We start from the raw sequence: 115343 nt of genomic DNA, 5'->3' as shown, positions 1-115343 counted from the left end.
GCCTGATCGGCGGCTCCTTCGCCAAGGGGCTGCGGGAAAAGGGGGCGTTCGATGAAGTGGTGGGTGTCGATCTGGACGCCGAGTCGCGCCGCCTGGCCGTGGAGCTGGGCGTGGTCGACCGTTGCGAGACCGATCTCGCCGCCGCCTGTCAGGGGGCGGCGGTGATCCAGTTGGCCGTGCCTATCCTGGCCATGGAGCGATTGCTGGCTGAGCTGGCGAAGCTCGATCTTGGCGATGTGGTGCTCACCGATGTCGGCAGCGCCAAGGGCAATGTGGTGCGCGCCGCGCGCCTGGCTTTCGATGGCATGCCGGCGCGCTTCGTCCCCGGCCATCCGATCGCGGGCTCCGAGCAGAGCGGGGTGGAGGCGGCCAATGGCGCGCTCTTCAGCCGCCACAAGGTGATCCTGACGCCTCAGGAGTCCACTGACGCCGAGGCGCTGGCCTTGGTCGACAGGCTCTGGCGCGAGTTGGGGGCCGATGTCGAGCACATGCAGGTCGAGCACCACGACGAGGTGCTTGCGGCGACCAGCCACCTGCCGCACCTGCTGGCTTTCGGGCTGGTCGACTCGCTCGCCAAGCGCAGCGAGAACCTGGAGATATTCCGCTACGCCGCTGGTGGCTTCCGTGATTTCACGCGGATCGCCGGTAGCGATCCGGTCATGTGGCACGACATCTTCCTCGCCAACCGCGAGGCCGTGCTGCGGGTGCTGGACGCATTTCGTGGCGACCTCGACGCCTTGCGCGACGCGGTCGACGCAGGGGATGGGCATCAACTGCTGGGCGTGTTCACCCGCGCCCGCGTCGCCCGCGAACATTTCAGTAAAATCCTGGCCCGCAGGGCCTATGTGGACGCCATGCACAATAACGACCTGATTTACCTGGCCCAGCCGGGTGGCCGCCTCTCCGGGCGTATCCGCGTTCCGGGCGACAAGTCCATTTCCCATCGCTCGATCATGCTCGGCTCCCTGGCCGAGGGCACGACCGAGGTGGAAGGTTTCCTCGAGGGTGAGGATGCCCTGGCGACCCTGCAGGCTTTCCGCGACATGGGGGTGGTCATCGAAGGCCCCCATCATGGTCGCGTGACCATTCACGGCGTCGGCCTGCATGGCCTGAAGCCGCCGCCCGGGCCGTTGTACCTGGGCAACTCCGGTACCTCCATGCGCCTGCTCAGCGGGCTGCTCGCTGCCCAGCCGTTCGACACCACCCTGACTGGTGACGCTTCGCTGTCCAAGCGCCCGATGAACCGTGTGGCCAAACCGTTGCGCGAGATGGGGGCGGTGATCGAGACCGCTCCGGAAGGTCGCCCGCCGATGACCATCCGTGGTGGCCAGCGCCTCACCGGCATGAGCTACGAGATGCCGATGGCCAGCGCCCAGGTCAAATCCTGCCTGTTGCTCGCCGGCCTCTATGCCGCGGGCGAAACCTCGGTGACCGAGCCGGCTCCGACCCGCGACCACACCGAGCGCATGCTGCAGGGCTTCGGCTATCCGGTTGCCGTCGATGGCAGCACGGCGACCGTCGAGAGCGGCCACAAGCTGTCCGCCACTCATATCGAAGTGCCGGCTGACATCTCTTCCGCAGCCTTCTTCCTGGTGGCTGCGAGCATCGCCGAGGGCTCCGAGCTGCTGCTGGAGCATGTGGGTATCAACCCGACCCGTACCGGCGTGATCGATATCCTCAAGCTGATGGGCGCCGATATCACCCTGGAGAACCAGCGTGAAGTCGGTGGCGAGCCGGTGGCGGATATCCGCGTGCGCGCGGCGAAGCTCAAGGGCATCGATATCCCCGAGGACCTGGTTCCGCTGGCCATCGACGAGTTTCCGGTGCTGTTCGTCGCGGCCGCCTGCGCCGAAGGGCGCACCGTCCTGCGTGGCGCGGAAGAACTGCGGGTCAAGGAATCGGACCGCATCCAGGTGATGGCCGATGGCCTGGTAGCGCTGGGCGTGAAGGCCGAGCCGACCCCGGACGGCATCATCATCGACGGCGGGACCTTCGGCGGCGGTGAGGTCTGGAGCCACGGCGACCACCGCATCGCCATGTCCTTCAGCGTCGCTTCGCTGCGTGCCGGCGGTGCGATCCGTATCCACGATTGCGCCAACGTCGCGACCTCCTTCCCGAACTTCCTCGGGCTGGCGGCGCAGGTCGGCATCCAAGTCGCCGAAGAGGGCAAGTGATGAGTACTGCAGCGCCGGTCATCGCCATCGACGGCCCGGGTGGCTCGGGCAAGGGCACGGTCGCGGGTCTGCTGGCCAAGCGTCTTGGCTGGAACCTGCTGGATTCTGGCGCGCTGTATCGGCTGCTGGCCTTCGCGGCGCGCAACCATGGCGTCGACCTGACCAACGAGGAGTCGCTGAAAGTCCTGGCGGCCCACCTCGATGTGCAGTTCCTCTCCAATGCGGGTGGTGTCCAGCGAATCATCCTTGAGGGTGAGGATGTTTCCGATGTCATCCGCACCGAGACGGTAGGAGCGGGCGCCTCGCAGGTTGCAGCCCTGCCGGCGGTGCGTGATGCGCTGCTGCAGCGTCAGCGGGCCTTCCAGGAGGCGCCCGGACTGGTCGCTGATGGTCGGGACATGGGGACGGTGGTCTTTCCGGATGCGCCGCTGAAGATCTTCCTCACCGCTACCGCGGAGGAGCGTGCACGTCGGCGCTATCTGCAACTGAAGGGCAAGGGCATGGAGGTCGAGATGGCCTCCCTGCTGACCGAGATCATCGAGCGTGACGAGCGCGACACCCAGCGTTCCGTAGCGCCGTTGAAGCCCGCGCCGGATGCCCTGATCCTCGACTCCACCCACCTGAGCATCGACGAAGTGCTGGAGCGCATTCTCGAAGCCTTTGCCGCGCTGGGGCTGGATGACTGATCGGGCCGTATTCCTGCCACGTCGCGCTCCTTGGGTGCGGCGTTCCCGTCTTCCCGAGTCGGCTCCGTCGGGCGGATCTCCCGGGAGTGCCGGGTCGGGGCAATTGACGGCTGTTAGCCCCATTGCTAACATTCCAGCCCTTATGTCGGCATGATTTCTCTAATGGGGACGTCATGCCGGTTCTGATTCCGAAAGGAAGTGCCTCATTGCCAGTCATCCGACTGAGCGTGGTGCCACAAGGGTGGAACGGGATACCAGTTGACGTCCTCTCCACCTTTAATCACTGACTTGACCGCATTTGCTGGTAGTGCGGAATAGGGCCTTTAGTGGCCTTTGACTACAGGTATGATCATGAGCGAAAGCTTCGCAGAACTTTTTGAAGAAAGCCTGAAATCCCTCGACATGCAGCCGGGTGCCATCATCACCGGCATCGTGGTCGACATCGACGGTGACTGGGTCACCGTGCATGCTGGCCTCAAGTCCGAGGGCGTCATCCCGGTCGAGCAGTTCTACAACGAACAGGGCGAGCTGACCATCAGCGTGGGTGACGAAGTTCACGTTGCGCTGGACGCGGTAGAAGATGGCTTCGGTGAAACCAAGCTGTCCCGCGAGAAAGCCAAGCGCGCCGAGTGCTGGATTGTTCTGGAAGCTGCTTTCGCTGCTGAAGAAGTGGTCAAGGGCGTTATCAACGGCAAGGTCAAAGGCGGTTTCACCGTCGACGTCAGCGGCATCCGCGCGTTCCTGCCGGGCTCCCTGGTGGATGTGCGCCCCGTGCGCGACACCACTCACCTGGAAGGCAAAGAGCTCGAGTTCAAGGTCATCAAGCTCGACCAGAAGCGCAACAACGTTGTCGTTTCCCGCCGCAGCGTCCTGGAAGCCGAGAACAGCGCCGAGCGCGAAGCTCTGCTGGAATCCCTGCAGGAAGGCCAGCAAGTCAAAGGTATCGTCAAGAACCTCACCGACTACGGCGCGTTCGTTGACCTGGGCGGCGTAGACGGCCTGCTGCACATCACCGACATGGCTTGGAAGCGCATCAAGCACCCGTCCGAGATCGTCAACGTTGGCGACGAGATCGACGTCAAGGTCCTGAAGTTCGACCGCGAGCGCAACCGCGTCTCCCTGGGTCTGAAGCAACTGGGCGAAGACCCGTGGGTTGCCATCAAGGCTCGCTACCCGGAAGGCACCCGCGTAACCGCGCGCGTTACCAACCTGACCGACTACGGCTGCTTCGCAGAGCTGGAAGAAGGCGTGGAAGGCCTGGTGCACGTTTCCGAGATGGATTGGACCAACAAGAACATCCACCCGTCCAAAGTCGTTCAGGTTGGCGACGAAGTGGAAGTTCAGGTTCTCGACATCGACGAAGAGCGTCGTCGTATCTCCCTGGGTATCAAGCAGTGCAAATCCAACCCGTGGGAAGACTTCTCCGGTCGCTTCAATAAAGGCGACAAGATCTCCGGCACCATCAAGTCGATCACCGATTTCGGTATCTTCATTGGTCTGGAAGGCGGCATCGACGGCCTGGTTCACCTGTCCGATATCTCCTGGAACGAAGTTGGCGAAGAAGCCGTACGTCGTTTCAAGAAGGGCGACGAACTGGATACCGTCATCCTGTCCGTAGATCCGGAGCGCGAGCGCATCTCCCTGGGTATCAAGCAGCTGGAAGACGATCCGTTCTCCAACTACGCCTCCCTGAACGAGAAAGGCACCATCGTGCGCGGTATCGTCAAGGAAGTTGATGCCAAGGGCGCTGTGATCACCCTGGGCGACGATATCGAAGGCATCCTGAAAGCGTCCGAAATCAGCCGTGACCGCGTTGAAGACGCACGCAACGTACTGAAGGAAGGCGAAGAAGTCGAAGCCAAGATCATCAGCATCGACCGTAAGAGCCGCGTCATCAGCCTGTCCATCAAGTCGAAGGACGTGGACGACGAGAAAGACGCAATGAAGGAACTGCGCAAGCAGGAATCCGAGAGCACCGGCCCGACCACCATTGGTGATCTGATCCGCGCTCAGATGGAAAACCAGGGCTAAGTCCTGATTCCTTCATCGAAAAGGGCGGCCTAGGCCGCCCTTTTTGTTGCCTGAGTTTTACCCTTGGTTATTAGGGCTGTTCAAAGCTCCGTTGTCATGCTAAAACCGCGTAGAGCTGATCTAGCCGCTTGATATAGAAGGGAAAAACCATGACCAAGTCGGAGTTGATCGAACGAATCGTTACCCATCAGGGGCAGCTTTCCTCGAAGGATGTGGAGCTTGCCATCAAGACCATGCTCGAGCAGATGTCCCAGGCATTGGCCACGGGTGATCGTATCGAGATACGCGGCTTCGGTAGTTTCTCCCTGCATTTCCGTGCGCCGCGCACGGGGCGTAACCCAAAGACCGGCGAGTCTGTTCGTCTGGATGGGAAGTTTGTGCCGCATTTCAAGCCTGGCAAGGAGCTCAGGGATAGGGTTAACGATTAGTTTGCCGTGCACCCAATAGCCTCACGCCCGATTAAGCGGTTACTTAATCTATATTTCATGTCTAATTTATATAGGCGTTGGTGTACTTTTGTTACGCATACTGCAGAATATCATCTGGCAATTTGGCGATAAGATAATACGCATAGGTGGTGGTTTATTTGTTGGTGTTTGGCTTGCGCGTTATTTGGGGCCGGAACAGTTTGGTCTACTTAATTATGCTTTGGCTTTAGTCGCTCTCTTTGCGCCACTAGCTGGTCTTGGTCTCAGTAGTATTGTTGTTCGCGATGTAGTCAATAAGCCTGCGCTTGTACAAAGCTACATTAATACATCTATCGTAATGCAGTTTTTTGCTGCACTTATCGCTTTTTTTACTTCGATTCTAGCTGTTGTCACTCTTCGAGGTGGAGAGGAAGAGAGCTGGCAGCTTGTAATGGTCATTTGCTCTACACTGTTTTTTAAATCTACGGATCCAGTGAGGTATTGGTTCGAGGCAATCCTGCAGTCAAGATATTACGTTTTGGTTGATAATCTTGCATTTGGGATAGTTTTGCTGCTAAGGGTATTGCTGATCTATTTCGAGTTTCCTCTTCTTGCTTTCGCGTGGCTGATATTACTGGAGTCTGCTTTTTCTGCACTTGGATTGGCTTGGGTATATCAGCGCCGAGGTATGACACTTAAGTTATCTCAATCATCTTGCTCGGTAGCAAAACAGCTGATTCTTGATAGTTGGCCTTTGGTTTTCTCTGGGTTGGCGGTAATGATCTATATGCGGATAGATCAAGTAATGATAGGGCATTATCTTGGAGATTACTCTGTTGGTGTTTATAGTGCAGCTCTTCGGATAAGTGAAGCATGGTACTTCATTCCGATGGTAATCGCCTCATCGCTATATCCTTCGATGATTAGAGCTAAAAAAATTGGAGAGTTTGACTACTATTTAAAGTTGGGAAGGTTCTATGAGTTAATGCTTTCTGTTTCTCTTCTAGTCGCTGTCCCTGTTAGCTTCTATGCCGACTCTATCATAAAAATAATTTATGGAGAGGGGTATGCAGGTGCTGGCCAAGTTTTAGCCCTTCACATATGGTGCGGCGTCTTTGCCTCCTTGGGGGTGGCAAGTAGTCAGTGGTACATAATCGAAGGGCTGCAATTGCTGTCCTTTGCTCGTACAGCTGTCGGTGCGCTCATCAATATAGCGTTAAATTTTATTCTTATTCCCACTTATGGTGTTGTTGGTGCTGCCATTGGAACGCTGATTGCGCAAATCATATCCGCATATGTGTTTGATCTCATGTTTGCTTCGACACGGAAGCAGTTTGGAATCAAGACTCGATCGTTTTTCTTTTTTGAGTTGGTGAGGGTTGCATGCAAAAAATAAAATACAGTTTATTTAATTTTTACCGTCTACTCTTTAGTAGGCCATCCTTCTACTCTCTTAACCGATTTCTTTATCGATGCAGTTTGAGCGGTATGGGAGTAATGAATTTTGAATCTGACGCTATTAGCGGGGAGTCGGATTTTCTAAATAAAGTATTGAAGGGACAGAGGGGCGTCGTAGTTGATGTGGGTGCTAACGTGGGAAGGTACTCGGCACAAGTGCTTGATATCAGCGATGGTATCGAAGTTTACGCATTCGAACCGCATCCGATAAATTTTAAAGAACTATGCGAAGCTGTGAAGTCGGAACGCTTCCACCCATACAATTGTGCAGTTGGTGAGTCGGATGGTGAACTGCAGCTATTTGATTATGATTCAGCAAAAGGCAGTTCTCACGCATCGCTTTACAAAGACGTGATTGAAGGTATACATGGGCATTCGGCTGTAAGTTTATCTGTTCAAGTCTACAGCCTGGGGGAGTTTTTAAGCTCAGCAGGAATTGATCGCGTCCAGTTGCTGAAAATAGATACCGAGGGAAATGAACTCAGCGTATTAAAAGGCGTGGAAAGCTATATAGCGTCTAAAAAAATTGACGTTATTCACTTTGAGTTTAATGAAATGAATGTTTCCAGTCGGGTTTTTTTTAGGGATTTCTGGAAAATGTTACAAGGTTACGATGTATACCGTTTGCTTCCTCGGGGTATGGTAAAAATAGACAGCTATAACCCGCTGTATTGCGAAATATTTGCTTATCAAAATATTGTTGCATTCGCTCAGCGGTAATTATCAATTCTATTAAGGCTTACACCAATGAATATAACGGTTTTTGGCTCTGGCTATGTAGGGCTTGTGACTGGAGCTTGCCTTGCGGATGTTGGGCATCGAGTTATGTGTGTTGACGTCGATAGTGAGAAAGTTACGGCGCTGAGAAACGGTATAGTTCCTATCTTTGAGCCTGGACTGGAGGAGCTAATTCGCCGAAATCAAAATGAGTCCAGACTGCAGTTTACAGACGTCGCACAGCTAGGAATTGATTTTGGCGATATTCTATTTATAGCGGTAGGCACACCTCCAGATGAGGATGGTTCCGCAGATCTGAAGCACGTATTAAGTGTTGCAGGAGACATTGGAAGATGCATGGCTGGTCGAAAGGTGGTTGTGAATAAGTCCACCGTACCGGTAGGCACCGCTGATGCAGTCTCAAGTGCCATTAATCGTCAGTTGGTTGAGCGCCAAGTGAGGTTTGATTTTGACGTTTGTTCAAACCCAGAATTTCTAAAAGAAGGTGCTGCTATTGAGGATTTCACAAGGGGAGCTCGAATTATTATCGGGACAAACTCCGATTATGTGAAGTCTAAAATGAAAGAGTGCTATGCACCATATAATAGAAATCATGACAAAATTATTTATATGGATGTGAAGGCGGCAGAACTCACAAAATATGCAGCAAATGCGATGCTGGCAACAAAAATTAGCTTCATGAACGAAATGGCGAATATAGCTGAGCGATTAGGTGTGGACATTGAGCAGGTTCGCCATGGAATCGGCTCCGATCCCAGAATCGGCTATCACTTTATTTACCCTGGGTGTGGGTATGGAGGTGCATGCTTTCCTAAGGATGTGAGTGCTTTGGCTCGTACTTCCTCTGCGGTAGGCTATCAGGCCTCTTTGCTACAAGCTGTCCAAGATGTCAATAAACGTCAGAAGACAGTTCTATTTGATAAGCTGATGTCCGCTTTTAATGGTCAGTTGGCGGGCAAAACAATTGCTATTTGGGGGCTGTCATTCAAGCCCAATACTGACGATATCCGCGAGGCACCAAGCCGAGTTCTTATGGAGTCTCTGTGGACTGTTGGCGCTAAGGTCAGAGCCTTTGATCCTGAAGCAATGAGCGAGATTAGGCGCGCGTATGGCTCGCGAGAGGATCTATTGCTCGTTGACAGCCAAGATGAGGCAATCGTGGGTGCTGATGCCTTGGTAATTTGTACTGAGTGGCGGCAGTTCCGTGCTGTAGATTTCAAAGCGATAAAGGTCAATTTGAACCACCCAGTCTTAGTCGACGGTCGAAATATATTTGATCCTACTGAGCCCCGTTCTGCAGGTCTGAAATACTACGCCGTTGGGAGGGGGGATTCGCTGCATCATGACTGAATCACCCTTGCAGCTCGATAATGCTCCAATTGCCCTATTCGTTTACAATCGGGTAGGTCATATGCGTCGTACCGTCAGCGCTTTACAGCAAAATTTTCTTGCTGGCGTAAGTGACCTGTACATCTATTCAGACGCTCCCAAAAGTGAAGTTGATTTCTTGGCTGTTTCTGAAGTCCGTAAGTATGCAGCCGATATAACTGGATTCAAAAGTGTGACTCTGATTCTTCGACAGAATAATTTCGGTTTGGCTCGCTCAATCATTGATGGTGTTACACAGTTAACTGCACGTTTCGGACATGTAATTGTGCTGGAAGATGACATGGTAACCAGTCCATTTTTCTTGAGTTATATGAACGATGGTCTTCGGCTATACGCATCCGACCCTAAGGTCGCGAGCATCCATGGTTATGTTTATCCACTAACTGATGCGGATAGCCTCCCGCCCTATTTCTTTCTTAAGGGAGCTGATTGCTGGGGTTGGGCCACGTGGAGTCGCGCATGGCGCGCCTTTGATGCTGATGGACAGTCGCTTTTGTCGCGATTAGAGTCTCGTCAATTGACCCGCGAGTTTGACTTTTCGGGTGGTTATGAGTTTACACAGATGCTTAGAGATCAGGTCTCTGGAAAGAACAATTCATGGGCGGTGCGCTGGTATGCATCGGCCTTTTTGGAAGGGATGCTTACACTCTACCCCTCTCGATCTTTTGTTCATAATATTGGTAATGACTCTAGCGGTACTCACAGTTCTGCTAGTAACCTCTTTGATGCACAGCTGTCTTTCTCTTATGATGGTATACATGTAGATAGCGTCACAGAAAACGATGAAGCCAGAAAGTCTTTTGTTAACTATCTGCGATCGATAAAGCCAACTTATCTGGAGCGGATAGTTAGATTGTTCCGCCGGCTGGTATCAGTATGAAGCGTTTAATAAAGCAGTTGGTACCCCCCCTTCTTATAGAGTGGGTTCGTTCAATTAAAAATTCACAATATGGCTTTAAAGGCGACTATCCTTCATGGGAGGCTGCTGAATCGCGATGCAAAGGATATGCTGATGACACTATTTTTGAGCTTGTTAAAAGTGCTGCGTTAGCAGTTAAGTCTGGCGAGTGTTATGGTGAGCGTGATTCAATCACATTTCAGGAGCCCCAATATATATGGGCCAGCTTAGCTTGCCTTATGCATGTAGCTGCGAGAGAGGGGCAACTACGTGTACTTGATTTTGGCGGTAGTCTAGGAAGCGTCTATTATATGAATAGACGATTTTTTAATGGGCTTACCGTCGAGTGGTCTATTGTAGAGCAGCCACATTTTGTTGATTTTGGTAAGGCTGTGCTCTCCGATGAGGTATTGAGTTTTTTCCATGATGTAGACGAGTGCTTGTCCGTCAAATCGCCAAATGTATTGCTTCTTTCTAGTGTAATTCAGTACCTGCCAACACCCTTCTCTATATTAGAGGAGCTTTTATCTAAAAGTGTGCCTTTTGTACTTTTAGATAGAACGCCTCTTACGAAAGCCGAAAGAAGTATCCTGACGGTTCAGCGTGTGAATCCTGTAATTTATTCTGCAGATTATCCTGCCTGGATAATTGATGAGTATCAACTTCTTGAGATTTTTAGTTCTTATGGTTATGAGATGATAGAGATTTTTCACTCCGAGTTGGATTTTTCCGGCGATGGCTTTACTTTCAAAGGGCTTTTCTTTCAAAAGGTCATCCAATGAAAAGGCTCAAAGAAATTATAGTTAGGGAAACCTTTTTCCCAGGAGTCTTAGGGGTATTTGTAAATCCGTTCTACTTCTCTCGAAGAGGGCTTCATCTTGCGATGAAAGAACTGTCCCCTCGCTTAACTGGACGTGTTCTTGATGTCGGTTGTGGAACTAAGCCATACAAGAGTCTTTTCAGTCAAGCAGATGAATATGTGGGGCTGGAAATAGACTCAAAGGAGAGTCGTGAGAGGAGCAGTGCTGAATATTTTTACGATGGTAAGATCTTTCCTTTTGAAAGTGCTGCCTTTGATGGGATGGTTTTGAATCAAGTATTTGAGCATGTTTTCAATCCTTCAGATTTTATGAGGGAAGTTTCTAGGGTGCTGAAAAAGAATGGAGTATTGCTTCTTACTGTTCCTTTTGTTTGGGATGAGCATGAACAGCCATATGACTACGCTAGATACAGTTCTTTTGGTATCAAATATCTGCTCTCTCAGCATGGTTTCGAAGTTGTTGAGCAACGAAAAACTGCGCCAGATGTCGGCGTGATTTTTCAATTGATCAACGCATATCTTTTTAAGATTACGGTTACGCGTAGTTCTTATGTAAATATCGTGTCGTGCGTGCTGTTAATGTCGCCGTTCAATATACTCGGGTCTATCTTGGCAAAAATCCTACCAAGCAATCAAGATCTATATCTAGATAATGTCCTGATAGCAAGGAGGGTCTGAGTTGCTTAATTTTTGTACTTTATTTGACTCACATTATCTATCTCGCGGTTTGGCGATGTATGAGTCATTGCTTATGCGATGCCCGTCGTTTCATCTGTATATATACGCTTTCGATGAGATAGCTTACGACTACCTTGTGTCTCAAAATCTGAAGAGCGTAACTGTTGTTCACTCTTCAGATTTTGAAAGTGAGGAGTTGTTGAGGGTTAAATTAGAAAGAAACAAGGCTGAGTACTGCTGGACATGTACTCCGCAGGTAATTGCCTATTCAATTGAGCATTTCGATTTGGATAGCTGTACATACCTTGATGCCGATATATATTTTTTTTCTGATCCGGGAGTTTTGATCAGGGAAATGGAAAGTGAAGAGCAGTCATCTGTTCTGATTACGGAGCATCGTTATACCCCTCATTATGATCAGTCTAGAACAAGTGGAATTTATTGTGTTCAGTTCATGACTTTTCGTCGTGATCAAAATGGGCTGCGTGCGCTTCATTGGTGGCGTGATGCGTGCTTAGAGTGGTGCTATGCTCGCTATGAGGATGGGCGATTTGGTGATCAGAAGTACCTAGATGACTGGCCAGTTCGCTTTAGCGGGGTGCACGTTCTGAAACATCTAGGGGGGGGGGTGGCCCCTTGGAATATTCAGCAGTACAGCTTCTCTCAAAAAAACGGTGGTGAACTTGAAGGGGTTGAACTCAAAAGCGGTGATCGTTTTTTAATGGTTTTTTATCATTATCAGAATTTCAAATTATTCGATGGGCGATTCGTAGAGCTAGGTTATTACAAGTTGACCGATCGTGTGAAGAAGTTGGTTTATAAACCCTATTTGATTCATTTTCTAAAGATAGAAAAGCGTTTAAAGGCCGACTCTCGTTTTGCTCATCATGCCACGGGAGGCAGCAAGCTAGATAGAGGCATATTTTGGATATTTAAATTGCTGAAGCGGAAAATGCTTGGTTATATGAATTTTCATTCAATAGACAGGGTGGTAGGGAAGTAATGGCCTGTTTAGTTGATGTGCCGACATTCACTGATCCGCGAGGATCGCTCAGCGTAGTTGAAGGCCTCCTACCTTTCGCCATAGCTCGAGCATATTATATTTACGATGTAGTCGGTTCTCGTGGTGGGCACCGTCACAAATGTACAAGGCAGGCCTTGATCTGTTTATCTGGAAATTGTGTCGTATACGTTGATAACGGAGTTACTCAGACGTCCTACAATCTAGTATCTCCAAAGCAGTGTCTGCTGATTGAGCCGGAGGATTGGCATACAATGCAGGAATTTTCACCGTCAGCGACATTGCTCGTTTTTGCATCAGAGCCTTATGATGTTAATGACTATATTGATGAGCCTTACTCATGATTCCCTATGAAAATTTAGCTCTGCTGAATGAGCCATTTTTCCTTGAATATGAAAAGGCTTTTAAGGCCGTCCTTGAGGGGGGGTGGTATGTGTTGGGAGAGTCTGTAAGAGAGTTTGAGGCGTCATTCTCCCGATTTGTTGGCGTTGATTACTGTGCGGGAGTGGCGAACGGTCTAGATGCATTAATCCTATCTTTGAAAGCCTTAGAGTTGCCGCTCGGCTCAGAGGTCATTGTTCCATCAAATACATATATTGCTACTATTTTGGCAATTTTCCAGGCTGGTCTAGTGCCTGTTCTAGTAGAACCAGATCCTCGGACCTATAATATCGATCCTGCTCAAATTAGCCGCAAGATATCAGTAAAGACAAAAGTCATAATGGTTGTTCATCTCTACGGCAAGTGCTGCGAGATGGACCCTATCACTCAACTCTGCAGCGAGCATGGCCTCTTTCTCATAGAGGACTGCGCCCAAGCGCATGGAGCTACATACAAAGGGCGTATGGCCGGTAGTTTTGGAGACTTCGGCTGCTTCAGTTTTTATCCAACTAAGAATCTTGGCGCTTTAGGCGATGGCGGTGCTGTAGTTTGTCGAGATGTTCAGTTGGATGAACGCGTCAGAATGTTAAGGAATTATGGGTCCTCAAAAAAATATTATAACGACGTCGTAGGATTTAACTCTCGTCTTGACGAGGTGCAAGCAGCATTTCTAGCCATAAAGCTGAAGCACCTAAGTAAAATAACTACTCACAAGAGGGAGTTGGCAGCATTGTATTATAATGGTCTGTCTGATGTTTTTGTAAAGCCAGTTGTGGATGCTGATTTTTTTGATGTCTATCATATATACAATATATGCCATCCGCAGAGAGATCGCCTGAAGCAGTTTCTTTTGGAAAATGGTATTGGTAGTGAAATCCACTACCCGCTCCCGCCCCATCGACAGCGTGCAATGCAGGGGCTTCTTTCTGGGGAGTACCCTGTTGCAGATGTAATTCACCAGACAACGCTGAGCTTGCCTATATCTTATTTTCATACTCATGAGGATATTAGGTATGTATGCAATGTGGCAAATGAATTCGTCTCTCTGCACTTTTGATTTGTTATAGGAAATTAATATGACTCTGAAGAAAGCCCTCATAACTGGCATAACGGGGCAGGATGGCTCTTATTTAGCTGAGCTCTTGATTGAGAAAGGTTATGAGGTGCATGGTATTAAGCGTCGTGCTTCTTCTTTTAATACGCAGCGAATAGATCATCTGTATCAAGACCCCCATGTAGATAATAAGCGCCTTATTTTGCACTATGGTGATCTTACTGATTCCTCTAATTTAATTAGAATCATAAAAGAGGTCCAGCCGGATGAGATTTACAATCTCGGTGCCCAATCCCATGTGGCAGTCAGTTTCGATTCGCCAGAATATACTGCTGACGTAGATGCAATAGGAACACTTCGTATTCTCGAAGCGATTCGTCTACTGGGGCTGGAAAAAAAAATCCGCTTTTACCAAGCATCTACTTCTGAACTTTATGGTTTGGTTCAGGAGGTTCCTCAGCGAGAAACCACTCCGTTCTATCCACGCTCTCCATATGCAGTTGCGAAATTATACGCTTACTGGATCACGGTGAATTATCGAGAAGCATATGGCATGTATGCTTGCAATGGAATATTGTTTAATCATGAGTCTCCTCGCCGTGGTGAAACTTTTGTTACTCGTAAAATCACGCGCGCACTCGCAAATATTAGCCAAGGTCTTGAGTCATGCCTCTATCTAGGCAACATGGATGCATTACGTGATTGGGGGCATGCGAAAGATTATGTCCGTATGCAGTGGTTGATGCTGCAACAAGAAAAACCTGAAGATTTTGTCATCGCAACAGGCATGCAATATTCAGTCCGAGAATTTGTTCAGTGGTCTGCAGCAGAGTTGGGGATTAGTATCGCTTTTTCTGGCTCCGGCGTTGAAGAGTTTGGGTATGTAGAGCGGATAGAGGGTAATAAGGCTCTCGCATTGACAGTGGGTGATGTGATTGTGCGTGTGGATCCACGCTACTTTAGGCCTGCTGAGGTCGAGACTCTCCTTGGTGACCCTACAAAAGCAAAGGAAAAGCTAGGCTGGGAACCTGAAATTACTGTTAAAGAGATGTGCTCCGAAATGGTTCTTGAGGATCTCAAGGATGCACAGAGACATGCTTTGCTCATGCGGCATGGCTATGCGCTCCCTGTTTCTATGGAGAACTGACGTGCTTAATTCATACGCTGATCGAATTTTTATCGCAGGCCATAATGGGATGGTTGGTTCTGCAATCGTGCGGCATCTTCAAATGCTGGGATATAAAAATCTTATTACTTGTTCAAAGGCTGAGCTGGACCTACGCTGCCAGACGTCTGTATCTGAGTTTTTTAGATCCGAGAAAATTGATCAGGTCTATATAGCGGCCGCCAAGGTCGGTGGTATATATGCCAATGATACATATCCTGCTGATTTCATATATGATAATTTAATTATTCAATCAAATATTATTCATCAAGCTCATCTAAATGGTGTTCAGCGATTACTATTCCTAGGGTCTTCATGCATTTATCCAAAAATGGCAGAGCAACCTATGCGCGAAGATTCGTTGTTATCTGGGGGGCTTGAGCCAACTAATGAGCCTTATGCGATCGCCAAGATTGCTGGAATAAAATTATGCGAAAGCTATGCTCGTCAGTACGGTAGAGACTACCGTAGTGTGATGCCTACTAACCTTTATGGTCCCAATGATAATTTTCACCCAGATAACTCGCATGTTATTCCTGCTCTTATGAGGCGTATTCATGAGGCCAAGCTGGCTAATGCCAGTAATGTTCTTATTTGGGGGAGTGGCACGCCAATGCGGGAATTTCTTCATGTGGATGATATGGCGTCGGCGTGTGTGTATGTAATGAGCAGCCCTGATTATTGGCGTCATGTTTCGCCTCGATTGAGCCATATAAATATAGGCACAGGGCAAGATTGTTCTATCCGGGCGTTGGCGGAGTCCATATCAGACGTCGTAGGGTTTAGTGGGGGCTTATGTTTTGATTCGTCCAAGCCTGATGGCGCCCCAAGGAAATTACTCGATGTTTCGCGTCTTAATGCAATGGGATGGCGTTCGTCGATTTCTCTCCGTGACGGACTGCTCGACACTTATCAATGGTTTCTTCAAAATACCTCCACCTTGCGAGCATAAGTGTTCGACAATTTATAATAGACAGTGAGATGATTTTGATACAGCACCTGAATGGGTGCTGTATCTTTTTGTGGTGATGCTGATGATAATTTGGGGCGAGCGTGTAGAGCTTTCTGTTCCTACTGGCGGATCAATGATGCTAGCGGTGAAGTTCAAGCTCCCTGCGGCCTTGTAGGGCTCCTCTTGCTCAAAGTGATAGTCTACTATGTGATTACTAGCCGTGCTGAGTGGGCTGATAGTCAATATTGCTATCAACGGCTAAAAGCATGATGTTTCTATAGTTGCCTTGTATTTGCAGAATTGTTTAAGGATTGTCAAAATGTTGCTTCCCGTCATCCTCGCTGGTGGAGCTGGAACCCGTCTATGGCCTCTGTCTCGTCAACTAAATCCCAAGCAGTTCCTAAAGCTGACTGGCGAGCGGACAATGATTCAAGACACGGTGGGACGCTTAGAAGGGCTCACATGCGTTGCTCCGATCCTAGTCTGTAGTGAAGAACATAGGTTTCTTGCTGCTGAGCAGATGCGGCAGTTGGGCTTCGAGTCTCCTAGGGTATTGCTTGAGCCGTGCTCCCGTAATACGGCTCCGGCTATTGCACTCGCAGCACTGCAAGCCTTGGCTGACGGCAGCGATCCTCTCCTGCTTGTTTTACCTGCTGATCACCTTATTCAGGATGTTGAGCAGTTTCATTCTGGTGTTGAGGCAGCGATTGAGTTGGCAGAGTCCGGAATGCTTGTGACTTTCGGCGTCGTCGCTGACAAGGCTGAAACTGGTTATGGATATATCCAGCGTGGCGATCAAGTTGGGCTTGGATATAAAGTCACTCGATTCGTTGAGAAACCCTCTCTCGAAAATGCTTCAAAATACCTGCAGTCTGGAGATTATTTCTGGAATAGCGGGATGTTTTTATTTCGTGCTAGTGCTTATCTAAATGAACTTAGACTATACAAGCCAGAAATTTTGGAGGCCTGTGAGGTTGCTTTCAAAAGTGGTCGCGAGGATATGGATTTCATACGCATAGACCGCGATGCTTTTTCGCTTTGCCCTAGTGATTCGATTGATTACGCCGTTATGGAAAAAACACAGTGCGCAGTTATGGTTCCATTTGCTGCACAGTGGAGTGACATTGGTTCATGGTCGGCTTTATGGGATGTATCTGAAAAGGACGCCAGCGGGAATGTCCTTTCTGGTGATGCTCTAGCCTTTAATTCGGATGGCTGCCTTGTGAAGGCTGATAGCAGATTGGTTGCGGTCGTGGGAGGCAGCGATCTTGTTGTTGTTGAGACGAAGGACGCCGTGCTCGTTGCTGCACGCGATAAGGTTCAAGATATAAAGGCTGTTGTAGAGGAGCTTAATGCTCAGGCCCGCCCTGAGACTATAAATCATCGGACTGTTTACCGGCCGTGGGGTATGTATGACAGTATTGATGTAGGCGCTCGCTATCAAGTTAAGAGGATAACTGTGAATCCAGGGGCAAGGCTATCATTGCAAATGCATCATCACAGAGCTGAGCACTGGATTGTTGTAAGCGGTACTGCTCGTGTTATTCGAGGCAGCGAAGACTATCTTGTCACCGAGAATCAGTCTACGTTCATTCCCGTGGGGCAAGTGCATAGCCTGGAGAATCCGGGAAGAATCCCATTAGAGTTGATTGAGGTTCAGTCCGGCGGATATCTTGGTGAGGATGACATTATAAGGCTCAAGGATCGTTATGGACGTGCCTGACTGCTCTTTAGCTAGTTGTAATATACGAGTCTCGATTGTAACCGTTTGCTTTAATAGTGTTGAGTTTATTGAAGAGACTATTTGTTCTGTGTTGGAGCAAGATTACGCGAATTTTGAGTACATAGTCATTGATGGTGGGTCTGATGACGGTACATTTAAAATAATTGAGCGTTATTCTGATCAGTTAGGCTTTTGGGTAAGCGAGCCTGACAGTGGTGTATATGACGCAATGAATAAAGCCATTGACCGTGCTGCGGGAGAATACTTGCTTTTCATGAATGCGGGCGATCGCTTTAATGGTGGGTCGGTTCTCCGCGATATGTTAGCGGCTTCCACGGCTGATGTCATATACGGTGATTTCTCTTATTTTTCCGGGCCTTTGGCTGGGCGGGTAAAAGCAGATTTCCCGAAGGGAGTGTTTAATCACCAGGCCGTGCTTTATCGCAGAAAGCTGCATGAACGCTATGGGTACTATTTGTCTATTAAAGGGCTGACAGCCGCAGATTACTTATTCTTTATGAGTATGCAGGCTAATCGCACAGTAAGTTTTGAGAAGGTGCCGATCACAGTGTCTTGTGTTGATCCAAACGGTTTGTCTTCTGGTGTCCAGACTTTTCTGCAGGTTAACTTGGTCGATGGCCTACTGCAAAGACGCAGGCGTTATATGGTGGCGCTAAGGATAGCCGCTCATCCTTTTTATCATTCCATCAGGAAGCTAGTGAGGCGTTTGTTTTGATCTCAGTATGCTTGGCTTGTTTTAACGGAGAGCTTTATATTCTAGATCAGGTTAGGAGTATATTGAACTCCTCGCTAGTTGATGAGTTGATAATTTCTGATGATGGTTCTACTGACTCAACTCTTTCGCTGCTGGCTGGCATAGCAGACCCTCGTATTAGAGTTCTTGTAGGGCCGCGTGAGGGGCTCATTAGAAATTTTGAATTTCTTCTCACGCAGGCAAGGGGCGATTTTATATTTCTATCTGATCAGGATGATGTTTGGTATGAGGGTAAGGTGAACATAATGCTTCAGTCCCTTCAGTCCTGCAGTCTCGTGGTTTCAGATTGTCATGTCGTCGATGCTGATAGAAATATTATTTTTAACTCTTTCTTTTCTAAGCGCAATTCACGGCCGGGTTTTTTCAATAACTTGCTTAGGAATTCTTTCTTAGGCTGTTGCATGGCATTTGACCGTAATGTCCTCAATCTAGCGCTTCCTTTTCCACATGGAGTTCCTATGCATGACTGGTGGATTGGTCTTGTCGCCACTTCTGTTGGAAAGGTTGAGTTTATTCATCTGCCATTGATGGCTTACAGGCGTCATGGAAAAAATGCTTCTGCTACAACTGAACGATCAACTTATTCTTTGTTACAGCAATCTCGTTGGCGTCTCTGCCTTTTGTTTTCATTGGCTATTCGTCTGTCAAGGAAGGTTTTTGGCTGATGAGTTGATTCATTATTTTTTCTTTGTGCTGTTGAAATTGTGAGTTTGAATTTTGAAGTTATCTATAATTACAGTTTGTTTTAATAGTCAAGCTACAATCAGGCAGGCAGTTGAGTCGGTTCTATCGCAGGTCGGTGTGGATGTTGAGTATATTGTCGTCGATGGTGGCTCCACGGATGAGACGCTTTCAATTTTAAGTGATTATCGTGATTCAATTGCTAAACTTATAAGTGAGCCTGATAAGGGAATCTATGATGCGATGAACAAGGGTATCCAGTTGGCAACTGGAGACATAGTTGGTCTGCTTAATTCTGATGATTTTTATCGTTCAGAGCAATCCCTGTCATGCGTGCTTTCGAGCTTCAGTGAGAGTCCTGAGGTAGATATGGTTTTTGGCGATGTTGTATTTGTTGCTGAGAATGATTGCTCTCGCGTGACGCGTTTCTATTCTTCTCGCCGATTTCACCCGTGGAAAATGCGCTTCGGTTGGATGCCGCCTCATCCAGCAACTTTCGTGAAACGTGAAGTTTACCAGTCTTTTGGATTTTATAGCCTTGCCTATAAAATTTCATCTGATTTTGAGATGTTTGTTAGATGGCTTTTGATAAATAAAGTATCCTATCGCCGTGTTGATCAGGTACTTGTCTGTATGCGCGAGGGGGGAATAAGTACATCAGGGGTTTATAATAGTATTCGACTGAATAGGGAAATTGTAGCAGCCTGTCGAGCAAATGGTATTTATACAAATATGCTTATGGTTATGTCTAAAGTGCCTATGAAGCTCTTGGAGTTGATAAGAAGGCCAACCCATGGTTGAGTTGTTTATAACTGGAGCCTCTGGATTTTTGGGGAGATCATTGGTTCCATATTTTGCGAGCCGCAGTGGTTACAGTGTTCGAGCAATTTATAGATCTACTCAGTCGACCGCGAAAGTAGTAAATTGCCAAAATATATTAGTATCCGACATCGTAACTGATCACTTTGCAGAGATGCTGGTTGGCGTCGACTGTGTAATTCATTCTGCAGCTCTTGCGCATGTGATGAATGAGTCTCTTGACAATGCAATTTCTGCTTTTCGTCGAGTCAATGTTCAAGGGACTCTAAATGTAGCGAATGCTGCTGTTGAGGCAGGAGTTCGTCGATTTATATATATAAGCTCAATCAAGGTGTTAGGCGAGGAGACTTTTGATGCGCCTTTTAATGCCGACTCGGTACCTGCACCTTGTGATCCTTATGGGGTTTCTAAGTTTGAAGCTGAAGAGGGGCTTTTAGATATTGCTCTTAAAACGGGAATGGAGGTGGTGATTATTCGTCCGCCCCTTATGTATGGACCCGGGGTAAAAGCAAATTTCTTAGCGCTGATGAAATGCTTAAGATGGCACTTGCCCTTGCCTCTTAAAGGAATAAATAATAAACGAAGTTTGGTTTCTGTAGATAATTTGCTGGATTTTATTTCGGTTTGTGTTGAGCACCCCGCTGCTGCTGGTCAAGCATTTCTCGTTAGTGACGGGGAAGATCTGTCTACTCCGCAGTTACTAAGCCGCTTGGGGAGGGCTATGGGAAAGCCTGCAATGCTCTTTACGGTTCCAGAGTCTATTATAGTAGCCGGAGCCAATTTGCTAGGTAGGCCTGCAATAGCTCGTCGGTTGTGTGGCTCCCTGCAGGTAGACATTGATAAGTCGCGTAGACTCTTGGGATGGACGCCTCCTTACAATGTGGATAACTCTCTTTCTAAGGTTGTTCGAGATTTTCTTTGAGAGATAGCTAGTATGACAACTACCTTTTATATACTTCCGATTGTGGCCCTATTGGCTTTTCTTCTGACGGGGCTGTTAAGGCAGTACGCTTTATCGAAGCGTTTGGTTGATATCCCAAATGCAAGAAGTTCTCATCAAGTGCCTACTCCAAGAGGGGGAGGGGTGTCTTTTGTAATTTGTTTTTTATTTGGTCTTATTTTTCTCTCCTATGTCGATTATGTTGACGCCGGGTTACTGCTTTCTCTCTTTGGCGCAGGTTTGTTCACTGCTTTGATAGGTCTTCTTGATGATCACGGTCATGTCCCCGCTCGATGGCGTTTGTTAGGGCATTTTATTGCTGCCGCGTGGGGGCTTTACTGGTTAGGTGGGGTGCCTCCAATAAGTTTAATGGGGTTCCAGTTTGAGCCGAGTTTGATTGGTCAGGTTTTAGCTCTGATTTATTTGGTATGGATGCTTAATCTATATAATTTTATGGATGGTATCAATGGTATTGCAAGTGTCCAGGCTATCTGTGCATGTGTAGGGGGAGGGGTGCTTCTCTACCTAAAGAGTGAGCCTTTACTAGCAATTTATCCGCTTCTCTTATCTGCTGCGGTTTTAGGCTTCATGCTTTGGAATTTTCCTCGTGCTTTCATTTTTATGGGGGATGCTGGTAGCGGGTTTTTAGGCATTTTGTTGGCGCTTTTATCATTGTATTTCGGGTGGCTCAACTCAGATCTTTTTCTGGGTTGGCTTATCTTGCTTGGTGTTTTTATTTCTGATGCGACACTGACTCTAGTGCGTAGGTTGCTGCGAGGGGATAAAATATACGAGGCTCATCGTAGTCACGCCTATCAGTATGCAAGTCGACGCTTCGGTAGCCATGTTCCTGTTACGTTTGGAGTTGCACTAATTAATGTGTTTTGGCTATTACCTATGGCCAGTTTTGTTGTGCTTGAAGTTCTTGATGGTTTTTGGGGGGTGATTGTTGCATATCTTCCTTTAGTTTGTTTTTGGCTAAAATTTAGTGCTGGAAAATAAGGTGACGGTATGAGTTTTCTACTGCAGGGAGTATTGCAGTGAAGGGGGCAAGCGACGATCTTCGGAGTCGCCTGCTGCTGCTTTCGAGGCAACGTAAAAGAGCGCTACAGGTAGTAGTTGATGCTTTGTTGATCTGGTTGGCTCTTTGGCTGTCTTTTTTAATTCGTCTAGGCAGTGGCGGTATTATAAATCCCTTTGGTGAGTATCTCTGGCTTTTCATGGCCGCTCCAATCACAGCTATCCCGCTTTTTATAAATTTCGGTCTATATCGCGCCGTACTTCGCTATTTCGGTGCAAGCGCGCTGATAACTATATTCAACGCGGTCAGTCTCTCGGCTTTATTGCTAGCTGTTATCATCTACTTGATCAGACCCGATGAGCTGATGCCGCGCTCTGTCGTTTTCATCTACTGGTGGCTCTCTCTATGCTTTATTGGTGGATTGCGTTTGCTCATGCGCCAGTATTTTATCGGAACGCTCTTTGGTGATACCCGCATAGGTTTTTTTCAACCAGAAGACTCTTTGCCAACTGTAGCGATCTACGGTGCGGGGTCGGCCGGTAATCAATTGGCTGCAGCGCTGCGCATGGGAAGAGCCATGCGCCCTGTTGCTTTCATTGACGACGACGAAGGGCTTGTAAATCGTGTAATCGCGGGCTTGAAGGTTTATAGGTCGGGTGATATCCCCTTGATGATTGAGCGCACAAATACAAAGCAAATATTACTTGCGATTCCGTCCCTTACTCGGCAGCGTCGCCGTGAGATCCTTGCTTCGTTAGAAATGTACCCGGTTCATGTTCGTACCGTCCCGGGGTTTATGGACCTTGCTAGCGGCCGCGTCAGTGTCAGTGATCTGCAGGAGGTAGATATCGCCGACCTGCTCGGGCGTGACTCGGTACCGCCTCGGGTTGATTTGTTCGAGCGTTGCATTCGTGGCCAGGCAGTGATGGTCACGGGAGCTGGTGGTTCTATTGGCTCTGAGCTTTGCCGGCAGATTCTTAGCTGCAATCCCGAGACGCTGATCCTTTTCGAGCACAGTGAATTCAATCTCTACAGTATCCATACGGAGCTGGAGCGGCGTGTTCGCTCCCACGGGTTGCCTGTGCGCTTGCTGCCGATCCTCGGTTCCATCCGTAACAGCGATCGCCTGCTGGATGTCATGCGTACCTGGAGGGTTGGCACTGTCTATCATGCAGCTGCTTATAAACACGTCCCCATTGTTGAGCACAATGTCGCGGAAGGTGTGCTCAACAATGTGCTGGGTAGTCTGAATACTGCGGAGGCCGCTATCCAGGCCGGCGTTGAGCACTTCGTATTGATCTCCACAGACAAGGCCGTGCGTCCCACCAATGTCATGGGAAGCACCAAGCGCCTTGCCGAGATGGTGCTTCAGGCGCTGAGTCGCGAGGCGGCGCCTGTCTTGCTGGGTGACAGCACGGGCGTTAACCAAGTCAACAAGACGCGCTTCACCATGGTCCGCTTTGGGAACGTGCTGGGCTCGTCTGGCTCTGTTATTCCGTTGTTCCGCGAGCAGATCAAGCAGGGTGGGCCGGTCACAGTTACTCACCCCAACATCACGCGCTATTTCATGACCATTCCCGAGGCTGCTCAGCTCGTCATCCAGGCAGGATCGATGGGGCTGGGCGGTGATGTATTCGTGCTGGATATGGGGCAGCCGGTGAAGATCGCCGAGCTTGCGGAGAAGATGATCCACCTCTCCGGCCTTAGTATTCGTAACGACGGCAATCCCAATGGAGATGTCGCCATCGAGTTCACTGGGTTACGCCCAGGCGAGAAACTCTATGAGGAGCTTCTGATCGGTGAGAACGTTAGCCCTACCGATCACCCGATGATCATGCGAGCGAACGAAGAGCATCTGCCCTGGGAGGACTTCAAGTCTGTGCTCGAGCGCTTGTTCAGCGCCGTCGAACGGGATGACTACAAAGAGGTTCGTCAGATCCTACGGACTACCGTTAACGGCTACATCCCAGAAGGGGAAATTGTTGACTGGATCTATCAGCAGCGTGCAATTGAGTCACCTTTGTCTAGGGGCTAGCTTGAACCGGCGGTGCAAATAAGCTCCGCTTTAAGCTAGTTACATGGAGAGAACAATGACTCTGATACGGATCCTACCCCTGCTTCTTATGCTGTTTGGTTTCACCGGTGTTGCTGTCGCGGTGGAGGCTCCACCAAAAAGCGATGCTTCCGCTGCTGTGGCTCACAAGGCTGCAGCAGGCAAGATCAATATCAACAAGGCAGATGCCGTTGCGTTGCAGGAGGGCATGATTGGGGTTGGCGAGATGAAGGCCAAGGCAATCGCCGCCTACCGTGAAGCCAACGGTGCTTTTACTTCGATCGATGACCTGCTTCAAGTGAAAGGGATCGGTGCGAAGACCCTGGAAGCCAACCGTGATCTACTCAGTATCGACTGACTCGAGTAACCAGAAGAGACCGGCTTAGGCCGGTCTTTTTGTTTCTGCTGTGGCGGATGGAGTGGTAGCCGAGGCTCGACGGCAAAGCCGAACGCGCTTCAGCGCGGTCCCGAAGGTCCCGAACAACCGGGGACGAAGCCCCTGCTGAGAGTCCGGGTGCTTAAACAAAAAAGCCCCCGGCATGTGCCGAGGGCTTTTGAATTTGGCTCCGCGACCTGGACTCGAACCAGGGACCCAATGATTAACAGTCATTTGCTCTACCGACTGAGCTATCGCGGAACAACGACGCGTATCCTACTGATTAAGAAGGAGAAGTCAAGCACCTGGCTTGAGCTTCTCCCGCTTTTTTCACAGTACCTGGGTGATGGCGCGGGTCACGCTTTCCAGGTTGCCGTTGTTCAGTGCTGCGACGCAGATGCGCCCGGTGCTGACGGCGTAGATGCCGAACTCGTTCTTCAGGCGCTCGACCTGCTCGGCGGTGAGGCCGGAGTAGGAGAACATGCCGCGCTGGCGGGCGACGAAGCTGAAGTCGCGCTTGGCGCCGAAGGCGGCCAGTTGCTCGACCATCGCCAGGCGCATGCTGCGGATGCGCTGGCGCATCTCGCCCAGTTCCTCTTCCCACAGGGCACGTAGTTCGGGGCTGTTGAGCACCGATGCCACTACCGTGGCGCCGTGGGTCGGCGGGTTGGAGTAGTTGGTACGGATCACGCGCTTGGCTTGCGACAGCACTCGGCTGGCTTCGTCGCTTGAGCCGGTGACGATGGACAGGGCGCCAACGCGCTCGCCGTAAAGCGAGAACGACTTGGAGAAGGAGCTGGAGACGAAGAAGTTCAGGCCGGATTGTGCGAACAGGCGCACCGCTTCCGCGTCTTCTTCTATGCCGTCACCGAAGCCCTGGTAGGCGATATCGAGGAAGGGAACGTGCTCACGCTCGCGCAACACTTCCAGTGCGGCTTTCCAGTCATCAAGGTTCAGATCGACGCCCGTCGGGTTGTGGCAACAGGCGTGCATCACGACGATCGAACGAGGAGGAAGGGCCTTGAGGTCTTCGAGCATGCCGGCACGATTCACGCCATGGGTGGCGGCGTCGTAGTAGCGATAGTTCTGCACCGGGAAACCGGCGGACTCGAACAGCGCCCGGTGGTTTTCCCAGCTCGGGTCGCTGATGGCGACAACGGCGTCAGGCAGCAAGCGCTTGAGGAAGTCGGCGCCGGTCTTCAGGGCCCCGGTGCCCCCGACCGCCTGGGTGGTGATGACGCGGCCGTCCGCGATCAGCGCCGAGTCGGCACCGAACAGCAGCTTCTGCACGGCCTGGTCATAGGCGGCGATGCCTTCGATCGGCAGGTAGCCACGCGGTGCGTGGGCTTCGATGCGGGCCTTCTCGGCCTCGGCAACGGCGCGCAGCAGCGGGATACGGCCCTGTTCGTTGTAGTAGACGCCCACGCCAAGGTTGACCTTGGTCGGGCGGGGATCGGCGTTGAATGCTTCGTTAAGGCCCAGGATCGGGTCGCGCGGAGCCATTTCGACGGCAGAAAACAGACTCATGATGCGGCTGCTCGAGAGGAGGGGAAGTTGGAGGCCTGGCAACCCCGCGAGCATCGTGCATTGGGGTTGCGCAATCGGGCCGGTATTATAGCGGCCAAGGTCGCGTGCGGCGACATCGTACGCTAGCTTTTCGCCTGGTTTGACGCTGCCCGCGGGCGGGTGTCACATCCTTTTGCCGAGGTCAGACATGTCAGAGTTTCAACTTGTCACCCGCTTCCAGCCGGCCGGCGACCAACCTGAGGCCATCCGTCAGTTGGTCGAGGGCCTGGAAGCCGGTCTGTCGCACCAGACGCTGCTGGGGGTGACCGGTTCGGGCAAGACCTTCAGCATCGCCAATGTCATCTCCCAGGTGCAGCGTCCGACGCTCGTGCTGGCGCCGAACAAGACGCTCGCCGCCCAGCTCTATGGCGAGTTCAAGGCATTCTTCCCGAACAACTCCGTCGAGTATTTCGTCTCCTATTACGACTATTACCAGCCCGAGGCCTACGTACCGTCCTCGGACACCTATATCGAGAAGGACGCATCGATAAACGACCACATCGAGCAGATGCGCCTGTCTGCGACCAAGGCCCTGCTGGAGCGTTCCGACGCCATCATCGTCGCCACGGTTTCGTCGATCTACGGCCTGGGCGACCCCCAGTCGTACCTGCGCATGGTTCTGCACCTGGACCGGGGCGACAAGATCGACCAGCGTGCGCTGCTGCGCCGCTTGGCCGACCTCCAGTACACCCGCAACGACATGGACTTCGCCCGCGCCACCTTCCGTGTCAGGGGCGATGTGATCGACATCTTCCCGGCGGAATCCGATCTGGAGGCGATCCGCGTCGAATTGTTCGACGACGAGGTGGAGAGTCTTTCCGCCTTCGATCCCCTGACCGGCGAGGTGATCCGCAAGCTGCCGCGCTTCACCTTCTACCCCAAGAGCCACTACGTGACGCCGCGTGAGGTGATCCTCGGTGCGGTGGAGAAGATCAAGGAGGAGCTCAAGGAGCGCCTCGACTACCTGCGCAGCAACAACAAGCTCGTGGAAGCCCAGCGCCTGGAGCAGCGCACCCGTTTCGACCTGGAGATGATCCTCGAACTGGGCTATTGCAACGGCATCGAGAACTACTCCCGCTATCTTTCCGGTCGTGAGCCCGGCCAGGCGCCGCCCACCCTCTACGACTACCTGCCGGCGAACTCGCTGTTGGTGATCGACGAATCGCACGTCAGCGTTCCGCAGGTCGGGGCGATGTTCAAGGGCGACCGTTCGCGCAAGGAAAACCTGGTGGAGTACGGCTTCCGCCTGCCGTCGGCGCTGGACAACCGGCCCATGCGCTTCGACGAATGGGAGGCGGTCAGCCCGCAGACCATCTTCGTTTCCGCGACGCCTGGGCCCTACGAGGCCGAGCATGCCGGGCGCGTCGTCGAGCAGGTGGTGCGTCCGACCGGCCTGGTGGACCCGGAGATCGAGGTGCGTCCGGCCACGACGCAAGTCGACGACCTGCTGTCGGAGATCCGCAAGCGTGTCGCCGTCGAACAGCGCGTGCTGGTCACCACCCTGACCAAGCGCATGGCCGAGGACCTCACCGACTACCTGTCCGACCATGACGTTCGGGTGCGCTACCTGCACTCGGACATCGACACGGTGGAGCGGGTGGAGATCATCCGTGACCTGCGCATCGGCGCTTTCGACGTGCTGGTGGGCATCAACCTGCTGCGCGAGGGCCTGGATATGCCCGAGGTTTCGCTGGTGGCCATCCTCGACGCCGACAAAGAGGGCTTCCTGCGTTCCGAGCGCTCGCTGATCCAGACCATCGGTCGGGCCGCGCGCAACCTGCATGGCAAGGCCATCCTCTACGCCGACAACGTCACCGGCTCGATGCAGCGCGCCATCGACGAGACCGAGCGTCGCCGCAACAAGCAGATCGCCTTCAACGAAGCCAACGGCATCGTCCCCAAGGGCGTGCAGAAGGACGTCCAGGACATTCTCGAAGGTGCCACCGTGCCGGGCTCGCGCAGCAACAAGCGCAAGGCGATGGCCAAGGCGGCGGAGGAAAACGCCCGCTACGAGGCGGAGCTGCGCTCGCCGAGCGAGATCACCAAGCGCATCCGCCAGATGGAAGAGAAGATGTACCAGTTGGCCCGCGACCTGGAGTTCGAGGCCGCCGCGCAGCTGCGTGACGAGATCCAGAAGCTCCGTGACAGGCTGCTGCAGGTGTGAATGGAAAGGGCGCCATCAGGCGCCCTTTTTACATCACGACGTCGTTTTTCAGCGGCGTCCGAAGATGATCATCATCACCCCGCCCAGGGTTGCCAGGCAGGCCAGCAGCGCCGTGACGCTCAGGCGCTCGTCGAGGATCAGGTAGCCCAACAGGAGCGCGACCACCGGGTTGACGAAGGCGAAGGTCGATACCAGGCTCGGGCGCACTTCGCGCAGCAGCCAGAAGTAGGCGGGGTAGACGCCGAGACTCACCGGCAGCACCAGGTAGGCCAGCCACAGCCAGCCGCCCGGGGACAGGTGCCCCAGCTCGAAGCCCTGCCAGTCTCCGCGCCACAGGCCGAAGCCGGCCAGCAGCGCGGTGCCCACCAGCATCTGCATGGCCAGCCCCATCCAGCTGGAGCGGAACGGCCCGCGCTTGCGCAGCAGCCAGGCGCCGACGGCCCAGAGCAATGTGGCCGTCACCACCAGCGCGCCGGCGAACCACTGCTCGAAACCCGGGTTCTCGCCCAGGCCGTTGCCCATCAACAGCAGGATGCCGCCGCTGGCCACCGCCAACCCGCAGAGCACCCAGAGTGGCGGGCGCTCGTCCAGCAGCCATTCCAGTGCCACGCTCCACAGTGGCAGCGTGGTGTAGAGCATCGCCAGCATGCCGGTCGGCAGGTACTGGTTGGCATAGATCAGTGCGCCCTGGCCGACGGCGATCAGCATCACCCCGCCGATGAAAGCGCTGCCCAGGTCGCTGCGCTGCACCTTGGCCTGGCCACGCAACAGCACCCAGGCGAGGGCCAGCAGGCCGGCGAAGAGGAAGCGCAGCGTGGCGATGACGAACGGTGGCTGCTCGCGCAGGAGGAAGTGATTGGCCAGGTAGGTGGTGCCCCAGCCGATGTAGATGAGGGCGAAGGCGCCGACGAGGAGGAGGGCGCGGGTTCTCGGGTTGATGCTGGACATGCGAGGCCTGAGGCGGAACGCGCCGCTCCAGGCGGTGCGCGGGGTTAGTGAGCGGCGCCGCCGGTGGCGCCAGCGGGCAGGGAACGGGTCAGCAGCACGGCGATCATGCTGATGCCGAGTGCGATGCCGATGAAATGGAAGGCGTCATTGTACGCCATGATCGCTGCCTGCTGATGGGCGATCTCGCTGAGCTTGGCCAGTGCCGCCTGGTCGCTGCCGAGCTTCTCGCCAAGCAGGGCCAGGCGCTCGGCCACCTGCGGGTTGCTCGGTACCAGGGACTCGCGCAGGTAGTCGAAATACACCTTGGCGCGGCTATCCAGCAGGGTGGCGAGCAGGGCGATGCCGATGGCGCCACCGAGGTTGCGCAGGATGTTGAACAGGCTGGACGCCGAACCCGCGTCCTGCGGCAGGATGTAGGCCGTGGCGATCAGCGAGATGGTCACCATCACCAGGGGCTGGCCCAGGGCGCGGATGATCTGGATCTGGTTGAACTGCGGGCCAGCGAAATCCGGGTTGAGCACCCCGGAGGCGAAGCTGGCGGCGCCGAACAGGCCGAAGCCCAGGGCGCAGAGCAGCTTCGGCGAGATGATCTTCATCAGCTTGGGCACCAGCGGGATGAGGAACAGCTGCGGCACGCCCATCCACATGATCACCTCGCCGATCTGCAGCGCGTTGTAGCCCTGGATCTGCGCCAGGTACAGCGGCAGCACGTAGATCGAGCCGTAGAGCCCCATGCCCAGGCCGACGCTGGAGATGCTCGACAGGCCGAAGTTGCGGTTCTTGAGGATGCCCAGGTTGATCAGCGGGTTGGGCCGCGAGGTCTGCAGGATGACGAAGAGGACCAGGCTCACCAGGGCGATGCTGCCCAAACCGACGATCAGCTGCGATTCCAGCCAGTCCTTGCGATGGCCTTCTTCGAGGAACACCTGCAGGCAGCCCAGGCCCAGGCCGAGGGTGAGGATGCCGGCGTAGTCCGTGCTCTTCAGCAGTTCCCAGTGAGGCGCCTTCTTCTCCAGGCCGTACATCAGCCCGGCGATCATCAGCAGGCCTGGCGGCACGTTGATGTAGAAGATGTATTCCCAGCCGAAGTTCTCCGTCAGCCAGCCGCCCAGGGTCGGGCCGATCGAGGGCGCGAAGGTGGCGGTGATGGCGAACAGCGCCATGCCCTTGGCCCGGTGGTGCTCGGGCAGCTTGATCAGGGTCAGGGTGAAGGCCAGGGGGATCAGCGCGCCGCCGGTGAAGCCCTGCATGGCGCGGAACACGATCATGCTTTCAAGGCTCCAGGCCATGGAGCAGAGCAGGGAGGAGGCGAGGAAACCCAGGGAGACCCAGACCGCCAGGCGGCGTGCCGAGAGCACCTGCACCAGCCAGGCGGTGAGCGGGATCATGATGATCTCCGCCACCAGGTAGGACGTGGAGATCCACGAGCCTTCCTCCAGGGTGGCCGAAAGCGCGCCCTGGATGTCCTTCAGCGAGGAGTTGGTGATCTGGATGTCCAGCACTGCCATGAAGGCGCCGAGCATGGCGCTCATCACGGCGATCCAGTCGCGCCGGCTGGGCTCGCCGGTCGGGCGGATCAGGGCGTCACCGGCCACCGTCAGTCATCCAGCTTGATGGAGACTTTCACCAGCACCGACATGCCGGGGCGGATGCGGCCCTTGAGCGGGTTGTCGCGCTCGAAGGTCAGCTTCACCGGGATGCGCTGCACCACCTTGGTGAAGTTGCCGGTGGCGTTGTCCGGTGGCAGCAGGCTGAACTGGGCGCCGGAGGCGGCGAACAGACTCTCGACCTTCGCCTCGATGGGCGTATTGGGGAAGCTGTCGAACACCAGCTCGGCCTTTTGCCCTGGCTGCATATGCTCGATCTGGGTTTCCTTGAAGTTGGCCTGGACCCAGATGTCCTGGTCCGGGACCAGCGACATCAAGTGGGCGCCGACCTGCACGTACTGGCCGTTGCGCGCGGCGCGCTGGCCGACCATGCCGTCGATGGGGGCGCGGATTTCGGTACGGGTCAGGTTCAGCTCAGCCTGGGCGATATCGGCGCGGGCATTGGCGATCTGTGCCTCCAGGCGCTTCACGTCGGCACGCAGCGCATCGGTCTGCACGCGCTGGGCCTTGAGGTCGGCTTCGGCGCGGGCCACCTGGGAGCGGGCCACGCGGGAGTCGGCGGACAGTGTGGTGACGCGCTCTTCGGAGACATAGCCCGGTTTGCGCAGGGTCTGCGCGCGGGACAGGTCGATCTGGGTGCGGCCCAGGGTCGCCTGGCTGGCGGCAACGTCGGCCTCACTGGCGGCGATCATGCTGTCCTGCTGGGTGAGCTTGCTGCGCGACTGGGCCAGCTCCGCCTCGCGAGTGGCCAGGGTGGCCTGCGCGCGTTGCAGCGCCAGTTTGAAGTCCTCGGCCTCCAGGCGCACCAGCAGGTCGCCTTTCTTCACATGCTGGTTGTCGCCCACCAGCACTTCTTCTATACGCGCGCCGAGCTGGCTGGAGACCCGGGTGATCTCGCCCTGGACATAGGCGTTGTCAGTGGTTTCCAGGAAGCGCCCCACCAGCAGCCAGTGCAGGAAGAAACCGCCCACGACGAGGACCAGCAGGGCGATGAAAATGAACAGGCGACGTTGCAGTTTGGCAGGCATTCCAGAGGCTCGAAGTGCGGGCGGAAAGGCGGAAATCTAGCACTGTTCCAGTCAGGCAAATAGCCAGTACACTTCATAAACTTTGTTGCTTATGGGGAACAATAATGGGTCTGGATGACGCCCTGATCTTCACCCGTGTGGTGGAGTTGCACAGCTTCACCCAGGCCGCCCATAGCCTGGGCATGCAGAAATCCACCGTCAGTCGGCGCATCGCCTTGCTGGAAGAGCGCCTGGGCGTACGCCTGCTCAACCGCACGACGCGCAAGCTGCGGCTGACCGAGGTCGGCCAGGCCTATTACGAGCGTTGCCGGCAGATCATGGTCGACTTCGCCGAGGCCGAGCAGGCGGTCATGCAGTTGCAGTAGGAACCCTCCGGCCTGTTGCGCATCACCGCGCCCATCGAGTTCGGCCAGTTGTTCCTCGGCAGGGTGCTGGGCGACTTCATGAGCCAGTACCCGCAGATCACCGCCGAGGTGGAGATCACCTCGCGGGACGTGGACCCGCTGGAGGAGGGCGTCGACATCGCCATCATGGTCGGGCAGCCACAGGATTCCACCCTGATCGCCCGCAAGCTGTTCGAGAATGGCCGTCGTCTCTGCGCCAGCCCCGCCTACCTGGCGGCCCATGGCACGCCGCGCAATGTCCAGGCCCTGGCCGAGCACCGCGCCGTGCTCCTGCCCCATGACCCCCAGCGATACTGGCCGCTGCTCGATGAAAGCGTGCCCTGCCAGCGCGTGCTGCATTGCAACAACATCACCTTCGCCCGCGAGGCCGTGCTGGGCGGGGCGGGCATCGCCTCGCTGCCGCTGATGATCACCGAGGACGCGGTACGCCGTGGCGAGCTGGTCGAGCTGCTGCCCGGTGTGCAGCTGCCCAGCGGCGTGATCTACGCCGTCTATCCTTCCCGGCGCTTCCAGGCGATGAAGGTGAAGGCCTTCCTCGATTTCCTCATGGCCAGCCTGCCGATCGATCGCAGCCAGTGGCTGGAGCCCGCAGCTGCGCCCCTGCTAACATCGCGCCTTTGACCGTTCCTCCGTACCAGGACCCGCCATGACCACTGTCCGTACCCGCATCGCGCCGTCGCCCACTGGCGATCCGCACGTCGGCACCGCCTATATAGCCCTGTTCAACCTCTGCTTCGCCCGTCAGCACGGTGGCCAGTTCATCCTGCGCATCGAGGACACCGACCAGCTCCGCTCCACCCGCGAGTCGGAGCAGCAGATCTTCGACGCCCTGCGCTGGCTGGGCATCGAGTGGGACGAGGGCCCCGACGTCGGCGGTCCCCACGGTCCGTATCGGCAGAGCGAGCGCGGCGAGATCTACAAGAAGTACTCCCAGGAACTGGTGGACAAGGGCCACGCCTTCCCCTGCTTCTGCACCGCCGAGCGCCTGGACAAGCTGCGCGCCGAGCAGACCGAGCGCAAGGAAACCCCGCGCTACGACGGCCACTGCATCGACCTGAGCCGCGAAGAGGCGGACAAGCGCATCGCCGCCGGCGAGCCCCATGTCGTGCGCATGAAGATGCCCACCGAGGGCGTCTGCGTGGTGCCGGACATGCTCCGCGGCAATGTCGAGATCCCGTGGGATCGCATGGACATGCAGGTGCTGATGAAGACCGATGGCCTGCCGACCTACTTCCTCGCCAACGTGGTCGATGACCACCTCATGGGCATCACCCATGTGTTGCGCGGCGAAGAGTGGCTGCCCTCGGCGCCCAAGCTGATCAAGCTGTACGAGTACTTCGGCTGGGAGCAGCCGGTGCTCTGCTACATGCCGCTGCTGCGCAACCCGGACAAGAGCAAGCTCTCCAAGCGCAAGAACCCGACCTCCATCACCTTCTACGAGCGCATGGGCTACCTGCCCGAGGCGATGCTCAACTACCTCGGCCGCATGGGCTGGTCGATGCCGGACGAGCGCGAGAAGTTCTCCCTGGCGGAGATGATCGAGCACTTCGACCTGTCGCGCGTGTCCCTGGGGGGGCCGATCTTCGACCTGGAGAAGCTCTCCTGGCTCAACGGCCAGTGGATCCGCGAGCTGCCGGTGGAGCGTTTCGCCGCCGAGGTGCAGAAGTGGGCGCTCAATCCCGACTACCTGATGAAGATCGCCCCCCACGTGCAGGGCCGGGTCGAGACCTTCAGCCAGATCGCCCCGCTGGCTGGCTTCTTCTTCGCCGGCGCGCTGCCGCTGGACGCCAAGCTGTTCGAGCACAAGAAGCTGTCGCCCGACCAGGTTCGCCAGGTCATGCAACTGGTGCTGTGGAAGCTGGAATCACTGCGCCAGTGGGAGAAGGAGCGCATCACCGCCTGCATCCAGGCCGTCGCCGAACACCTGGAACTCAAGCTGCGTGACGTGATGCCCCTGATGTTCCCGGCCATCACCGGCCAGGCCAGCTCCGTCTCCGTGCTGGATGCCATGGAGGTACTCGGCGCCGACCTCACCCGCTTCCGCCTGCGCCAGGCGCTGGAGCTCCTGGGCGGTGCGTCGAAGAAGGAAACCAAGGAGTGGGAAAAGATCCGCGACGCCATTCCTGGCTGAGTGATCCCGCTTCCAGCAGGCCCGCCTCGTGCGGGCCTTTTCATCTCTTGGGAAGGGCAGCGGGTTGGCTCGGCGGCAGCGGAGCATGGGCGCTTCTCGCGGAATCCGGTAAGTGATTGTTCTTGCGATGAAAATTTTTCGATCCTGTGGAAAAATTTTGTTGACAGCCTTCAGGGGCGCCCTTAGTATGCGCCCCGTTCTCACGACGAACTCGAAAGCGACGTGAGATGTTCCAGCGTTGTTCGTGGGGCTATAGCTCAGCTGGGAGAGCGCTTGCATGGCATGCAAGAGGTCGACGGTTCGATCCCGTCTAGCTCCACCAAATTGCCGGGATTCGCAGCCATGGTTGCGGTTCCACGAAGGTTAAGTCCCCTTCGTCTAGTGGCCTAGGACACCGCCCTTTCACGGCGGTAACAGGGGTTCGAGTCCCCTAGGGGACGCCACTTTCCAGCAGCGACAGCCACAAGGCCGGTCGCGCACCGAGAAGGTTTCGGGGCTATAGCTCAGCTGGGAGAGCGCTTGCATGGCATGCAAGAGGTCGACGGTTCGATCCCGTCTAGCTCCACCAAATCAGATGCCCAGCGCATCGAATTAAGGCCAGCCGCAAGGCTGGCCTTGCTTTTCGAAGGTTCAAAGTCCCCTTCGTCTAGTGGCCTAGGACACCGCCCTTTCACGGCGGTAACAGGGGTTCGAGTCCCCTAGGGGACGCCACTTTTCCCGCTCTGCGGGGTTTTCAAGGGTCATTCCGTCATGGGGTGGCCCTTTTGTTTTTCCTCTTCCGCAACATCCGCCCACCCTCATTCACTTGCCTCCCGGCCCACGACGGGCGGCACGCGTATCGGCTTGCCAAATTGGATGACGGATATAATATTATATCCGTCATTCCACGGGAGGCCGTCATGAGCGACAAACGCACCCAGACACGCAAGCGCATCCTCGCCGAAGCGGGCAGGGCGCTGTTCGCCCGGGGGCCGCTGGAGCCTAGCGTCAGCGACGTGATGGCGGCGGCCGGGCTCACGGTGGGTGGTTTCTATACCCATTTCGACAGCAAGGAAGCCTTGATGGCGGAGGCGTTCGGTGAGCTGCTGCGGGAGCGGCGCCAGCAGATGCGCCAGCTCGATTCCGCACTGGCGCCACAGGACCGGCGCACCCTGGCGGCGGCCTTCTACCTCTCGCGCAGGCATCGCGACAGCACTGATCGTGGCTGCCCGCTTCCCGGTTCCCTCGGCGAAGTGGCGCGCAATGCCGAGCCCTATCAACTGATGCTGGCCGAGCACCTCGAACTGCTCGCTGCCGACCTGGCCGGTACGCCGGAGGATGGCGACAAGGCCCTGGCCGACATCGCCCTGATGGTGGGTGGCCTGGCCCTTGCCCGCGCCCTGGGAGCCGGCGAGTTGTCGGACCGGATACTGCGTGCCGCCCGTACGGCGGTGATCTAGGAGAAACGAGATGAACAGCCTGGACCTGCTTCGAGGATTCAACGCCACTGTCGGCCGGGTCGCGCCCCGGCACGTCGCCGACCGGGCCCGGCGGCGCTTCATGACGCCGCGCGACACCACGCCTCGCGATTGGGAGCTGCCCTGGCTCGAGCGCGCCGAGCGCATCACCCTGCGCTTCGGCCTTTCCGCCCTGCGCTGGGGCAGCGGCCCGACCGTGTTGCTGATGCACGGCTGGGAAGGACGCCCGACCCAGTTCGCCAGCCTGATCGACGCGCTGGTGCAGGCCGGCTACGGCGTGATCGCCCTCGATGCACCTGCTCACGGCCGTTCTCCGGGGCGCGAGGCGAACATCGTGCTCTTCGCCCGCGCGCTGCTCGAAGCCGCCGAGGACCTGCCGCCGCTGCACGGCGTGATCGGCCACTCCATGGGCGGTGCCAGCGCCATGCTGGCCATCCAGTTGGGGTTGCGGCCCCGGGCCCTGGTCACGGTGGCCGCCCCCAGCCGCATTCTCGGCATGCTGCGCGGCTTCGCCCGCTTCATCGGCTTGCCGCCCCGGGCGGGCGAGCAGTTCATCAAGCGGGTCGAGGATCACGCCGGCATCCCCGCTGCGGACCTCGACGTGCAGCACTACCGGCTCGGCATGCCCGGCCTGGTGGCTCATGCGGAGGATGATCCCCTGGTGCCCGCCGCCGAAGCCGGGCGTATCCACGAAGCCTGGTTCGGCAGCCAGCTGCTGCGCCTGGAGGGCGGTGGCCATCAGCGGGTGCTGGCGGACCCGCGCCTGGTGAAGGCGGTGTTGCAGCTGTTCGACGAAGTAGGCCTGCGCGCCAGCGCCTGAGCCTTTCCCATTGCACGGCGGGCTTGGCGACAGCCGCCGGGTGCAGGAAGATTCGCCTATGGAATGCGTCGGTGGCCCACCGCTGGTCGGTGACCTGCCGCCGATGCTGCGCTTCCAAGGTCCATGTCTGTTGCGCGCCACCGACGGCGGCCCGGGCATGGTCGCCGGGGCGAATCAAGTCCGGACCCGAGCGCGGGGCCGGAGGCACGAATCAAGGGGAAAGATGCAAATGAGCCTGACTATGGATGTGGTGCTGCAGCGGGCGCGCCCCGTCCTTCCGGTGCTGGTCATCGAGGACACCGGGCTGGCCCTGGACCTGGCCGGCGCCCTCGCTGCCGGTGGGATCGAGGTGCTGGAGGTGACGCTGCGCACGCCACGGGCCCTGGATGCGGTGGCGGCGATCCGCAAGGAATTCCCGGACCTGCTGGTGGGGGCGGGCACGCTGATCCATACCGAGCAGTTCCTCGAAGCCCGCGATGCCGGTGCCCACTTCGCCGTCAGCCCCGGCTGCACCGAGCGCCTGGCGGCCGCTGCCGAGGATTCCGGCCTGCCCTACCTGCCCGGGGTGATGACGCCTTCGGAAGTGCTGCTGGCGCTGGAGTATGGCTACCGCTCGCTGAAGCTGTTCCCGGCCAATGGCAACGCCAGCGTGAAGATGCTCAAGAGCTTCAAGGGCCCCTTCACCGGCATCCGCTTCTGTCCCACCGGCGGTGTGACGCCGGACAACCTGCAAGGCTTTCTGCAACTGCCCAACGTCGCCTGCGTCGGCGGCACCTGGATCGCGCCGTCGAGCCTGATCCGCGCCCGCGCCTGGGACCAGATCACCCAACTCGCCGCCGAAGCCCGTGAACTGGCCAGCAGCTCGGAGCACGCCTGATGAACTGGGACCTGCCCACCCCCTTCGTCATCGACATCAAGGTTGTCGCCGATGACATCGACGGCCTCGGCCACGCCAATAACGCCGTCTACGTCAGCTGGCTGGAGCGCTGCGCCTGGCGCCACTCCCAGAGCCTGGGCCTGGACCTGGTCGAATACCGCCGGCTGGACCGTGCCATGGCCGTGGTGCGCCACGAGATCGACTACCTTGCCGCCGCCTACGAGGACCAGGAGCTGCAGATGGCCACCTGGATCGTCGAATCCGACCAGCGCCTGAAGATGGACCGGCGCTTCCAGCTGATCCGTCCCGAAGATGGCGCCACGCTACTGCGGGCGAAGACCACCTTCGTCTGCATCGAGCTTTCCAGCGGTCGGCCCAAACGCATGCCGCCCGAGTTCATCGAAGGCTACGGCCGTGCCTTGATGCCGCCGTTCGCCCTGGAGCTCTGAGCGGGCCCGTTCAGTCCACCGCGGGCGACAGGAACAGCTCGGTCGGGTTCTGCACGATGCGCAGGTGCCGTCGCTCGCCGGGCTGGATCAGAACCGACTGCGGGCGCCCGGTGAGGTTGCCGGCGCAGTAGCCGGAAGGGCTCTGCGCCACGTTCAGGGTCATCTCGCCGGCCGGCACGCTCAGGCTGACGGCCTGCCCGGCGGAAATCTGCGCCACCAGCTCGTCCTGCAGGTAGAGGCCGACCTCGCAGGCATTGGCCGCATTCTCGTCGCGACTGACCACCAGTTCCGCCAGCGAGTCGGGGGCCGGCTGCAACTGGCCTTCCAGTGCGCCGGCCGCGTTCACGAGGGGTGCCAGGCCACCGAGAGCCAGGCAGAGCAGGGTGGGTCGGATCTTTTTCATCGGCCATTCCTTTTCCTGAGGCTTACCGGTTCGACTGCACCGGGGCGCGGCTTGCTCCCGCTGTTTTCGTCGGGAGGATTCTGCGCCGGGCTGCTCCGCGCTTACACTACGCGCCCATTTTTCCAAGGCTTCCCCTATGCAAATCGCCCTGGCGCCCATGGAGGGCCTGGTCGACGAGATTCTCCGTGACGTGCTGACCCGCGTGGGTGGCATCGATTGGTGCGTCAGCGAGTTCATCCGCGTCTGCGACCGCCTGTTGCCCGCCAGTACCTACCAGAAGCTCGCCCCCGAGCTGGAGAGTGGGTCGCGCACCCGTGCCGGTACGCCGATGCGTGTGCAACTGCTGGGTTCCGACCCGGTGTGCCTGGGGGAGAACGCGGCCTACGCCTGCGAGCTGGGCGCGCCGGTGATCGACCTCAACTTCGGCTGCCCGGCCAAGACGGTGAACAAGTCCCGTGGCGGTGCCGTGCTGCTCAAGGAGCCCGAGTTGCTGCATGCCATCGTCAGTGGCGTGCGTCGCGCGGTGCCGGCGGCCATCCCGGTGACGGCGAAGATGCGCCTGGGCTTCGACAGCCCCGATGGCGCGCTCGATTGCGCCCTGGCCCTGGCCGAAGGCGGCGCCTCGCAACTGGTGGTGCACGCCCGCACCAAGGTGGAGGGCTACAAGCCGCCGGCCCACTGGGAATGGGTGGCGCGGGTACAGGACGTGGTCAAGGTGCCGGTGTTCGCCAATGGCGAGGTCTGGACCCTGGATGACTGGCGGCGCTGTCGTGAAGTCAGTGGCGTCGAGGACATCATGCTCGGCCGTGGGCTGGTTTCGCGCCCCGGTCTGGCCCGGCAGATCGCCGCCGTGCGTGATGGCGCGACGCCGGAGGAGATGAGCTGGGAGGAGTTCCAGCCGCTGCTGCGTGATTTCTGGCGCCAGGCGCGGCGCAAGCTCGCCCCGCGCTACGCACCGGGGCGCCTCAAGCAGTGGCTGGGCATGCTCACCCGCACCTACCCGGAAGCCGTGGTGCTGTTCACCGAGATCCGCCGGGAAAGCGACTGCTCGCGCATCGATGCCCTGCTGGGCATGCCGAGCCTGGAGCGGGAGTTCGCGGCGGCCTGATGCGCTTTGCCGGTTCCGTCGCCGTCCCGCTCTGAAGCCCGGGCTACGCCCGAGGCACGAAGCACAACGCCAGGCAGTCTCGTCGGGCCTCGCTGCGCTCGGCGCCAACCTGCGACTCGGACTGCTCAGCGGCCGCCACTGACGTCCAGCAGCGCGCCGGTGGTGTAGGAGGCCTCGTCGCTGGCCAGCCAGAGAATGGCATTGGCGATTTCCTCCGCTTCGCCGCCCCGCCCCATGGGCACGCTGGCGGCGACCCGCTCGACCCGTCCCGGCTCCCCGCCGCTGGCATGGATGTCGGTGCGGATCACCCCCGGCCTCACCGCGTTCACGCGGACCCCTTCGCTCGCCAGTTCCTTCGCCAGCCCCACGGTCATCGCGTCGATGGCGCCCTTGGCCGCCGCATAGTCGACGTACTCGTTGGGTGCACCCAGGCGGGCGGCGATGGAGGAGAGGTTGATGATCGATCCGCCTCGTCCGCCGTGGCGGGTGGACAGCCGAAGGATCGCCTCGCGGGCGCAGTGGAAGCTGCCGAATACATTGGCGCCGAAGACCCGCAGCAGCCGGGCGCCGTCGATCTCCTCCAGGCGTGCCTGGCGCTCGAGCATCCCGGCGTTGTTCACCAGTACGTCGAGGCGGCCGAATTCGCGGTCGAGGGTGGCGAACAGCTCTGCCACCTGCCGCTCGTCGGCGACATCCGCCGCCACGGCGATGGCCCGGCCGCCCTGGTGTTCGATCTCCGCCACCAGTCGCTCGGCGGCGTCCCTGCGCTGCCGGTAGTTGATGCACAGCGCGTAGCCACGCGCTGCCGCCAGGCGCGCCGTGGCGGCGCCTATGCCCCGGCTGGCGCCGGTGATCAGCATGACCTTGTGCATGAATCCTCCGTGGAAGGGGGGGCCTTGAAATCATTTCCGGCATCCCTATCTAGGGGAATGCGGGATGCCGAAGTCGGGTCCCGCGACTTTAGACCTTGCTGATTATTCAGGAGAGATTGTCATGACCAGCGCATTTTCCCTCGCTCCGCTGTTCCGCCATTCCGTAGGCTTCGACCGGTTCAACGACCTGTTCGAATCGGCCCTGCGCAACGAGAGCGGCAGCACCTACCCGCCTTACAACGTCGAGAAGCACGGTGACGACCAGTACCGCATCGTGGTCGCTGCGGCCGGCTTCCAGGAAGACGACCTGGAGCTGCATGTCGAGCGCGGCGTACTGACCGTCAGCGGCGGCAAGCGCGATAACGGCGCCGAAAGCGTGACCTACCTGCACCAGGGCATCGCCCAGCGCGCCTTCAAGCTGTCGTTCCGCCTGGCCGACCACATCGAGGTGCGTAACGCGGGGCTGCAGAACGGCCTGCTGAACATCGACCTGGTACGCATCGTGCCGGAAGAGGCCAAGCCCAAGCGCATCCCGATCAACGGCACCCGTCCGGTGCTGGAAAACTGATCCGACGCGCAAGCGGCACGAGAAAGGGCGCCCCAGGGCGCCCTTTCTCATTGGGGCGGCTGGCGCTCAGCCCTGTTGGCGGTTCCTGGCCAGCAGCGCGCGGAACTCGTCCAGCGGCACCGGCCTGCTGAACAGGTAGCCCTGGTACAGGTGGCAGCCCTGCTGCTCGAGGAAGTCCAGTTGCTCCTGCTGCTCCACCCCCTCTGCCACCATGCCCAGCCCCAGGCTGCGCGCCATGGCGACGATGGCGCGGATGATCTCGGCGTCGTTGGGGTCGTTGGTGGCGTCGCGGACGAATGACTGGTCGATCTTCAGCACATCCACCGGCAGGCGCTTGAGGTAGGTCAGCGACGAATAGCCGGTGCCGAAGTCGTCCATGGCGAAGCTGACGCCGAGCTTCTTCAGGCGGCGCATCTTGCCGATGGTGTCGTCGAGGTTCTGGATGACGATGCCTTCGGTGATCTCCAGCTTGAGGATGCTGCGCGGCAGGTTGGTATCGGCCAGGCTCTTCTCGATGCGCTCGACGAAGTCGCTCTGGCGGAACTGCCGCGGGCTGATGTTCACGCACAGGCTGAAGTCGTCGGCGTTGGCCAGCCCCTCGGCCAACAGTTGCCCGCAGGCGCGGCAGGCTTCGGCCAGCACCCAGCTGCCCACTTCGACGATCAGGCCGCTTTCCTCCAGCACCTGGATGAACTGCGCCGGCGATTGCGGGCCGAGCGTCGGGTGCTTCCAGCGCAGCAGGGCCTCGGTGCCGATCACGCGGTTGTCCCGGGCATCCACCTGGGGCTGGAAGTGCAGCTCGAACTCGCCGCGCACCAGCGCCAGGCGCAGGTCGTTCTCCAGCCGCAGGCGCTCGCTGGCGGCCTCCTGCATGGTCGCGCGGAACAGCTGGATGGCATTGCGCCCGGAGTCCTTGGCCCGATACAGGGCGATGTCGGCGCGCTTGAGCAGGTCGGCGGGTGTCTCGCCGTGATCGGGGATCAGCGCCACGCCCATGCTCGGCGTCACCTGCAGGTGGTGGCCGTCCAGCAGCATGGGCTCGGCCAGCAGCTTGCGCAGCTTGTCGGCGATCTGCCGCACCTGGCGCGTCACTTCCGAGCGCTTGCCCTCCAGGCCGGTGAGCAGCACGACGAATTCGTCACCGCCCAGGCGCGCCACGGTGTCTTCCAGGCGCACGCTGGCTTCCAGGCGCGCGGTGACCATCTTGAGCACCGAGTCGCCCACCGGGTGGCCGAGTGAATCATTGATGTGCTTGAAGTGGTCGAGGTCGAGGAACAGCAGGGCGCCACGCAGCTTGTGGCGCTTGAGCAGGGCGATCTGCTGGGTCAGGCGGTCCATCAGCAGCGCGCGGTTGGGCAGGTTGGTCAGCGGGTCGTGGTAGGCCAGGTGCTGGATCTGCGCCTGGGCGTCCTTCAGCGCACTGATGTCGCGGGCGGTCAGCAGCAGGCAGGCCTTGCCGTCCAGGTCGATCTGCTCGACCGACACCTCTACCACCTTGCGCGTGCCGTCGCGGTGCTGGCCGGACATCTCCAGGTGGTGCGCGCGGCCGTCGCGGCGCATCACCTCGACCAGGCGCTGGCGCTCCTCGGGGCGGGCCCAGATGTTCAGGTCATGGGCGGTGCGGCCGATGACTTCCTCGGCGCTGTAGCCGGTGAGGCGGCAGAACCCCTCGTTGACCTCGATGTAGCGGCCGGTGTCGCGCTCGGTGATGGTGATGGCGTCCGGGCTGGAGTGGAACGCCTTGGCGAACTTCTCCTGGCTGGCCTTCAGGGCGGCCTCGGCCTGCTGGCGCTCGGTGATGTCGCGGAAGGTGGTGGTGATGCACAGCTGGCGGTCGACGCGGATGAAGCGGCTGGACACCACGCAGGTCAGCGTCCGTCCGTCCTGGGTCAGGTACTGGGCCTCGACGTTGTCCAGGCCCTTCTCGCGCATCAGCTCGCGTGACAGGCGGTCGCGTTGCTGCAGGTCGACCCAGAAGGCGATCTCCGGCGCACAGCGGCCGACGATCTCGTCCGGTCGCCAGCCGAACACCTCGGTGAAGCTGGGGTTGATCTCGATGAAGGCGCCATCGCGCACGCGGGTCACGCAGATGGGGTCGGGGCTGGCCTGGAACAGGGTGACGAACTTCTCCTCCGAGGCCGCCAGGCGCTGCTCGCGGCGTACCCGTTCGGTGATGTCGATGAGGATGCCGGCCATGCGCAGCGGCTCGCCGGCTTCGTCGCGGTAGAGCTTGGCGGTGCTTTCCAGGTAGTGGATCTCACCGTTGGCGAAGCGCGAGCGGTAGGTGAACTGGTAGTCCTTGGTCACGCCAGTCAGCAGGTCCTGGTAGGCCTGGCGCATGGCCATCTGGTCTTCCAGCGGCACGAAGCTGAAGAAGTTCTTGAAGTCGCCCTCGTAGGGCTCGGCCGCCAGCCCGTGCAGGGCGGAGGCACGCGCCGAGCCGTACAGGCAGCTGCTGGGGATGTGCCAGTCCCAGGTGCCCAGGTCGGCGGACTCCAGGGCCAGGGCCAGGCGCTCCTGGCTCTCCTTGAGGGCGCGTTCCTGGGCGCGCATGCGGGTGATGTCGCGCACCGTCAGCACCAGGCAGGTGCGGCCGTTGAGCTGGATCTGGTCGCCGTAGAGCAGGTTGGTGCTGACGCTGCCGTCACGGCCGCGCAGTTGCACTTCGAGGCCATCCAGGGTGCCGTGGCGGTCGAAGTCCTCGAGCATCTCGCGGCGCTGCCCGGCATGCACCCAGATGCCCAGTTCCAGGGAGCTGCGGCCGATCGTCTCGCTGGCGTCCCAGCCGAACTGGCGCTGGAAGCCGGGGTTGGCCTCGATGAAGCAGCCGGTCTCGCGGTCGGTGATGACCACGGCATCGGGCGTGCTGCGGAAGGCCTTGGAGAATTTTTCCTCGCTGGTGCGCAGGGCGGCTTCGGCGCGCTTGCGCTCGGTGGTGTCGAGGAAGGTGCTGATGAGGAAGGACTCGCCCTCCAGTTCGATGAACTGGCTGGACAGCACGCCGTCGAGCACGCGCTCGTCGCGGGTGCGCAACTGGACTTCCTGGACGATGGGGTCTTCCGAGTCGCTGCGGCTGCGATACAGCAGCTCGCGTTGCTGCGGGTGTACCCAGATGCCCAGCTCCGCCGTGCTGCGGCCGACCACTTCGGCCGCCGGCCAGCCGAATACGCTCTCGAAGTGCTGGTTGGCCTCGGTGATGATGCTGCCTTCCATGCGCACCAGCAGCACCACGTCGGGGCTCAGGTGGAACAGGCTGGAGAAGCGCCGCTGGGAGTTCTCCAGGGCCTCGGCGCGTTCCTGCTGCTCGGTCACGTCGCGGATCACGCCGATGATGCGCTTGCGGCCATCGGCATCCTGCTGCGGGCTGCCGCTGATCTCCAGCCAGTGCAGGCTGCCGTCGGGCCAGCGGATGCGGTGGCGGAAGGCGCGCTCGGGGTGGGCGCCGGAAAGCACGCGGGCGAAGAGTTCCAGGACCCCGGCGCGGTCCTCCTCGGGAATCAGCTCGATGTAGTCGACCTGGGTACGCAGCGGGCGCTTGGGGTCCAGGCCGAACAGCGCCTGCGCACCGCGCGACCAGTTGACCCGACCGCTGGCGATGTCCCAGTCCCAGGCACCCAGGCGTGCGCCATTGAGGGCGGCGAGCAGGCGTTGCACGTCCTGCCAGCTCTGCTCGAATTCGGCCGGGTCGAGGGCGGGGATGTAGGGCAGCGGCGGATGGTCAGTTGGCTTGGACATGGCGGCCCCTTCCGGTCCGGTGACTGCAATCTGGCGGGAGGACGGGTGGGAGTGGGCGGGGTGGACAGGGCATGCGCGGGCCTTTTCTTATCGTTATGCGGCTCACGTTAGCCCCAGCCTCGGGGACTACGCAAGGTGATCGCGCTGGGCGTCGAGCAGCGCCATGAAGGCCTTGGCAGCGTTCGACAGGGTGCGGTCGGTGTGCAGGATGTAGCCGAGCTTGCGGCTCAGCTGGATGTCCTGCAGCGGCAGGCGGACCACCTGTTCGTCGAGCATGGTGCGCGGTAGCACGCTCCAGGCCAGGCCGATGGAAACCATCATCTTGATGGTCTCCATGTAGTTGGTGCTCATGCCGATGTTCGGCGTCAGCCCCTCGGCCTCGAACAGGCGCCGCACGATGTGGTGGGTGAAGGTGTTGCCGCCGGGGAACACCGCCGGATGCTTGGCCACGTCGGCGAGGAAGATGGTCTTGTCGCGGGCCAGCGGGTGCTCCGGGGCGGCGACGAAGTCCAGGGCGTCGTCCCAGACCGGCACCGCCTGCACCGGCAGCGCGGTTTCCGGGGCCAGGGTGATCACCGCCAGCTCGGCGCGGCCGTGCAGGATCTCCTCGTAGGCGACCTCGGAGTCGAGGAACTGGATGTCCAGCGCCACCTGCGGGTAGGCGCGGGTGAAGGCCCGTAGCAGCGGCGGCAGGCGGTGCAGGCCGATGTGGTGGCTGGTGGCCAGGGTCAGGCGGCCGCTGATGTCGCCGGACAGGTTGGAGAGGGCGCGGCGGGTATCGTCCAGCACATTGAGGATCTGGTAGGCCCGCGGCAGCAGGGCGCGGCCGGCCTCGGTCAGCCCCACTTCGCGGCCGAGGCGGTCGAACAGGCGCACGTTCAGTTGCTGCTCCAGGGAGGCGATGCGCTTGCTCACCGCCGGCTGGGTCAGGTGCAGGCGCTCGCCGGCTTCGGAGAAACTGCCGGTTTCGGCGATGGCGATGAAGGCATTGAGGCTGGCGAGATCCATGGCGCTGGGGCTCCGGGCCGCGTGGGCGGCGGGTGTGCGGGAGAGGGCGGTCGCGTGGGTGGCGGTCGACTGCGGGGCTATCGATTCCTTGTAGGAATCCATTGGATAAAAAATATGAATTTGAGTTATTCATGTCAAATCCCTAGGATCATCCCCACAAGCCAAGGGGCCTTTTTGTCCAATGAGAGCCCCGGCATGGAAACACGCTGATGAGGAACGCCCGATGGCCGGCAAGACGCTCTACGACAAGCTCTGGGAAATGCACGAGGTGAAGCGCCGCGACGATGGTTCGTCGCTGATCTACATCGACCGCCACATCCTTCATGAAGTGACCTCGCCCCAGGCGTTCGAAGGCCTGCGTCTGGCCGACCGCAAGCCATGGCGCATCGACGCCAACATCGCCACCCCGGACCACAACGTGCCGACCACCCGCGCCGAGCGCCAGGGTGGCCTCGAGGCCATCGCCGACGAGGTGTCGCGCATCCAGGTGCAGACCCTCGATGAGAACTGCGACGACTTCGGCATCCTCGAGTTCAAGATGAATGATGTGCGCCAGGGCATCGTCCACGTGGTCGGCCCGGAGCAGGGCGCCACCTTGCCGGGCATGACCGTGGTCTGCGGCGACTCGCACACCTCCACCCACGGTGCCTTCGGTGCGCTGGCCCACGGCATCGGTACCTCCGAGGTGGAGCATGTGCTCGCCACCCAGTGCCTGATCGCCAAGAAGATGAAGAACATGCAGGTACGCGTGGAGGGCACGCTGCCCTTCGGCGTCACCGCCAAGGACATCGTGCTCGCGGTGATCGGCCGGATCGGCACCGCCGGCGGCAACGGCCACGCCCTGGAGTTCGCCGGCAGCGCCATCCGCGGCCTGTCCATGGAAGGCCGCATGACCATCTGCAACATGTCCATCGAGGCCGGTGCCCGCGTGGGCATGGTGGCGGTGGACGAGAAGACCATCGCCTATGTCGAGGGCCGTCCCTTCGCACCCAAGGGGGCAGACTGGGAAAAGGCCGTGGCGGTCTGGCGCGGCCTGGTTTCCGACGCCGACGCTCACTTCGACACCGTGATCGAGATGCGTGCCGAGGACATCATTCCCCAGGTCAGCTGGGGCACCTCGCCGGAGATGGTGCTGCCGGTCGACCAGCGCGTGCCGGACCCGGCCGTCGAGGCCGACCCGGTCAAGCGCGACTCCATCACCCGCGCCCTCAAGTACATGGGCCTGGCCGCCAACCAGGCGATCACCGATATCCAGCTGGACCGCGTGTTCATCGGCTCCTGCACCAACTCGCGCATCGAAGACCTGCGCGCCGCAGCCGAAGTGGCCAAGGGGCGCAAGGTCGCCGCGACCGTCAAGCAGGCGATGGTGGTGCCGGGCTCGGGCCTGGTGAAGCAGCAGGCCGAGCGTGAGGGGCTGGACAAGATCTTCATCGAGGCGGGTTTCGAATGGCGTGAACCGGGCTGCTCCATGTGCCTGGCGATGAACCCGGACCGCCTGGAAAGCGGCGAGCATTGCGCTTCCACCTCCAACCGCAACTTCGAAGGCCGCCAGGGTGCCGGTGGGCGTACCCACCTGGTCAGCCCGGCCATGGCCGCCGCAGCCGCCGTCAACGGCCGCTTCGTCGATGTTCGCGAGATGCTCAAGTAAGGAGAGCGAGATGAAAGCCTTCACCCAACACACCGGTCTCGTCGCTCCGCTCGACCGTGCCAACGTCGACACCGACCAGATCATCCCCAAGCAATTCCTCAAGTCGATCAAGCGCACCGGCTTCGGCCCGAACCTGTTCGACGAGTGGCGCTACCTGGATGTCGGCCAGCCGAACCAGGACAACTCCAAGCGCCCGGTGAACCCGGACTTCGTCCTCAACTTCCCCCGCTTCCAGGGGGCCAGCGTGCTGCTGGCCCGTGAGAACTTCGGCTGCGGCTCCTCCCGCGAGCATGCACCGTGGGCCCTCGAGGAGTACGGCTTCCGCGCCATCATCGCGCCGAGCTACGCCGACATCTTCTTCAACAACAGCTTCAAGAACGGCCTGCTGCCGATCATCCTGAAGGACGAGGAAGTGGACGAGCTGTTCAAGCAATGCGAAGTGCAGGAGGGCTACCGGCTCACCGTCGACCTCGCCGCGCAGACCGTGACCCGCCCGGACGGCAAGACCTACTCCTTCGATGTAGATGCCTTCCGCAAGCACTGCCTGCTCAATGGCCTGGACGACATCGGCCTGACCCTGCAGGACGCGGATGCCATCCGCGCCTTCGAGAGTGGCCACCGCCAGGCGCAGCCCTGGCTGTTCCGCGACGCCTGAGGCGAGGACGCGAGATGAGCGACAAGGCCCATGCCCAGGTGGTGCAGCGCCAGTTCGGCGAACAGGCCAGTGCCTACCTGAGCAGCGCCGTGCATGCCCAGGGCGCGGAGTTCGCGCAGTTGCAGGCGGCGGTCGCGGGCCGGGGCGATGCCCGGGTGCTCGACCTCGGCTGTGGCGCCGGGCATGTCAGCTTCCATGTCGCGCCGCTGGTCGGCGACGTGGTGGCCTACGACCTGTCGCAGCAGATGCTGGATGTGGTCGCCGCGGCGGCCTCCGAGCGTGGCCTGGGTAACGTGCGCACCGAGCGTGGGGCGGCCGAGCGCCTGCCCTTCGACGATTCCAGCTTCGACTTCGTCTTCAGCCGTTATTCGGCGCACCACTGGAGCGACCTGGGCCTGGCCTTGCGCGAGGTGCGCCGGGTGCTGAAGCCGGGCGGCACCGCTGCCTTCATCGATGTGGCCTCGCCGGGCAGCCCGCTGCTGGACACCCACCTGCAGGCGGTGGAAGTGCTGCGCGATACCAGCCATGTGCGCGATTATTCCGTCGCCGAGTGGTTGCGTCAGGTCAGCGAGGCGGGATTGTTCGTCGAGCGCCATGCGCGTCAGCGCCTGCGCCTGGAGTTCGGCTCCTGGATCACGCGGATGCGCACGCCCGATGTGTTCCGCGATGCCATCCTGGCCCTGCAGAAGGCGGTGGGCGAGGAAGTCCGCACCTATTTCGAGATCACCGAAGACGGCTCCTTCAGTACCGACGTGCTGGTGCTGTGGGCCACCCAATAACCGAGCGTCAGGCTGCAAGCTCCAAGCGACACGTACTTGGGGCCTGCGACTTGGGGCTTGAAGCTTTTTTCCGAAGGAAAGACTCATGAGCAAACAGATTCTGGTTCTCCCTGGCGACGGCATCGGCCCGGAAATCATGGCCGAGGCGGTCAAGGTGCTGGAGCTGGCCAATGACAAGTTCCAGCTCGGCTTCGCGCTGACCCACGACGTGATCGGCGGCGCCGCCATCGACAAGCACGGCGTGCCGCTGGCCGACGAGACCCTGGAGCGTGCCCGCCAGGCCGACGCCGTGTTGCTGGGCGCCGTGGGCGGCCCGAAGTGGGACAAGATCGAGCGAGACATCCGCCCGGAACGTGGCCTGCTGAAGATCCGTTCGCAACTGGGCCTGTTCGCCAACCTGCGCCCGGCCATCCTTTATCCGCAACTGGCCGATGCCTCCAGCCTCAAGCCGGAAGTGGTCGCGGGCCTGGACATCCTCATCGTCCGCGAGCTGACCGGCGGCATCTACTTCGGCCAGCCCCGCGAGCAACGCGTGCTGGAAAACGGCGAGCGCCAGGCCTACGACACCCTGCCGTATGCCGAGAGCGAAATCCGGCGCATCGCCCGCGTCGGCTTCGACATGGCCCGCGTGCGTGGCAAGAAGTTGTGCTCGGTGGACAAGGCCAACGTGCTCGCCTCCAGCCAGCTGTGGCGCGAAGTGGTGGAGGAGGTGGCCAAGGACTACCCGGACGTCGAGCTGTCGCACATGTACGTCGACAACGCGGCCATGCAGCTGGTGCGTGCACCCAAGCAGTTCGACGTCATGGTCACCGACAACATGTTCGGCGACATCCTGTCGGATGAGGCTTCCATGCTCACCGGCTCCATCGGCATGCTGCCTTCCGCCTCCCTGGACGCGAACAACAAGGGCATGTACGAGCCGTGCCACGGTTCCGCGCCGGACATCGCCGGCCAGGGCATCGCCAACCCGCTGGCGACCATCCTCTCGGTCTCGATGATGCTGCGCTACAGCTTCAACCAGGGCGCCGCCGCGGATGCCATCGAGAAGGCCGTGAGCAACGTCCTCGACCAGGGGCTGCGCACCGGTGACATCTTCTCCGCCGGTACCACCAAGGTCGGTACCCAAGCCATGGGCGATGCAGTGGTCGAGGCCCTGCGTAATCTGTAATCTGTCGGGCCCGCTGCATGGCAGCGGCCCACTTTTTCCCTGAAAGGTGTAGTTGTCATGAAGCGTGTAGGTCTGATCGGTTGGCGCGGCATGGTGGGTTCCGTACTCATGCAGCGGATGCTGGAAGAGCGGGATTTCGACCTGATCGAGCCGGTTTTCTTCACCACCTCCAACGTCGGCGGGCAAGGCCCGGCGATCGGCAAGGACGTCGCTCCGCTGAAGGATGCCTACAGCATCGATGAGCTGAAGAGCCTCGACGTGATCCTGACCTGCCAGGGTGGCGACTACACCAGTGAAGTCTTCCCCAAGCTGCGCGAAGCCGGCTGGCAGGGCTACTGGATCGACGCCGCCTCCAGCCTGCGCATGCAGGACGACGCGGTCATCGTCCTCGACCCGGTCAACCGCCGCGTGATCGACCAGCAGCTGGACGCCGGCACCAAGAACTACATCGGTGGCAACTGCACCGTCAGCCTGATGCTGATGGCCCTGGGCGGCCTGTTCGAAGCCGGCCTGGTGGAATGGATGAGCGCCATGACCTACCAGGCCGCCTCCGGCGCCGGTGCGCAGAACATGCGCGAGCTGATCAAGCAGATGGGCGCCACCCACGCTGCGGTCGCCGATGACCTGGCCAACCCGGCCAGCGCCATCCTCGACATCGACCGCAAGGTGGCCGAGACCATGCGCGGCGAAGGCTTCCCGACCGAGAACTTCGGCGTGCCGCTGGCCGGCAGCCTGATCCCCTGGATCGACAAGGAGCTGCCCAACGGCCAGAGCCGCGAAGAGTGGAAGGGCCAGGCCGAGACCAACAAGATCCTCGGCCGCTTCAAGAGCCCGATCCCGGTGGACGGCATCTGCGTGCGCATCGGCGCCATGCGCTGCCACAGCCAGGCGCTGACCATCAAGCTGAACAAGGATGTGCCGATCGCCGACATCGAAGGCATGATCAGCCAGCACAACCCCTGGGTGAAGCTGGTGCCGAACCAGCGCGAGATCAGCATGCGCGAGCTGACCCCGACCGCCGTGACCGGCACCCTCAGCGTACCGGTGGGCCGCCTGCGCAAGCTCAACATGGGCACGCAGTACCTGGGCGCCTTCACCGTCGGCGACCAACTGCTGTGGGGCGCGGCCGAACCGCTGCGCCGCATGCTGCGCATCCTCCTGGAGCGTTGATCGACACCGGGCGCCGATGAGGCTCGTCGGCGCCCGGTTTCCCTCGATTGCCTGCGTGCGGGGCGGCGGTTACAGTGCCGCTCCCGTTTCGCCAGAGGCAATGTCCATGAGCCAGTCCTTCGATATCGCCGTTGTCGGCGCCACCGGCACCGTTGGCGAAACCCTCGTCGAGCTCCTCGCCGAGCGTGAGTTCCCTATCGGCACCCTGCACCTGCTGGCCAGCATCGAGTCCGCCGGTGCCTCCGTGCCGTTCCGTGGCAAGAACCTGCGCGTGCGCGATGTCGCCGAGTTCGACTTCTCCCAGGTACGCCTGGCCTTCTTCGCCGCTGGCGAAGCGGTGAGCCGCAGCTTCGCCGATCGCGCCAGCCAGGCTGGCTGTGCGGTGATCGACCTGTCCGGGGCACTGGATGATGCCAAGCCTCTGGTGCCCGAGGCCAACGCCGGCCTGCTGGGCGAACTGGCCCCTCCTTATAGATTGAGCAGCCCGAGCGCGTCCGCCGTGGCCCTGGCCTGCGCGCTGGCCCCTCTGGCCTCCCTGGGCATCGAGCGGGTCACCGTCACCGCCTGCCTCGCGGTTTCCAGTCGTGGGCGCGAAGGCGTGAACGAACTGGCCCGGCAGACCGCCGAGTTGCTCAATGCTCGCCCACTGGAGCCGCGCTTCTTCGATCGCCAGGTGGCTTTCAACGTCCTCGCCCAACCCGATGCGGTGGACGGGGAGGGGCATGCGCAACTGGAAAGAAGACTGGCACGCGAATTGAAAGCGCTGCTCGTCGCCCCGGCGCTGGACGTGGCCGCCACCTGCGTGCTCGTACCGGTGTTCTTCGGCGACAGCCTGAGCGTCTCGCTGCAGGTGCGTGAGGATGTCGATCTGGCTCGTGTGCTGGAGCGACTGGAGGCTGCGCCAGGCATCGAGCTGGTCGAGCGGGACGACTACCCGACGGCAGTAGGTGACGCTGTTGGGCAGGATGTGATCTACGTCGGCCGGGTGCGAAAAGGCCTGGAAGACCCGCGCCAAGTCAATTTGTGGATTGCGTCTGATAATGTGCGAAAAGGCGCTGCACTCAACGCCGTACAGTCCGCCGAGTTATTGATAAAACACTATCTGTAAAAGATACTTACCTGAAAATTTGAAGAACTTTTCTAGCTTGACAATACTGGTTTAGTTTTCATCGCTGACGGGGAACCGCTATGGCGTGTTGTGGCAGCGATCAAAATACTCTCTCGTTCGGCCGAGAAAAAAAGATAAAACAAGGGATTACGCTATGATTCGGGTTCGCAAACTGGTGCTGGCAATTGCGGCTGCTTCGGCGCTGACCTCCGGCATGGCACATGCTCTGGGGCTCGGGGAAGTGACCCTGAAGTCCGCCTTGAATCAGCCGCTGGTGGCTGAGATCGAGTTGCTCGAGGTCCGCGACCTGGCTTCCAACGAAGTCGTTCCGAACCTGGCTACGGCCGAGGAGTTCAGCAAGGCGGGTGTCGATCGCCAGTACTTCCTGACCGATCTGAAGTTCACGCCAGTGCTCAAGCCCAACGGCAAGAGCGTGATCCGCGTTACTTCCAACAAGCCGGTGCGCGAGCCCTACCTCAATTTCCTGGTAGAAGTGCTGTGGCCCAATGGCCGCCTGCTGCGCGAATACACCCTGCTGCTGGACCCGCCGACCTATTCCCCCGAAACCACCGCCGCCGTCGTGCCGAGCATGCCCATCGCCGCCCCGGCCCAGGCCCCGCGTCCGGCCGCTGCCGCCCCGCGTCCGAGTGCCAGCCCGGCCGCCCAGGCTCCGCGTGCTTCCGCTCCGGTGGCGTCGACCGCTTCCACCACCAAGGCGGGCGCCGAGGAATACAAGACCACCGGTAGCGACACCCTCTGGGAAATCGCCCAGCGCAATCGCTCCAGCGGCTCCGTACACCAGGCCATGCTGGCCATCCAGGACCTGAACCCGGATGCCTTCGTCGGCGGCAACATCAACCGCATGAAGAGCGGCCAGGTGCTGCGCATGCCGACCGATGCGCAGATCGCCAGCCGTTCGCAATCCGAAGCCATCGCCCAGGTCGCCGCTCAGAACGCCGCCTGGCGTGACGGCAGCGCGGTTGCGGGCAGTGCCGGTCAGCGCCAGCTGGACGCCACCAAGCGCGCCACTGCCGGTGCCGCTCCTGCCAAGACCGAAAGCAAGGACAGCCTGCGCCTGCTCTCCGCCGACAGTGGCAAGGCCACCGCTGGCAGCGAGAAAGGGGCCGGCAACGGCAACAACAAGGCCCTGTCCGAGAAGCTGGCGGTCACCCAGGAAAGCCTGGACACCACCCGTCGCGAGAATGACGAGCTCAAGGGCCGGATGAGCGACCTGCAGAGCCAGCTGGACAAGCTGCAACGCCTCATCCAGCTGAAGGACGACCAACTGGCCAAGCTGCAGGGCGACCTGGCGAAGAAACCCGAAGCAGCGGCCCCGGCGACTCCGGCCACGCCGACCCCGGCAGCGCCAGCCGCTTCCGCCACCCCGGCGGCTCCGGCTGCCGAACAACCCGCAGTGGTGCCGGCTACTCCGGCACCCGACGCGACCCAGGCCACTCCCCCGGCCGGGCAGGCACCGGACTACAACTACAACGAGGAGCCGGCTGCACCCGATGCAGCCGCCCAGTCCCAGAACCAGCAGCCGGCCAGTGAGCCGGCTGATGCCGTTGAAAAACCTGCCGCTCCGGCCGAAGCCGCCAAGCCGGTCGAGCCGGCGCCGGTTGCTGCCGCGCCCGCTCCGGTCGAGCCGGAAGCCGAGCAGCCTGGTTTCATCGACGACCTGATGGGCAATCCGATGCTGCTGGGTATCGCCGGTGGCGGCGCGCTGCTGGCGCTGCTGGTCGCCCTGATGATCCTGTCCCGTCGCAATGCGATGAAGGAAGCCGAGCTGCAGAACAGCCTGGCGGCCCAGGATGACGACACCCACTTCGACAACGACCTGGACATCCAGGACAACGCCTTCGCCGGTCTCGAGAACGAGCCCGCCGTAGCGGCCGCTGCGCCCGCCCAGGCCGAAGAGCGCGTCACCGCCCAGACCGGCGACGCCATCAGCGAAGCCGACATCTATATCGCCTACGGTCGTTTCAACCAGGCCGCCGAGCTGCTGCAGAACGCCATCAATGACGAGCCGCACCGCGCCGACCTGCGCCTGAAGCTGATGGAGGTCTACGCCGAACTGGGTGACCGCGACGGCTTCGCCCGCCAGGAGAGCGAGCTGCGTGAGATCGGCGGTGCCTACGCCGAAGTCGATCAGCTCAAGGCCAAGTACCCGGCCATGGCGCTTGCCGCCGCTGCGGGCCTGGGCTTCGCCGCCAGCTCTGCCGCTGCGGACGACCTGGACAGCTTCAGCCTCGACGACCTGACCCTGGACGAGCCTGCCGCTCCCGCTGCCCAGGCGCCCGCCGCTGCGGAGTCGGATCTGGACGACGCCTTCGACCTGAGCCTCGACGAACTGGAAGCCGACCTCGATCGCGACCTGCAGGCGTCCGCCGGCAACGACGCGCTGGCCGGCCTGGACGATCTCGACCTGAGCCTCGACGAACCCGCCGCTCCGGCTGCGAGCCTCGACGACGAACTGGGCTTCGACCTGGAGCTGGATAGCAAGCCGCTGGCGGAAGAGCCGCTGGACCTGGGCGACGATCTCGCCGACTTCAGCCTGGATCTCGAATCCGACACCAAGTCGACCGTTGCCGAGGAAGACGACTTCCTCCTCAGCCTCGACGACGAGCTGGGCCTGGGTGGGGCCGAACCTGCCGCCGAGCCGGCCAAGGAAGAAGCCGCCTCCGCCTTCGAACTGCCGTCCGACTTCGACCTGTCGATGCCCGAGGACGAGCCAGCCGCCGAAGTGGACGCGCCGCTTTCCGACAGCTTCGCCGCCAAGCTGGATGAAGTGACCGCCGAGCTCGACCAGCTCGCCGAGAGCCTCGACCAGCCGCCGGCAGAAAGCGCGCCGGCCAGCACCGCCGCTCCGGCGCTGGACCTGGATGGCGAAGACGACTTCGACTTCCTCTCCGGAACCGACGAAACCGCCACCAAGCTCGATCTGGCCCGCGCCTACATCGACATGGGTGACACCGAAGGCGCCCGCGACATCCTCGACGAAGTGATGGCCGAGGGCAGTGAGAACCAGCAACAGGAAGCGCGCGAGCTCATCGCCCGTATCAGCTGATCAATGACCCAAGCAGTACCCACAACGGCAGCCGACTCGGCTGCCGTTGGCATTTACAGAATCGCCCTCGGCGTCGAGTACAAGGGCTCCCGCTATCGCGGCTTCCAGCGCCAGCGCGCCGGGGTTCCATCGGTCCAGGAGTGCCTGGAGAAGGCCCTGTCGAAGGTGGCCGGCGGCGCGCCGGTGACGCTCAGCTGTGCCGGCCGCACCGATGCGCTGGTGCATGCCAGCGGCCAGGTGGTGCATTTCGACACGCCGGTCCAGCGCTCCATGCATGCATGGGTCATGGGGGCGAACATGAACCTGCCGGGCGACATCAGCGTGGCCTGGGCCCAGGAGATGCCGCGGCATTTCGATGCCCGCTTCAGCGCCATGGCGCGGCGTTACCGCTACGTCATCTACAACGACCAGATCCGCCCGGCGCACATGGCCGAGGAGGTCACCTGGAACCATCGGCCGCTGGATGTCGAGCGCATGCGCGAGGCCGCCGCCCACCTGGTGGGCACCCATGACTTCAGCGCCTTCCGTGCCCGCCAGTGCCAGGCCAAGTCGCCGATCAAGACGGTGCACCACCTGCGCCTGAGCGAGCATGGGCGCTTCATCGTCCTGGACATCCGCGCCAACGCCTTCCTCCACCACATGGTGCGCAACTTCGCCGGGGTGCTGATGACCATCGGTGCCGGCGAGCGGCCACCGGAGTGGGCCCGCGAAGTGCTGGAAAGTCGCGTCCGGCGTACCGGCGGCGTCACCGCCCATCCTTATGGGTTGTACCTGGTGGAAGTGGAATACCCCGAGGAGTTCCAGCTGCCCAAGCGCTACATCGGGCCGCATTTCCTTTCCTGGCTGCCGGAAAACCCGGGCTGACGCTCCGCCGAGCCTTTGCTACCATCCAGCATCTTTTACCCACCCGGTGTCAGCAACTTGCCAGCCGTTCGCATCAAAATCTGTGGCATCACCCGCGTCGAGGACGCCCTGGCGGCGGCTGCGGCCGGTGCCGATGCCATCGGCATGGTGTTCTATCCCGCCAGCCCGCGCGCGGTCACGGCCGAGCAGGCCCGGGCGATAGTCGCGGCGCTGCCGCCCTTCGTCACCAGTGTCGGCCTGTTCGTCGACATGCCCGCCGCCGAGCTGGCGGCCATCCTGGATGTGGTCCCCCTCGACCTGCTGCAGTTCCATGGTGACGAGACCCCGGATGCCTGCTCGGGCCATGGCCGTCCCTATATCAAGGCGCTGCGGGTCCGGCCCGGCGATGACGTGGCCGCCCGCGTGCGCGAGTTCCCCGGCGCCTCGGGCGTGCTGCTGGACACCTATGTACCCGGCATCCCTGGCGGTACGGGCGAGGCGTTCGACTGGAACCTCGTCCCGGCCGAGCTGGACAAACCCGTGATACTCGCAGGCGGCCTCACCCCGGAGAACGTCGGGCTGGCCGTTGCACAGGTCAGGCCGTATGCCGTGGATGTCAGCGGTGGCGTGGAGGCGAGCAGGGGCATCAAGGACCATGACAAGGTGCGGGCCTTCATCGATGCGGCAAGAGCGGCATGCTGAACCCGTCGCCTGCATATGTGACGGCGCCGCTCGCGCTGCCGTCCATAACCCAGTTGCCCGGGCACGCGCGTATGCGCGCGCTGTCGGAACGGGCCGATTTTGCTTTTCGCGACGGTGCCATGCCGGCCTCCGTCGCCCAGATGGCCGGGGCTTTCCCGGCGACGCCGAGCGGGGCAGGGCGCACCATCGCCATCCCGCGGGTGCCGCCAACCCCGTCCGCAATCGTGAATTCGCTCAAGAACATGCGCAGGGCTCCGGGCCGCTAGCGCGTGTTCGGGCCTGAAGCTATGGAGAACGAGAGCATGAGCAACTGGCTGGTAGACAAGCTGATCCCTTCGATCATGCGTTCCGAGGTGAAGAAGAGCTCGGTTCCTGAAGGCCTCTGGCACAAGTGCCCGTCCTGCGAGGCTGTGCTGTACAAGCCCGAGCTCGAGAAGACCCTCGACGTCTGTCCCAAGTGCAACCACCACATGCGCATTGATGCGCGCACCCGCCTGGACATCTTCCTCGACGCCGAGGGCCGCGAGGAGCTGGGTGCCGAGCTGGAACCGGTGGACCGCCTCAAGTTCCGCGACAGCAAGAAGTACAAGGACCGCATCACCGCTGCCCAGAAGGACACCGGCGAGAAGGACGCGCTGATCGCCATGAGCGGCAGCCTGGAAGGCATGCCCATCGTGGCGTGTGCCTTCGAGTTCTCCTTCATGGGGGGCTCCATGGGGGCTGTGGTCGGCGAGCGTTTCGTCCGCGCCGCCAACGTCTCCCTGGAGAAGCGCTGCCCGCTGGTATGCTTCTCCGCCTCGGGCGGCGCGCGCATGCAGGAAGCGTTGATCTCCCTGATGCAGATGGCCAAGACCTCCGCGGTACTGGCGCGCCTGCGCGAAGAAGGCATTCCCTTCATCTCCGTGCTCACCGACCCCGTCTATGGCGGTGTTTCCGCGAGCCTGGCGATGCTCGGTGACGTGATCGTCGCCGAACCCAAGGCGCTGATCGGCTTCGCCGGCCCCCGCGTGATCGAGCAGACCGTGCGCGAGAAGCTGCCCGAAGGCTTCCAGCGCAGCGAGTTCCTGCTGGAGCACGGCGCCATCGACATGATCATTCCCCGTCAGGAACTGCGCGCCCGCCTATCGCGGCTGCTGGCGCAGTTCATGCGTCTACCCTCACCGGCCACCGCATGACCCAACGAACCCTCGCCGACTGGCTCGCCTACCTCGAGCAACTCCACCCCACAGCCATCGACATGGGGCTGGACCGCAGCCGCCAGGTCGCCCAGCGACTCGGCCTGCACAGGCCGGCGCCGCTGGTGGTCACGGTTACCGGGACCAACGGCAAGGGTTCCACCTGCGCCTTCCTCGCTTCCTTGCTGAGGGCGCAGGGCCTCAAGGTCGGGGTCTACAGCTCCCCGCACCTGCTCACCTACAACGAGCGCGTACAGATCGATGGCCTCGACGCCAGCGACGCTGCGCTCTGCGAGGCCTTCGCCGCCGTGGAGGCTGCGCGTGGCGATATCTCCCTGACCTATTTCGAGATGGGCACCCTGGCGGCCTTCTGGCTGTTCGAACGCAGCGGGCTCGACGCCGCGGTGCTCGAAGTCGGCCTCGGTGGACGCCTGGATGCGGTCAACCTGGTCGATGCCGACCTGGCGCTGGTCACCAGCATCGGCATCGACCATGCCGACTGGCTCGGCGACACCCGTGAAAGCGTCGCCTTCGAGAAGGCCGGCATCTTCCGTGCCGGCAAGCCCGCCCTCTGCGGCGACCTCGATCCCCCTGCACCGCTCATCGAGCAGGCCGCGACCCTGGGCGCTCCCTTCATCCTGCGCGGGCGTGACTACGACCTGGCGGTGGGCGAGGGCGCCTGGAATTGGCGGGGCGTCGACCAGAAGGGCCAGCTGCGCCACCTGCACGACCTGCCGCTGCTCGACCTGCCCCTGGAGAATGCCGCGCTGGCCCTGCAGGCCTACTCGCTGCTGGGCCAGGCCTGGGACGAGGCCGCCATCACCCGGGCGCTGCAGGCCACCCGGGTCACCGGCCGGCTGGATCGCCGCTCGCTGAAATGGCGTGGCAAGTCACTCACGCTGCTGCTGGATGTTGGGCATAATCCCCACGCTGCCGGCTACCTGGCCGAGCGCCTGCGCGCCCGCCCGGTCGCGGGTCGCCGCCTCGCGGTGTTCGGCCTGCTGGCCGACAAGGACCTGCCCGGCGTGCTCGCGCCGCTCAAGAACGTACTGCCCGACTGGGCGGTGACCACCCTGCCGTCGACGCGCAGCCGACCCGCCGCCGAATTGCAGGCCGCGTTGCTCGCCCTGGGCGTCACGGCCAGCAGCCATGCGGATGTGGCTGCGGCGCTGGATGCGCAGTGCGAGAAGGCCGGGGAGGGGGATGAAATCCTGGTGTTCGGATCTTTCTATTGCGTGGCCGAGGCGCTGGCCTGGCTCGCGCATCAGGCTTAAGGGGGAGTGGCTGTGCTGGACAAGGGACTCAAGCAACGCATCGTCGGTGCCCTGGTGCTGCTGGCGCTGGCGGTGATCTTCCTGCCGATGCTGTTCACCCGCGAGGACGAGCTGCGCCAGGTGCGCATCGACGCCCCGGCCATGCCGCAGACCCCGGAGATGCCGCCGGTGGAGATGGAAGCCGTGCCGGTTCCCGAGCCGCAGGTGCTGCCTGAAGAGCCCGTCCCGCCGCTGGATGGCTCCGGCCAGGCCAGTGCCCTGCCCGTCGCCCCTGCCGAGCAGCCCGGCACGCCCGTGCAACCGGCCCAGCCCCAGGCCCCCGCGCAACCCCAGGCCCAGCCGCAGCAGGCCCAGGCCGTGCCGCCGGCTGCCACGCCGCCCAAGGCGGAAGAAAAGCGCCTGGACCCGAACGGCCTGCCGGTCAGCTGGTCGATCCAGCTCGCCAGCCTGTCCAACCGGGCCAGCGCCGAGAAGCTCCAGCAGACCTTGCGCAACCAGGGCTACAACGCCTATATCCGCAGCGCGGACGGCATGAACCGGGTGTTCGTCGGCCCGGTCATCGAGCGCGCGGAGGCCGACCGGCTGCGTGACTCCCTGAGCCGCCAACAGAAGCTCAACGGCTTCATCGTTCGCTTCCAGCCCGAAAAAGGCTGATTCGCTCGCTCTATCAGAGCAATCTGATCCGCGGGTTACCGGAGTGACGGGGCTCTGCTAAAATGCAGCGCCTTTTCTGTTCGTGAGCTGCATACGTGGCATTCACCTGGGTCGATTGGTCGATCATCGCCATCATCGCCATTTCCAGTCTGATCAGTCTGAAGCGCGGCTTCGTCAAGGAAGCGCTTTCACTGCTCACTTGGATCATCGCCGGCATAGTCGCCTGGATGTTCGGCGGGGCCTTGTCACAGCACCTCACCGAGTTCATCGAAATGCCGTCGGCGCGCGTGATCGCGGCCTGCGCCATTCTCTTCATCGCCACCCTGCTCGTGGGGGCGTTGGTCAATTTCCTGATCGGTGAGCTGATCAGGGTCACCGGCATGGACGGCACCGACCGCTTCCTCGGCATGGTCTTCGGCGCGGCGCGCGGGGCTTTGCTGGTGGTGGTGCTGGTCGGCCTGCTGAGCCTGGCGCCGGTGCAAGAGGATCCTTGGTGGCAGCAGTCCACGCTGCTGCCGCATTTTCTCATGGTCGCCGACTGGTCGAAGAACCTGATTCTGGGCTTCACCAGCCAGTGGCTTGCCGGCAGCGTCAGCGCACCAAGCTGAGCCGCCAAACAACGGTCGGCGAGCGGGGCACCAACTGCCCGGCCCGTCGCCCGGTATTAGCCTGAACTACTAGCAGCAGGGGTTGCACCGCATGTGTGGCATCGTCGGTATCGTCGGTAAGTCGAACGTCAATCAGGCGCTGTATGACGCGCTCACCGTTCTCCAGCATCGCGGCCAGGACGCTGCCGGCATCGTGACCAGCCATGACGGCCGGTTGTTCCTGCGCAAGGACAACGGCCTGGTCCGCGATGTCTTCCAGCAGCGGCACATGCAGCGCCTGGTCGGCCACATGGGCATCGGCCACGTGCGCTACCCGACCGCGGGCAGCTCCAGCTCCGCCGAGGCGCAGCCGTTCTACGTCAACTCGCCCTACGGCATCACCCTGGCGCACAACGGCAACCTGACCAACGTCGAGCAGTTGGCCAAGGAGATCTACGAATCCGACCTGCGCCACGTGAACACCAATTCCGACTCGGAAGTGCTGCTCAACGTGTTCGCCCACGAGCTGGCACATCGCGGCAAGCTGCAGCCCACCGAGGAGGACGTGTTCGCCGCCGTCTCCGGCGTGCATGACCGCTGCCTGGGCGGCTACGCCGTGGTGGCGATGATCACCGGCTACGGCATCGTCGGCTTCCGCGACCCCAACGCCATCCGCCCGATCGTCTTCGGTCAGCGTCACACCGACGAAGGTGTGGAATACATGATCGCCTCCGAGAGCGTCTCCCTCGACGTGCTCGGCTTCACCCTGATCCGCGACCTCGCGCCGGGCGAAGCGGTGTACATCACCGAAGACGGCAAGCTCTACACCCGCCAGTGCGCCAAGGCGCCGAGGCTCGCCCCGTGCATCTTCGAACACGTCTACCTGGCGCGCCCGGACTCCATCATGGACGGCGTCTCGGTCTACAAGGCGCGCCTGCGCATGGGCGAGAAGCTGGCCGAGAAGATCCAGCGCGAGCGCCCGGACCACGACATCGACGTGGTCATCCCGATCCCCGATACCAGCCGCACCGCGGCCCTCGAGCTGGCCAACCACCTGGGCGTGAAATTCCGCGAAGGTTTCGTCAAGAACCGCTATATCGGCCGCACCTTCATCATGCCGGGCCAGGCTGCGCGCAAGAAATCGGTGCGCCAGAAGCTCAACGCCATCGAACTGGAGTTCCGCGGCAAGAACGTGATGCTGGTGGACGACTCCATCGTCCGTGGCACCACCTGCAAGCAGATCATCCAGATGGCCCGCGAAGCCGGCGCCAAGAACGTCTACTTCTGCTCGGCCGCCCCGGCGGTGCGCTACCCCAACGTCTACGGCATCGACATGCCCAGTGCCCACGAGCTGATCGCCCACAACCGCTCCACCGAGGAAGTGGCCGAACTGATCGGCGCCGACTGGCTGATCTACCAGGACCTGCCGGACCTGATCGAGGCGGTCGGTGGCGGCAAGGTGAAGATCGACCAGTTCGACTGCGCGGTGTTCGACGGCAAGTACATCACCGGTGATGTCGACGAGCACTACCTGAACAAGATCGAGCAGGCGCGCAACGACGCCAGCAAGAACAAGGTCAACGTGGTCAGCGCGATCATCGACCTGTACAACAATTGAGCGGCCGCCACTGAGCCGCACGTTGCAAGCCAGCAGCCCGGACCCGATCCGGGCTGCGTTTCTGATGAGGTAGCGATATGACGCAGGAATGGGAAGCCGGGCGGCTGGACAGTGACCTCGAAGGCGCAGCCTTCGACACCCTGGCGGTGCGTGCGGGGCAGCACCGCACCCCCGAGGGCGAGCACGGCGAGGCGATGTTCCTCACCTCCAGCTACGTGTTCCGTACCGCCGCCGACGCCGCCGCGCGATTCGCCGGCGAGGTGCCGGGCAACGTCTACTCGCGCTACACCAACCCCACCGTGCGTGCCTTCGAAGAGCGCATCGCCGCCCTTGAAGGCGCCGAGCAGGCCGTGGCCACCGCCTCGGGCATGTCGGCGATCCTCTCCATCGTCATGAGCCAGTGCAGCGCGGGCGACCATGTGCTGGTCTCGCGCAGCGTGTTCGGCTCGACCATCAGCCTGTTCGAGAAGTACCTCAAGCGCTTCGGCGTCGAGGTCGACTACCCGCCGCTGGCCGACCTGGCCGGCTGGGAAGCGGCCTTCAAGCCCAACACCCGGCTGCTGTTCGTCGAATCGCCGTCCAACCCCCTGGCCGAGCTGGTGGACATCGCCGCCCTGGCCGAGATCGCCCACGCCCGTGGCGCGCTGCTGGCGGTGGACAACTGCTTCTGCACCCCCGCGCTGCAGCAGCCGCTGAAGCTCGGCGCCGACATCGTCATGCATTCGGCCACCAAGTACATCGATGGCCAGGGCCGCAGCATGGGTGGCGTGGTCGCCGGCCGCAAGGCGCAGATGGAAGGCGTGGTCGGCTTCCTGCGTACCGCCGGCCCGACCCTCAGCCCGTTCAACGCCTGGATCTTCCTCAAGGGCCTGGAAACCCTGCGCGTGCGCATGCAGGCCCACTGCGCCAGTGCCCTGGAGCTGGCCCGCTGGCTGGAACAGCAGCCGGGCATCGAGCGCGTGTACTACGCCGGCCTGGAAAGCCACCCGCAGCACGAACTGGCCAAGCGTCAGCAGAGCGCCTTCGGTGCCGTGGTCAGCTTCGAGGTGGCCGGTGGCAAGGAAGCGGCGTGGCGTTTCATCGACGCCACCCGGGTGATCTCCATCACCACCAACCTGGGTGATACCAAGACCACCATCGCCCACCCGGCCACCACCTCCCACGGTCGCCTGTCGCCGCAGGAGCGTGCCAACGCCGGCATCGGTGACAACCTGATCCGCGTCGCCGTGGGCCTGGAAGACATCGCCGACCTCAAGGCCGACCTCGCGCGTGGCCTCGCCGCGTTGTGATCGAGTGGTCCATGGAGTCGTTGCCCGCCCATAACGGCAAGGTCGCGCTGGTCACCGGCGCGGCCCGTGGTATCGGCCTGGGCATCGCCGCCTGGCTGATCGCCGAGGGCTGGCAGGTGGTGCTGGCGGACATCGACCGTGCCCGGGGCAGCAAGGTGGCCAAGGCACTGGGCGGCAATGCCTGGTTCGTCGGCATGGACGTGGCCCATGAAAGCCAGGTCGCCGTGGGCGTCGCCGAAGTGCTCGGCCAGTTCGGCCGGCTCGATGCGCTGGTGTGCAACGCCGGCGTCGCCGAGGCCCATGGCGCGCCGCTGGAAAGCCTCGAGCTGATGCAGTGGAACCGCACCCTGTCGGTCAACCTCACCGGCCCGATGCTGCTGGCCAAGCACTGCGCGCCCTACCTGCGCGGCCACCGGGGCGCCATCGTCACCATCGCCTCGACCCGCGCCCATCAATCCGAACGCGACACCGAAGCCTACGCCGCGAGCAAGGGCGGCCTGGTGGCGCTGACCCACGCGCTGGCCATCAGCCTGGGGCCGGACATCCGCGTCAACGTGGTCAGCCCCGGTTGGATCGACTCCCGCGACCGCGCCGCTCGTGAAGAGGCGCCGCTGTCGGAATGGGATCACGACCAGCACCCGGCGGGCCGCGTCGGTACGGTGGAAGACGTCGCCGCCCTGGTCGCCTGGCTGCTTTCGGACAACAGCGGCTTCGTCACCGGCCAGGAGTTCCTGGTCGACGGCGGCATGACCCGCAAGATGATCTACCTGGACTGATCCCGATCTTCCCGGGGCTCTCGTGCGCGGGCGTCGGGTTTCACCCGACCTACCAGCCGGGCACATCGCTCTGGCAGATGCAGGGTGGAGGTCGCTCTTTACCTCCACCGTGCGGAGCCCCCGGTACGCACCGTTCCCGATCGTTCCACAGGCTTCCGGCACAAACAAAAAACGGGTGGCAGTGCCTTCGCACTGCCACCCGTTGGTTTTCCAGGGGCTCGGGTATCAGGGCGCCGGGCTTTCCGGCGGGCGCACGTCGATGGCCGGGGTGCCCTGGCCGCCGTCGAACAGCTGCACCGGGCTGCGCGGCAGGATGCTCGGGCGGTTCTCCCTGTCGCTCTGGTCGCCCAGCACGCGGATGTCGCTGTACTTCTTGCCCGAGAGCGCGGCGAGGCCGGCGCGGTCGCGGACCACGGTCGGGCGCAGGAAGACCATCAGGTTGCGCTTCACGTGGCTGTCCTTGGTGGAGCGGAACAGGCGGCCGAGCAGGGGGATGTCGCCCAGCAGCGGTACCTTGGAGTCGGTGGTGGTGACGTCGTCCTGGATCAGGCCGCCGAGCACGATCACCTGGCCGTCCTCGGCGAGGATGGTGCTCTTGATCGAGCGCTTGTTGGTGATCAGGTCCACCGCCTGGGCGGTGAGGGTGGCGCTGGGAGCGATGGAGGAAATCTCCTGCTCGATCTCCAGGCGCAGGGTGGCGCCCTCGTTGATGTGTGGGGTGACCTTGAGGGTCACGCCGATGTCCTTGCGCTCGATGGTGGTGAAGGGATTGTTGGCCCCGGCCGCATCGGTGGTGTAGGAGCCGGTCTGGAAGGGTACGTTCTGGCCGACGAGGATTTCCGCCTTCTGGTTGTCCAGGGTCAGCAGGCTCGGCGTGGACAGCAGGTTGCTCTTGCTGTTGGCCGAGAGTGCGGTGACCAGGGCGGCGAAGTGGTCGGTGCCGATGCCGATGATGGCGCCGTCGGGCAGGGTGGTCGGCAGCTTCTCGTCCTTGATGGCGTTGAGCACGGTGCCCACCGAGAGGCCGGTGTTGCCGAAGTTGACCCCGCCCAGGCCGCCGGTCTTGCCGCGGGCGTCGACGGCCCACTGCACGCCGAGGGCGTCGGTGATGTCGCCGGAGATTTCCACGATGGCGGCTTCCACCATCACCTGCGCGCGCGGCACGTCGAGCTGGCGGACGATGTCCTCCAGCGCGTTGACCGTGTCCGGTTCGGCCAGCAGGACCAGGGCGTTGAGGCTCTCGTCGGCACGGATGAGGATGTTCTGCGGCTTGCCCTGTTGCTCACCGCCGCCTTCCGGGGTCTTCAGGCCCTCGGAAATCTCGCCCAGGGTGGTGGCCAGGGCCTTGGCGTCGTTGTGGCGCAGGCGGATGACGCGGGTATTGGCCGAGCGTGAGGTCGGGGTATCGAGGGACTGCGCCAGTGCCACCAGCTTGGCGCGTGCCGAAGGCGGGCCGACGATGATCAGGCGGTTGGTGCGCGCGTCGGCGATCACCTGGGCGGCGTTGGTGCCCTTGGCCTGGCCGCGGCTGACCGCGCTGTTGAGCACCTCGGCGGCGTCCATCACCCAGGCGTTCTGCAGGTTGAGCACGGTGTAGTCGCGGTCGCCCTTCTGGTCGAGCTGGCTCATCAGGCTTTCGATCCGCGCGATGTTGGCGCTGCGGTCGCTGATGATCAGGGCGTTGGACGAGGTCACGGCGGCGAGGTGGCCGTATTGCGGCACCAGCGGGCGGATCAGCGGGATCAGCTCGGTCACCGGCGTGTGCTGCACCTGGATCACCCGGGTTTCCAGCTTGTCCGGCGCGGCCGGCCCGCCCTCGGCTTCGGACTTGGCCTCGGCGTTGGGGATGATGCGTGCCTGGTCGCCCTGGGTGACCACCGTGAAGCCATGGGTGGCCATCACCGAGAGGAACAGCTGGTAGACCTCAGAGAGGCTCAGCGGCGCCTTGGACACCACGCTGACCTGGCCCTTGACCCGGGGGTCGACGATGAAGGTCTCGCCGGTGATGTCGGCCACCTGGTCGACGAACTCGCGAATGTCGGCGTCCTTGAGGTTGATCGTCCAGCCATCCTGCTGGCTGCTTTCGGCCTGGGGTTGCGGGGTTGCCGCCAGCAGGGGCAGCGGCGCGGTAGCGAGGCCGGCGGCCAGCAGGGCGATACTCAGGCGCGAGAGGAGTGTGGGCATTGATTCATTCGCTTTCCGGGGGCTGTTCGGGCGGTAAGTCCGGCGGCAGGCCACCGGATTCTTCCATCTGTTTTCTCAGTGCTTCCATGCGTTCGCGCAGCTCGGCGGCGTTCTCCTCCTGGAGGCCGCCAAGGTCGTTCACAGCATCGTTCGCCTGCTCCGCCTCCATGGCGGGCGATCCGGGGGCGGCCAGGCGCGCCCGGGGGAATGTCAGGGTTTCGAGGCGGCCGCCACGGTCGATCTCCACACGGTCGCGGTAGACGGCGTGCAGCTTCACGCCGGGGCTGAGCTCATCGCCGCTGTGCAGGCGCCGGGGCTTTTCGCCCTCGGTGCGGATGATCACGCTCGAGCGCGCCGGGTCGGCATTGATGAAGCTGCCCAGCAGGGTCAGGCGCAGGTTGGTCGCCGGTGGCGGCGCATCGCTCTGCACGCGGCTCGGGCCGAACAGGGGTTCGAGGCGTTCCAGGCTGGCTGGAACCACGGCCTCGAGGGTGGGGTCACTGCTGGTGACGGGTGAATTGCGGAGCAAGCGTATCCAGTCGGCGGATTGCCAGGCGAGGCTCAGGCTCATGGCGATCACCAGGCCCGCGCCCAGCAGCGCAGGCGAATGCTGTTGCAGCCAGTGTCGAGCACCAGGTGTGGGCAAGTTGGGGGTTCTCCGCGAGTCGTTCTTGGTTTTCTGGATCGGCGAAAGTGCTGAATCATAGCAGTACGACGCAATCACGCTACAACTCGCTGGCACGTGTGTCGTGGAGGTCGATGTGCTAAGAATATTCCAGATTTTTTACGGGTTTGCGTGCGCGCCCGATCACAACGACAAGAGAAATGGCAGGGATTGCCGCACAACCGTCAGGCAGTGTTGTGATAATTGCCCCAGGTGATTTCATGAAGGCATTACACGGATGAACCCCTCTTCGATCGAGGCGCCGCTGCGGCGCCTGCCGTTCGGCTTCGCCAAGCGCCACGGCGTCTTCCTGCAGGATGGCGTCGAGCCCTGCCTGGCCCATCGCCAAGGTGCCGAGCTGGTCGCCCTGGCCGAGGCCCGGCGCTTCGTCGGTCGCTCGCTGCCGTTGCGCCCGCTGCCCGCCGAAACCTTCGACCAGGCCCTGGCCCAGGCCTACCAGCACGACTCCTCCGCCACCATGCAGCTCGCCGAAGACCTCGGCGGCAGCCTCGACCTGGCCGCGCTCGCCGAGCAGATGCCGGAGACCACCGACCTGATGGAGCAGGAGGACGACGCGCCGATCATCCGCCTGATCAACGCCATCCTCGGCGAGGCGATACGCGAGAACGCCTCGGACATCCACCTGGAGACCTTCGAGAAGCGCCTCGTGGTGAGGTTCCGTGTCGACGGCATCCTGCGCGAGGTGCTCGAACCCAAGCGTGAACTGGCGGCGCTGCTGGTGTCGCGGATCAAGGTCATGGCCAAGCTGGACATCGCCGAGAAGCGCGTCCCGCAGGACGGCCGCATCTCCCTGCGCGTGGCCGGGCGCGAGGTGGACATCCGCGTCTCCACGCTGCCCTCGGCCAACGGCGAGCGCGTGGTGCTGCGCCTGCTGGACAAGCAGGCCGGGCGCCTCACCCTGCAGCACCTGGGCATGAGCGCGCGTGATCGCGAACTGATGGAGGCCACGGTGCGCAAGCCCCACGGCATCCTGCTGGTCACCGGGCCCACCGGCTCGGGCAAGACCACCACGCTGTACGCCAGCCTGGTGACCCTCAACGACCGCACGCGCAACATCCTCACGGTCGAGGACCCGATCGAGTATCACCTCGAAGGCATCGGCCAGACCCAGGTCAACGCCAAGGTCGACATGACCTTCGCCCGTGGCCTGCGCGCCATCCTGCGCCAGGACCCGGACGTGGTGATGGTCGGCGAGATCCGTGACCACGAGACCGCCGAGATCGCCGTGCAGGCCTCGCTCACCGGCCACCTGGTGCTCTCCACCCTGCACACCAACAGCGCCATCGGCGCCATCACCCGCCTGGTGGACATGGGCGTCGAGCCCTTCCTGCTGTCGTCCTCCCTGCTCGGCGTGCTCGCCCAGCGCCTGGTGCGCGTGCTCTGCAATCACTGCAAGGCGCCCTACAGCGCCGACGCCGCCGAATGCGCGCTGCTGGGCATCGACCCGGCGCAGCCGCCGACCCTCTACCACGCCCGTGGCTGCGCCGAATGCCACCAGCAGGGCTATCGCGGGCGTACCGGCATCTACGAACTGGTGGTCTTCGACGACCACATGCGCACCCTCATCCACAACGCCGCTGCAGAGCAGGAGATGACCCGCCATGCACGCCGCTTCGGTCCCAGCATCCGTGACGACGGCAAGCGCAAGGTGCTCGAAGGCGTGACCACGGTGGAAGAAGTGCTGCGCGTGACCCAGGAAGAATAAATGGCCGCCTTCGAATACCTCGCCCTGGATGCCCGTGGGCGCCCGCAAAAGGGTGTGCTCGAGGCCGACAGTGCCCGCCAGGTGCGCCAGCTGTTGCGGGAGAAGCAGCTGGCCCCCCTGGAGGTGAAGGCCACCCGCACCCGCGAGCAGGCCGCCAGTGGCGGTCGCTTCGGTTTCACCCGTGGCCTGTCCGCCCGCGACCTGGCGCTGGTGACCCGGCAACTGGCGACCCTGGTTCAGGCCGCGCTGCCCATCGAGGAAGCGCTGCGCGCCGCTGCCGCCCAGTCCACCTCGCCGCGCATCCAGTCGATGCTGCTGGCGGTTCGCGCACGCGTGCTGGAGGGCCACAGCCTGGCCGGCAGCCTGCGCGAATTCCCCGCCGCGTTCCCCGAGCTGTACCGCGCCACGGTCGCGGCCGGTGAGCACGCCGGCCACCTCGGCCCGGTGCTGGAGCAACTGGCCGACTACACCGAGCAACGCCAGCAGTCGCGGCAGAAGATCCAGCTGGCGCTGCTCTACCCGGTGATCCTGATGTGCGCTTCGCTGGGCATCGTCTCCTTCCTCCTGGGCTACGTGGTCCCGGACGTGGTGCGCGTGTTCATCGATTCCGGGCAGACCCTGCCGCTGCTGACCCGGGGCCTCATCGCCCTCAGCGACCTGGTCAAGCACTGGGGCTGGCTGGTGGCGCTGGTGCTCATCGCGGCATTCGTCGGCGCGCGCCTGGCGCTGCGCGAGGAGGCGGTGCGTGCCCGCTGGCATGGCCTGGTATTGCGCATTCCGCTGGTGGGCGGGCTGGTGCGCGCCACCGACACCGCGCGCTTCGCCTCCACCCTGGCGATCCTCACCCAGAGCGGCGTGCCGCTGGTGGAGGCGCTGGGCATCGGTGCCGAGGTCATCGCCAACCGGGTGATCCGCGCCGATGTGGTGCTGGCGGCGCAGAAGGTCCGCGAAGGCGGCAGCCTGACCCGCGCGCTGGAAGCCAGCGGCCAGTTTCCGCCGATGATGCTGCACATGATCGCCAGCGGCGAACGCTCGGGCGAGCTGGACCAGATGCTGGCGCGTACCGCGCGCAACCAGGAAAGCGACCTCGGCGCGCAGATCGCGTTGCTGGTCGGGCTGTTCGAGCCCTTCATGCTGGTGTTCATGGGCGCGGTGGTGCTGGTCATCGTCCTCGCCATCCTCCTGCCGATCCTTTCTCTCAACCAACTCGTGGGGTAATCGCGTGAAACTGCGCCGCAAACAGTCGGGCTTTACGCTCATTGAAATCATGGTGGTGGTGGTCATCCTCGGCATCCTCGCCGCCCTGGTGGTGCCCCAGGTGATGAACCGCCCGGACCAGGCCAAGGTCACCGTCGCCAAGGGCGACATCAAGGCCATCGGCGCCGCGCTGGACATGTACAAGCTCGACAACTTCGCCTACCCCAGCACCCAGCAGGGCCTGGAGGCGCTGGTGAAGAAGCCCAGCGGCAACCCGCAGCCGAAGAACTGGAACAAGGACGGCTACCTCAAGCGCCTGCCGGTCGATGCCTGGGGCAACCCCTACCAGTACCTGGCACCCGGCACCAAGGGGCCCTACGACCTGTACTCCTTCGGCGCCGACGGCAAGGAAGGCGGCACCGATGCCGACGCCGATATCGGTAACTGGGAAAACTGATGCACCCACGGCCGCGCTGCCCAGGCTGCCCGCCCGCCACGGGGCAGGGCGGCTTCACCCTGATCGAGTTGCTGGTGGTCCTGGTGATCATCGGCTGCCTGGTCGGGCTGGCGGTGCTCAGCACCGGCGTGGCCGGCCCCTCCCGTGAACTGAACAACGAAGCCGAGCGCCTGGCCGGGCTGATCGGCGTGCTGGTGGACGAAGCCGTGCTCGACAACCGCGAGTACGGCCTGCGCCTGGAGGGCGACGGCTACCGCGTGCTGCGCTTCGACGAGGCGAAGGCGCGCTGGCAGGAAGTGGGGGATGAAACCCACAAGCTGCCGGCCTGGGCCGAGCTGAAGTTCGAACTCGAAGGCGCCGCGCTGGCGTTGCCCGGGCCGGTGGCGGACGAGGAGGAGAAACCCAAGGACCAGCCCCGGACGCCGCAGTTGCTGATCCTCTCCAGCGGCGAGCTCAGCCCGTTCCGCCTGGAACTGGGCGAGCGGCGCAAGGACGGCCTGCGCCTGCAGATGAGCAGCGACGGCTTCCGCCTGCCCAGGGTCGAGGCGATGCCGGGCAAGGGGAGGGCGGGATGAGCACCCAGCGCGGCTTCACCCTGCTCGAAGTGCTGGTGGCCCTGGCCATCTTCGCCGTGGTCGCCGCGTCCGTGCTGGCCACCAGCGCGCGCAGCCTGCAGAACGCCGCGCGGCTGGAGGACAAGACCCTGGCGATGTGGATCGCCGACAACCGCCTCACCGAGATGCAGCTGGCCGCCACGCCGCCGGGGGACGGGCGCGACCAGGGCGAGCTGGATTTCGCCGGGCGCCGCTGGGAGTGGCAGAGCCAGGTGGAGGCGACCTCAGACCCGGCCCTGCGCCGCGCCACGCTCTGGGTGGCCCAGCGCAACGACCGGGGCCCCCGGGGCAAGCTGGAGGAGCGTGCCGCCGCGCGCCTGGTCGGCTTCATCGAGACCCGCCAATGAAGCGCTCCGCCGGTTTCACCCTGCTGGAACTGCTGATCGCCATCGCCATCTTCGCGCTGCTGGCACTGGGCACCTACCGCATGCTCGACAGCGTGCTCGCCAGCGACCGGGCCACCCGCGCCCAGGAACAGCAGCTGCGGGAGCTGGTGCGTGCAATGGCGGCCATCGAGCGTGACCTGCAGCAGGTGAATCCACGCCCCGTGCGCGATGCCTACGGTGAGTGGCGCGGGGCGCTGGTGGGCGAGAGCGGCGACAACGATGCCATCGAACTGAGCCGTGGCGGTTGGCGCAATCCGCTTGGCGCCCCGCGTTCTCGGCTGCAGCGGGTGCGTTGGCAACTGTCCGGGGAGAAGCTCGAGCGCCGCTACTGGACGGTGCTCGACCAGGCCCAGGACAGCCAGCCGCAGGTGCAGCAGGCGCTGGACGGCGTGACCCGCCTCAAGCTGCGCTACCTCGACAAGTCCGATAACTGGGTGGAGGTCTGGCCGGCCGACGGCGAGACCGGCGACAAGAGCCTGGAGAAGCTGCCCCGGGCCATCGAGCTGACCCTCGAACACCGCCGCTACGGCGAGTTGCGCCGCGTGCTGCGCCTGGTGGACGAGCCGCCGGAGCGGCAGCCCCAGGTCCCCGACAACGGCGGTGGCGATGACGGCGGCGACGTACCGCCCGACGACGGTGGTGCGCCATGACGCGGCAGCGTGGCATGGCCATGATCACGGTGCTGCTGGTGGTGGCGGTGGTGACCGTCGTCTGTGCCGGCATGATCGCGCGGCAACAGCTGGCGATCCGTTCCAGCGCCAACCAGTTGCACGCGCGCCAGGCCCTGCACTATGCGCTGGGCGGCGAAGCGCTTGCCCGTGGCATGCTGCAGCGCGACCTGCGTGCCGGCGACCCGCGCACCCCGGTGGACCACCTCGGCGAAGCCTGGGCACGACCGCTGAACAATTTCCCGCTGGATGACGGCGGCGAGCTGCTGGTGCGCATCGAGGACGCCACCTCGCGCTTCAACCTCAACGCCCTGGTGCGCCAGGGGCGGGTCAACGAGCAGTCGTTGCAGCAGTTCCGTCGCCTCCTGCTGCGCCTGCAGATCGAGGGGCCCTATGCGGAGCGCCTGGTGGACTGGCTCGACAAGGACCAGGAGCCCACCGGGGCCAATGGCGCCGAAGACAACGAATACCTGCTGAGCCAGCCGCCCTACCGGGCAGCCAACCGTGCCATGGTCGACGTCTCCGAGCTGCGCCTGCTGGCGGGCATGACCGAGGCGGACTATCGTCGCCTGCTGCCCTACGTCAGTGCGCTGCCGGACGACGCCACGCTCAACGTCAACACCGCTGGCGCGATGGTGCTTTCCAGCCTGGCCGACAGCCTCACGCCCAGCGTGGGGGAGGCGCTGGTGGCGGCCCGGGGCAAGGCCGGCTTCCAGACCCTGGACGCCTTCCTCGGGCAGTCGGCACTGGCCGGCATGGGGTTGCAGGCGCAGGGCCTGGCGGTGGGCAGCGAATATTTCCGGGTGACCAGCGAAGTGCATCTGGGCGGACGACGCCAGGTACTGGTCAGCACCCTGCAGCGCAGCAATGACGGCCGCGTGCGGGTGCTTTCCCGCGACATGGGGCAGGGCGGATTGCCGCCGGCCCTTCTCAAGGAAAAGGACGAAGAATGAAGCAGGCAAGTATTTTCCTGCCGGCGGCGGCGGTCACGCGCGTCGAAGGCGAGCTGGAGGTCTGGCTGGTGCAGGGGGGTGACGCCCGGCAACTGCCATTCGCGGCGGCGGTGACGGCGCTCTCCGGTGACTGGCGCCTGGTATTGCCGGTGGAGGCGGTGACTGCCTGCGCCGCGCGCCTGCCCACGCAGAAGGCGCGCTGGCTGCGCCAGGCGCTGCCTTTCGCGGTGGAGGAGTTGCTGGCCGAAGACGTCGACAGCCTGCACCTGGCCCTTGGCGGCAGCCTGCCGGATGGCCTGCACCGCATCTTCGCCGTGCGCCGCACCTGGCTGAGCGCCTGGGTCGACCTGGCAGCGGAGCTGGGCTCGGTACCCACCAGCCTGCAGGTGGACGCCGACCTGCTGCCCGATGAAGGCACCCAGCTGTGCTGGCTGGATGGCCGCTGGCTGCTGGGTGGCGAGCAGAGCGCGCGTATCGCCCTGCTGGACGAGGACTGGCCGCACCTGCGCGATGCCTGCGTGCTGCCGCTGCAGGGGCATGCGCCCCAGGCACGGCAGGTGCTCGACGGCATCGAGCACTGGCAGGAGCACGCGCAGCCGCACCTCTGGCTCGCCGGACGTTCGGGCAGCGAACTGGCCCAGGCGGAGTTCGAGGTGCGCCAGGAACATCGCCACCAACGCTTCCTGCGGCCGCTGCTGGGGCTGGTCGGACTCTGGGTGGTGCTGCAATGGGGGTTCTACCTGGCCCAGGGCTGGCATTTGCGGCACGAGGGCGATCGCTATGCAGCGGCCAACGAGGCGCTGTACCGCGAGCTGTTTCCCCAGGACAGCAAGCTGGTCAACCTGCGTGCGCAGTTCGACCAGCACCTGGCAGCCAGCTCGGTGTCGGGACAGGGCCGCTTGCTCGGCATGCTCGACCAGGCAGCCGAGGCGCTGCTGGCGGAGGGGGCCCAGGTGCGCGTGCAGCAACTGGATTTCAGCGACACCCGGGGTGACCTGGCGATGCAGGTGCAGGCCCCTGGCTTCGACGCCCTGGAGCGTTTGCGCGAGCGGCTGATCGCCGCCGGGCTGGCCGTGCAGCTGGGCTCGGCCAGCCGCGAAGGCAATGCGGTGAGCGCACGACTGGTGATCGGAGGATGAGCATGGCCATGGTTTTCAAGGACAGGGTGCAGGCGCAATGGCAGGCATCGGCGCTGGCCGGGCGCTGGAAGGCGCTGCCACCCCGTGATCGCCTGGCGCTGATGTCGCTGGGCGGCTTCCTGTTGCTGGTGTTGCTCTACCTGGCGCTTTGGCGCCCGGCTCAGCAGGGTGTTGTCAGTGCCCGCGAGTATTTCGAGCAGCAGCGTGCGCTGCATGCCTATATGCAGCAGCAGGCACCGCGAGCCCGCTCCATCCAGGAAACGCCGCAGGCCAGCGTCGAACCGGAGCGCCTGCAGGGGCTGGTCACCGCCAGTGCCGCCGAGCAGGGGCTGTCGGTCGAACGCATGGACAGCGACGCACCGGGGCAGGTGCAGGTCAGCCTGCAGCCCACCAGCTTCGCTCGTCTGTTGCGCTGGTTCGCCGGCCTCCAAGCCCAGGGCGTGCGCATCGAGGAGGCCGGCCTCGACCGCGCGGATGAAGGACAGGTGACGGCGCGTCTGACCTTGCGCGTCGGTGGCTGAATGCACCTTCCTGTGGCCGGAGGCACCGTCGTGCACCGGCCTGGTGATCGCCGGTGGTGATCGGTGATCGCTGCGACGGCACCGTTTTCCCCTGGGCGGACGCTGCCATCGAAGGGGCTGTCGGAGGCGTGCAAAAAACGATTCCGAGAAAAAACTTCAAGCAGGGTGTTGACTTAGGTGGGGCCTCTGCGTAAATTGCGCGCCTCGCAAGGCGATGGGTGATTAGCTCAGCCGGGAGAGCATCTGCCTTACAAGCAGAGGGTCGGCGGTTCGATCCCGTCATCACCCACCATCCCTTGTGAATTCGGACGAAAGTCCGGCCGACGCGCAGCGGTAGTTCAGTCGGTTAGAATACCGGCCTGTCACGCCGGGGGTCGCGGGTTCGAGTCCCGTCCGCTGCGCCATATTTCCCATGCCAGGTTCTGCCGGGCATGAGGTGACGAGAAGCTCGAAACTCTCATCGCCAGACGAAGCAAAGGTTCCACCGGACGAAAGTCCAACCGACGCGCAGCGGTAGTTCAGTCGGTTAGAATACCGGCCTGTCACGCCGGGGGTCGCGGGTTCGAGTCCCGTCCGCTGCGCCATATAAAGGAAAGCCCTCAGGTAGAAATACCTGGGGGCTTTTTCTTTGTCTCGAAAAAATGCAACTCGCAGGGTTCGGCACCGATCGACTTCGCGGGGCATTGTCCTGGGTTAATTTTTCGGTCACCCGCACTCGTTACCCTTTTGGCACGGTCCTTGTTTCATTCAGGGAGCGACAGAACGGGAGAGTGATGATGGATGAGTATCAGGAAGAAATTCTCGACTTCCACGCCAGCGAGCAGGACGGGGTGGAGCCGGCGGACGACGCCACCGAGATGTGATCAGCCCGCCTGGCGCTGGGCGCGGCGGAACTCACCGGGGGTGCTGCCGCTCCAGCGCTTGAATGCGCGCTGGAAGGCTTCGGCCGAAGCGAAGCCCAGCAGGTAGGCGATTTCCCCGAAGGCCAGTTCGGTGTCGCGGATATAGGCCATGGCCAGGTCCCGCCGGGTGTCGTTGAGGATGCTGCGGAACTGCGTGCCTTCCTCCGCCAGCTTGCGTCGCAGGGTCCAGGTCGGCAGTTGCAGGCGCGCGGCCACCTCCTCCAGGTCCGGCTCGCGGCCGTGCAGCAGGGGCCCCAGCAACTGGGTGATGCGTTCGCGCAGGCTGCGGGTGCGGGTGCGTTGCTCCAGTTCCTGCTCGCACAGCTCCAGCAACTGTCGCCAGGTGCTGGGGCAGTGCTCGCGTCCGCGCAGGGCGAGGGTCGGCTGGGACAGGCGCAACTGGTTGGCGCCGGCAGCGAACTCCACGGGGCAGCCGAACAGTTCCGAGTAGCGCTCGGCGTAGTCGGGGGCGGGAAACTCGATCTCCACCCTCTCCACCGCCAGCGGTTCGCCCACCAGCATGCCGAACTGGCAGGCCCAGCTGGCCAGCACCGAATCCACCACGAAGCGGTTGTAGGCGTTGTACGGGCTGATGGAATAAAAGCGCAACCAGGCACCGTCGGTGTCCTCGTGGAAGCTCGACTGGCCCCGGTAGTTGTGGGCGTACAGCGGCTCGAAGCGGATCAGCGTGCGAGCCGCCTCGCGCACGTTGGGCGCCTGCATCGCGGTGACGCCGGTGAGGCCGACCTGGCTCAGCCGGCTGATGCGCCCCATGCGCAGGCCCAGCGCCGGGTCGCCGATCAGTTGCATCGCGGCGTGGCCCAGGCGCATGTAGCGGGGGATCGACAGACGCCCGCGCGGTTCGGCCAGGCGGGCGGCGTCCAGCCCGTACTGGGCGAGCAGGGGGGCCGGATCCCGGCCGGCGTCGCGCACCGCCTCGGCGAGGTTCTGCACGAAGCCCACCGAGAGGTCGCCCAGGCGTACCCGTGTCGGTTTCATAGCCAGATGTTCAGCAGCTTCGCGCCGCGACCGGCCTCGGCGATGTGGATGCCGTTGGCATCGGCGGCGAGGCCGGGGCCGTCGCTGCCCAGGTCCCACAACTGGCCGCGGAGGAAGACCGTCATGCCGGCGCGGGCGCCGCTGCCCGGCAGGCGCCCGGCCTGGGCCAGGCGCTGCCAGGCTTCGCCTTCGCTGAGTGCGCCGGCCTGCAGGCTCACGTCATCGGGCGTCGGCGCGCCTTTTTCGCCGTTCCAGGGCTTGCTCCAGCTGCCGTTGCCGGTGAGGAAGGCCGGCACTGCCAGCAACTCGAGGCCCTGTTCGTGCAGCGCCGCGTAGCCTTCGGGGGACCAGCTGTCGGCGCAGATCAGCACGCCCAGCCGCCCGGCCGGGGTGTCGACCACCTGGAGCTGGTCGATTCCTGCGGCGGCGGTGAAGCCCTGTTCGTCACGGATCGGGAAGAGCTTGCGCTGGGGCTGGCCGACGGGCCTGCCGTGGCGGTCGAACACCAGGCTAACGTTGTACAGCGGCCCGCTCTCGGCCAGCAGTCTGCCCCCTTCGACGCGCGGCGCTGGGAGCAGGATGGAGCCCGCCACCAGGGTGATGCCGAACTCCCGGGCGAGGCCGCCGAACAGGGCCTGGTAGTCGCCGGCCATGCGCGTCGCCTTCATGCGCAATAGGGCATCGACCAGGCGTTGCTCGCCTTCGGCCGCGACGAGCGCGCGGGCGAGCCTCATCGGGTTGGCGGCGGCCAGCCAGAGCATGGCGTCATCCAGGGTGTGGGCGCTGTAGACCTGGTCCTTCTCGCCGGCGGCCACCAGCCAGGTGCCGATGTGCTCGGGCAGCACGACGACGGTGCGCTCGTTGAGCAGGCCTTCGTCCCGGGCCTTCTCCAGGTAGGCCGCAAGCTTCAGGCGCAGGCGCTCCACGCTCTGGTAGTCGGCGGCGAAGAGTTCGGGCTGGATGCCCAGCAGGTTGCCGCGCCCGCCGGGCTGGCCGAGGTTGAGGGCCACCTCGCTGCGCAGGTCGGAGAGGTAATGGCCGACGGGGCGCTTGTCGGTCCAGATCGCGTAGCTGGCCAGCACGCCGGCGAACAGGGCGGAGGCCAGGACAATCAGCAGTTTGCGCATGGGATTGGGTGTCGATGGATGTGCCGGTCAGGGTAGGGGAGCGCGTTGTGCTTGCCAAGTCGCGCTGTGCGTTTGGATCAATAACTTGTCACTTTCGATCATTGAGCGCGCCCGGCTGGCTGACTATCGTCTGCCCCATAAACCGACCGTGGCCCACGACGCTGCGGCATCCCGTGAATGCAACGCCCGCTGTGGAGACATCCATGACCGCTTCCGCCTACCCGAACCTGCTCGCGCCCCTGGACCTGGGCTTCACCACCCTGCGCAACCGCACCCTGATGGGCTCCATGCACACCGGCCTGGAAGAGAAGCCCAATGGCTTCGAGCGCATGGCCGCCTATTTCGCCGAGCGTGCCCGTGGCGGCGTCGGCCTGATGGTGACCGGCGGCATCGGCCCGAACGACGAGGGCGGCGTGTACTCCGGCGCCGCCAAGCTGACCACCGTGGAAGAGGCCGAGAAGCACCGCATCGTCACCCAGGCGGTGCACGAGGCGGGCGGCAAGATCTGCATGCAGATCCTCCATGCCGGGCGTTATGCCTACAGCCCCAAATCCGTCGCACCGTCCGCCATCCAGGCGCCGATCAACCCGTTCAAGCCGCGCGAACTGGACGAGGAAGGCATCGAGAAGCAGATCCAGGACTTCGTGAACTGCTCCGTGCTGGCGCAGAAGGCCGAATACGACGGCGTCGAGATCATGGGTTCCGAGGGTTACTTCATCAACCAGTTCCTCGCCGCCCACACCAACCAGCGCACCGACCGCTGGGGTGGCAGCTACGAGAACCGCATGCGCCTGCCGGTGGAGATCGTCCGCCGCGTGCGCGAGGCCGTGGGCCCGAACTTCATCATCATCTACCGCCTGTCGATGCTCGACCTGGTGGAAGGCGGCAGCACCTGGGACGAGATCGTCCTCCTGGCCAAGGCCATCGAGGCGGCCGGCGCCACCCTCATCAACACCGGCATCGGCTGGCACGAGGCGCGCATCCCCACCATCGCCACCAAGGTGCCGCGCGCGGCCTTCACCAAGGTCACCGCCAAGCTCAAGGGCGAGGTGTCGATCCCGCTGATCACCACCAACCGCATCAACACCCCGGAAGTGGCCGAGCAGGTGCTGGCCGAAGGCGACGCCGACATGGTCTCCATGGCCCGTCCCTTCCTCGCCGACCCGGACTTCGTCAACAAGGCCGCCGAAGGCCGCAGCGACGAGATCAACACCTGCATCGGCTGCAACCAGGCCTGCCTGGACCACACCTTCGGCGGCAAGCTGACCAGCTGCCTGGTCAACCCGCGTGCCTGCCACGAGACCGAGCTGAACTACATCCCCACCACCCAGGTGAAGAAGATCGCCGTGGTCGGCGCAGGCCCTGCAGGCCTCGCGGCTGCTACCGTCGCCGCCGAGCGTGGCCACCAGGTGACCCTGTTCGATGCCGCCGCCGAGATCGGTGGCCAGTTCAACGTCGCCAAGCGCGTGCCGGGCAAGGAAGAGTTCTACGAGACCCTGCGCTACTTCAAGCGCAAGCTGGAGACCACCGGCGTCGACGTTCGCCTGAACACCCGCGTCGGCGTCGACGACCTGGCCCAGGGTGGCTACGACGAGATCCTCCTCGCCACCGGCATCGCCCCGCGCACCCCGGAGATCCCCGGTGTCGACAACCCCAAGGTGATCAGCTACCTGGACGCCATCCTGCAGCGCAAGCCGGTCGGCCAGAAGGTCGCGGTGATCGGTGCCGGCGGCATCGGTTTCGACGTGTCCGAATTCATCACCCACGAAGGCGAGGCCACCAGCCAGAACCGCGATGCGTTCTGGAAGGAGTGGGGCATCGACGGTGATCTCGAGGCCCGTGGCGGCATCGCCGGGATCAAGGCCCAGCCGCACCCGGCGGCGCGCGAGGTGTTCCTGCTGCAGCGCAAGAAGACCAAGGTCGGCGACGGCCTGGGCAAGACCACCGGCTGGATCCACCGCACCGGCCTGAAGAACAAGAACGTGCAGATGCTCAACTCGGTCGAGTACCTGAAGATCGACGACGCCGGCCTGCACATCCGCATCGCCGAGGGCGAGCCGCAGGTGCTTCCGGTGGACACCGTGGTCATCTGCGCCGGCCAGGACCCGCTGCGCGAGCTGCACGACGGCCTGGTCGCCGCCGGCCAGACGGTGCACCTGATCGGCGGTGCCGACGTGGCCGCCGAGCTGGACGCCAAGCGCGCGATCAACCAGGGCTCGCGCCTCGCCGCCGAACTCTGATGAAAAGACGCCCCGCCTCGTGCGGGGCGTTCTCTTTAAGGGCATCTCTGAAAAACGTAGGCGAGGTCGTCAGCGCAAGGCAAAAACAGGCGAAAAAGCGCAGTTTACGCACGGTAAATGAGCATTTTGAGCGTGTTTTTAACGCAGCGATGACAACGCAGGTAGTTTTTTGAGGTGCCCTTTATAGGCTGATAAAAACAAGGAATAGCCGATGTCCCTCGACGCCCGATTGACCCCTGCCGTGGCTGCCAGCCTGCAGCGCTGGCACCACTTGATCGCCAGCCAGGACCTGAGCCAGCTGCCCGAGCTGCTGCACCCCGAAGCAGTGTTCCGCTCGCCCATGGCGCACACGCCCTACCCGGGCGCGCAGGCGGTCAACCTGATCCTCAACACCGTGATCCAGGTGTTCAAGGACTTCGCCTACCACCGCGAACTGGCCAGCGCCGACGGCCTGAGCGTGGTGCTGGAATTCAGCGCACGGGTCGGTGAACGCGAACTGAAGGGGATCGACATGATCCGCTTCGACGAAGCGGGCCGGATCGTCGATTTCGAGGTCATGATCCGCCCGATGAGCGGCCTTGCCGCCCTCGGCGAGGAGATGGGGCGTCGCCTGGCGCCCTACCTGGCGACGATGAAAAGCTGAAAGTCTCCAACCCCATCACATTTTCACTGTGCACCCGGTCCGCTACCTGATGGGGGCGGGTCGAGTGCCAACCCAGTCACATTGCCCGTTGCACTTTTTCCCCTAGACTCCGTGAATCAGGATGTACGCCTGTCTCCCAGGCGTAGCTCCACCGACAGGAATGTCACCCGTCCCGCCCCAGGGACTCACCGCGTTGGCCTAGAGGGAAACCGATGAGCATGCAGAACAAGCCGCAGATGGTTGAAGCCGTGCTGTTCTTCAATGAGCGTGGCATCTGCAAGGAAATGCTCTTCCCCGAGTTCGAAGCGATGCTCGATGGCGTGGTGAACATGCCCGAGTTCGCCGACGAGCAGATGCGCCTGGCGTATGTGCTGATCAACCCCCGCCTGCTGGTGCGTTCGCTGGTCTTCTTCTATCTGGATTTCGACGAGAAGGGCCAGGCCGACACCGGCTGGAACATGCCCCTGCGCCACCTGGCCGAGCGCGCCGGTCGCGGTCCCGACCTGGGCGCCGGGCCGATCCGCCTGGCCTGCCGCAGCCAGTGCCCGGTCTCCTGGCACCAGATGCACATGTGGGACCCGAACCTGGCCCCGGGCAACAACGACCTCGCCCTGGTCCGCGACACCGTCAAGCGCAATGGCCTGGGCCTGATGGTCGAGGACGACCTGCCCCAGGCGGTCGAGCCGGAGCGGCTGCAGATGGCTCCGGAAGACAAGTGGTACGCACCGCCGGATGCCAGCGCCGAAGTGGCCGAGCAACTGGCGCAGAAGCTGGAGCAGGAACACCGCCTGAAGACCGCGCAGCTGATCAAGCAGCAACGCCTGCGCATCGCCAGCCTCGGCCAGCAGAACGAAGAGGCCCTGGCCAAGTACCGCCTGGCTGCCGAAGAGCAGATCCGAGGCCTGCAAGGCCAGATCCAGGCGTTGCAGCAGAACGTGCGCCAGCAGGAAGAACTCAACGCCGATCTCAAGCGCCAGCTGCTCACCCAGACCGAAGGCTTCCAGAAGTCCCGCGAGGAGATGAGCCAGCAGCTGCGTGCGCTGGAGCGCCACGGTCGCACCGAGGTGGACATCCTGCGCTCGCAGTTCGAAAGCGAGATGCAGGCCAAGATCGCCGCCGCGGTGATGGACTACAAGGAGCAGATCGCCATCCGTGATGTCGAGCTGGCCTACCGCAACGAGCTCGATGCCCAATTGCAGCAGGAGATCGACCGTCTCAAGCAGGAGCGTGAGCAACTGGTCAACCAGGGCGGCGACCAGATCCTCGAGCGCCTGGCCCGACTCGGCGTGGTTTTCGTCGTCTATCACCCGGGCGCCGGGCACCTCACCATCCCGCTGCAGGACGTCGCCCGCTACCAGGACAACCCGTTGGCCTATGCGGCCTCCAAGTGCTTCGTCTCCGAGGCCCAGTACCGCCAGTGGCTGGCCCACTACCAGCAGCCCACCTGCGAAGCGGCGCTGCCCAGCGGCGAGCGCTGCTCGATGCCCATCGACCGGGTGGACTCGCCCAGCCGCTTCGTCGCCGGTGATTCCAACTGCTGCGCCCGGCACAAGGCCAGCAGCCGCCTGCGTACCGTCAGCTGAGATCGCAGCGGCATCGCCGCTGCCGTATCCTGCCGCCCTTCGTCGCCCGGTTGCCGGAACCCGCCTTGCCCCTTCGATTGCCCGACTGGACACCCAGCGCCAGCCTCGACCCCGTCCATCTCGATTGGCTCGACCGCGCGTCGGTGAGCCTCGCCCTGTTGCGCCTGGAGCGCATCGACCCGCTGGTGAGCGGCAACAAGTGGTTCAAGCTGGCGCCTCACCTGGCGCGTGCCGCGGCCCTTGGGGCGGAAGGCGTGATCAGCCTCGGCGGCGCCCATTCCAACCACCTGCACGCCCTGGCGGCGGCGGGGTGTCGCTTCGGTTTCCCCTGTGTCGGTCTGCTGCGCGGCGAGCCCGTGGAGACGCCGACGGTGAGTGACCTGCGCGAGCTGGGCATGGCGTTGCACTGGCTCGGCTACGGCGGCTACCGCGCCCGCCACCTGCCGGGCTTCTGGGAGCCCTGGGCCGCGCGCTATCCGGGCTTCCTCCAGGTGCCGGAGGGCGGTGGTGGCCTTGTCGGCGCCCAGGGCTGCGCCCCGCTGGTGGCGATGATCCAGGAACAGCTCCCTCGCCTTGGCTGGGACGACTACGACGCGCTCTGGCTGGCGGCCGGTACCGGCACCACCCTGGCCGGGCTGGTGCTGGGAGAGGGCGGCCGTCATCCGGTGTTCGGCGCCCTGGCGGTGTCTCCCGACCATGGTGTCGCCCAGCAGGTGAGTGCAGTGCTGGCCGAAGCCGGCGCCGAGGATGCCGGCTATCGGTTGCTGGATGCCAGCCGAGGCGGCTTCGCCCGTGTCGATGCGGCGCTGGCGCAGGAGTTGTTCGACTTCGAGGCCCGCACGGGAATCGAACTCGACCCGCTCTATACCGCCAAGGCGTTAATAGCGTTGCGCCAGCACGTGGAGGCCGGTTACCTTGCCGCCGGCAGTCGCGTGATCATGCTGCACACCGGGGGCTTGCAAGGCCGCCGAGCCATGTTGCCGCGCCTGCAGCGACTGGCTGGCTACACTGCCACTTCAGCTGAAGCCTCAAGGTGATGGGATGACCGAACCGCTCAATCCGGACCAACTGCGCAGCCTGACGCCGCTCAATGCTCTGTCCGAGCAGCAGTGGCGTGAATTGCGCAGCCAGCTGGTACCGCAGCCGCTGCTTGCCGGCCAGGCGCTGTTCCGCCGTGGCGACCAGGCGCGGCTGACCTACTACCTGCTGGCCGGTGAGCTGCAACTGCGCGACGCCGACGGTGCGGAGCAGCGCCTGATGGCCGGCAGCGAAGCCAGCTGTCACCCGCTGTCACCCAGCCTGCCGCGCCTGCAGGAGGCCCTGGCACTGACTGAAGTCAGCGTGCTGGCCATCGACAGCGCCACCCTGGCGCGGCTCATCACCTGGCGTTCCGCCTATCAGGACCTGCTCCTGCAACTGGACCCGGACGGCGACCAGGAGTGGCTGGAACACCTGCTGGAAAACCCGCTCTTCGCCAAGGTGCCGCCGGCCAACGTGCAGGAGATGGTGAAGCGCCTGCAACGCGTCGAGCTGCCCGCTGGCAGCGAGGTGCTGCGCGAAGGCGAGGCGGGGGACTGCTGCTATTTCCTGCAGTCCGGCCGCGCCGAGGTGATCCGCGGCGCCGGCAGCGATCACCAGGTGCTCGCCGAACTCGAAGTGGGGGCCTGTTTCGGCGAGGAGGCGCTGCTGTCCGATCGTCCGCGCAACGCCACCGTCACCCTGCTCGAGGATGGCGTCGTGCTGCGCCTGGACCGCCAGGACTTCTTCGCCCTGCTCAAGGCCCCGGTGGTGGATGAGGTCTCCCTCGGCGAGGCCTCGCGCCTGCTGGCCGCCGGCGCCCAGTGGCTGGATGTCCGCCTGCAGGACGAATACGAACGCGCCCACGCCCCCGAAGCGCTGAACATGCCGCTGCACCTGCTGCGCCTGAAGGCGCGCCTGCTCGACCGCGAGAAGGCCTACCTGTGCTACTGCGACAGCGGCAAGCGCAGCGCCAGCGCGGTGTTCCTCCTCTCCCAGCTGGGCTTCAAGGCCTATGCCCTGCGCGACGGCCTGGATGCACTGCCCGCCATACAGCGTGACGCACTGCTTTGCGAGGACGGCGCCGGCTACCTGGCCCGCTCCGGCGGGCGGGTCGAGCGCAGCCGCTAGCGCCACGCCCCATCGCGAATGAATTCGCGCCGGCAGGGGGCATTCGTAGGACGGGTGAAACCCGCGGGTTCCGAGCCGAGAGCCGTCGGGTTGCACCCGACCTACAGGCGCTGGCGTCAAAGGGGGGCATAACTCCGCTTCAGGCTTCAGGCTTCAAGCTTCAGTCTTTCCAGCTTCCAGCTCTCAGCCCCCCACCGTCTGCGGCCAGCGATCGCTGACCAGGAACACCCGCTCGCGCTCCTCCCAGCATTCCCCGTCCCTTTCCAGCCTCACCAGCATCCGCGCGGGGGCGTCGAGGGGCAGTGCCTGCAGCCAGTGCTCCAGGCGCTCGCGGGGCCACAGGTCGTCCCGTACGCAGCGCGACGGGGCGAGCCATGAATGGCGTTCCAGGGGTTGCCAGGCGGCAGCGGGCGCCAGGGCGAGGAAATCCGCGATCTCGCTGCGCCGCAGCCAGCGTCCGCGCAGGTGCTCGCCATTGGCGCCCAGGGGCGCGGTGCAGTCGCCCGGCCAGGGGTAGAAGAGGTAGCCGCCCAGCCAGAGTTCGGCGCTGGCCGGCCAGGCACCCAGCGCTTCCAGCAGCGGGCGGCATTCCGGGTTGGAGGAGAGCGGCAACTGGTGTTGGGCGAGGTGTTCCAGCTTGAGGTCGAGGCGGTCCAGGCTGCCCGGGCCGAGCCATTGCGAGGCGTCCTCGCCCTGGCCGTGGCGCGGGCCGAGGTAGAGCTTGATGGCGAGTTCCAGGTGATGCACGCCCTCGTCGTCGTGGAGCAGCAGGTCCAGCTCGCCGAGGGTCTGCCCGGCCACCCGCACCGGCAGGTTGGCGCCCAGCAGGCGGATGCCCGGTGCGCGCTCCAGGGCGAACTGCCAGAGGCGCTCGTAATAGAGGCCGAGTCGCCTGCTGGAGCCCTGGCTCAGCCAGTGCTCCAGTTCGGCGGGGGCAGCGTCCTGCTGCTCCAGCCAGGCCGCCAGGCGCGCCGGCTCGGCGGCCCATCCGCTGGCGCTGAGCGGGTGGCGCTGGCGCCAGGGGGCATGGGCCAGCAACGGCTGGGACAGCAGCACCCAGGCCAGGTCGCGCACGGCGTTATGGCGCAGATGGCGGGGCAGGGCGGCGAGGGCGGCGAAGGGATGCATGCTGCGAGCATAGTCGAGCCTGGTTTGCCGCTGTCACGGGCTTTCGCCCATAATCCGGGCATTCCTCCCGTTGCAGAGCCCTGCTGGAGCCCCATGGAGCAATTCCGCAATATCGGCATCATCGGTCGCCTGGGCAGCCCCCACGTGCTCGACACCATTCGCCGCCTGAAACGATTCCTGCTGGACCGCCACCTGCATGTGATCCTCGAAGACACCATCGCCGAAGTCCTGCCGGGCCACGGCCTGCAGACGTCTTCGCGGAAGATCCTCGGCGAGGTCTGCGACCTGGTCATCGTGGTCGGCGGTGACGGCAGCATGCTCGGTGCCGCCCGCGCGCTGGCGCGCCACAACGTGCCGGTGCTGGGCATCAACCGGGGCAGCCTGGGTTTTCTCACCGACATCAAGCCGGACGAGCTGGAAACCAAGGTCGCCGAGGTGCTCGACGGCCAGTACCTGGTGGAGAGCCGTTTCCTGCTGGAGGCCGAAGTGCGCCGCCACGGCGAGGCCATCGGCCAGGGCGACGCGCTCAACGACGTGGTGCTGCACCCCGGCAAGTCGACCAAGATGATCGAGTTCGAGCTGCACATCGACGGCCAGTTCGTCTGCAGCCAGAAGGCTGACGGCCTGATCGTCGCCACGCCCACCGGCTCCACGGCCTATGCGCTGTCCGCCGGCGGCCCGATCATGCACCCCAAGCTGGACGCCATCGGCGTGGTGCCGATGTACCCGCACACCCTGTCCAGCCGGCCGATCGTTGTCGACAGCAACAGCGAGCTGAAGATAGTGGTGTCCCCTGACATGCAGATCTACCCGCTGGTTTCCTGTGATGGCCAGAACCACTTCACCTGTGCCCCCGGCGACACCATCACGGTGGCGAAGAAGCCGCAGAAGCTGCGCCTGATCCATCCGCTGGACCACAACTACTACGAGGTCTGCCGCACCAAGCTGGGCTGGGGCAGCCGCCTGGGTGGTGGCGACTGATGAAACTCGACGCCGTGCGCGGCTACGACCTGATCGGCGACGTCCATGGCTGCGCGCGCACCCTGGAGCGCCTGCTCGATCGCCTCGGTTACCGCAAGCACGGCGATGTCTGGCAGCACCCCCGGCGCATGGCGCTGTTCCTCGGCGACATCATCGACCGGGGCCCGCGCATCCGCGAGGCGCTGCACCTGGTCCACGCCATGGTCGAGGCCGGCCAGGCGCGTTGCATCATGGGCAACCACGAGTTCAACGCCATCGGCTGGAACACCCCGGCGCCGCCCGGCAGCGGGCGCCAGTTCGTCCATGAGCACACGCCGCGCCATGCGCGCCTGCTCAAGGAGACCCTGGAGCAGTTCGAGGGCCATCCGGGCGACTGGCACGACTTCCTCGGCTGGTTCCAAGAGTTGCCGCTGTTCATCGACGGCGGTCACTTCCGCATGGTCCATGCCTGCTGGGACAGCGAGCTGATCGAGCCGCTGCGTGCCCAGCATCCTGACGGGCGGGTCGACGAGGCGTTCATCCAGGCCGCCGCCGAGCGTGGCAGCTTCGCCTTCCGCGTATTCAACCGCCTGCTGCGCGGCACCGACATGCCGCTGCCCAGCGGCATGACCCTGACCGGCAGCGACGGCTTCACCCGCTCGGTGTTCCGCACCAAGTTCTGGGAGGAAGACCCGCAGACCTACGGCGACGTGGTCTTCCAGCCCGATGCGCTGCCCGAGCAGGTGGCCCGGCAACCCTTGTCGGCAGCGCAGAAGTCCGCGCTGCTGAGCTATGGCGCCGACGAGCCGCTGCTGTTCGTCGGCCACTACTGGCGGCGGGGCCGCCCGGCACCGATCCGCCCCAATCTCGCCTGCCTCGACTACAGCGCGGTGATGTACGGCAAGCTGGTGGCCTACCGGCTGGACGCCGAAACCCGGCTGGACCCGGACAAATTCGTCTGGGTCGAGGTGGAGCGCCCGGAAACGCCGCACTGAGCGGCGTCCGTCCCGAATCCTCAAATGGAGTCCTCGCGCACTATGGATGACGCGACACTGGTTCAACTGGAGGCGGCGCTGTCGGCGTCTCCCGACAACGATGCCCTGCTGGCGCTGCTGCTGCCGGCCTGGATCGAGCGCAACGAGTGCGCCCGCGGCCTGCCCTTCCTGCCCGAAGGGCTCGCCACGCGGCTCGACGCCTCGGCATTGCGCCAACAGGCCGCGCGCCTGTGCCTGGGCGCCGGCGAGGCCGAGCGGGCGCTGGCGCTGCTGGGGGGCGATGAGCCGGCCGAGCGCCTGCTTCGCGCCCGCGCCCTGGCCGACCTGGAGCGCCGCGAGGAGGGCCTGCGCGAGTACCGCGCCGCTGTCGAGGCCAGCCCGGCGCTGGAGGACGTCGCCCTGCAGCGCCGCCTCAGCGCTTCGGTGGTGGACTTCCGCGGCGGCGAGGGGCGCCCGCGCCTGCGGGTCATCTCCAACGACGACACCGACAAGGCCGAGACCACGCGCCTGCTGACGCCGAACGCCGAGACCCTGACCTTCGACGATGTCGGCGGCCTCGACGAGCTGAAGAAGACCATCCACAAGAAAATCATCCTGCCGTACCAGAAGCCGGGGCTGTTCCAGCGCTTCCGCAAGCGTGTCGGCGGCGGCATCCTGCTCTACGGCCCGCCGGGCTGCGGCAAGACCATGCTGGCCCGCGCCACGGCGGGGGAGTGCAAGGCCACCTTCCTCAATGTCGCCATCTCCGATGTGCTGGACATGTACATCGGCGAGTCCGAGCGCAAGCTCCACGCCCTGTTCGAAGAGGCCCGGGCCAAGGCGCCGGCGGTGCTGTTCTTCGATGAGGTGGAGGCCCTGGGCGGGCGCCGTACCAACACCCGCGAAGCCACCTCGTCCAAGCTGGTGAGCCAGTTCCTCACCGAGATGGACGGCTTCGCCCAGTCCAACCACGGCGTGCTGATCCTTGCCGCCACCAACGTGCCCTGGTCGGTGGACGCCGCCTTCCGCCGTCCCGGCCGCTTCGACCGGGTGCTCTTCGTGCCGCCGCCGGACCGCCCCGCGCGTGCCAGCCTGCTGCGCATGCTGATGGCCGACCGGCCCAGCGAAGGGGAGATCGACTACGAGTTCCTCGCCCGCAGCACCTCGGGCTTCTCCGGCGCCGACCTGCGCGAGCTGGTGGAGACGGCGGTGGACGAGGCCATCGAGGAATCCATCGCCGAAGGCCGCGAGCAGCCGGTGACCGACCGCCACCTCAAGGCGGCCCTCAAGGAGGTGCGCGCCACCACCCTGGAATGGCTGACCACCGCGCGCAACTACGCGCGCTACTCCAACGAGGGCGGCCAGTACGACGAAGTGCTGGCCTTCCTCGACAAGCACGGCAAGGGGCGCTGATGGACAACCGCAACCTCTATAGGCTGGACGACGAACCCCGGCCCGGCGCCCTGGCGCGCCTGGCGGTGGAGCCGCTGTGGCCATTGCTCGGCCTGATGCTGGGCGGTGCCTGGCTGGGCCTGCCCTGGTTCGTGCTCAACGGCGTGGCGGTGGGCAGCCCGACGCGGGTGCGCGAGGCCGTGCTGGCCGCCATCGGCCTCCTGGGCAGCCTGGGCCTGGCCTTCGGCCTGCTCTACCTGTGGCAGGCCGGCATCCTCGACAAGAACGGCCTGCAGTACGCGATGCTGGTGCTGGTGGTGTGGAAGCTGGCCATCGGTTACGCGCTGTTCGTCATGCAGGCCTCCACCATCGAGCTCTACCAGTACTACGGCGGCGTGCTCAGCCGCTTCGGCCTGCCGGTGGTGCTGCTGGGCGCCTTCTTCCTGCGCTCTCTGGTGCTCAACCTGCTGCCCTTCACCCTCTGGTTCCTGGTGCTCAGCTGATGAACGAAACCAACCTGTTGCACCTGGCCTACCAGCGCCTGCAGAGCGGCCATGTCGAGGGCGCGATCAACAGCCTGCGGCAACTGCTCAGCGACGACCCGGAACACGCCGAGGCCCACGCGCTGCTGGCTCTGTGCCTGCTGATGATGCGCCGCGCCTTCGCCGCCGAGCGCGAGGCCGGGCTGGCCCTGGCCGCCGACCCGCAACTGGAGTTCGCCCATTACGTCGCGGCCCGCGTGGCCATGGCGCGGCGGCGCTTCAAGCTGGCCGAGAAGCACCTGGACCAGGTGCTGGAGCTCAATCCCCAGGAAGCCGGCTATCACCTGGCCCGCGCCGAGCTCGCCGACCTGATGGGCCGTCGCGGTCAGCAACTGCCCAGCCTGCAGCGGGCCCTGGAGCTGGCGCCGGACAACCCCGACTGCCTGGCCGCACTGGCCCACTACCATCGCCTGCGTGGCGAGGTGGAGCCGGCGGAGCGCTATGCCCGCGAGGCGCTGCAACTGCGCGCCGACCACCCCGGCGCCATCGTCACCATGGGCCACCTGCTGCTGCGCCGGGGCGACCTGCAGGGCGCGCGCGACCACGCGATATGGGCCCTGCGCGAGAATGCCAACGACGTTTCCGCGCTCTACCTGATGTCTGCCATCAAGGCGCGCGGCAACCCCTTCATGGGGCTCTGGTGGCGCTACAACTCGTGGATGTCCGAACTGGGGCCGACCCGCTCGATCATCGTGCTGCTGGGCATGTTCGTGCTCTACCGCGTGGCGGTGATCGCCAGCAACCAGCACGGCCACGAGACGCTGGCCCAGGCCATCGAATGGGCCTGGCTGGGCTTCGTGGTGTATAGCTTCGCCGGCCCGCAGATCTTCCGCCGCTCCCTGGAGAAGGAACTGGAGCAAGTGAAGCTTTCCCGCGATTTCTAGGTTGCCGGCCCCCCAGCAGGCATCGGCGCCCTGACCGGCGTCGGTGCGCAACACCGGCAGTGCCGCTAGAATGTGCGCTCGTTTTCGCCGCCCTTCAGGAAGCCGCCGTGTCCGATTTCGCCAAGCTGATCAGCAACATCACCGAGGATGTCTACCAGAGCCTCAAGCTCGCCGTGGAGATCGGCAAGTGGTCCGACGGCCGCAAGCTGACCCAGGAGCAGAAGGAGCTCAGCCTGCAGGCGGTCATCGCCTGGGAGATCAAGAACCTGCCCGAGGAAGAGCGCACCGGCTACATGGGCCCGCAGGAGTGCAGCTCCAAGTCCGAGAAGATAGAGAACATCCTGTTCAAATCCTCCGACTCGCTCCACTGATGGGGGCCAGCGACATGCAAGAGCTGGGGCGCGGCGCGCTGAGCAAGATGTCCGCGCAACTGGGTGATCCGGTGGTGCAGTACGCGTTTCGTCTCGGCGATGGGCAGGTGGCGGTCAATCCGCTGCTGGGCCGGCGCATCCGCCTGGAGTTCCTCGGTGCGATCCACTGCTCCCATTGCGGGCGCAAGACCGGCAAGAGCTTCGCCCAGGGCTACTGCTACCCCTGCTTCACCAAGCTGGCGCAATGCGACAGCTGCATCATGAGCCCGGAGCGCTGCCACTACGAGGCCGGCACCTGCCGTGAGCCCGCGTGGGGCGAATCCTTCTGTATGACCGACCACGTGGTCTACCTGGCCAACTCCTCGGGCATCAAGGTCGGCATCACCCGCGCCACCCAGGTACCGACCCGCTGGATCGACCAGGGGGCGCGCCAGGCATTGCCGATCATGCGCGTCGCCACCCGCCAGCAATCCGGCCTGGTGGAGGACCTGCTGCGCAGCCAGGTGGCCGACCGCACCAACTGGCGCGCCCTGCTCAAGGGCGAGGCCGAGGCGCTGGACCTGCCCGCGATGCGCGAGGCCATCTTCCAGGCCTGCGACGCCGGCATCCAGGGGCTGCAGCAGCGCTTCGGGCTGCAATCGGTGCAGAAGCTCGAGGATGTCGAGCCGCTGGAGATCCGCTACCCCGTGGAGGCCTACCCGACCAAGGTGGTGAGCCTCGATCTGGACAAGACGCCGGTGGTGGAGGGTACCCTGCGCGGTATCAAGGGCCAGTACCTGATCCTCGACACCGGGGTCATCAACATCCGCAAGTTCACGGCCTACCAGGTGGTGGCGAGCAGCGAGCCGTAAGGCCGCCGCGCCCCGCCTGGCAGGAACACACACCGCAGCCGGGGCATCGCGCCCGGGCTGCCTCGGAGAGGCAAGCATGCGAACCGAACAACCGAAAGTCATTCACCTCAAGGACTATCAGGCGCCGGACTACCTGATCGACGAGACCACCCTGACCTTCGAGCTGCACGAGGACCACACCCTGGTCCACGCCCAACTGGTGATGCGCCGCAACCCCGATCGCGCCGACGGCAGCCTGCCCGCGCTGGTCCTGGACGGCCAGCAGCTGGAGCTGCTGGCGCTGTCCATGGACGACCGCGAGCTCGGTGCCGCCGACTACCAGCTGACCGACAGCCACCTGACCCTGCAGCCGGTCAGCGACAGCTTCACCCTCGACAGCACGGTGCGCATCCATCCGGAGAGCAATACCGCCCTGGAAGGCCTGTACAAGTCCGGCAGCATGTTCTGCACCCAATGCGAGGCCGAGGGCTTCCGCAAGATCACCTACTACCTCGACCGCCCGGACGTGATGAGCCGCTTCACCACGACCGTCAGCGCCGAGCAGCATCGCTACCCGGTGCTGTTGTCCAACGGCAACCCGGTGGCCAGCGGGGCGGAGGAGGGCGGTCGCCACTGGGCCACCTGGGAGGACCCGTTCAAGAAGCCGGCCTACCTGTTCGCCCTGGTGGCGGGCGACCTGTGGTGCGTGGAAGACGTGTTCACCACCATGAGCCAGCGCGCGGTGACCCTGCGCATCTACGTCGAGCCGGAGAACATCGACAAGGTGCAGCACGCCATGGACAGCCTGAAGAAGTCCATGCGCTGGGACGAGGAGGTCTACGGCCGCGAGTACGACCTGGACATCTTCATGATCGTCGCGGTCAACGATTTCAACATGGGCGCCATGGAGAACAAGGGGCTCAACATCTTCAACTCCAGCTGCGTGCTGGCCAGGGCCGAGACCGCCACCGACGCCGCCCACCAGCGCGTCGAGGCCGTGGTGGCCCACGAGTACTTCCATAACTGGTCGGGCAACCGCGTGACCTGCCGCGACTGGTTCCAGCTGTCGCTCAAGGAAGGCTTCACCGTGTTCCGCGATGCCGAGTTCTCCGCCGACATGAACTCGCGCACCGTCAAGCGCATCGAGGACGTGGCCTTCCTGCGTACCAACCAGTTCGCCGAGGACGCCGGCCCCATGGCCCACCCGGTGCGGCCTGACTCGTTCATCGAGATCTCCAACTTCTACACCCTGACCGTCTACGAGAAGGGGTCGGAAGTGGTGCGCATGATCCACACCCTGCTGGGCGCCGCAGGCTTCCGCAAGGGCACCGACCTGTACTTCGAGCGCCACGACGGCCAGGCCGTGACCTGCGACGATTTCGTCAAGGCCATGGAGGACGCCAACGGCGTCGACCTGACCCAGTTCAAGCGCTGGTACAGCCAGGCCGGCACCCCGCGCCTCGCCGTCGAGGAAGCCTTCGATGCCGTCGCCAGGACCTACAGCCTGACCTTCCGCCAGAGCTGCCCGGCCACCCCCGGCCAGGCCGAGAAGCTGCCCTTCGTCATTCCCGTCGAGCTCGGCCTGCTGGACGCCGCAGGCAACGACCTGCCGCTGCGCCTGGCGGGCGAGGGCGAAGCCCTTGGCGGCAACCGGGTGATCTCGGTGACCGAGGCCGAGCAGACCTTCACCTTCGTCGATATCGCCGAGAAGCCGCTGCCCTCGCTGCTGCGCGGGCTGTCCGCCCCGGTGAAGCTGAGCTTCCCCTATGGTCGCGACCAGCTGATGTTCCTCATGCAGCACGACAGCGACGGCTTCAACCGCTGGGATGCCGGCCAGCAGCTCTCCGTGCAGGTGCTGCAGGAGCTGATCGGCCAGCACCAGCGTGGCGAGGCGCTGGTGCTGGACACCCGCCTGCTGGACGCCTTCCGCAGCCTGCTGGAGGACGAGTCGCTGGACCAGGCGATGGTGGCCGAGATGCTCTCGCTGCCCAGCGAGGCGTACCTGACCGAGATCAGCGAAGTCGCCGATGTCGACGCCATCCATGCGGCGCGTGAGTTCGCCCGTCGTTCGATCAGTGATGCCCTGTTCCCGCAACTGCTGGCGCGTTACCAGGCCAATCGCGCCATATCGCGCGAGACGCCCTATGTCGCCTCCGCCGAGCACTTTGCCCGCCGCACCCTGCAGAACATCGCCCTGTCCTACCTGATGCTCAGTGGCAAGGCCGAGGTTCTAAAGGCCTGCCTGGAGCAGTTCGAGGCCTGCGACAACATGACCGAACGCCTGACCGCGCTCTCGGTGCTGGTCAACTCCGGCTTCGAGGACGAGAAGGCCAAGGCGCTGGCGAGCTTCGCCGATCACTTCAAGGACAACCCGCTGGTGATGGACCAGTGGTTCAGCGTCCAGGCCGGTTGCACCCTGCCGGGGGGGCTGGAACGCGTGCAGGCGCTGATGGGCCACAAGGCCTTCACCCTGAAGAACCCGAACAAGGTACGTGCGTTGATCGGCGCCTTCGCCAACCAGAACCTGGTGAACTTCCATCGGGCCGACGGTGCGGGTTATCGCTTCCTCGCCGACCATGTGATCACCCTCAACGCGCTGAACCCGCAGATCGCCTCGCGCCAGCTGGCGCCACTGACCCGCTGGCGCAAGTACGACCAGGCGCGGCAGAAGCTGATGCGCGCCGAGCTGGAACGCATCCTCGCCTCCGGCGAGCTGTCCAGCGATGTCTATGAAGTGGTGAGCAAGAGCCTCGCCTGACCCTCCGGGACCACGTCCGTGGTTCCGTTGCCGTTCCCCGGCGTCGACAAGTGTTACTGGCAATCTGCCGGTAACACTTTTTTGTTACTCAAAGGAATATCCCTTCGGTCTCTGAGGCGTAAATGGCCTGTTCCCTGGCATTTCTTTCTTGACGGGGTGAGCGAGGTATGAACGCGCAAGCGCTATAGGTGTGGTTTTGAGTGACAAATCGAGCCAGCTTGTAGGACAAAGTCGGCCGATTCGTCGGTTTTGATCAGTGGATGATCAGTCACTCGTTTGAATTTAATCTGTCCCTTCGTTCAGAAAAATATAACGACCCATAAACGTGCACTTGGCACCATGGTTGCACGTCTCGACGCCGTCCCAGGCCCTCCAGTCCCGCAAGAATTGCTGGAGGCCGCGGTTCAGACGCGTTGGTGCTTCCGCCCACGCCAGAAGAAAGGTCGCACGAGCGGCTGAACAGCGTCCCTGCCAGACGGGGCCGTAATAACAAATGAATGATCTGTCCACGGAGTAAAGTCTCGATGGAACTCAAGTCCCGCAAGCCCCTGTTGCGCTTCGCGCCGGCCAAGGCCGGTTTCGCCCTCGCCGGTCTCCTGCCCCTGATGTGCGCCGTCCAGGCCCAGGCGGTCGAATTCAGCTTCGCCGACGATGAGATCAGCGGTTCCATCGACACCACCGTCTCCTACGGCCAACTGTGGCGCGTCCAGGGCCAGGACAAGACCAACAACGACATCAACACCAACGACGGCAACCGCAACTTCGACACCGGCCTGGTTTCCGAGGTGTACAAGATCACTTCCGACCTGGAAGCGACCTACAAGAACTACGGTCTGTTCGTCCGCGGCACCGCTTTCTATGACACCCAGATCATGGACAAGCGCAACGATTACCTGGACAACAACAGCCCGAGTCAGCCCAGCCAGAGCTATCCGAAGGACGACCGCTTCACCCACGACACCCGCCACAAGGCCGGTCGTGATGCGCAGATCCTCGACGCCTACCTCTATGGCAACTGGGACATCGCCGACATGCCGGTCACCGGTCGTATCGGCAAGCAGGTCTTCAACTGGGGCGAGGGCATCTTCTACCGGGGTGGCATCAACACCACCAACCCGCTGGACGCTGCCAAGTTCCGCTTGCCCGGTTCTGAGTTGAAAGAGGTTCTGGTTCCGGTCGAGGCCCTGAGCTTCAACGTCGGCTTGACTGACAACCTGTCGATGGAAACCTTCTACCAGTTCAACTGGAAGGAAAGCGCCATCGACCCGAGCGGCACCTTCTTCTCCGAAACCGACCTCTTCGCGGATGGTGGCAACACCGCCTACACCAGCCTGGCTGGTAGTGCGCTGACTGCTCCTCAGGCCGCCCTGGGCGGAGCCTCTCTCGTGCAGTTCTATAACGCGGGTGCTGGCGGCTTGTGTGCCGGTCAGGTGGGTGGCCTGTGCGCTGGTGGGAAGAACTTCGTTTATCCAGGTAACCAGATCGTCAAGGTCGCCAATATCGGCACTGACCTGAATGCGAAGAACGACGGCCAGTACGGCGTTGCATTCCGCTATATCGCCGAAGAACTCAATTCGACCGAGTTCGGCTTCTACTACGTGAACTATCACGCGAAAGAGCCGAGCATCTATGCGGATCTGGGCAACTACCAGGGCGTAAACCTGGATACCGTCGCCGGTCTTCTGCCAGGCGGCCTGACCCCGGGCAACATCCAGGCTGCGGGTGGTCTGGCTACGCTCGACACCCTGGCGAACGTCCAGGCTCGTCGTGAGTATGCTGAAGACATCCGCATGTTCGGCCTGAGCTTCAACACCACCATTCAGGAAACTTCGGTATTCGGTGAGCTGGCCTACCGCCCGAACATGCCGATTGGCATCGCCACCACCAACGACCTGCTGGGTGACCTGATCGGTCAAGCGGCGAAGCTGGTCAATACCGGTCCGATTTCCAGTGCGCTCGGCGGCCTGAACGGCTCGGCACAAATTGCGGGCAGCACTGTTCGTCTGGGTGACTCGATCCACAACTACGAGCGCGTCGAGGTCTTCAACACCTCGCTGGGTGCTATTCACAACTTCGGGCCGAGCCTGAGTTTCGACTCGCTGATCGGCGTGGCCGAACTGGCGTCCGAGCATCTGCGTGGCAGCGACCTGCAATACACCGGTTACAACGGCGTCAATCGCTACTACTCCGGTCGCGGCAACAGCTCCTACGTGTCCGGCGGTGATCGTGGCGATCAGGTCAACAAGGACGCCTACGGCTACACCCTTGTGCTGTCCGGTACCTGGAACGACGTGTATGCCGGTGTGAACGTTTCCCCGTTCGTCGTCTACAAGGATGACTTCCAAGGCAACTCCCACCAGACCGGCAACTTCATCGAAGGTCGCAAGGCCTACACCGTCGGCCTCAAGGCGAGCTACCTGAACAGCCTGGAAGGCGAGATCCAGTACACCGAGTTCTATGGCGCCGGCCAGAACAACTCCAGCCGCGATCGCGACAATATCGGCGTCAACGTCAAGTACTCCTTCTAACTAGAAAGAATGCGGGCACCTGCGGGTGCCCGCCGCTGAACCCTCACGGAGAACCAACATGCTGAAAAAGCTTTCGCTGGTTGGCGCGGCAGTCGCGTTCGCACTGTCCGCCGGTAGCGCACTGGCCGCGGTGTCGGCTCAGGAAGCCGCCAAACTGGGCACTAGCCTGACTCCCTTCGGTGCCGAAAAGGCCGGCAACGCCGCCGGCACCATCCCGGCCTGGACCGGTGGCATCACCCAGGCTCCGGCCGGCTACAAGCCGGGCCAGCACCATGTCGATCCGTTCCCGGAAGACAAGCCGCTGTACACCATCACCAAGGCGAACCTGGACCAGTACAAGGCCAACCTGACCCCGGGTCAGATCGCCCTGTTCAACGCCTACCCGACCACCTTCCAGATGCCGGTCTACCCGACCCGCCGCTCCGGCTCCGCGCCGCAGTGGGTGTATGACAACACCATCAAGAACGCCACCACCGCCAAGCTGCTGGACGGCGGCAACGGTTTCGCCGACGCCTACGGCGGCATTCCGTTCCCGATCCCGCAGAACGGTGTCGAGGCGCTGTGGAACCACATCGTCCGCTACCGCGGTTCCTACATCGTGCGTCGCGCCTCCGAAGTGGCCGTGCAGCGCAATGGCGACTACTCCCTGGTCACCTCGCAGCAGGAAGCCCTGTTCAAGTACTACAACCCGAAGGGTTCGTATGCCGACCTGAACAACATCCTGTTCTACTACCTGTCCTTCACCAAGAGCCCGGCACGCCTGGCCGGTGGCGCCGTGCTGGTGCACGAGACCCTGGATCAGGTGAAGGAGCCGCGTCAGGCCTGGGGCTACAACGCCGGCCAGCGCCGCGTGCGCCGTGCGCCGAACCTGGCCTACGACACCCCGATCGCTGCTGCCGACGGCCTGCGTACCGCCGACGACACCGACATGTTCAACGGTGCTCCGGATCGCTACGACTGGAAACTGGTGGGCAAGAAGGAAATCTACATCCCGTACAACAACTACAAGGTCTCCAGCCCTGAGGTTAAGTACAAGGACCTGCTGCAGCCCGGCCACCTGAACCCGGCCGTCACCCGCAACGAACTGCACCGCGTGTGGGTCGTCGAGGGCACGCTGAAGTCCGGCGCCCGCCACATCTACTCCAAGCGCACCCTGTTCCTCGACGAGGACAGCTGGCAAGCCGCCGTGGTCGACCAGTACGACGGTCGTGGCGAGCTGTGGCGTGTATCGATGGCCTACCTGAAGAACTACTACGACCTGCCGACCACCTGGTCCGCACTGGACGTGTTCCATGACCTTCAGGCCCGTCGCTACCACGTGCAGAACCTGGACAACGAAGAGCCGACCACCATCGACTTCACCCAGGCTGTTCCGGACGACGGCTACTTCAAGCCTTCGGCACTGCGTCGCCGCGGTACCCGATAAGCGCCTTGTAGCCTGACGAAAAGGCCGCTACAAACGTAGCGGCCTTTTTGCTATCAGGGCCCCTGATAAGGCCTCAATCACGCGGGTTTGCCTTAACAAAACATAACGTCCAGCCGATTGTCATGGCTTTCCAAAGCTGGATAGCATAGGCGGCCTGCCAAAAGGCAAGGTCCACCTATAACAATAAGGGGGAAAGGTGTATGAGTGAGCCCGTCCTGCGGCGCACCCAGTCCGGTCATGACGTGCAGTCCCTTGCGCAACCGGCGTTCCGCTTCCACTCGCCGCTGGCCAAAGCGCTCTCGCTGTTCAGTGTGCTCTCCGTCCTGACTCTCGGTGCCGCGCCCATCGCGCAAGCCGCCGAATCAGCACCCGTGTTCTCCATCGAATCGCCCAAGGCGGCCAGCAGCCTGCTGCTGGATATCGCCCATGCGGGCAAGCGCCTGGTTGCCGTCGGTGACCGTGGCCACATCCTTTACTCCGACGACGACGGCAAGACCTGGACCCAGGCCAAGGTGCCGACCCGGCAGATGCTGACCGCCGTCTACTTCGTCGACGACAAGAAGGGCTGGGCCGTCGGCCACGACGCGCAGATCCTCGCCAGTGAAGATGGCGGCGCCACCTGGACCCAGCAGTTCGAAGACCTGGAGCGTGAGGCTCCTCTTCTCGATGTCTGGTTCAAGGACGCCAACACCGGCTTCGCCGTCGGCTCCTACGGTGCCCTGCTGGCCACCGAGGACGGTGGCAAGAACTGGGAAGACGTCAGCGACCGCCTGGACAACGAAGACCAGTACCACATCAACGCCATCACTGCGGTGAAGGACTCCGGCCTGTTCATCGTCGGCGAGATGGGCAGCATGTTCCGCTCCCCCGACTGGGGCCAGACCTGGGAACGCCTCGAGGGTCCCTACGAGGGTTCCCTGTTCGGCGCCACCGGCACCAACGAGCCGGGCGTGGTCGTGGCCTATGGCCTGCGTGGCCACCTGTTCCGCTCCGCCGACTTCGGCAAGACCTGGGAAACCATCGAACTGAAGAATGCCCGTGGCGGCACCCTGGAGTTCGGTCTTTCCGGCGGCACCCTGCTCGATGACGGCACCCTGCTGGTGGTCGGCCATGGTGGCAGCGTCCTGAAGAGCACCGATGCCGGTCGCACCTTCAGCGTGGTCAACCGTTCCGATCGCCTGTCGCTGGCCAGCGCCACCGCAGATACCAAAGGCAACCTGATCCTGGTGGGACAGGGCGGAGCGCGCGTCGCCTCGCCGACTGGCGCCGAGCTGGGCCAACAATAACGAGCCGGGGGAGTTTCGATGAGTAACCATCACCAGGACAAGGCGACCTTCCTGGAACGCCTGATCTTCAACAACCGGCCGGCCGTGATCGTCATCTGCCTGCTGGTCAGCATCTTCCTCTTCTGGCAGGCCACCCAGGTGCGTCCGTCCACCAGCTTCGAGAAGATGATCCCGCTGCACCACCCCTTCATCCAGAAGATGATGGAGCACCGCAACGACCTGGCGAACCTGGGCAACACCGTGCGCATCTCGGTGGAAGCCAAGGACGGGGACATCTTCAGCAAGGAGTACATGGACACGCTGCGTCAGATCCACGACGAGGTGTTCTACATTCCCGGCGTCGACCGTTCCGGCCTGAAGTCCCTGTGGAGCCCCAGCGTGCGCTGGACCGAGGTCACCGAGGAAGGCTTCGCCGGTGGCGAGGTGATCCCGCAGACCTACGACGGTTCCGACGACAGCCTCGACGAGCTGCGCAACAACGTGCTCAAGTCCGGCCAGATCGGCCGCCTGGTGGCCAACAACTTCAAGTCCAGCATCGTCGACGTGCCGCTGCTCGAGTCCTACCCGGACCCGAACGACCAGGGCAAGCTGCTGAAGCTCGACTACCGCCAGTTCTCCCACGAGCTGGAAGCGAAGATCCGCGACAAGTACCAGGCCCAGAACCCCAACGTTCAGGTCCACATCGTCGGCTTCGCCAAGAAGGTCGGTGACCTGATCGATGGCCTGATCATGGTCGTGGCCTTCTTCGGTATCGCCTTCCTCACCACCCTGGTGCTGCTGTACTGGTTCACCTGGTGTATCCGCAGCACCATCGCCGTGCTCTCCACCACCCTGGTGGCGGTGATCTGGCAGTTGGGCCTGATGCACTCGGTGGGGTTCGGTCTCGATCCCTACTCGATGCTGGTGCCGTTCCTGATCTTCGCCATCGGCATCTCCCACGGGGTGCAGAAGATCAACGGTATCGCCCTGCAGTCCAGTGATGCGGACAACGCCCTGACGGCGGCCCGGCGTACCTTCCGGCAGCTGTTCCTGCCGGGCATGATCGCCATCCTGGCCGACGCCGTGGGCTTCATCACCCTGCTGATCATCGACATCGGCGTGATCCGCGAACTGGCCATCGGCGCCTCCATCGGTGTGGCGGTGATCGTGTTCACCAACCTGATCCTGCTGCCGGTCGCCATCTCCTATGTCGGCATCAGCAAGAAGGCCATCGAGCGCAGCAAGAAGGACGCGACCCGTGAACACCCGTTCTGGCGCCTGCTGTCCAACTTCGCCCATCCGGTCGTGGCCCCGATCTCCGTGGTCATCGCCCTGGTCGCCTTCGGTGGCGGCCTCTGGTACGGCCAGAACCTGAAGATCGGCGACCTCGACCAGGGTGCGCCGGAACTGCGTCCGGACTCGCGCTACAACAAGGACAACAACTTCATCATCAGCAACTACTCCACCAGCTCCGACGTGCTCGTGGTGATGGTCAAGACGGCTCCGGAAGGCTGCTCCACGCACGAAGCGCTGGCGCCGATCGACGAGCTGATGTGGACGATGGAGAACACCCAGGGCGTGCAATCCGCCATTTCGATGGTCACCGTGTCCAAGCAGGTGATCAAGGGGATGAACGAAGGCAACCTGAAGTGGGAAACCCTGTCGCGCAACCAGGACGTGCTGAACAACTCCATCAGCCGTGCCGATGGCCTGTACAACACCGACTGCTCCCTGGCACCGGTGCTGGTGTTCCTCAACGACCACAAGGCCGAGACCCTGCAGCGCGCGGTCAAGGCGGTGGAGGGCTTCGCCAAGGAACACAACAAGGAAGGGCTGGAGTTCATGCTCGCCGCCGGTAACGCCGGCATCGAAGCGGCCACCAACGAGGTGATCGCCCAGTCCGAGCTGACCATCCTGATCCTGGTGTACATCTGCGTGGCGGTGATGTGCCTGATCACCTTCCGCTCCATCGCAGCGACCATCTGCATCGTGCTGCCGCTGATCCTCACCTCGGTGCTGGGCAACGCGCTGATGGCCTTCCTCGGCATCGGCGTGAAGGTGGCGACCTTGCCGGTGGTGGCGCTGGGCGTGGGTATCGGTGTCGACTACGGCATCTACATCTACAGCCGCCTGGAAAGCTTCCTGCGTGCCGGCCTGCCGCTGCAGGAGGCCTACTACCAGACGCTGAAGTCCACCGGCAAGGCCGTGCTCTTCACCGGCCTGTGCCTGGCCATCGGCGTGGCGACCTGGATGTTCTCGGCGATCAAGTTCCAGGCCGACATGGGCCTGATGCTGACCTTCATGTTCATCGTCAACATGTTCGGTGCGCTCTGGCTGCTGCCTGCCCTGGCACGCTTCCTGATCCGCCCCGAGAAGCTGGCGGGCAAGACCGGCGGTTCGCTGCTGGCCCACTAAGCGTCAAGGCAATGAAGAAACCGCGGCCCAGGCCGCGGTTTTTTCATGGGCGTTCAACTACCTGAAAACCACGCGCACAACCCTGTAGGGGCGACTTCAGTTGCCCAGCGACCCCAGGGGGTTGCCGCTCTGTAGGGTGGGCTGGGTGCTTCTGCACGAGGCTTCGGCGGGTTCACCCGCCCTGCAGCGAGCACCCTACATCCGTAGCCCGGGCTTCAGTCCGGGAACTCCGGCCACACCTTCCCCGCGCTGAAGCACGGGCTACGAGGCGGTCACAGGTTTTAGGTAGGTCGGGTGCAACCCGACAGGCCCGGCACGATGCTCCGGCAGGTTTCACCCGGCCTACGGCGAGTACATCCCCACCCTGTAGCCCGGACTTCAGTCCGGGGCGCCGGAGACGCCTTTCCCGCGCTGAAGCACGGGCTACGAAGTGGCACCCCGAGTTGGGGTCGAGGGCGGATCAGCGCGGATAGAGCGGCGGCAGCCCGCTGTCGCCAGCGGCCTGCTGCTGAACCTGCGGCGTGGGCAGTGCGCGGATGGCCTTCCACAGCTCCTCGCCCTGCCAGTGCTGGCCGCTCTCGCTGTAGAGGGCGCCGTTGAGGCCATCCATGGCGTCGGAAAGCGGCACGAAGCGTGCGGCCATGTCCGCCAGGGTTTCCGGTTGCTGCCGCGCCCAGGCGTCCAGGGCCTGGCGCGTGGCGTGGGGGTCGTTGGCCAGGCAGGCGCGCTTGAGGTCGTCGAGCAGGGTGCGCGGGCTGGGGCCGGTCTGTGCGGTGGGCAGGATCGCCGGTTGCCGGCGTGCGTGCCACCACAGGCCGAAGCCCAGCAGCGTGGTCAAGGCCAGCAGCAGCGTGGCGAGCTTCCAGGGCCACAGCGGCGGGCCCTCGACCACGCGCTGGGCGTCATTGGCGTTTTCCACCGGTGCTTCCGGCTCCAGCGCGGGGTTGTTGGCCACTTCAAGGGTGCGCCCCGGCAACTGGCTGCGTTCCAGGTGATCCTCGCGGGTGTTCCACCACACCACTTCGACCGGCGGCAATTCGATGCGCCCGCTGGTGGTGGGCACCAATGCCTCGCGTTCCTCGCGGCTGCCGAGCACGCCGCGCTCGCTGGCCTGGTTGGAGAGCTGCGGCTGGTCGGGATAGCGGCGCAGGCCCGGTGCATGGGTGGCGGGCAGGGCGGGCAGCTGGGCGCTGGCCAGGCCCTCGACCTTGACCATCAGGCTGCGGGTCAGCGAATCGCCGACCTGGGCCTTGTCCGGCTCCGGGTTCCAGGCCTCGGCCAGGGTCAGGTTGCGTGCCGGCAGCCAGGGTGCATCGGCAGGGTAATCGGCCGGCTTGGCCTTCACCGTCAGCGGGATTTCCGGCGAGCTGACCCGCGTCAGCCGACCCGGGCGTGGGCCGAAGGGTTGGTAGTCGTTCTGCCCGGAGCGCTCCACCAGGGTGGCGCTGAACACCTGGGCGGGGATGCTCAGCTGGCCGCTCTTCTGCGGGAAGATCGCGTAGCGCAATTCGATCACGCCGTGGCGGATGCCGTTGATCTCCTTCTCGTAGGTGCGCGCCTCGCCCAGTTGCTCGATGCGTGCATCGGCCATCTGCAATGGGGTCAGGCTGCTGTCGTCGTACAGCGAGACGGAGTGGTAGATGCGCAGGGTAAGGATGGTCTGCGCCTGCACGTACACGCTTTCCTCGTCCAGGCTGGCGTCGATGAACACCGGGGCCAGCTTGCTGTTGCCGGCGGCGTTGTCGCTCTTCTGGATATGCAGGGTGATCGGCCGGGTCTCGGCCTCGCCCAGGCGCAGCGGCGGGATCACCACGAAGCCGCTCTGTTTCGGCTGCAGGGTGACGATCCAGCGCGTGGCGCGGTCGTCCTGGCCGTTGAGCGTGCTGATGCGGTTGATCTGGCGCGTGCCGAGCACCTCGAACAGCGACTCCAGCGGCTTGAGGTCGGGCTTGCCGAACAGTGTCGGGTCGGAAGACTCCAGGATCAGCTCCACCGTCTCGCCCTCGCTGAGGCGCGCGCGGTCGACGCTGGCGGTGAAGCCCGCCGCGCTGGCGGTGCAGGCCAGCAGGCTGAGGAGGAGGGCGCAGAGGAGGCGCATCATTCTTGGTTTTCCTGGCGGCGTTGCTGTTCGTACCAAAACTTGCGGCGCAGCAGTTCGGCGGGGTCGTCGGGAATCTGCCGCAGCCATTGCTCCAGGGACTGGCGACGCTCATCGCCCAGCGGCTCGGCCTTGCCGGGTGCGTCCGTGGGTTGCTGCTGGTCCTCGGGCTTCTGGCCGGGCTCGGCCGGCTGGTCCTGCGCACCGGCCTGCTGGCCCGGCGGCTTGCCCTCTTCGGGCGGTGTGGCGGAAGCACCTTCGGCACCCTGCTGCTCGTCCTTGTCCTCGCTCTGCTCCGGGTCGCCACCCTGGGCGGCGGAGGGTGGCTCCTGGGGCTGCTGCTGGCCCTGCTGGCCGTCCTGCGGCTGTTGCGATTGCTGCTGCTTCTGCTGCTGCAGCACCTGTTCCACCAGCGCCTTGTTCTTCAGTGCCGGTTGCAGGTCCGGCTCACGCTCGAGGGCTGATTCGTAGGCGTCCAGGGCGGCCTCCAACTGGCCGGCCCTGGCCAGCGCGTTGCCACGGTTGTAGTGGTCGGCGGCGCTGTCGCCACCGGCGAAACGCTCGGCGGCTTCGGCGTGCTTGCCGGCCTCGTAGAGCGCATAGCCCTGCCAGCGCGGGTCCTCGAAACGACGGGCCGCCTCGGCAGGCTGCTGGGCTTCCAGCAGGCGCTGGCCCTGCTGGTCGGGCCGCAACCACAGATCCTCCGGTTCGAAGGCCAGGGCAGGGCGGGGCAGCACGAAGAACAGTGGCAGGCAGAAGATCCAGCCCCGGCGTCCGGCGCAGGCGGTGATCAGCAGCAGCGGCAGCAACAGCCAGTGGCCCTGGTCGGCCCAGGCTTCCAGCCGCGTGGTTTCACCACTTTCGCGCAGGGTCTGGGCACCGCCGAGCAGGTCCAGGTTGCGCAGGTCGCGTTCGTCGACGCGGGCGGTGGCGTATTTGCCACCCAGGCTGCCGGCGAAGCGCTTGAGGCTGGGTGCGTCCAGGCGCGGCAGGAGGATGGCGCCCTGGGCGTCCTTGATGAAGCCGCCGTTCTCCTGGGCGATGGGCGCGCCCTGGGACGTGCCGATACCGAGGATGCTCAGGCGTTCGCTCTTCGAGCCCAGCGCCTTGCGGATGCCGTCGCGTTCCTCCTCGCTCAGGCTGCTGGTGATCAGCAGCAGGCGGCCCTGGCCCTGGGCACCCTGCTTGAGCAAGGCGAGGGCCTTCTCCACGGCGAGGTCGGCGCGCTGGCCGGGCTCCGGCATGATCGATGGCTTGAGCGACTCCAGCAGGTTGCCGGTGGTCATCAGGTCGTCCGAGAGCGGCACCAGGCTATGAGCGCTGCCGGCATACAGGACGATGGCGGTCTGCGCATCGTGGCGGGCTTCCAGCAGGTCGCGCAGCTTGCGCTTGGCCTGCTCCAGGCGTGTGGGCGGCACGTCGGAGGCGAGCATCGAGGGGGTCAGTTCGAGGATCACCACCAGCGGGTCCGCGCGTTTCTGCGTGCTTTGCTCCACCCGCTGCCAACTGGGGCCGATCAGCGCCAGCAGGCCCAGGCCCCAGGCCAGGCCGAGGGCGATCCATGGCAGGCGGTTGCTGCGTTCGCGGCCACCGCCCAGCAGCCAGGGCTGGAAGGCGATGGGCAGCAGTTGCTGCCAGCGTCCGCTGCGGCGCTCGCGGTGCCAGAGCTGCCAGATCAGCCAGGCCAGCAGCGGCAGCATGAGCAGCCAGAGCGGGCGCGACCAGTGCGGCCAGAGTTCGCTCATGGGCGCCTCCTCAGCCACTGCGGCCGTTGCTGCAGGGCGTGGGGCCACAGCTCGCGGCTGATCAGCAGCAGGCTCAGCAGGAGGGCGGCGCCCAGCGGCCAGCAATACAGCGCCAAGGCGGGGCGGGCCTGGCTGGGCAGCTGCGAGACGGGCTCCAGCTGGTCCAGCTCGCGCTCGATCTCCTCCAGCTCCTTGCTGGAGCGGGCGCGGAAGTAGCGGCCACCGGTCTGCTCGGCGATGCGGCGCAGGGTCGCCTCGTCCAGGTCCAGGCCGGGGTTGAGGCCGAACATGCCGAGCACGCCGCCCTGTTCCGGGTCGGCACCGATGCCGATGGTGTAGATCTTCACCTGCTCCTCGGCGGCCAGGCGGGCGGCGGTGAGCGGCTCGATCTCGCCGCCGGTGTTGGCGCCATCGGTGACCAGCACCAGCACGCGGCTGTTGGCCGGGCGCTGGCGCAGGCGCTTCACCGCCAGGCCGATGGCGTCGCCGATGGCGGTGTTCTTGCCGGCGATGCCGATCAGCGCCTCGTCGAGCCAGACGTGCACGGTCTGCCGGTCGAAGGTCAGCGGCGCCTGCAGGTACGCCTGGCTGCCGAAGAGGATCAGGCCGATACGGTCGCCGATGCGGCCGTCGATGAACTCACCCATCAGGTGCTGCACCAGGGTCAGGCGGCTGACTTCCTTGCCGTCGAGCTCCATGTCGGCGTAGTCCATGGAGCCGGACACATCCACCGCCACCAGCAGGTCGCGGCCGCTGGCCGGCAGGGGTTGCGGCTCGCCCACCCATTCCGGGCGCGCGGTGGCGCACAGCAGCAGCAGCCAGAGCAGGATGAACGGCGCCTGCTGGCGCCAGGCCGGCAGGTTGGCGCGGGCGCGGCGGCCGGCGAGGGCCTCCAGCTCGCCGAGGAAGCTCACCTTGAGCGCCGCCTCGCCGCTGTCGGCCGGCGGCAGCAGCACGCGCAGCAGCCAGGGCAGCGGCGCGAGCAGGAAGATCCAGGGCCAGGCGAGCTCAAACATGTTTGCGGATCCAGGTGTCGACCGCCTGGGACAGGCCCTCGATGGCCTTGTCGTCGAGCTTGCACTCGGGGCGGTAGGCGCCTTCCACCAGCACCATCCAGCGGGTCAGGCCGGCGGCGGGGCAGCGGTTGTCCAGGTAGGCCAGCCAGGCACGGCCGCTGAGGGTCAGGCTGTGGTCGTTGGGATAATGCAGGCGGCACAGGCGCTTGAGCAGGCCGTTGAGCTGCTGCAACCAGGGGCCTGCGGGCGCGCCGTCGTAGGGCTTGCGCAGCTGGGCGAGTTCCCGGAGGGCGGCCTCGCGCATGGGCTCCAGGGGCTGTTCCGCCCGCTCGCCGCGTTGCCGGCGAGGCAGGCGGTGGCGCAGGCGCCAGAGGCCCCATAGCAGCACCGGCAGCAGCGCCGCCAGCACCCACCAGCCCGGCGCGGGCGGCCACCAGGGCACGGCGGCGGGGGCGATCAGCGGTTCCAGCTGGTCCAGCGGGTTCATCGCTTGCCACCGCGGTGCTGCAGATGGTCGCGCAACTGGTCGACCATCCCGGCCTGGGTGCTCAGGGGCAGCAACAGCACGCCCAGGCGCTGGGCCAGGCGCTGCCAGCGAGCCTTGCGGGCCTCGCCCTGATCGCGATAGGCCTGGCGCAGCTCGGGGTTGTGGGTGTCCAGCTCCAGCCTGGCACCCAGCTCGGTGAAGCGCAGCAGCCCGGCGGCGGGCAGCGCGTGGTCGAGCGGGTCGGAGAGCGGCAGGAGGATCAGGTCGGTGTGGCGGGCGAGCAGGGCGAGCTGCTGCTCCGAGGTGTCGGACAGGGTGCGCTCGTCACAGAGGATCACCACCAGGCTGCCGGGGCGCAGCACTTCGCGGGCGCGGCGCAGGGCCAGGCTGAAGCCTTCACGGGGGGCGCCCTGCTGGCCGCCGAGCGCCTGGTTGGTGCGCACCAGGCGGTTGAGCAGTTGCAGCAGACTCTGCTTGCTGCGCCGGGGCTTGATCTCGTGGTGCTCGCTGTCGCTGAAGACCAGGCCGCCGATGCGGTCGTTGTGCCCGAGGGCGGCCCAGCCGATGAGGCTGGCGGCGTGGGCGGCGAGCACCGACTTGAACATCTGCCCGGAGCCGAAGAACAGCCGCTGGCTCTGCTCGACCATGATGAATACCGGGCGTTCGCGCTCTTCGTGGAACAGCTTGGTATGTGGCTCCTGGGTACGCGCGGTGACGCGCCAGTCGATGGTGCGCACGTCGTCACCGGGCTGGTAGACGCGCACCTGGTCGAAGTCGACGCCGCGCCCGCGCAGCTTGGAATGGTGCAGACCGATGAGCGGGCTGCGCCGCGAGGGCGTGGAGAACAGCTGCACCTCGCGGACGCGGTGGCGCATGTCGATCAGCTCGGCGAGGCTGACCTTGATGCCGGTCGGGGCGGCTGGGCTGTCCATGGGTCAGGCGACGGCGACCACATCGAGGATGCGCTGGATCACCCGGTCCTGGTCGATGCCGGCGGCCTCCGCCTCGAAGGAGAGGATCAGGCGGTGGCGCAGGGCGTCGAAGAGCACCGCCTGGATGTCCTCGGGGCTGACGAAGTCGCGGCCGGCCATCCACGCATGCGCGCGGGCGCAGCGGTCCAGGGCGATGGAGCCGCGCGGGCTGGAGCCGTAGGCCAGCCATTCGGCCAGCTCGCTGTCGAACTTGGCCGGGGTGCGCGTGGCCATCACCAACTGCACCAGGTACTCCTCCACGGCATCGGCCATGTACAGGCCGAGGATTTCCTTGCGTGCGGCGAAGATCGCCTGCTGGCTGACCTGGTGCTCGGGGCGGGTCTCGCCGTTGAGGGCGACGCCACGGGCCTGCTGGAGGATCTTGCGTTCCACCGAGGCCTCGGGGAAGCCGATCTTCACATGCATGAGGAAGCGGTCGAGCTGGGCCTCGGGCAGCGGGTAGGTGCCTTCCTGCTCGATGGGGTTCTGGGTCGCCATTACCAGGAACAGCGGCGGCAGGTCGTAGGTGGAACGGCCGATGGACACCTGGCGCTCGGCCATGGCTTCGAGCAGCGCGGATTGCACCTTGGCCGGCGCGCGGTTGATCTCGTCGGCGAGCACCAGGTTGTGGAAGATCGGCCCCTGCTGGAACACGAAGCTGCCGGTCTCCGGGCGATAGATCTCGGTGCCGGTGATGTCGGCGGGCAGCAGGTCGGGGGTGAACTGGATGCGATGGAACTCGGCTTCCACGCCTTCGGCCAGGTCCTTGATCGCCTTGGTCTTGGCCAGGCCGGGCGCCCCTTCCACCAGCAGGTGGCCATCGGCGAGCAGGGCGATCAGCAAGCGGTCGATGAGCTTTTCCTGACCGAGGATCTGGGTGGACAGGTACTGGCGCAGGGCGATCAGTGCTTCGCGGTGTTCCATCGTCGGGCTCGCTCGGGTTGGACGGGGGCAGCCAGGCCCCCGGAGAAGGCGAGGTACTTTAATCCAAGCAGAGGCCTGCGGCCTAGGCGAGCGCGTGGACGCGCAGCGAAATCGTGACGGGCCGAGCGCTACTCGCCCGGCCCGCGAAGGCTCAGGCGATCAGCTCGACCTTGCCGCTGGCCAGCCGGTAGATGCCGCCCACCACCTTCAGGCGACCTTCGGCAACGGCATCGCGCAGCAGGCTGGAGCGCCCGGTGAGCTGCTTGAGGTTATCCCGCACGTTCTGGGCGATGGCGTTGTCCAGAACGTCGCCCTTGTGTTTGAGCACCGCCTGCGCCGACGGCGCGATGGCCGCTGCCAGGCCCTGGATATGGCCGGGGTAGCTGGCGCCGTCGCGGGCCATCTTGAGGCCGGCCTCCACCGCGCCGCAGCCCTCGTGGCCGAGCACCATCAGCAGCGGGATGCCGAGCACGGCCACGCCGTATTCCAGGCTGGCCAGGCCGTCGTCGGTCACCAGGTTGCCGGCCACGCGCACGGCGAAGAGGTCGCCCCGGGCCGTGTCGAAAGCGTATTCCGGGGCAATGCGCGAGTCGGCGCAGCCCAGCACGGCGGCATAGGGGTTCTGCGCGGAGACCAGGGCCTCGCGCTCGGTGAGGAAGTCGTGGCGGCGGGTCAGCCCATCCACATAGCGTTGGTTGCCCTGCATCAGGCGTTCCAGGGCAGCGTCCGGGGCCAACTGGTTCTGTGGCTTGGGCGTGGGGGCCGCAGCCGGGGTGGCGGCCAGGGCGGTTTGGCCCAGCAGGGGCGCGGCGGCCACTGCGGCGGCGGTCATGCCGGCCAGGCGCAGGAAGCGCCGGCGCTCCGGGCGGTCAGGGGTATGCGGTTCGTGGCAGGTGCACATGGTGGGTGCTCCGGTGGGAAAGGGGAGTGGCGAGTCTAGGGGCCGCACCGGGTCTGCCGCTGTGGGCGCGCTGTAGGCGCTACCGAAGTGCTCGTGTCGTCATTTTTCCGTGATCCATGTCGGCTTGCTGAAGGCGGCTGTCCGAGATTGACCGAATATGTCGCAGGGCTAAAAGCGTCGCACCGGGTGCCGCCCTTAATCTGTTCACGAGGATGACTGGTCGGTCCCAGGCGGCTCCGACTCGTCACACTGCCTTGAATCTCCTCCTGATCCATCACCGCGCGATAAGCGTTCTACGCTTAACCCCCAACAACAGAGCCAAGCGGAGCACAACCATGGCGTTCTTCACCGCGGCCAGCAAAGCCGACTTCCAGCACCAACTGCAAGCGGCCCTGGCGCAGCACGTCAGCGAACAGGCCTTGCCACAAGTAGCCCTGTTCGCCGAACAATTCTTCGGCATCATCGCCCTCGACGAACTCACCCAGCGGCGCCTGTCCGACCTGGTGGGCTGCACCCTGTCGTCGTGGCGAATGCTGGAACGCTTCGACCCGGCCAAGCCGCAGGTGCGCGCCTTCAACCCCGACTACGAAAAGCACGGCTGGCAATCCACCCACACGGCGGTGGAAGTGCTGCACCCCGACATCCCCTTCCTGGTGGACTCGGTGCGCATGGAGCTGAACCGCCGCGGCTACAACATCCACACGCTGCAGAACAGCGTGCTCAGCGTGCGCCGCAACAAGAAGGGCGAACTGCAGGAAGTGCTGCCCAAGGGCACCCAGGGCAAGGACGTGCAGCAGGAATCGCTGATGTTCCTGGAGATCGATCGCATCGCCGCGCCCGCCGCCCTCAAGGCCCTGGAGAAGGCCATCGAGGAGATGCTCGGCGAGGTGCGCATCGCCGTCGCCGACTTCCAGCCCATGACCGCCAAGGCCCGCGACCTGCTGGCCTGGCTGGACAAGGCCAAGCTGAAGGTGGACAAGGCCGAGCTGGCCGAGATCAAGGTCTTCATGAACTGGTTGCTGGACAACCACTTCACCTTCCTCGGCTACGAGGAGTTCACGGTGGTGGACGAGGGTGAGGCGGGCGGTCACCTGGTCTATGACGAAGCTTCCCTGCTCGGTGTCTCGCGCCTGCGCCGCACCGGCCTCAGCGCCGCCGACCTGCATGTCGAGAAGGAGGCCGTCGACTACCTGCGCGGCCCGGTGCTGCTGTCCTTCGCCAAGGCCGCCGAGCCGAGCCGCGTGCACCGCCCGGCCTACCCGGACTTCGTCTCCATCCGCGAGCTGGACGCCAAGGGGCGCGTGGTCAAGGAATGCCGCTTCATGGGCCTGTACACCTCCGCGGTGTATGCCGAGAGCGTGACCGAGATCCCCTTCATCCGCGGCAAGGTCGCCGAGATCCAGCGCCGCTCCGGCTTCGATCCGCGTGCCCACCTCGGCAAGGAGCTGGGCCAGGTGCTGGAGGTGCTGCCCCGCGACGACCTGTTCCAGACCCCGGTGGACGACCTGTTCTCCACCGCCATGGCCATCGTGCAGATGCAGGAACGCAACAAGATCCGCCTGTTCCTGCGCCGTGATCCCTACGGGCGCTTCGCCTATGCGCTGGCCTACGTGCCGCGCGATGTCTATTCCACCGAGACGCGCCTGAAGATCCAGCAGATCCTCATGGAGCGCCTGCAGGCCAGCGATTGCGAGTTCTGGACCTTCTTCTCCGAATCCGTGCTGGCGCGCGTGCAGTTCATCCTGCGCCTGGACCCGAAGAACAAGGCCGTGGTCGACCCGGTGCGCCTGGAGAAGGAAGTGATCCAGGCCTGCCGTTCCTGGAAGGACGACTACGCCAGCCTGGTCAACGAAAGCTTCGGCGAGGCCCAGGGCACCCGTGTGCTGGCCGACTTCCCGAAAGGCTTCCCCGCCGGCTACCGCGAGCGCTTCGCCCCGCATTCGGCCGTGGTCGACATGCAGCACCTGAACAGCCTCTCCGACGAGCGCCAGCTGGTGATGAGCTTCTACCAGCCGCTGACCCAGGGCGAGCAACTGCTGCATTGCAAGCTGTACCACGCCGATAAGCCGCTGCCGCTGTCCGACGTCCTGCCGATCCTGGAGAACCTCGGCCTGCGCGTGCTCGGCGAGTTCCCCTATCGCCTGCACCGCCAGGATGGCCGCGAGTTCTGGATCCACGACTTCGCCTTCACCAGTGCCTCGGGCCAGGAAGTCGACATCCAGCAGCTCAACGACACCCTGCAGGACGCCTTCATCCACATCGTCGGCGGTGACGCCGAGAACGACGCCTTCAACCGCCTGGTACTGACTGCCTCAATGCCCTGGCGCGACGTGGCGCTGCTGCGCGCCTATGCCCGCTACCTGAAGCAGATCCGCCTGGGCTTCGACCTGTCCTACATCGCCAGCACGCTGCTGAACCATGTGGACATCGCCAAGGAGCTGGTGCGCCTGTTCAAGACCCGCTTCTACCTGGCCCGCAAGCTCACCGCCGAGGACCTGGAAGACAAGCAGCAGAAGCTCGAACAGGCCATCCTCGGCGAGCTGGACAACGTCGCCGTACTCAACGAGGACCGCATCCTGCGGCGCTACCTCGACCTGATCAAGGCGACCCTGCGCACCAACTTCTACCAGCCCGATGCCAACGGCCAGAACAAGGGCTACTTCAGCTTCAAGCTCAGCCCGCGGCTGATCCCCGACATCCCGCGTCCGGTGCCCAAGTTCGAGATCTTCGTCTACTGCCCGCGCGTGGAAGGCGTGCACCTGCGCTTCGGCGACGTCGCCCGGGGCGGCCTGCGCTGGTCCGACCGCGAGGAAGACTTCCGCACCGAAGTGCTGGGCCTGGTCAAGGCGCAGCAGGTGAAGAACGCGGTGATCGTGCCCATGGGCGCCAAGGGTGGCTTCATCCCCCGTCGCCTGCCCGTTGGCGGCAGCCGTGACGACATCCAGGCCGAGGCCATCGCCTGCTACCGCATCTTCATCAGCGGCCTGCTGGACATCACCGACAACCTCAAGGAAGGCCAGGTGGTGCCGCCGGCCAACGTGGTGCGCCACGACGCCGACGACCCCTACCTGGTGGTGGCGGCCGACAAGGGCACCGCGACCTTCTCCGACATCGCCAACGGCATCGCCCTGGAGTACGGCTTCTGGCTGGGCGACGCCTTCGCTTCCGGCGGCTCCGCCGGCTACGACCACAAGGGCATGGGCATCACCGCCAAGGGCGGCTGGGTCTCGGTGCAGCGCCACTTCCGCGAGCGCGGCATCGACGTGCAGAAGGACAACGTCACCGTGATCGGCATCGGCGACATGGCCGGCGACGTGTTCGGCAACGGCCTGCTGCTGTCGGAAACGCTGCAGCTGGTGGCGGCCTTCAACCACATGCACATCTTCATCGACCCGAACCCGGACGCGGCCAGCAGCTTCGTCGAGCGCAAGCGCCTGTTCGACCTGCCGCGCTCCTCCTGGGCCGACTACGATGCCAAGCTGATCTCCGCCGGCGGCGGCATCTTCCTGCGCAGCGCCAAGAGCATCGCCATCAGCCCGGAAATGAAGGAACGCTTCGACATCCGTGCCGACAAGCTGACCCCCACCGAACTGCTCAACGCCCTGCTCAAGGCACCGGTCGACCTGCTGTGGAACGGCGGCATCGGCACCTACGTCAAGTCCAGCAAGGAAAGCCACGCCGACGTCGGCGACAAGGCCAACGACGCCCTGCGCGTGGACGGCCGCGAACTGCGCGCCAAGGTGGTGGGCGAGGGCGGCAACCTGGGCATGACCCAGCTGGGCCGTGTCGAATACGGCCTCAACGGCGGCGCCAGCAACACCGACTTCATCGACAACGCCGGTGGCGTGGACTGCTCCGACCACGAGGTGAACATCAAGATCCTCCTGGGCGAGATCGTCGCGGCCGGCGACATGACCGGCAAGCAGCGCAACAAGCTGCTGGCCGAGATGACCGATGCGGTGGGCAGCCTGGTGCTGGGCAACAACTACAAGCAGACCCAGGCGCTGTCCCTGGCGCAACGCCGTGCCCGCGAGCGCATCGGCGAGTACAAGCGCCTGATCGCCGCGCTGGAAGGTGCCGGCAAGCTGGACCGCGCGCTGGAGTTCCTGCCCGGTGACGAGGAGCTCAACGAGCGCGCCGCCAACGGCCAGGGGCTGACCCGGCCGGAGCTGTCGGTGCTGATCTCCTACAGCAAGATCGACCTCAAGGAATCGCTGCTCAAGTCCCTGGTGCCGGACGACGACTACCTTGCCCGCGAGATGGAGACCGCCTTCCCGCCGCTGCTGGCGAGCAAGTTCGGCGAGGCCATGCGCCGCCATCGTCTGAAGCGCGAGATCATCAGCACCCAGATCGCCAACGACCTGGTCAACCACATGGGCATCACCTTCGTGCAACGCCTGAAGGAGTCCACCGGCATGAGCGCGGCCAACGTCGCCGGTGCCTACGTGGTGGTGCGCGATGTGTTCCGCCTGCCGCACTGGTGGAAGCAGATCGAGTCGCTGGACTACAAGGTGCCCGCCGAGCTGCAGCTGACCCTGATGGACGAGCTGATGCGCCTCGGCCGCCGTGCCACCCGCTGGTTCCTGCGCAGCCGCCGCGAAGACCAGAACGCTGCCCGTGACGTCGGCCACTTCGGCCCGCGCGTGGCCGAACTGGCCGGTCGCCTGGACGAGCTGCTGGAAGGCCCGGCCCGCGAGCAGTGGCTGGCCCGCTACCAGGCCTACGTCGAGGCCGGCGCACCGGAGGAACTGGCCCGCGTGGTGGCCGGCACCAGCCACCTGTACACGCTGCTGCCGATCATCGAGGCCTCGGACGTCACCGGCAAGGACACGGCCGAAGTGGCCGCCGCCTACTTCGCCGTCGGTGGCGCGCTGGACCTGTCCTGGTACCTGCAGCAGATCACCGGCCTGCCGGTGGAGAGCAACTGGCAGGCGCTGGCGCGCGAAGCCTTCCGTGACGACCTCGACTGGCAACAGCGGGCGATCACCGTATCGCTGCTGCAGATGGTCGATGCCCCGGTCGACATGGACGAGCGCGTGGCCCTGTGGCTGGAACAGCACCGCCCGCTGGTGGAGCGCTGGAAGGTGATGCTCACCGAACTGCGCGCCGCAACCGGCACCGACTACGCCATGTACGCCGTGGCCAACCGCGAGCTGATGGACCTGGCCCAGAGCGGCCAGCATGGGGTCAAGACCTCCTGAGCCATCGTTCGCTGAAAGGTTGAATGTGCTCTGGCCCCGCTTCGGCGGGGCTTTTTTTGCCTGGTGCTTCCGTGGTCGGACCGGATGACGCTGGCGTCCCCTCAGTACTCCGGGCATTGAAGTGATTGGGTTCCTACAGCAGCTCCCCTCATTTCTTCGGACACTTCCCGAGCCCTTTGGGGGCTTTTCCCTATTCCCAGCCCATCGGGGTTTTCAGCCTACTGTCTCGCCCCGGATGCAGGGCTTGGCGGTCTCATCGAGATACGGTCACGAAGCGGCGATGCATACGGGCCATCCCATCGATGAGGCCTCGACATGCTTGCCGAACTCCGCCATTTCTTCGATCACAGTCGTCACCGCCTGCAGGTGGGCGAACTCGACGTCGGGCTCGACGTCCTCGCCTTCGTCGGGGACGAGACGCTCAGCCAGCCCTTCACCTACCAGGTCGAGTTCACCTCGTCCCAGCGCGACCTCCCCT

Annotated in this window: 95 protein-coding genes, 8 tRNA genes and 1 pseudogene (1 of these 104 running past the window's edge); 83 read left to right on the top strand and 21 right to left on the bottom strand. The window is 63.2% G+C overall.

Annotation, left to right across the window (positions count from 1 at the left end):
- The 23 genes from DMX10_RS01690 to DMX10_RS01585 form a co-directional block, all read left to right on the top strand.
- Window positions 1–2174: the 3' portion of a bifunctional prephenate dehydrogenase/3-phosphoshikimate 1-carboxyvinyltransferase gene (locus DMX10_RS01690; RefSeq protein WP_178082906.1), read on the top strand. It extends 67 nt beyond the left edge of the window; the window shows 2174 of its 2241 coding nt (coding positions 68–2241); its start codon lies beyond the left edge, outside the window; it ends in the stop codon at window positions 2172–2174.
- Entirely contained in the window at window positions 2174–2860 is a 687-nt protein-coding gene (cmk, locus tag DMX10_RS01685) for a (d)CMP kinase (RefSeq protein WP_111259467.1), read from the top strand. Before DMX10_RS01690 ends, cmk begins: the two co-directional genes overlap by 1 nt.
- A 351-nt stretch (window positions 2861–3211) precedes the next feature.
- Window positions 3212–4891 carry a 30S ribosomal protein S1 gene (gene rpsA, locus DMX10_RS01680; RefSeq protein WP_111259527.1) on the top strand — a complete coding sequence of 560 codons (1680 nt, stop codon included), beginning with the start codon at window positions 3212–3214 and terminating at the stop codon, window positions 4889–4891.
- Between the two features lie 149 nt (window positions 4892–5040).
- On the top strand, window positions 5041–5319 hold the full coding sequence (gene ihfB, locus DMX10_RS01675) for an integration host factor subunit beta (RefSeq protein ID WP_111259466.1): 279 nt from the start codon (window positions 5041–5043) through the stop codon (window positions 5317–5319).
- An 88-nt stretch (window positions 5320–5407) separates the two neighbouring features.
- Window positions 5408–6694, top strand: coding sequence for a flippase (locus DMX10_RS01670; protein ID WP_111259465.1), 1287 nt, complete (start codon window positions 5408–5410; stop codon window positions 6692–6694).
- A 101-nt stretch (window positions 6695–6795) separates the two neighbouring features.
- The gene (locus DMX10_RS01665) at window positions 6796–7476 is read left to right on the top strand and encodes an FkbM family methyltransferase (protein WP_158545560.1); all 681 of its coding nucleotides are present in this window, start codon (window positions 6796–6798) and stop codon (window positions 7474–7476) included.
- Between the two features lie 27 nt (window positions 7477–7503).
- Window positions 7504–8844: a UDP-glucose/GDP-mannose dehydrogenase family protein gene (locus DMX10_RS01660; RefSeq protein ID WP_111259463.1), complete on the top strand. Its 1341-nt coding sequence runs from the start codon at window positions 7504–7506 to the stop codon at window positions 8842–8844.
- On the top strand, window positions 8837–9763 hold the full coding sequence (locus tag DMX10_RS01655; protein ID WP_111259462.1) for a glycosyltransferase family 2 protein: 927 nt from the start codon (window positions 8837–8839) through the stop codon (window positions 9761–9763). Before DMX10_RS01660 ends, DMX10_RS01655 begins: the two co-directional genes overlap by 8 nt.
- Window positions 9760–10563 (top strand): methyltransferase, TIGR04325 family, encoded by an 804-nt coding sequence (locus tag DMX10_RS01650; protein WP_111259461.1) that lies wholly within the window; start codon window positions 9760–9762, stop codon window positions 10561–10563. The genes DMX10_RS01655 and DMX10_RS01650 overlap by 4 nt, the downstream gene beginning before the upstream one ends.
- Window positions 10560–11279, top strand: coding sequence for a bifunctional 2-polyprenyl-6-hydroxyphenol methylase/3-demethylubiquinol 3-O-methyltransferase UbiG (locus DMX10_RS01645; RefSeq protein ID WP_111259460.1), 720 nt, complete (start codon window positions 10560–10562; stop codon window positions 11277–11279). The genes DMX10_RS01650 and DMX10_RS01645 overlap by 4 nt, the downstream gene beginning before the upstream one ends.
- A 136-nt stretch (window positions 11280–11415) precedes the next feature.
- Window positions 11416–12282: a glycosyl transferase gene (locus DMX10_RS32330; RefSeq protein ID WP_146602974.1), complete on the top strand. Its 867-nt coding sequence runs from the start codon at window positions 11416–11418 to the stop codon at window positions 12280–12282.
- Window positions 12282–12644, top strand: a complete 363-nt coding sequence (locus tag DMX10_RS33510) for an FdtA/QdtA family cupin domain-containing protein (protein WP_111259459.1) — start codon at window positions 12282–12284, stop codon at window positions 12642–12644. Before DMX10_RS32330 ends, DMX10_RS33510 begins: the two co-directional genes overlap by 1 nt.
- Entirely contained in the window at window positions 12641–13738 is a 1098-nt protein-coding gene (locus tag DMX10_RS01635; protein WP_111259458.1) for a DegT/DnrJ/EryC1/StrS aminotransferase family protein, read from the top strand. Before DMX10_RS33510 ends, DMX10_RS01635 begins: the two co-directional genes overlap by 4 nt.
- Window positions 13739–13757: 19 nt before the next feature.
- A complete protein-coding gene (gene gmd / locus DMX10_RS01630; protein ID WP_178082905.1) occupies window positions 13758–14882 on the top strand; it encodes a GDP-mannose 4,6-dehydratase in 1125 nt (374 codons plus the stop codon).
- Window position 14883: 1 nt separating this feature from the next.
- A complete protein-coding gene (locus DMX10_RS01625) occupies window positions 14884–15852 on the top strand; it encodes a GDP-L-fucose synthase (protein WP_256604742.1) in 969 nt (322 codons plus the stop codon).
- Between the two features lie 319 nt (window positions 15853–16171).
- The gene (locus DMX10_RS01620; protein WP_111259456.1) at window positions 16172–17575 is read left to right on the top strand and encodes a mannose-1-phosphate guanylyltransferase/mannose-6-phosphate isomerase; all 1404 of its coding nucleotides are present in this window, start codon (window positions 16172–16174) and stop codon (window positions 17573–17575) included.
- The gene (locus tag DMX10_RS01615; RefSeq protein WP_111259455.1) at window positions 17562–18311 is read left to right on the top strand and encodes a glycosyltransferase family 2 protein; all 750 of its coding nucleotides are present in this window, start codon (window positions 17562–17564) and stop codon (window positions 18309–18311) included. Before DMX10_RS01620 ends, DMX10_RS01615 begins: the two co-directional genes overlap by 14 nt.
- Entirely contained in the window at window positions 18308–19015 is a 708-nt protein-coding gene (locus tag DMX10_RS01610) for a glycosyltransferase family 2 protein (protein WP_111259454.1), read from the top strand. Before DMX10_RS01615 ends, DMX10_RS01610 begins: the two co-directional genes overlap by 4 nt.
- A gap of 52 nt (window positions 19016–19067) precedes the next feature.
- A complete protein-coding gene (locus tag DMX10_RS01605) occupies window positions 19068–19832 on the top strand; it encodes a glycosyltransferase family 2 protein (RefSeq protein ID WP_111259453.1) in 765 nt (254 codons plus the stop codon).
- Window positions 19825–20772: an SDR family oxidoreductase gene (locus DMX10_RS01600; RefSeq protein WP_111259452.1), complete on the top strand. Its 948-nt coding sequence runs from the start codon at window positions 19825–19827 to the stop codon at window positions 20770–20772. Before DMX10_RS01605 ends, DMX10_RS01600 begins: the two co-directional genes overlap by 8 nt.
- Before the next feature lie 12 nt (window positions 20773–20784).
- Window positions 20785–21792 (top strand): glycosyltransferase family 4 protein, encoded by a 1008-nt coding sequence (locus DMX10_RS01595; RefSeq protein WP_111259451.1) that lies wholly within the window; start codon window positions 20785–20787, stop codon window positions 21790–21792.
- 38 nt (window positions 21793–21830) lie between these two features.
- Entirely contained in the window at window positions 21831–23846 is a 2016-nt protein-coding gene (locus tag DMX10_RS01590; protein ID WP_111259450.1) for a nucleoside-diphosphate sugar epimerase/dehydratase, read from the top strand.
- A 55-nt stretch (window positions 23847–23901) separates the two neighbouring features.
- Window positions 23902–24222: a ComEA family DNA-binding protein gene (locus DMX10_RS01585; RefSeq protein WP_256604741.1), complete on the top strand. Its 321-nt coding sequence runs from the start codon at window positions 23902–23904 to the stop codon at window positions 24220–24222.
- A 203-nt stretch (window positions 24223–24425) separates the two neighbouring features.
- On the opposite strand, the gene DMX10_RS01580 is transcribed toward DMX10_RS01585, so the two are convergent.
- Window positions 24426–24501, bottom strand: a tRNA-Asn gene (locus DMX10_RS01580).
- Window positions 24502–24570: 69 nt separating this feature from the next.
- A complete protein-coding gene (locus tag DMX10_RS01575) occupies window positions 24571–25767 on the bottom strand; it encodes an amino acid aminotransferase (protein WP_111259449.1) in 1197 nt (398 codons plus the stop codon).
- Between the two features lie 187 nt (window positions 25768–25954).
- On the opposite strand from DMX10_RS01575, the gene uvrB reads away from it, so the two are divergent.
- Window positions 25955–27970 (top strand): excinuclease ABC subunit UvrB, encoded by a 2016-nt coding sequence (gene uvrB / locus DMX10_RS01570; protein WP_111259448.1) that lies wholly within the window; start codon window positions 25955–25957, stop codon window positions 27968–27970.
- A gap of 48 nt (window positions 27971–28018) precedes the next feature.
- Here uvrB and DMX10_RS01565 read toward each other — a convergent pair whose 3' ends face one another.
- The 3 genes from DMX10_RS01565 to DMX10_RS01555 form a co-directional block, all read right to left on the bottom strand.
- Window positions 28019–28918: an EamA family transporter gene (locus DMX10_RS01565; protein WP_111259447.1), complete on the bottom strand. Its 900-nt coding sequence runs from the start codon at window positions 28916–28918 to the stop codon at window positions 28019–28021.
- 44 nt (window positions 28919–28962) lie between these two features.
- The gene (locus DMX10_RS01560; RefSeq protein WP_178082909.1) at window positions 28963–30453 is read right to left on the bottom strand and encodes an MDR family MFS transporter; all 1491 of its coding nucleotides are present in this window, start codon (window positions 30451–30453) and stop codon (window positions 28963–28965) included.
- Between the two features lie 62 nt (window positions 30454–30515).
- Window positions 30516–31553: an HlyD family secretion protein gene (locus DMX10_RS01555; protein WP_111259445.1), complete on the bottom strand. Its 1038-nt coding sequence runs from the start codon at window positions 31551–31553 to the stop codon at window positions 30516–30518.
- Window positions 31554–31657: 104 nt separating this feature from the next.
- Here DMX10_RS01555 and DMX10_RS01550 point away from each other — a divergent pair.
- The 10 genes and pseudogenes from DMX10_RS01550 to DMX10_RS01505 all read left to right on the top strand — a co-directional run bounded on the left by DMX10_RS01550 (window position 31658) and on the right by DMX10_RS01505 (window position 37691).
- Window positions 31658–32578, top strand: a pseudogene (locus DMX10_RS01550) (LysR family transcriptional regulator).
- A gap of 25 nt (window positions 32579–32603) precedes the next feature.
- Window positions 32604–34088, top strand: coding sequence for a glutamate--tRNA ligase (gene gltX, locus DMX10_RS01545; protein WP_111259444.1), 1485 nt, complete (start codon window positions 32604–32606; stop codon window positions 34086–34088).
- A 246-nt stretch (window positions 34089–34334) separates the two neighbouring features.
- Window positions 34335–34410: transfer RNA gene (locus tag DMX10_RS01540), tRNA-Ala, on the top strand.
- Between the two features lie 45 nt (window positions 34411–34455).
- Window positions 34456–34531, top strand: a tRNA-Glu gene (locus DMX10_RS01535).
- A 49-nt stretch (window positions 34532–34580) separates the two neighbouring features.
- Window positions 34581–34656 (top strand) — tRNA-Ala (locus DMX10_RS01530).
- 67 nt (window positions 34657–34723) lie between these two features.
- Window positions 34724–34799 (top strand) — tRNA-Glu (locus DMX10_RS01525).
- Between the two features lie 188 nt (window positions 34800–34987).
- On the top strand, window positions 34988–35527 hold the full coding sequence (locus DMX10_RS01520; RefSeq protein ID WP_111259443.1) for a TetR/AcrR family transcriptional regulator: 540 nt from the start codon (window positions 34988–34990) through the stop codon (window positions 35525–35527).
- Between the two features lie 10 nt (window positions 35528–35537).
- Window positions 35538–36365 (top strand): alpha/beta fold hydrolase, encoded by an 828-nt coding sequence (locus tag DMX10_RS01515; protein WP_111259442.1) that lies wholly within the window; start codon window positions 35538–35540, stop codon window positions 36363–36365.
- Between the two features lie 229 nt (window positions 36366–36594).
- Window positions 36595–37242: a bifunctional 4-hydroxy-2-oxoglutarate aldolase/2-dehydro-3-deoxy-phosphogluconate aldolase gene (locus tag DMX10_RS01510; protein WP_111259441.1), complete on the top strand. Its 648-nt coding sequence runs from the start codon at window positions 36595–36597 to the stop codon at window positions 37240–37242.
- Complete coding sequence (locus DMX10_RS01505) at window positions 37242–37691, top strand: thioesterase family protein (protein ID WP_111259440.1); 450 nt, start codon at window positions 37242–37244, stop codon at window positions 37689–37691. The genes DMX10_RS01510 and DMX10_RS01505 overlap by 1 nt, the downstream gene beginning before the upstream one ends.
- Window positions 37692–37701: 10 nt before the next feature.
- Here the strand turns inward: DMX10_RS01505 and DMX10_RS01500 are convergent, their stop codons facing one another.
- Window positions 37702–38094 (bottom strand): hypothetical protein, encoded by a 393-nt coding sequence (locus DMX10_RS01500; protein ID WP_111259439.1) that lies wholly within the window; start codon window positions 38092–38094, stop codon window positions 37702–37704.
- A gap of 136 nt (window positions 38095–38230) precedes the next feature.
- Here DMX10_RS01500 and DMX10_RS01495 point away from each other — a divergent pair, with 136 nt between their 5' ends.
- Window positions 38231–39202, top strand: a complete 972-nt coding sequence (locus DMX10_RS01495; RefSeq protein ID WP_111259438.1) for a tRNA-dihydrouridine synthase — start codon at window positions 38231–38233, stop codon at window positions 39200–39202.
- A gap of 125 nt (window positions 39203–39327) precedes the next feature.
- On the opposite strand, the gene DMX10_RS01490 is transcribed toward DMX10_RS01495, so the two are convergent.
- On the bottom strand, window positions 39328–40074 hold the full coding sequence (locus DMX10_RS01490) for an SDR family oxidoreductase (protein ID WP_111259437.1): 747 nt from the start codon (window positions 40072–40074) through the stop codon (window positions 39328–39330).
- Window positions 40075–40195: 121 nt separating this feature from the next.
- Between DMX10_RS01490 and DMX10_RS01485 the strand changes: the two genes are divergently transcribed.
- On the top strand, window positions 40196–40642 hold the full coding sequence (locus DMX10_RS01485; RefSeq protein ID WP_111259436.1) for an Hsp20 family protein: 447 nt from the start codon (window positions 40196–40198) through the stop codon (window positions 40640–40642).
- A 66-nt stretch (window positions 40643–40708) separates the two neighbouring features.
- Here DMX10_RS01485 and DMX10_RS01480 read toward each other — a convergent pair whose 3' ends face one another.
- The gene (locus DMX10_RS01480; RefSeq protein WP_111259435.1) at window positions 40709–44377 is read right to left on the bottom strand and encodes a PAS domain S-box protein; all 3669 of its coding nucleotides are present in this window, start codon (window positions 44375–44377) and stop codon (window positions 40709–40711) included.
- 126 nt (window positions 44378–44503) lie between these two features.
- Complete coding sequence (locus tag DMX10_RS01475; protein WP_111259524.1) at window positions 44504–45385, bottom strand: LysR family transcriptional regulator; 882 nt, start codon at window positions 45383–45385, stop codon at window positions 44504–44506.
- 223 nt (window positions 45386–45608) lie between these two features.
- On the opposite strand from DMX10_RS01475, the gene leuC reads away from it, so the two are divergent.
- The 17 genes from leuC to DMX10_RS01390 all read left to right on the top strand — a co-directional run bounded on the left by leuC (window position 45609) and on the right by DMX10_RS01390 (window position 63898).
- Window positions 45609–47033 (top strand): 3-isopropylmalate dehydratase large subunit, encoded by a 1425-nt coding sequence (gene leuC, locus DMX10_RS01470; protein WP_111259434.1) that lies wholly within the window; start codon window positions 45609–45611, stop codon window positions 47031–47033.
- A 10-nt stretch (window positions 47034–47043) separates the two neighbouring features.
- The gene (leuD, locus tag DMX10_RS01465) at window positions 47044–47688 is read left to right on the top strand and encodes a 3-isopropylmalate dehydratase small subunit (protein WP_111259433.1); all 645 of its coding nucleotides are present in this window, start codon (window positions 47044–47046) and stop codon (window positions 47686–47688) included.
- Between the two features lie 14 nt (window positions 47689–47702).
- Window positions 47703–48467 carry a class I SAM-dependent methyltransferase gene (locus DMX10_RS01460; protein WP_111259432.1) on the top strand — a complete coding sequence of 255 codons (765 nt, stop codon included), beginning with the start codon at window positions 47703–47705 and terminating at the stop codon, window positions 48465–48467.
- Window positions 48468–48552: 85 nt separating this feature from the next.
- The gene (leuB, locus tag DMX10_RS01455) at window positions 48553–49635 is read left to right on the top strand and encodes a 3-isopropylmalate dehydrogenase (protein ID WP_111259431.1); all 1083 of its coding nucleotides are present in this window, start codon (window positions 48553–48555) and stop codon (window positions 49633–49635) included.
- 57 nt (window positions 49636–49692) lie between these two features.
- The gene (gene asd / locus DMX10_RS01450; protein ID WP_111259430.1) at window positions 49693–50805 is read left to right on the top strand and encodes an aspartate-semialdehyde dehydrogenase; all 1113 of its coding nucleotides are present in this window, start codon (window positions 49693–49695) and stop codon (window positions 50803–50805) included.
- A 106-nt stretch (window positions 50806–50911) separates the two neighbouring features.
- Entirely contained in the window at window positions 50912–51913 is a 1002-nt protein-coding gene (locus tag DMX10_RS01445; RefSeq protein ID WP_111259429.1) for an aspartate-semialdehyde dehydrogenase, read from the top strand.
- 154 nt (window positions 51914–52067) lie between these two features.
- Window positions 52068–54980 (top strand): FimV/HubP family polar landmark protein, encoded by a 2913-nt coding sequence (locus DMX10_RS01440; RefSeq protein ID WP_111259428.1) that lies wholly within the window; start codon window positions 52068–52070, stop codon window positions 54978–54980.
- A 3-nt stretch (window positions 54981–54983) separates the two neighbouring features.
- Entirely contained in the window at window positions 54984–55844 is an 861-nt protein-coding gene (gene truA / locus DMX10_RS01435; protein WP_111259427.1) for a tRNA pseudouridine(38-40) synthase TruA, read from the top strand.
- A 57-nt stretch (window positions 55845–55901) separates the two neighbouring features.
- On the top strand, window positions 55902–56525 hold the full coding sequence (locus tag DMX10_RS01430; RefSeq protein WP_111259426.1) for a phosphoribosylanthranilate isomerase: 624 nt from the start codon (window positions 55902–55904) through the stop codon (window positions 56523–56525).
- A complete protein-coding gene (locus DMX10_RS32325; protein WP_146602973.1) occupies window positions 56519–56791 on the top strand; it encodes a hypothetical protein in 273 nt (90 codons plus the stop codon). Before DMX10_RS01430 ends, DMX10_RS32325 begins: the two co-directional genes overlap by 7 nt.
- A 36-nt stretch (window positions 56792–56827) precedes the next feature.
- Window positions 56828–57700: an acetyl-CoA carboxylase, carboxyltransferase subunit beta gene (gene accD, locus DMX10_RS01420; protein WP_111259424.1), complete on the top strand. Its 873-nt coding sequence runs from the start codon at window positions 56828–56830 to the stop codon at window positions 57698–57700.
- Complete coding sequence (gene folC / locus DMX10_RS01415; protein ID WP_111259423.1) at window positions 57697–58974, top strand: bifunctional tetrahydrofolate synthase/dihydrofolate synthase; 1278 nt, start codon at window positions 57697–57699, stop codon at window positions 58972–58974. Before accD ends, folC begins: the two co-directional genes overlap by 4 nt.
- Before the next feature lie 6 nt (window positions 58975–58980).
- Entirely contained in the window at window positions 58981–59628 is a 648-nt protein-coding gene (locus DMX10_RS01410) for an SPOR domain-containing protein (protein WP_111259422.1), read from the top strand.
- 95 nt (window positions 59629–59723) lie between these two features.
- Window positions 59724–60236: a CvpA family protein gene (locus DMX10_RS01405; RefSeq protein WP_111259421.1), complete on the top strand. Its 513-nt coding sequence runs from the start codon at window positions 59724–59726 to the stop codon at window positions 60234–60236.
- Between the two features lie 91 nt (window positions 60237–60327).
- On the top strand, window positions 60328–61833 hold the full coding sequence (purF, locus tag DMX10_RS01400; RefSeq protein ID WP_111259420.1) for an amidophosphoribosyltransferase: 1506 nt from the start codon (window positions 60328–60330) through the stop codon (window positions 61831–61833).
- 77 nt (window positions 61834–61910) lie between these two features.
- Window positions 61911–63122 (top strand): O-succinylhomoserine sulfhydrylase, encoded by a 1212-nt coding sequence (locus DMX10_RS01395; RefSeq protein WP_111259419.1) that lies wholly within the window; start codon window positions 61911–61913, stop codon window positions 63120–63122.
- Between the two features lie 11 nt (window positions 63123–63133).
- The gene (locus DMX10_RS01390; RefSeq protein WP_111259418.1) at window positions 63134–63898 is read left to right on the top strand and encodes an SDR family oxidoreductase; all 765 of its coding nucleotides are present in this window, start codon (window positions 63134–63136) and stop codon (window positions 63896–63898) included.
- Window positions 63899–64123: 225 nt separating this feature from the next.
- Here the strand turns inward: DMX10_RS01390 and gspD are convergent, their stop codons facing one another.
- Window positions 64124–66082, bottom strand: coding sequence for a type II secretion system secretin GspD (gene gspD, locus DMX10_RS01385; RefSeq protein ID WP_111259417.1), 1959 nt, complete (start codon window positions 66080–66082; stop codon window positions 64124–64126).
- Window positions 66083–66086: 4 nt separating this feature from the next.
- Window positions 66087–66728 carry a type II secretion system protein N gene (locus DMX10_RS01380; RefSeq protein WP_256604740.1) on the bottom strand — a complete coding sequence of 214 codons (642 nt, stop codon included), beginning with the start codon at window positions 66726–66728 and terminating at the stop codon, window positions 66087–66089.
- Window positions 66729–66984: 256 nt separating this feature from the next.
- Between DMX10_RS01380 and gspE the strand changes: the two genes are divergently transcribed.
- The 12 genes from gspE (at window position 66985) to DMX10_RS01320 (ending at window position 74991) form a co-directional block, all read left to right on the top strand.
- Window positions 66985–68472, top strand: a complete 1488-nt coding sequence (gene gspE / locus DMX10_RS01375; RefSeq protein ID WP_111259416.1) for a type II secretion system ATPase GspE — start codon at window positions 66985–66987, stop codon at window positions 68470–68472.
- Entirely contained in the window at window positions 68473–69690 is a 1218-nt protein-coding gene (xcpS, locus tag DMX10_RS01370; RefSeq protein ID WP_111259415.1) for a GspF family T2SS innner membrane protein variant XcpS, read from the top strand. It abuts the gene before it with no gap.
- 49 nt (window positions 69691–69739) lie between these two features.
- Window positions 69740–70126, top strand: a complete 387-nt coding sequence (gene gspG / locus DMX10_RS01365) for a type II secretion system major pseudopilin GspG (RefSeq protein WP_021218561.1) — start codon at window positions 69740–69742, stop codon at window positions 70124–70126.
- Window positions 70126–70701: a type II secretion system minor pseudopilin GspH gene (gene gspH, locus DMX10_RS01360; protein ID WP_111259414.1), complete on the top strand. Its 576-nt coding sequence runs from the start codon at window positions 70126–70128 to the stop codon at window positions 70699–70701. The genes gspG and gspH overlap by 1 nt, the downstream gene beginning before the upstream one ends.
- Window positions 70698–71087 carry a type II secretion system minor pseudopilin GspI gene (gspI, locus tag DMX10_RS01355; protein WP_111259413.1) on the top strand — a complete coding sequence of 130 codons (390 nt, stop codon included), beginning with the start codon at window positions 70698–70700 and terminating at the stop codon, window positions 71085–71087. Before gspH ends, gspI begins: the two co-directional genes overlap by 4 nt.
- Entirely contained in the window at window positions 71084–71776 is a 693-nt protein-coding gene (gene gspJ / locus DMX10_RS01350) for a type II secretion system minor pseudopilin GspJ (RefSeq protein ID WP_111259412.1), read from the top strand. The genes gspI and gspJ overlap by 4 nt, the downstream gene beginning before the upstream one ends.
- Entirely contained in the window at window positions 71773–72747 is a 975-nt protein-coding gene (gene gspK / locus DMX10_RS01345) for a type II secretion system minor pseudopilin GspK (protein WP_111259411.1), read from the top strand. Before gspJ ends, gspK begins: the two co-directional genes overlap by 4 nt.
- Entirely contained in the window at window positions 72744–73886 is a 1143-nt protein-coding gene (gspL, locus tag DMX10_RS01340; protein WP_111259410.1) for a type II secretion system protein GspL, read from the top strand. The genes gspK and gspL overlap by 4 nt, the downstream gene beginning before the upstream one ends.
- Window positions 73883–74407 carry a type II secretion system protein M gene (locus DMX10_RS01335; protein WP_111259409.1) on the top strand — a complete coding sequence of 175 codons (525 nt, stop codon included), beginning with the start codon at window positions 73883–73885 and terminating at the stop codon, window positions 74405–74407. The genes gspL and DMX10_RS01335 overlap by 4 nt, the downstream gene beginning before the upstream one ends.
- 216 nt (window positions 74408–74623) lie before the next feature.
- Window positions 74624–74699: transfer RNA gene (locus DMX10_RS01330), tRNA-Val, on the top strand.
- Between the two features lie 35 nt (window positions 74700–74734).
- Window positions 74735–74811: transfer RNA gene (locus DMX10_RS01325), tRNA-Asp, on the top strand.
- Window positions 74812–74914: 103 nt separating this feature from the next.
- A tRNA-Asp gene (locus DMX10_RS01320) sits at window positions 74915–74991 on the top strand.
- A gap of 279 nt (window positions 74992–75270) precedes the next feature.
- On the opposite strand, the gene DMX10_RS01315 is transcribed toward DMX10_RS01320, so the two are convergent.
- The gene (locus DMX10_RS01315; protein ID WP_111259408.1) at window positions 75271–76308 is read right to left on the bottom strand and encodes an AraC family transcriptional regulator; all 1038 of its coding nucleotides are present in this window, start codon (window positions 76306–76308) and stop codon (window positions 75271–75273) included.
- Window positions 76305–77435, bottom strand: a complete 1131-nt coding sequence (locus tag DMX10_RS01310) for a carbon-nitrogen hydrolase family protein (RefSeq protein ID WP_111259407.1) — start codon at window positions 77433–77435, stop codon at window positions 76305–76307. The genes DMX10_RS01315 and DMX10_RS01310 overlap by 4 nt, the downstream gene beginning before the upstream one ends.
- A 203-nt stretch (window positions 77436–77638) precedes the next feature.
- Between DMX10_RS01310 and DMX10_RS01305 the strand changes: the two genes are divergently transcribed.
- The 5 genes from DMX10_RS01305 (at window position 77639) to DMX10_RS01280 (ending at window position 84049) form a co-directional block, all read left to right on the top strand.
- Window positions 77639–79675 (top strand): NADPH-dependent 2,4-dienoyl-CoA reductase, encoded by a 2037-nt coding sequence (locus DMX10_RS01305; RefSeq protein ID WP_111259406.1) that lies wholly within the window; start codon window positions 77639–77641, stop codon window positions 79673–79675.
- Window positions 79676–79886: 211 nt separating this feature from the next.
- Complete coding sequence (locus DMX10_RS01295; protein ID WP_111259405.1) at window positions 79887–80318, top strand: nuclear transport factor 2 family protein; 432 nt, start codon at window positions 79887–79889, stop codon at window positions 80316–80318.
- A gap of 212 nt (window positions 80319–80530) precedes the next feature.
- On the top strand, window positions 80531–81901 hold the full coding sequence (locus DMX10_RS01290; RefSeq protein ID WP_111259404.1) for a chromosome partitioning protein ParA: 1371 nt from the start codon (window positions 80531–80533) through the stop codon (window positions 81899–81901).
- 65 nt (window positions 81902–81966) lie between these two features.
- A complete protein-coding gene (locus DMX10_RS01285) occupies window positions 81967–82938 on the top strand; it encodes a 1-aminocyclopropane-1-carboxylate deaminase/D-cysteine desulfhydrase (protein ID WP_111259403.1) in 972 nt (323 codons plus the stop codon).
- Window positions 82939–82942: 4 nt separating this feature from the next.
- On the top strand, window positions 82943–84049 hold the full coding sequence (locus DMX10_RS01280) for a cyclic nucleotide-binding domain-containing protein (protein WP_111259402.1): 1107 nt from the start codon (window positions 82943–82945) through the stop codon (window positions 84047–84049).
- Between the two features lie 183 nt (window positions 84050–84232).
- Here DMX10_RS01280 and DMX10_RS01275 read toward each other — a convergent pair whose 3' ends face one another.
- Complete coding sequence (locus DMX10_RS01275; RefSeq protein WP_111259401.1) at window positions 84233–85177, bottom strand: DUF1853 family protein; 945 nt, start codon at window positions 85175–85177, stop codon at window positions 84233–84235.
- 93 nt (window positions 85178–85270) lie between these two features.
- On the opposite strand from DMX10_RS01275, the gene DMX10_RS01270 reads away from it, so the two are divergent.
- From DMX10_RS01270 to DMX10_RS01215, 12 genes are all read left to right on the top strand, one after another.
- Window positions 85271–86158: an NAD(+) kinase gene (locus tag DMX10_RS01270; protein WP_111259400.1), complete on the top strand. Its 888-nt coding sequence runs from the start codon at window positions 85271–85273 to the stop codon at window positions 86156–86158.
- Entirely contained in the window at window positions 86158–87132 is a 975-nt protein-coding gene (locus tag DMX10_RS01265; RefSeq protein WP_111259399.1) for a metallophosphoesterase, read from the top strand. The genes DMX10_RS01270 and DMX10_RS01265 overlap by 1 nt, the downstream gene beginning before the upstream one ends.
- A 42-nt stretch (window positions 87133–87174) precedes the next feature.
- On the top strand, window positions 87175–88524 hold the full coding sequence (locus DMX10_RS01260) for an ATP-binding protein (protein ID WP_111259398.1): 1350 nt from the start codon (window positions 87175–87177) through the stop codon (window positions 88522–88524).
- The gene (locus tag DMX10_RS01255) at window positions 88524–89006 is read left to right on the top strand and encodes a hypothetical protein (RefSeq protein ID WP_111259397.1); all 483 of its coding nucleotides are present in this window, start codon (window positions 88524–88526) and stop codon (window positions 89004–89006) included. Before DMX10_RS01260 ends, DMX10_RS01255 begins: the two co-directional genes overlap by 1 nt.
- Window positions 89006–89929: a tetratricopeptide repeat protein gene (locus tag DMX10_RS01250; RefSeq protein WP_111259396.1), complete on the top strand. Its 924-nt coding sequence runs from the start codon at window positions 89006–89008 to the stop codon at window positions 89927–89929. The genes DMX10_RS01255 and DMX10_RS01250 overlap by 1 nt, the downstream gene beginning before the upstream one ends.
- Before the next feature lie 107 nt (window positions 89930–90036).
- A complete protein-coding gene (locus tag DMX10_RS01245) occupies window positions 90037–90300 on the top strand; it encodes a YeaC family protein (RefSeq protein ID WP_111259395.1) in 264 nt (87 codons plus the stop codon).
- A 14-nt stretch (window positions 90301–90314) separates the two neighbouring features.
- Window positions 90315–91151, top strand: coding sequence for a DUF2797 domain-containing protein (locus DMX10_RS01240; RefSeq protein WP_111259522.1), 837 nt, complete (start codon window positions 90315–90317; stop codon window positions 91149–91151).
- A gap of 76 nt (window positions 91152–91227) precedes the next feature.
- A complete protein-coding gene (gene pepN, locus DMX10_RS01235; RefSeq protein ID WP_111259394.1) occupies window positions 91228–93888 on the top strand; it encodes an aminopeptidase N in 2661 nt (886 codons plus the stop codon).
- Window positions 93889–94412: 524 nt separating this feature from the next.
- Window positions 94413–96416 carry a DUF1302 domain-containing protein gene (locus DMX10_RS01230; protein WP_111259393.1) on the top strand — a complete coding sequence of 668 codons (2004 nt, stop codon included), beginning with the start codon at window positions 94413–94415 and terminating at the stop codon, window positions 96414–96416.
- A gap of 58 nt (window positions 96417–96474) precedes the next feature.
- Window positions 96475–97842 carry a DUF1329 domain-containing protein gene (locus DMX10_RS01225; protein ID WP_111259392.1) on the top strand — a complete coding sequence of 456 codons (1368 nt, stop codon included), beginning with the start codon at window positions 96475–96477 and terminating at the stop codon, window positions 97840–97842.
- Between the two features lie 200 nt (window positions 97843–98042).
- Window positions 98043–99128 (top strand): YCF48-related protein, encoded by a 1086-nt coding sequence (locus tag DMX10_RS01220; RefSeq protein ID WP_111259391.1) that lies wholly within the window; start codon window positions 98043–98045, stop codon window positions 99126–99128.
- A gap of 18 nt (window positions 99129–99146) precedes the next feature.
- Window positions 99147–101522 (top strand): RND family transporter, encoded by a 2376-nt coding sequence (locus tag DMX10_RS01215; RefSeq protein WP_111259390.1) that lies wholly within the window; start codon window positions 99147–99149, stop codon window positions 101520–101522.
- Window positions 101523–101982: 460 nt separating this feature from the next.
- Here DMX10_RS01215 and DMX10_RS01210 read toward each other — a convergent pair whose 3' ends face one another.
- The 7 genes from DMX10_RS01210 to DMX10_RS01180 all read right to left on the bottom strand — a co-directional run bounded on the left by DMX10_RS01210 (window position 101983) and on the right by DMX10_RS01180 (window position 109664).
- Entirely contained in the window at window positions 101983–103623 is a 1641-nt protein-coding gene (locus DMX10_RS01210) for a BatD family protein (protein ID WP_111259389.1), read from the bottom strand.
- A complete protein-coding gene (locus tag DMX10_RS01205; protein WP_111259388.1) occupies window positions 103620–105365 on the bottom strand; it encodes a VWA domain-containing protein in 1746 nt (581 codons plus the stop codon). The genes DMX10_RS01210 and DMX10_RS01205 overlap by 4 nt, the downstream gene beginning before the upstream one ends.
- Window positions 105362–106381 carry a VWA domain-containing protein gene (locus DMX10_RS01200; RefSeq protein WP_111259387.1) on the bottom strand — a complete coding sequence of 340 codons (1020 nt, stop codon included), beginning with the start codon at window positions 106379–106381 and terminating at the stop codon, window positions 105362–105364. The genes DMX10_RS01205 and DMX10_RS01200 overlap by 4 nt, the downstream gene beginning before the upstream one ends.
- Window positions 106374–106868: a DUF4381 domain-containing protein gene (locus DMX10_RS01195; protein WP_111259386.1), complete on the bottom strand. Its 495-nt coding sequence runs from the start codon at window positions 106866–106868 to the stop codon at window positions 106374–106376. Before DMX10_RS01195 ends, DMX10_RS01200 begins: the two co-directional genes overlap by 8 nt.
- Window positions 106865–107800 carry a DUF58 domain-containing protein gene (locus DMX10_RS01190; protein ID WP_111259385.1) on the bottom strand — a complete coding sequence of 312 codons (936 nt, stop codon included), beginning with the start codon at window positions 107798–107800 and terminating at the stop codon, window positions 106865–106867. The genes DMX10_RS01195 and DMX10_RS01190 overlap by 4 nt, the downstream gene beginning before the upstream one ends.
- Window positions 107801–107803: 3 nt before the next feature.
- The gene (locus DMX10_RS01185; protein WP_111259384.1) at window positions 107804–108763 is read right to left on the bottom strand and encodes a MoxR family ATPase; all 960 of its coding nucleotides are present in this window, start codon (window positions 108761–108763) and stop codon (window positions 107804–107806) included.
- A 151-nt stretch (window positions 108764–108914) separates the two neighbouring features.
- On the bottom strand, window positions 108915–109664 hold the full coding sequence (locus DMX10_RS01180; protein WP_111259383.1) for a carbonic anhydrase: 750 nt from the start codon (window positions 109662–109664) through the stop codon (window positions 108915–108917).
- 335 nt (window positions 109665–109999) lie between these two features.
- Here DMX10_RS01180 and DMX10_RS01175 point away from each other — a divergent pair, with 335 nt between their 5' ends.
- Window positions 110000–114865, top strand: a complete 4866-nt coding sequence (locus DMX10_RS01175; RefSeq protein ID WP_111259382.1) for an NAD-glutamate dehydrogenase — start codon at window positions 110000–110002, stop codon at window positions 114863–114865.
- Window positions 114866–115343 lie beyond the last annotated feature (478 nt).

This window comes from Pseudomonas sp. 57B-090624 (assembly GCF_003234055.1).
GTDB classification, from domain to species: Bacteria; Pseudomonadota; Gammaproteobacteria; order Pseudomonadales; family Pseudomonadaceae; genus Metapseudomonas; species Metapseudomonas tohonis.
Note: the sequence above shows the minus strand (reverse complement) of the source record. Positions and strands in the feature narration are given on the sequence as shown.

Excerpts from the sequence above, each read along its gene's own strand:
- cmk (WP_111259467.1), top strand. The coding sequence starts at position 2,174 with ATGAGTACTGCAGCGCCGGTCATCGCCATCGACGGCCCGGGTGGCTCG.
- rpsA (WP_111259527.1), top strand. The coding sequence starts at position 3,212 with ATGAGCGAAAGCTTCGCAGAACTTTTTGAAGAAAGCCTGAAATCCCTC.
- ihfB (WP_111259466.1), top strand. The coding sequence starts at position 5,041 with ATGACCAAGTCGGAGTTGATCGAACGAATCGTTACCCATCAGGGGCAG.
- DMX10_RS01665 (WP_158545560.1), top strand. The coding sequence starts at position 6,796 with ATGAATTTTGAATCTGACGCTATTAGCGGGGAGTCGGATTTTCTAAAT.
- DMX10_RS01660 (WP_111259463.1), top strand. The coding sequence starts at position 7,504 with ATGAATATAACGGTTTTTGGCTCTGGCTATGTAGGGCTTGTGACTGGA.
- DMX10_RS01655 (WP_111259462.1), top strand. The coding sequence starts at position 8,837 with ATGACTGAATCACCCTTGCAGCTCGATAATGCTCCAATTGCCCTATTC.
- DMX10_RS01650 (WP_111259461.1), top strand. The coding sequence starts at position 9,760 with ATGAAGCGTTTAATAAAGCAGTTGGTACCCCCCCTTCTTATAGAGTGG.
- DMX10_RS01645 (WP_111259460.1), top strand. The coding sequence starts at position 10,560 with ATGAAAAGGCTCAAAGAAATTATAGTTAGGGAAACCTTTTTCCCAGGA.
- DMX10_RS33510 (WP_111259459.1), top strand. The coding sequence starts at position 12,282 with ATGGCCTGTTTAGTTGATGTGCCGACATTCACTGATCCGCGAGGATCG.
- DMX10_RS01635 (WP_111259458.1), top strand. The coding sequence starts at position 12,641 with ATGATTCCCTATGAAAATTTAGCTCTGCTGAATGAGCCATTTTTCCTT.
- gmd (WP_178082905.1), top strand. The coding sequence starts at position 13,758 with ATGACTCTGAAGAAAGCCCTCATAACTGGCATAACGGGGCAGGATGGC.
- DMX10_RS01620 (WP_111259456.1), top strand. The coding sequence starts at position 16,172 with ATGTTGCTTCCCGTCATCCTCGCTGGTGGAGCTGGAACCCGTCTATGG.
- DMX10_RS01615 (WP_111259455.1), top strand. The coding sequence starts at position 17,562 with ATGGACGTGCCTGACTGCTCTTTAGCTAGTTGTAATATACGAGTCTCG.
- DMX10_RS01600 (WP_111259452.1), top strand. The coding sequence starts at position 19,825 with ATGGTTGAGTTGTTTATAACTGGAGCCTCTGGATTTTTGGGGAGATCA.
- DMX10_RS01595 (WP_111259451.1), top strand. The coding sequence starts at position 20,785 with ATGACAACTACCTTTTATATACTTCCGATTGTGGCCCTATTGGCTTTT.
- DMX10_RS01585 (WP_256604741.1), top strand. The coding sequence starts at position 23,902 with ATGACTCTGATACGGATCCTACCCCTGCTTCTTATGCTGTTTGGTTTC.
- DMX10_RS01575 (WP_111259449.1), bottom strand. The coding sequence starts at position 25,767 with ATGAGTCTGTTTTCTGCCGTCGAAATGGCTCCGCGCGACCCGATCCTG.
- uvrB (WP_111259448.1), top strand. The coding sequence starts at position 25,955 with ATGTCAGAGTTTCAACTTGTCACCCGCTTCCAGCCGGCCGGCGACCAA.
- DMX10_RS01565 (WP_111259447.1), bottom strand. The coding sequence starts at position 28,918 with ATGTCCAGCATCAACCCGAGAACCCGCGCCCTCCTCCTCGTCGGCGCC.
- DMX10_RS01555 (WP_111259445.1), bottom strand. The coding sequence starts at position 31,553 with ATGCCTGCCAAACTGCAACGTCGCCTGTTCATTTTCATCGCCCTGCTG.
- gltX (WP_111259444.1), top strand. The coding sequence starts at position 32,604 with ATGACCACTGTCCGTACCCGCATCGCGCCGTCGCCCACTGGCGATCCG.
- DMX10_RS01520 (WP_111259443.1), top strand. The coding sequence starts at position 34,988 with ATGAGCGACAAACGCACCCAGACACGCAAGCGCATCCTCGCCGAAGCG.
- DMX10_RS01515 (WP_111259442.1), top strand. The coding sequence starts at position 35,538 with ATGAACAGCCTGGACCTGCTTCGAGGATTCAACGCCACTGTCGGCCGG.
- DMX10_RS01510 (WP_111259441.1), top strand. The coding sequence starts at position 36,595 with ATGAGCCTGACTATGGATGTGGTGCTGCAGCGGGCGCGCCCCGTCCTT.
- DMX10_RS01505 (WP_111259440.1), top strand. The coding sequence starts at position 37,242 with ATGAACTGGGACCTGCCCACCCCCTTCGTCATCGACATCAAGGTTGTC.
- DMX10_RS01500 (WP_111259439.1), bottom strand. The coding sequence starts at position 38,094 with ATGAAAAAGATCCGACCCACCCTGCTCTGCCTGGCTCTCGGTGGCCTG.
- DMX10_RS01495 (WP_111259438.1), top strand. The coding sequence starts at position 38,231 with ATGCAAATCGCCCTGGCGCCCATGGAGGGCCTGGTCGACGAGATTCTC.
- DMX10_RS01490 (WP_111259437.1), bottom strand. The coding sequence starts at position 40,074 with ATGCACAAGGTCATGCTGATCACCGGCGCCAGCCGGGGCATAGGCGCC.
- DMX10_RS01485 (WP_111259436.1), top strand. The coding sequence starts at position 40,196 with ATGACCAGCGCATTTTCCCTCGCTCCGCTGTTCCGCCATTCCGTAGGC.
- DMX10_RS01480 (WP_111259435.1), bottom strand. The coding sequence starts at position 44,377 with ATGTCCAAGCCAACTGACCATCCGCCGCTGCCCTACATCCCCGCCCTC.
- DMX10_RS01475 (WP_111259524.1), bottom strand. The coding sequence starts at position 45,385 with ATGGATCTCGCCAGCCTCAATGCCTTCATCGCCATCGCCGAAACCGGC.
- leuC (WP_111259434.1), top strand. The coding sequence starts at position 45,609 with ATGGCCGGCAAGACGCTCTACGACAAGCTCTGGGAAATGCACGAGGTG.
- leuD (WP_111259433.1), top strand. The coding sequence starts at position 47,044 with ATGAAAGCCTTCACCCAACACACCGGTCTCGTCGCTCCGCTCGACCGT.
- DMX10_RS01460 (WP_111259432.1), top strand. The coding sequence starts at position 47,703 with ATGAGCGACAAGGCCCATGCCCAGGTGGTGCAGCGCCAGTTCGGCGAA.
- leuB (WP_111259431.1), top strand. The coding sequence starts at position 48,553 with ATGAGCAAACAGATTCTGGTTCTCCCTGGCGACGGCATCGGCCCGGAA.
- asd (WP_111259430.1), top strand. The coding sequence starts at position 49,693 with ATGAAGCGTGTAGGTCTGATCGGTTGGCGCGGCATGGTGGGTTCCGTA.
- DMX10_RS01445 (WP_111259429.1), top strand. The coding sequence starts at position 50,912 with ATGAGCCAGTCCTTCGATATCGCCGTTGTCGGCGCCACCGGCACCGTT.
- DMX10_RS01440 (WP_111259428.1), top strand. The coding sequence starts at position 52,068 with ATGATTCGGGTTCGCAAACTGGTGCTGGCAATTGCGGCTGCTTCGGCG.
- truA (WP_111259427.1), top strand. The coding sequence starts at position 54,984 with ATGACCCAAGCAGTACCCACAACGGCAGCCGACTCGGCTGCCGTTGGC.
- DMX10_RS32325 (WP_146602973.1), top strand. The coding sequence starts at position 56,519 with ATGCTGAACCCGTCGCCTGCATATGTGACGGCGCCGCTCGCGCTGCCG.
- accD (WP_111259424.1), top strand. The coding sequence starts at position 56,828 with ATGAGCAACTGGCTGGTAGACAAGCTGATCCCTTCGATCATGCGTTCC.
- folC (WP_111259423.1), top strand. The coding sequence starts at position 57,697 with ATGACCCAACGAACCCTCGCCGACTGGCTCGCCTACCTCGAGCAACTC.
- purF (WP_111259420.1), top strand. The coding sequence starts at position 60,328 with ATGTGTGGCATCGTCGGTATCGTCGGTAAGTCGAACGTCAATCAGGCG.
- DMX10_RS01395 (WP_111259419.1), top strand. The coding sequence starts at position 61,911 with ATGACGCAGGAATGGGAAGCCGGGCGGCTGGACAGTGACCTCGAAGGC.
- DMX10_RS01390 (WP_111259418.1), top strand. The coding sequence starts at position 63,134 with ATGGAGTCGTTGCCCGCCCATAACGGCAAGGTCGCGCTGGTCACCGGC.
- gspD (WP_111259417.1), bottom strand. The coding sequence starts at position 66,082 with ATGCCCACACTCCTCTCGCGCCTGAGTATCGCCCTGCTGGCCGCCGGC.
- gspE (WP_111259416.1), top strand. The coding sequence starts at position 66,985 with ATGAACCCCTCTTCGATCGAGGCGCCGCTGCGGCGCCTGCCGTTCGGC.
- xcpS (WP_111259415.1), top strand. The coding sequence starts at position 68,473 with ATGGCCGCCTTCGAATACCTCGCCCTGGATGCCCGTGGGCGCCCGCAA.
- gspG (WP_021218561.1), top strand. The coding sequence starts at position 69,740 with ATGGTGGTGGTGGTCATCCTCGGCATCCTCGCCGCCCTGGTGGTGCCC.
- gspH (WP_111259414.1), top strand. The coding sequence starts at position 70,126 with ATGCACCCACGGCCGCGCTGCCCAGGCTGCCCGCCCGCCACGGGGCAG.
- gspI (WP_111259413.1), top strand. The coding sequence starts at position 70,698 with ATGAGCACCCAGCGCGGCTTCACCCTGCTCGAAGTGCTGGTGGCCCTG.
- gspJ (WP_111259412.1), top strand. The coding sequence starts at position 71,084 with ATGAAGCGCTCCGCCGGTTTCACCCTGCTGGAACTGCTGATCGCCATC.
- gspK (WP_111259411.1), top strand. The coding sequence starts at position 71,773 with ATGACGCGGCAGCGTGGCATGGCCATGATCACGGTGCTGCTGGTGGTG.
- gspL (WP_111259410.1), top strand. The coding sequence starts at position 72,744 with ATGAAGCAGGCAAGTATTTTCCTGCCGGCGGCGGCGGTCACGCGCGTC.
- DMX10_RS01335 (WP_111259409.1), top strand. The coding sequence starts at position 73,883 with ATGAGCATGGCCATGGTTTTCAAGGACAGGGTGCAGGCGCAATGGCAG.
- DMX10_RS01315 (WP_111259408.1), bottom strand. The coding sequence starts at position 76,308 with ATGAAACCGACACGGGTACGCCTGGGCGACCTCTCGGTGGGCTTCGTG.
- DMX10_RS01310 (WP_111259407.1), bottom strand. The coding sequence starts at position 77,435 with ATGCGCAAACTGCTGATTGTCCTGGCCTCCGCCCTGTTCGCCGGCGTG.
- DMX10_RS01305 (WP_111259406.1), top strand. The coding sequence starts at position 77,639 with ATGACCGCTTCCGCCTACCCGAACCTGCTCGCGCCCCTGGACCTGGGC.
- DMX10_RS01295 (WP_111259405.1), top strand. The coding sequence starts at position 79,887 with ATGTCCCTCGACGCCCGATTGACCCCTGCCGTGGCTGCCAGCCTGCAG.
- DMX10_RS01290 (WP_111259404.1), top strand. The coding sequence starts at position 80,531 with ATGAGCATGCAGAACAAGCCGCAGATGGTTGAAGCCGTGCTGTTCTTC.
- DMX10_RS01280 (WP_111259402.1), top strand. The coding sequence starts at position 82,943 with ATGACCGAACCGCTCAATCCGGACCAACTGCGCAGCCTGACGCCGCTC.
- DMX10_RS01275 (WP_111259401.1), bottom strand. The coding sequence starts at position 85,177 with ATGCATCCCTTCGCCGCCCTCGCCGCCCTGCCCCGCCATCTGCGCCAT.
- DMX10_RS01270 (WP_111259400.1), top strand. The coding sequence starts at position 85,271 with ATGGAGCAATTCCGCAATATCGGCATCATCGGTCGCCTGGGCAGCCCC.
- DMX10_RS01265 (WP_111259399.1), top strand. The coding sequence starts at position 86,158 with ATGAAACTCGACGCCGTGCGCGGCTACGACCTGATCGGCGACGTCCAT.
- DMX10_RS01260 (WP_111259398.1), top strand. The coding sequence starts at position 87,175 with ATGGATGACGCGACACTGGTTCAACTGGAGGCGGCGCTGTCGGCGTCT.
- DMX10_RS01255 (WP_111259397.1), top strand. The coding sequence starts at position 88,524 with ATGGACAACCGCAACCTCTATAGGCTGGACGACGAACCCCGGCCCGGC.
- DMX10_RS01250 (WP_111259396.1), top strand. The coding sequence starts at position 89,006 with ATGAACGAAACCAACCTGTTGCACCTGGCCTACCAGCGCCTGCAGAGC.
- DMX10_RS01240 (WP_111259522.1), top strand. The coding sequence starts at position 90,315 with ATGCAAGAGCTGGGGCGCGGCGCGCTGAGCAAGATGTCCGCGCAACTG.
- pepN (WP_111259394.1), top strand. The coding sequence starts at position 91,228 with ATGCGAACCGAACAACCGAAAGTCATTCACCTCAAGGACTATCAGGCG.
- DMX10_RS01230 (WP_111259393.1), top strand. The coding sequence starts at position 94,413 with ATGGAACTCAAGTCCCGCAAGCCCCTGTTGCGCTTCGCGCCGGCCAAG.
- DMX10_RS01225 (WP_111259392.1), top strand. The coding sequence starts at position 96,475 with ATGCTGAAAAAGCTTTCGCTGGTTGGCGCGGCAGTCGCGTTCGCACTG.
- DMX10_RS01220 (WP_111259391.1), top strand. The coding sequence starts at position 98,043 with ATGAGTGAGCCCGTCCTGCGGCGCACCCAGTCCGGTCATGACGTGCAG.
- DMX10_RS01215 (WP_111259390.1), top strand. The coding sequence starts at position 99,147 with ATGAGTAACCATCACCAGGACAAGGCGACCTTCCTGGAACGCCTGATC.
- DMX10_RS01210 (WP_111259389.1), bottom strand. The coding sequence starts at position 103,623 with ATGATGCGCCTCCTCTGCGCCCTCCTCCTCAGCCTGCTGGCCTGCACC.
- DMX10_RS01205 (WP_111259388.1), bottom strand. The coding sequence starts at position 105,365 with ATGAGCGAACTCTGGCCGCACTGGTCGCGCCCGCTCTGGCTGCTCATG.
- DMX10_RS01200 (WP_111259387.1), bottom strand. The coding sequence starts at position 106,381 with ATGTTTGAGCTCGCCTGGCCCTGGATCTTCCTGCTCGCGCCGCTGCCC.
- DMX10_RS01195 (WP_111259386.1), bottom strand. The coding sequence starts at position 106,868 with ATGAACCCGCTGGACCAGCTGGAACCGCTGATCGCCCCCGCCGCCGTG.
- DMX10_RS01190 (WP_111259385.1), bottom strand. The coding sequence starts at position 107,800 with ATGGACAGCCCAGCCGCCCCGACCGGCATCAAGGTCAGCCTCGCCGAG.
- DMX10_RS01185 (WP_111259384.1), bottom strand. The coding sequence starts at position 108,763 with ATGGAACACCGCGAAGCACTGATCGCCCTGCGCCAGTACCTGTCCACC.
- DMX10_RS01180 (WP_111259383.1), bottom strand. The coding sequence starts at position 109,664 with ATGTGCACCTGCCACGAACCGCATACCCCTGACCGCCCGGAGCGCCGG.
- DMX10_RS01175 (WP_111259382.1), top strand. The coding sequence starts at position 110,000 with ATGGCGTTCTTCACCGCGGCCAGCAAAGCCGACTTCCAGCACCAACTG.